Genomic DNA, 99,897 nt, shown 5'->3' with positions numbered 1-99,897 from the left:
GACAATCCATGCTCGCTGCGCGCAAAGCCGGTCACGACGAAACCGCGGTTATCCAGCTCCACGCCGCTCGACGCGAGCCAATCCGTTTTCGGGTCCGCGCCGATGAAGAGAAACAGATGGCGCGACGCGAGCACTTCGTCGCTGCCGTCGTCTTCATGACGCACGCGAAGATGCGTGAGGCCCGCTTCGTCGCCTTCGAGCGAATGCAGCGTGCAGCCGGTGCATAGCGAGACGTTCGGCAACGAGCCGATGCGGTCGATCAGATACTTCGACATGCTCGCGTTGAGATCCCTGCCGCGAATCAGCATGCGGATGCTGCGCGCGAAGTTCGCGAGGAACACCACCGCTTGGCCCGCCGAATTGCCGCCGCCGATCAGCACGATGTCCTGGCCCTTCACCAGCTTCGCTTCGATCGTCGAGGCCCAGTAATACGTGCCGCGCCCCTCGAAGCGTTCGAAGTCCGGCACCGTCGGCTTGCGATAGGCGGCGCCGCTCGCGACCACCACCGTGCGCGCGCTGATGCGCTGGCCGTCGAGCAGCGTCAGCAGAAAGATGCCCTCCTGCCGGCTCACGTCGACGACCTTGCCGGGAATCGCCAGATGCGCGCCGAACTTCAACGCCTGCTGGAACGCGCGCGCGGCGAGCGCCTGGCCGGAAATGCCGGTGGGAAAGCCCAGATAGTTTTCGATGCGCGAACTCGCGCCGGCCTGGCCGCCTGGCGCGCGCTGATCGAACACGGCGACCGACAAGCCTTCCGTCGCGGCATAAACGGACGCCGCGAGTCCCGCCGGGCCCGCGCCGACGATCGCGACGTCGTACACGTGCGATGGCTCGAAGGTCGGCACGAGGCCGAGGCACGACGCGAGTTGCGCTTCATCCGGCGCGCGCAGCACGTTGCCGTTCGCGCAGAACACCAGCGGGAAATCGCCGGGACCGGTCGTCATGCCGCCCAGCAACGTGACCGCTTCGGGATCGCTGCGCGCGTCGATCACCGTCGCGGGGTACGCATTGCGGCGCAGGAAGCCTTGCAGGCGAACCAGCCGCGCGTCGTCGCCGTTGCCGACGATGATCGGCCCCAAGCCCTGCTCGATGAGACCGAGCCGCCGCAAGATCAAGGCACGCATGATGTGCTCGCCGAGTTGCGCATCGGCGACGATCAGCGCGCGCAGGCGGTCGGGGTCGATCACGAGCGTCTCGACATCCGTCAACGCGACGCCGTCGATCAACGCGGGCTTGCCGGAGAGTTGCGCCATCTCCGCCATGAAGTGGCCGTCGTCGTGTTCGGTGACGAGCGTGGAGCGCCCGAAGCTGTCGCGCGAATAGATACGCACGCGCCCATGCAGCAGCACGAAGAGCCCGAGCGCGACATGCCCGGTTTCGAAGATCAGTTCACCGGCCTTGAACGACATCGGCTTCGCGAAGCGCCGAAGACTTTGAATCTCCGCCGGCGAAAGACGCGGAAACATCTGATGCCGCCTATATTCCAGCGACGAATACGGAATCTCGAGTTCCGACGGTACGGACGCGTCGATCGGTAGATCGGGGGTGCTCATGACAATGGACCTCTCTCGGGCCTCGTCGAACCGACGACGTCCCGCAAAATGACGGCGTTGCGCTTACCAGCCGAACTTCAATTCGGCCCCTACGTAGTCGGCATTGCGCGCGCCCAGTTCGCGCAGCGACGGGCCGACCTGGAAATGCACGGCTTCGAGCGCGGCGGCGAGATTGGCGGTAACAGCCCAGTCCGCGCGCAGCTGCGTATAGAAACCGGTCCAGCGTCCGCCGTGTCCCGCCGTGCCCGGCACCACCGAGGAGCCCTGTCCGTACACCGCGTCCGCGGTGGTCTGCCGCCATTGCAGGCCCACGCCCGCCAGCAGCGTGAGCTTGCTGTTCGGCTTGACGATCAGCGACGGCTTGACGTGAATCAGGTTGGTGTAGCCGGTGTAGCCCGCGAGCGCGAAGTAGTAGCCGTTCGGAAACAGCGGATTGAACGTGCCGACGCGGCCGTCTCCCGGATGACGGTCGCCGGATGCGGCGTCGACCTGAATGCCGACACGCGGCGTCCACGGCACCGAGGCCAGCGTATAGCCCGCGAGCGAGCCCACCGCCCACGCGCCGATGGTCTTGTTGCCCACGTGCCCCGACTGATACATCGCTTCCACGTCCCAGTCGATCTGCGCGACCTTGCCGGCATAGCGCGCGTCGAATACGTCGCGATGCTCGTCGCCGGCCGCGTCGAGAAAGCGCGCATTGCTGCGGTTGTAGCGCGAGTAGTACGCGGACAGATCGCCCGGACCGACGCCCTGGCGCTCCACGCGCACGCCGCTGAACGTGAGGTGACGGTTGGACACGTCGTCGAAATCCGAGTTGTCGCGGTACTGCACCGGCTGCGTCGCGTAGGCGATCCAGCGCCACGGGCCGGTTTCATAGTCGGCCCAGATCGCGTCGAAGGCCTGGCGCACGTTCGGGCCGTCGCGCACGGAGATGAAGCGCTGCAAGTCGAACGCCATTTCCTGCCGCCCGACGCGGACCTTCACGGTGCCGGGACCCAGCGGCTCGGTGATCGCGACGAACGCCTGGCGCAAGTCGAGCGGATTCTTGTCGACCGGCGAAACGTTGTCCTTGCCATAGGGACGCGCGTCCTCGAATTGCGTAAAGAACTGCACGTGCGGACCGAGCCGCACATCCGCATGAACTTCCAGACGTTGCAGCAGATAGGTGTCGTCGTGCCCGGAGCCGAGGCCGAAAAGCGGCGCGTCGTTGACCTCCAGCCGCTCGCGCAACACCACGCCGAGCGAGATATACGCGTCGGGATTGCCGAATAGCGGAATGTACTTCAGCGAATCGAAAGGCCGTTTCGGCACGCACGGATCGGCGAGCGCCGACCAGTTTTCCTGCCAGCGATTGAACATGACCACCGGACGCGCGCACGAAGCGCTAGCCGAGGCACTGGTCGCGGCGGTATCGTCGGCGCTGCCGAGCGCGGTGTCCGCCGCCGAAGCCGGCAGCGCCGCCGCCAGCCCCGTGCTGACCAGCAGCGCGCGCGCGGCGCGCAGCGCCCGCCGGGCGCGCGCGTTGTGCGCCTTCGTTGCGCTCGCTTTAGCGGCCATCGTGCACTTCAGCGATGTAGCCGCCGGGGAATTCCAGCATCGCCGTCTTGCCCGATGCGCTGCCATACGGCGCGTACAGCACCTTCGCGCCGGCCGCCTGCGCGCGCTGCAGCGTCTGCGTCAGATCGTCGACGGCATAGCCGGTCGTTTCGCGTCCGAACGGGAACGGCAGCTTGCCGTCCGTGACGAACACCACCATGCGGCCAAAGCCCGATTCGAGACGAATCTCGCGGATGGTCTCGCCCGGCCGGCCAATCACGCCCGCGTCGGCGCGCGGATTGTCCGACACCACCTTGCCGTGCGAAAAATGCAGCCAGCGGCGCACGAAGTTGTCGGCTTCGTAGCGCGACACATACACGCGGTTATCCGGCACGCTGTGCAAGGGCGCGTAGCTGGGCGCCTTGGTGTGCCAGTAGAGTTGCATCGTCAGGCCGCCCGGCCATTGAACGATGGCGTCCTTGCCGATCGGATCGTCGAAGCTATCCACGAGCACGTCGGCGCCCGCCGCGCGCGCCGCCTTCAACGCCTGATCGATGTTCGTCACCAGATAGCCGGTGCGCTCGTTGCCGAACGGATAGGGAATCGGCGTTTCGAAGCCGAATACCGACAGCATGCCGACCGGCGTCTGCACGTACTGCGAGGCCGTCTTGCTCGGCGTCGGCGTGACCGTGAACACCGCGCGCGGCGAAGCCTTGCCGCCGAACGTCGCGACAAAGCTCGTGACGAACGCGTCGAGATCGGCGGAGGCGACATAGACGTGCGTGGTGTCGTATTGCGGACCCACGGAAACGTCGGCATGTTTCGCGGCGAGCGCGGTCTTGCCGTTCGATACTTCAGGCGGCCCCGCATCGGCGAATGCGGACGAGACCGGCGTCAAGCCGATCAGCAGCGCGGCGCAGACAAGCGCGACGGGACGAAAGCGTTTCAGCGATGTGAACATGTGTTGTAACCCGATTGTGTTGGCAATAATGAATAGCTTGAATAGCGTGAATAGCGTGATTAGCCGGCCACCTGCGAGGCCGCGTGAGTTATCCGTGGAAACCGCGCGCGCGTTCAAGCGACGGCGACGTATCGCCGTGACCTAATGGCTCGCGGGCGCCGCCCTTCTGTTCCATGCGAGAGCAAGCAGCACGGCCACCGGTAGCGCAATCGCGACGAATGAAAACTGCATATAAGCGAGCGCGCCGAGGATCGCGCCGGCCGCGAATCCGCACATGGCCGCCAAGGTCCATTTGAGTCGTTCGCTAACCTGCTGGCCATGTCCGCCCGCCGCGCCCCGGTGAATCAGCTCGATCACGTCCAGCACGATTTGCGTGACGTTGCCGGTCATCACCGTATTCGGCAGGCCGCTCACCTGAAGCAGCTTGCCGCGCGCATTCTGTACGCCCATCCCCATCGTTCCGAGCACGCCGCACAGCAGCACCATCGAGGCATCCGAACCCATCGCGGGCGTGATCAGCATGCCCGTGACGAGGAACGAAACGAGCAGCGCCGCCTGCAACAGATAGAGCACGCTCGCGGCATTCGGCGACTGATGCCGCTCCGTGAACTTGAAAATCACGCTGCCCAACGCAATGCCCACGATGAAGGACGGAAACGCCAGCAGCTTGAGCAGCGCGCCCTGGCCCACGCCCGCCACTTCCGCGCCGAGCAGCACGAAGTTGCCGGTCACGTGCGCGGTGAACAGGCCGAACAATGCGATGAAGCCAACCGTGTCCACATAGCCGGCGATCATCGCGAGAATCGTGTCTTCGTGCTTGTTCACGGACGATTTCCTCGACAGGAATAGACGCGTGCCGACGGCATCAACCGCCCTCTTTCGCCGCGCCGGGCGCGTTCGGCTTTTGCAGCGCCGAAGCCGCCGGGGCTGTCCCGGCTGGCGGCGCGGCCTGAACCGTCGGCGTCTGCGCGAACAACTGCGCCTTGACGACCGGTATCGCGTGTTCGCCCAGCACCATGCCGAGCAGACCTGCCAGCGCGATCAACGGCGGCGCCGGCGACTGCACCTTGAGCAGCCAGTAAAGCAGTCCGACGCCGAAGCCGACTCCCAGTGAAATGACGTAGCCCATTGCGTTTTCCTTTCCTTTCGATACCTGCAAATGCCTTAATTCGGCCAGTCCGAACCCAGCACCAGACCGCAGAAATTCAGCCGGCGATAGTTCGGGTCCCAGCGGTCCAGCACGTCCGCGTTCACCGTGCCGAACGTCGTCTCGGGACGATGCTCCATGCCGCGCGCGTAGGCTTCGATGATCTTCTTCTTGAAGTCCAGTTCGCGCGGACACGCCTGCATGATTTCGTCGCGCTGCTGCGCGGTGAATTCGTCGTAACCGTCGCCGCACACATCCATCTGCACGCCGGCGCGGGTCAGCGCGACGAGCGGCGACATATGCTCCGCAATGCCGGGCGTGGTGTGCAGCGCGATCGCCGTCCATACTTCGTGGATATCGCTTTCCGCCGCGCCGTGCTGCCGCACGAACGCGCGCGCCGCATTCGCGCCATCCACTTCGAATCGGTAAGGCGAGTGCCGGTACTGCGCATTCAAACCGGCGTTGTGAAACAGCGCGGCCATGTAAAGCAATTCCGCGTCGAAACTCAGGTTCTTGCGATAGCCGGTCAGCGCACCGAACAGAAAGACCCGCAACGCATGCTGAAACATCAACTCGGATTCCGTGGCGCGCATCTGGGCGGTTGCCGCACCAGCCATCGCACCGTCGGGAATCTCGACTCCCGCAATCATTTTCTTCATGTCACCTCCTCCCTATCGCCCATCCTCGCTCCTCGGTCGCTCCGCCGCGCGATGCCTGCCCACTGTCCGATGCAGCGTAGCGAATTAATCCAATAAAGACTTTGGCCGTTCCTTAAAAAGACTTAATTCGTGCGGCGCTTTTTGTGGGCCCGCTCAAATCGCCAGTTCATGAAAGCGCTGCAGACCGTCGCGTATCCATTGCAGCAAGCCGCCGGCGTGCTGATCGGCATGCTCGGGCGACGCGAGCAGCATCTTCTCGGTTTCATGGTGTTCCGTGAGCAGCCGGCACATCTCTCTCGCCACCTCGGGCCGCCGCGCGAGGATCGGCGTCAACGCGCTCTTGTCGAGGCGAAATACCGTGGCGCGCGTGAGCGCTCGCACGATCACGCCGGACCTGACGCCCGCCAGGATGCCCGACTGGCCGATCGAATCGCCCGGCGCGAGCCGTCGCAATTCGATCTCGCCGCCGCCCTTCGGCACGCTCACGCTCGCGACGCCGCGCGCGAGAATATGCAGCTCGTGGCCGCTTTCGTCGGCGGCGGCGTAGATCGTGTCGGCGGTGTCGAATTCGTGTTTCGTCAGCTTTGCCGCGAGTTCGGCTATTTCGCCGTCGTCGAGCGTCTGGAAGATCAATACATTGCAAAGCAGCCGGTGCTTTTCGTCCGTCGCTTCGGCGGCGGGCTCAGGCACCGACAACGGCCGCAACACGACGCCGCGCGACAGCAAATGCCGGTGCGCCAGATCGAACAGATCGTTGCGCACGTCGATCTTCTTGCTCAGGGTATCGACGTAGCAGACGATCTCGTACTCGATCGCGTCGTTGGTCGCGCGGCGCACGCTGACAATCGGCTTGGGGTCGGCGAGCACCGCGTCGAAACTGGCGGCGGCGTCGGCCAGCGCCTGCAACACCGTGGCCGGCCGGATCGTCGGCTTGACCGGCAGCACCACGCTGATGCCGTGCGTATGCGAGGGCTGGTTCGCGTTGACGATGTTGGTGCGCGCCGCCACGCTGTTCGGGATCAAGACGATATTGCCCTGCCCGTTCAGCAGGCTGGTCGCGCGCCAGTTGCTCTCCACCACCTTGCCTTCCACGTCGCCGATCGTCACCCAGTCGCCGATGTGAAACGGCTGCGTGGCGTTCAGCACCACACCGGAAAACACGTCGTTGAGCGTGCTCTGAATCGCGAGGCCAAGCACCACCGCGAGCGCGCCGGAGGTCGCGAGCAAACCGCGCACCGGCAGTTGCAACACGAACGCGATCGCGCCCACCGCCGCCGCGAGAAACACCAGCGCGCCGAACACGTCCTGAAACAGACGCTCCTTGTGCCACGACTCGGGCAACACGGTGCGATCCAGCACGATCGTCACGAGACGCGCGCCTTGCAGCCACCACACCACTTCGAGCATCTGCGCGAGCAGATGGCGCAGCGGCTGATCCTCCCACGGCGCGGCGCGCAACGGATTCATGCCTGACCTGAACAGCACGTAGGTCGATAGCCCGAACATCAGCGCGCGCAAGCCGAGACGCGCCTGCTCGCGCCTGATCGCGACGAAACGCCAGGCGAGGAAATCGAGGACCAGGATGCCTAGCCCGTACAGCACGCCGTCGGTCAGGGTCGGCATGAAGGTCCTCGCTCGCGTGGCGGCATGAAACCGTGGCTATCGGAACAATCGGAACAATCGGAACGGTCAGAACGCGAAGCAGCTACAGCCCAGCGCGCCCCAGAAGCCGTTCGAATCGCTGACGGGCACGTTCTTGCGCCAGGCCCAGCCGTGCGCATGCGCATGCACGCCGCACAGATTCACGCAGCCGTCCACGCACGCCACCGCGGTCGGCTTGTACCGGCTGTAGCCGCCGAACTCCGCGACCGGCGACCACGACGGGCTGACCGGCAAGTCGGGCGGCGCGAGCGGCGCGAAGTCGTCGGCTGCGTAGACCACCTTGCCGCCCACCACCGTCATCACCGATTCGAGATACTTGATATGGCTTTCGTCGACCGTGAAATAGTCGTCGCTGAGCACCGCGAAGTCCGCGAACTGGCCGGGCACGAGCGCGCCCTTGCGGTCGTCCTCATTCGAGAACCACGCGCTGCCGACCGTATAGCGGCGCAGTGCTTCCATGCGGTCGAGCCGGTTCTCGCTCGTGTACATCGCCGTGCCGCCGACCGTCTTGCCCGACACCATCCAGTACAGCGACACGAACGGGTTGAAGCTCGCGACGCGCGTGGCGTCCGTGCCCGCGCCCACCGGCAGCCCCGCATCGAGCATGTGGCGGATCGGCGGCGTGCGCTTCACGGCTTCCTCACCGTATTGCTGAATGAAGTACTCGCCCTGGTAAGCCATGCGGTGCTGAATCGCAATGCCGCCGCCGAGCGCGCGCACGCGGTCGATATTCTTCTGCGTGATGGTCTCGCAATGGTCGAAGAACCAGCGCAGGCCGTTGAACGGAATGTCGGCGTTCACGCGTTCGAATACGTTCAGGAAGCGCTCGATCGATTCGTTATAGGTTGCGTGCAGACGGAACGGCCAGCGGTTCGCCACCAGCAGCCTGACGACACCTTCGAGTTCCGCTTCGAGCGTGTCCGGCAAATCGGGACGCGGCTCCAGGAAGTCCTCGAAGTCGGCGGCGGAGAACACCAGCATTTCGCCCGCGCCGTTCACGCGCAGAAAGTCGTCGCCCTCGCCGGGCTTCGTCATCTTCACCCACTTCGCGAAGTCCTCGATTTCCTGTTTGGCGTTTTGCGTGAACAGGTTGTACGCGATCCGCACGGTCAGTTCATTGTGCTTCGCCATGTCCATGATGACGGCGTAGTCGTCGGGATAGGCCTGGTAGCCGCCGCCCGCGTCGATCGCGCTCGTCACGCCGAGGCGGTTCAGTTCGCGCATGAAATGGCGCGTGGAATTGCGCTGATCCTCCGGCGCGAGCTTCGGACCTTTTGCCAGCGTCGCGTATAACAGGCCCGCATTCGGCCGTGCGATCAGCATGCCCGTCGGATTGCCGCGCTTGTCGCGCTGAATCTCGCCGCCGGGCGGATTGGGGGTGTCTTTCGTATAGCCGACCGCGCGCAGCGCAGCGCCATTCAGGAGCGCGCTGTCGTACAGGTGCAGGATGAACACCGGCGTATCCGGCGCGATCGCGTTGATCTCTTCGAGCGTCGGTCCGCGCCGCTCGGCGAACTGGAATTCGTTCCAGCCGCCCACCACGCGCACCCACTGCGGCGCGGGCGTGCGGGCCACCTGCTTGCGCAGCATGTCGAGCGCATCCGCGAGCGACGGCACGCCGTCCCAGCGCAGTTCCATGTTGAAGTTCAGGCCGCCGCGAATGACGTGCAGGTGCGAATCGTTGAGACCGGGAATGACCGTGCGGCCTTTCAGGTCGACGTGGCGCGTGTTGTCGTTGACGTGGCGCATCACGGTGTCGCGCGAGCCGGCCGCGATCACGCGGCCGTTCGCGACGGCGAGCGCGTCCGCGAACGAGCGTTTGTCGTCCTGCGTGGCGATCTTGCCGTTGAAGAAGACGACTTCGGCCGGCGTCGGCGCGGAAGTGGTGGAAGTCATGGCGATCCTCATAGGGAGCGCTCCGCGTTTCACGCGCGGAGCGATTCATGGAAAACGGGCGCTCGTGACGCCCGCTTCCATGAAGCATTCAGAAACCAGCCGGCAAGCGGAATCCAGAGCGTCGGTAGACGCTCGAATTCCGCGCGACGGCGTGACGCGACGTGACGCGACGTGACGCGACGTAACGCGACGTAACGCGACGTGCTGCGACCGTTACTTGCGTGCCGGCACCGGCGCCAGCACTTCGTGCGTTCCCACCGCACGCTGGGCGGCCTTGTGGACCATCGTGTACGCGTAGTCCACGCCCATGCCGTAGGCGCCCGAATGCTCCTTGGCGATGGCCATGACCGCGTCGTACGTCTCCTTGTGCGCCCAGTCGCGTTGCCATTCGAGCAGCACCTGTTGCCACGTGACGGGCACCACGCCGGCCTGGATCATGCGCTGCATCGAATACTCATGCGCTTCCTTCGACGTGCCGCCCGATGCGTCGGCGACCATGTAGATTTCGTAGTCGCCTTCGTCCATCGCGCACAACGAAAACGTGTTGTTGCACACCTCGGTCCACAAGCCCGCGACCACGACTTTCTTCCGACCGTTCGCGGCGAGCGAGTCACGCACCTTCTGGTCGTCCCACGAATTCATGGACGTGCGTTCGAGCACCTTGTGTCCCGGGAATACGTCCAGCAGTTCGGGGTAGGTGTAGCCCGAGAAACTTTCCGACTCCACCGTCGTGATGGTGGTGGGGATGTTGAACACCCGCGCGGCCTTCGCGAGTCCGACCACGTTGTTCTTCAGTACCTGACGGTCGATGGACTGAACGCCAAACGCCATTTGCGGCTGGTGGTCGATGAAGATGATCTGCGAGTTTGCAGGCGTCAGAACTTCGAGTTTGGGGTTTGACATGGCTGTGTAGATCCTGAAAGGGTTTGATGGACATGCCGCACTGCGTTGAAGTGCGCGAAAAACTGAGGCCAGTCTATCGACGCCCTTCGGCCAAGTCCTTGGCAAAGCCCTTAATCGTTCTGAATTGAAAGTTCTGGAGAAATGAGCCCGCAACGGAAATCGCGGCGCGCCCGATCCTGGTTGCGGCCTCGAAAGCCGCTCCATAAGCCGCTTCAAGCCGCTTCAGAAAAATTCATGTTTTGTGCAGGACTTTACGTGCGCGCCGTTTCACACTTCAGTTGCCGGATTCAGGACCTTCGGCCGCACTTATCGACATCTAAAAGGAACCGCCATGAAAGACGCACAGACCGCAGCCGCGCATCGCGCCGCGCCGCTCAAGACACCGACCAGCCTCGGCGAAGACGCGACGCGCGACATCGCCGCCGCGTTGACGACCCTGCTGGCCGACGTGTTCGCGCTCTATCTGAAGACCAAGAACTTCCACTGGCATATGTCGGGGCCGTACTTCCGCGACTACCACCTGCTGCTCGACGACCAGTCCAATCAGATCTACGCGACCACCGACCCGATCGCGGAACGCGCGCGCAAGATCGGCGGCAAGACGCTGCGCTCGGCGGGGCAGATCACGAAGCTGCAACGCATCGCCGATAACGACGCGGAGTTCGTCACGCCCAGCGACATGCTCGCGGAATTGCGCGAAGACAACCTGGCGCTGGCGGGCTACATGCGCGAAACGCATGCGCTATGCGACGAATACGGCGACGTCGCCACGGCGAGCCTGCTGGAAAACTGGATCGACGAAGCGGAGCAGCGCGTGTGGTTCCTGTTCGAATCGGGACGCCATTCGTAAGCACGCGCGCGGTGCGTCAGCCTTCCAGCGCGGACTGAAGCCGCGCTTCGAGAAACTGAAGGAACGCGCGCACCTTGCTGGAATGGCGGCGATTGGGCAGATACGCCGCATAGACCACGGCGTCGCCATTGTGCGGCGTCGCCTCGAACTGCTCGAACAGCCGCATCAGGCGTCCCGCGCGAATCTCCGCGGCGACGAGCCATTCCGGCAGCAACGCAATGCCGCGTCCGGCGATAACGGCTTCCAGCAGGATGTCGATGCTGTTCGACAGCAGATGCCCGCGCACGTCGACCCGCTCTTCCGCGCCGTCGCGGCGGAAGCTCCAGACCTGGCGCGTGCGGTAACCGCCGCCATAGGCGACGCGCAGGCACTCGTGGGAATCGAGCGCTTGCGGCGTGGCTGGTGTGCCGCTGCGTTCGAGATAGTCGTGGCTCGCCACGACATAGCGCGGATTGTCCGCGAGCTTTCTGACGACCAGATTCGCGTCGCGATCGGGCAGGCCGATGCGGATCGCGATATCGATTCTGTCGAGTGCGAGGTCGGCGTAGTGATCGGCCACGACGACGTCGAGAAACACGCGCGGATGCTCGGCGAGAAAGGCGGCGAGGTGCGGCGCGAGCCGCAGACGGCTGAACGCGGACGGCACCGCGATGCGCAGCGCGCCGACCGGCGACGCGCCGCTGTCGAACACGCTTTCGTCCGCCTCGGCCAGATCGTCGAGCACCTTGCCGACCTGTTCGACGTAGGCAATGCCGGCGTCGGTGAGGCTGACCTTTCTCGGCGTGCGCGTCAGCAGCGCGGTGCCGAGCGAGGTTTCGAGCGCATCCATCAGACGCGTGACCGACGAGGTCGCGACGCCGAGACGTTGCGCGGCCTTCGAAAAGCCGCCGGCGTCGGCCACTTCGAGCAAGGTATTCAGGGCCAGGAGTTTGTCCATGCACGGCCTCAATGCGGGTTTGGTTGCGTCACACGCAACGGGGGATTGCATTCTAGACGTATTCACTCAATGGCGCGCAACGAATAACCTGTCGTCGTTACTTAGCGAGAGGTGCAGCATGCAAACCATTCAGGTCGAGGTCCATTACGACTTCATTTGTCCGTGGTGCTGGATCGGCCAGCGCAATCTCGCCGCGGCGCTCGCGGAGTCGGGCGCCGAGGCGCGCGTGGCGATCCGCTATGTGCCGTTCGAGTTGAATCCGGCGATGCCCGCCGAAGGCATGAACCGGCGCGACTATCGCACCCGCAAGTTCGGCAGTTGGGCGCGCTCGCAAGGCATGGACGCGCAGGTCGCCGCGGCGGGTCTCGCGGCAGGCGCGCAGTTCAATTACGACAAGGTGCTGCGCACGCCGAACACGCGGCTCGCGCATCGTCTGATGCAGTTCGCGCAAGCGCGCGATCAAGCCCGGCAGACCGCCGCGCTGTATCAAGCCATCTATGCCGCCTACTTTTCGGAAGGCCGCGACATCGGCTCGCTGGACACGCTGGTCGACATCGCCGCCGAGCACGCATTCGATGCCGATGAAGTTCGCGCTTATCTGCTCGCCGCTTCCGGCACGCCGGACATCGAGGCCGCCCGCGACGAGGCGGAGCGCCTCGGCATTCATTCGGTGCCGACGATCTCGATTGCCGGCGAATTGATCAGCGGCGCGCAACCGGGCGCCGTGTTCGCGAACGCGCTGCGTGCCGCCACGCAACGGAGCGCGGCATGAACGCACTCGACACACCGCGCGCCGTGGTGATCGGCGGCTCGCTCGGCGGACTGTTCTCGGCCACCACCTTGCGCGCGGCCGGCTGGGACGTGGACGTATTCGAGACCTCGCCCAATCAGCTCGACAGCCGCGGCGGCGGCATCGTGCTGCAACCGGACGTGCTGGACGCGCTGCATTTCGCGGGCGTCGCGCTGCCCGATCCGCCGGGCGTGGCGTCGGGCGAACGCATCTATCTGGATCGCGAGGACAGGCGCGTCGAGCAACTGTTCATGCCGCAAATGCAGACTTCGTGGAGCCTGCTGTACAGCGCCATGAGAAACGCGCTGCCCGCGGCGCGCCTGCATACCGGCGAGACCTTTAGCGACTTCCGCATGGACGGCGAGCAGATCGTCGCGCGCTTCGAAAGCGGCCGCAGCGAGCGCGCCGACCTGCTGATCGGCGCGGACGGCATCCGCTCGACGCTCAGGCGCCGCCTGCTGCCCGAGATCGTGCCGGCCTACGCGGGCTATGCGGCATGGCGCGGACTCGTCGCCGAACCCGATCTGCCGCGCTTCGCCGCGGACATCTTGCGCGAGCGCTTTACGTTCCAGCAAGGCGACGAACACTCGGCGCTTGCCTATCTGATTCCCGGCGAAACCGACTCGACCGCGGCCGGCGAGCGTCGCTGGAACTGGGTGTGGTATCGCAAGTACGACCGCGCCCGGCTCAATGAACTGCTGGTGGACCGTCACGGCGCGGCGCGCGCTTTCTCGCTGCCGCCGGGCACGGCCAAGCACGCCGACGTGGAGCAGCTTCGGCTCGATGCAAAAGCCTTGCTCGGGCCGACGTTTCGCGCGCTGGTCGATGCAACCGGCGAGCCGTTCATGCAGCCGATCATCGACCTGCGCACACCCAGGATGGTGTTCGGGCGTGCGGTGCTGATCGGCGACGCCGCATCGGTGCCGCGTCCGCATACGGCGGGCAGCACCGCCAAGGCTGCGGCCAACGCGCATGCGCTCGCGCTCGCGCTGGCGGGCGCGAGCAAGGCCGACTCGAGCATCGATGCGTTGCTCACGCGTTGGGAGAGCCAGCAGTTGCAACGCGGCAAGCGCATGACCGATCTGGGCATTTCGCTCGGCGACCGTTTGATGAATATCGCCGGTTAGATCCGAGGCTCTTTCCGCCGCTTTTTCCGCTTTCCCGCCTTTTCATTTCAGGAGTTGCTCATGTCGACCGACGCATCCATCACCGCCGCAAGCCCTGGCCCCGTCAAACTGACGCGCGGCCTGATCGCGCTATTCGCCTTCTGCTGCGGCGCGATCGTCGCGAATCTCTATTACGCGCAGCCGATCACCGAACTGATCGCGCCGGACATTCACATGTCCGGCGGCACCGCGAGCCTGATCGTTTCGCTCACGCAAATCGGCTATGCGCTCGGGCTGTTCTTTCTCGTGCCGCTCGGCGATCTGCTGGAAAACCGCAAGCTGATGATCGCCACCGCGCTGGTGTCGATCGTGAGTCTCGCCGCCGCCGCGTTCGCGCACCAGCCAGGCGGGTTGCTCGCAATTTCGCTGTTGATCGGTTTCAGTTCCGTGGCCGTGCAGATCCTGATTCCGCTCGCCGCCCATCTCGCGCCGGACGAATCGCGCGGCAAGGTGGTCGGCACCATCATGAGCGGACTGCTGCTCGGCATTCTGCTGGCGCGCCCGATCTCCAGCGTGGTGGCCGGGCACTTCGGCTGGCGCGCGGTATTCGCCGCGGCGGCGGTGTTGATGGCGATCGTCACCAGCGTGCTCGCGCTTACTATTCCGCGCCGCCAGCCGGATCACCAGGCCACGTACTTCCAGTTGATCGGCTCGCTGGGTCATCTGCTCCGCACGATGCCGGTGCTGCGCCACCGCTCGTTGTATCAGGCGCTGATGTTCGCTTCGTTCAGCCTCTTCTGGACCGCGATCCCGATCGAGTTGACCCGGCAGTTCGGGCTCTCGCAAACCGCGATCGGCATCTTCGCGCTGGTCGGCGCGATCGGCGCGACCTCGGCGCCGGTTGCGGGACGTCTCGCCGACGCGGGCCACACGGTGCGCGCGACGTTGATCGCGCTGGTGGTGGGCGCGCTCGCCTATACGCCTGCGTTGATCCATCCCGCGTGGGGCGTGGTGGGGCTGGTCGCGACCGGCATCGTGCTCGACTTCGCCGTGCAGATGAACATGGTGCTCGGCCAGCGCGAGATCTATGCGCTGCATGCCGCGAGCCGAAACCGTCTGAATGCGCTGTACATGACGAGCATTTTTGTCGGCGGCGCGTTCGGCTCGGCGCTCGCGAGTCCCCTCTATGAGCACGGCGGATGGACGCTGGTCGCCGGCGTCGCCACGGCGTTCCCGCTCGTCGCGCTGATTCACTATCTGGCGATCGGCCGTCCGCATGCGGCTCGGCACCGCGCGTGAGCGGAACCGGTCACGGTACGGTTTCACAACGTTTAAGCGTGGTTTTAAGGAATTCGCGTGACGGCGGCGATACGCTGCTCGACATCGTCACGCATCCGAACCTGCTTCAGTCATTCGCAAAGGAATCACGATGTCACCTCTTCTTGGCGGTTACGATTTGCACGGCAGGCATCTGCCGAATCGCGTCGTCATGGCGCCGATGACCCGTTCACGCGCACCATTGCACGGCAATCCGACTGAGATGATGGCGCAGTACTACGTGCAACGCGCCTCGGCGGGATTGATCATCACGGAAGCGACCAATGTCAGCACCGCATCGGCCGCCTTCGAACTCACGCCCGGCATCATCACGAGCGAGCAGATCGCCGGCTGGCGCAACGTCACGAGCCAGGTGCATGCCGCGGGCGGCCGTATCTTCATGCAACTGTGGCACGGCGGTCGCGTCAGTTCGTTTGCCTTGCTCGGCGGCGAGGCGCCGCTCTCGCCTTCCGGCGTCAATGACGATCTCGAAAAACTACAGGTGTGGGGCCAGTTGCAGAACGGCCACTACACGCGAATCCATGCCACGCCCTCGCGCGCCATGTCGCTCGACGAAGTGAAGCAGACCGTCGCGCAGTTCAGACAAGGTGCGATCAATGCAATCGAAGCCGGCTTCGACGGCGTGGAAGTTCACGCGGCGAATGGCTACCTGCTGCATCAATTCCTCTCGTCGACCATCAACACGCGCGACGACCGGTACGGCGGCTCGATCGCCAACCGCGCCAACTTTCTGCGCGACATTCTGACGGAGATCGGCACTGCGGTTCCGCTCGGTCGCGTCGGCGTGCGCATCTCACCGTACGCGCACTACAACAACGTGCGCGACGCCGACCCGGACGGCACCTACGATTACGTCGGCAAGATGCTCGACGAATTCGGCGTCGCTTATGTTCATGCGGCGGACACCAACGGCTGGAGCGGACACCCCGACTTGCCGCGCATCATCGAGCGCACGCGCAAGATGTTCACGGGGCCCTTGATGGTCAACGGCGGCATATCCATCGACCAGGCCAATGCGCTGATCCGCGACGGCGACGCCGATCTCGTCGCGTTTGCCCGCGCGTATATCGCCAATCCCGACCTGGTCGAACGCATTGCGAGCCACGCGCCGCTGGCCGCGCCGAAGCACACGGGCTGGTACGGCGGCGACCAGTCCGGCTATCTCGACTATCCGTTTCACGGCAGCGCCGGTCGGAATGTGCAGCAAGGCGTCGCGCAGGCATGACGCATGCCGTCGGCCGTGCGCGCCGCGCGCCGCGTGGCGCGGTCGACGTTCCCCCGTTGAACCCAGGACTTCATTGACAGGTGCCTGATGACTCGCAAGCCAATCTTGCTAGCGGCAACCGGCGCGTCGATCGTCGCCGCGCTGATCGTCGCCGTGTGGTCGATGTGGAAGCCCGCGATCGCGCCGGTCAATGCGCCGCCGGCTTCATCGTTCGATTCGCAGACGAGGCTCGCGGGCGCGCGCGTCGTCGCGCTGGGCGACTGCATCGTGTGCCACACGGCCAAGGGCGGCAAGCCGTTCGCGGGCGGCCTGTCGCTCGCCACGCCGTTCGGCACGATCTACGCCACCAACATCACACCGGACGTGCAAACCGGCATCGGCAACTGGTCGCTCGAAGCGTTCACGCGTGCCGTGCGTCACGGCGTGGCGCGCGACGGGCATCTGTTGTATCCCGCGTTTCCGTACATCCACTTCACGCGCATGTCCGATCCCGACATTGCCGCGGCATACGCGTATCTGATGACGCGCGAACCGGTCAGCGCGAGCGCGCCGCCTAACGACCTGATCTTCCCGCTGAACTTCCGGCCCTTGTTGGCATTCTGGAACGTGTTGTTCCTGCGTGCCGGCGAGCGTCCCGCGGAGACGTCGAAAGACGCCGAATGGAATCGCGGCAAGCTGCTGGTGGATGGCCTCGGCCATTGCGCCTCGTGCCATTCGCCGCTCGACGCGATCGGCGGCGAGAAGTCAGGCCACGCGTTCGACGGCGGGATGGTCGACGGCTGGGAAGCGCCCGCGCTCAATGCGCTCGGCGCCGCGCCGAAACCGTGGACGAAAGAGCAGCTCGTCGCCTATCTGCGCAGCGGCCGCGCGAGCGAACACGGCGCGGCGGCCGGCCCGATGCTGCCCGTCACGCGCGATCTCGCCAGCGTGCCCGAGCAGGACGTGGAGGCCATCGCCACCTACATCCTGTCGCTTCAGAAGCCGCGGCCCGCTGTCGCGAACGTATCGGCACAGGCTGCGGAACAGGGCGAAACGCAAGGCAAAACGCCAGGCAGAACGCAAGCCGAAACGTCCGCGTCGGCGCAGCGCGGCGCGATCCTGTTCGGCGCGTCATGCGCGCAATGCCACGGACCCGCCGCGCCGATGCAGGCGATCGGCGAACGCCCCACCCTCGCGTTCAGCACCGCGGTGAATGCCGCCACGCCGCGCAACGCGATCCAGATGATGCTCGGCGGCATCGGCTGGCACGGCGCGGATGCGATGAACTACATGCCGGCCTTCGGCGAGATTTATAGCGACCAGCAAATCGCCGATCTCGCCGCCTACATTCGCGCCACGTATTCGCAGCGCGGCGCCTGGAACGACGTCGAAGCCACCGTGGCGAAAGTCAGAAAGGAGAACAACGCGCGATGATCACGCTTACCGTGAATGGCGTGCAGCACGCCCTCGATATCGACCCGTCCACGCCGCTGCTTTACGCGTTGCGCGACGATCTGCACCTGCACGGCGCGAAGTTCGGCTGCGGTCTCGGGCAATGCGGCGCATGCACCGTGATCGTCGGCGGCGAAGCGGTTTTCTCGTGCCTGGTGCCGGTTTCGTCGATCGGCGCGCGGCCCGTGCGCACCGTGGAAAGTCTCGGCACCGCGGAGCGTCCCGGTCCGTTGCAGAAGTCGTTCATTGAGCATCAGGCCGCGCAGTGCGGCTATTGCATCGCCGGCATGATCATGCGCGCGCAGGCGCTGCTCGATCGCAACCCGCATCCGACGGAAAGCGAGTTGCGCGAGCATATGGAGCCGAATCTGTGCCGCTGCGGCACGCATATGCGCATTCTCGCGGCGATCCGCGAGGTCGCGCATCTGCCGGCCGGCGACGGCGTGCCCGCCGCGAAGCCACAACGCGCTGGGAACCACGGAGGCACGCAATGAGCGTCCACGGCAGGATCGACAAGATCGACAAGATCGACGACATCAACGGCATCGACGAAGGACGCCGCCGTTTCATGGTGTCGGGCGCGCTGGTGGTGAGCTTCAGCCTGTTCCCCGGCGCGAAGGCACTCGCGCAGCAAGTGATCGCCGACGAAGGCGCCGCCGTGCACATCGCGAAAGCCACCGAGAAGCTGGCGGGCAGCCTGAAAACCAACCCCTATCTCGACGCGTGGATCAAGATCGATCCCGCGGGCAAGGTGACCGTCTATACCGGCAAGGTGGAACTCGGCACGGGCGTGCGCACCGCGCTGCTCCAGGTCGCGGCCGAGGAACTGAGCATGGCGCCGTCGCTGATCACCTTCCTGACCGCGGACACCGGCGCGTCGCCCGACGAAGGACTCACGGCCGGCAGCCACACCATCGCCGATAGCGGCAGCGCGCTGCTGAACGCGGCGGCGCAGGTCCGCGGGCTGCTCGTCGACGCGGCGGCCAAACACTTCGGCGTGAGCGGCAGCGCGTTGAGCGCGCACGACGCGATCATCAAGGCGCCCGATGGAAGATCGATGACCTATGGCGAAGCCGTCGGCCTGGTCGACCTGCATCGCATGGCCACACCTGAGTCGCCGCTGAAAGATCCGGCGACCTTCAGCGTGATCGGCACCTCGTTGCCGCGTCTCGACATACCGGGCAAGGTAACGGGCGGCCCGAGCTACGTGCAGGACATGGTCATGCCGGACATGCTGCATGCGCGCGTGGTGCTGCCGCCGGTGTACGGCGCGCAACTGCTGCGCACCAACACGCCCGATGTCCTGAAGATGCCGGGCGTGGTCGACGTGATCCGCGACGGCAGCATGCTGGCCGTGGTCGCCAAGGGCGAATGGCAGGCGGTGCAGGCGCAACGGGCGCTCGCGGCGGGCAGCCAGTGGAGCGCGGGGCACGCGCTGCCCGATCCCGCCACCGTGCACCGCGATCTCAAACAGATTTCCACCGAACACATCGAGATCGCCAACACGCATGGCCCGGCGGGCGCGCCGCTCAAAACGCTGAGCGCGACCTACACCAAGCGCTACATGCTGCACGGCTCGATCGGACCGTCGTGCTCGGTCGCGCAGTTCAAGGACGGCCACATGACCGTGTGGACGCACTCGCAAGGCGTCTATCCGCTGCGCGACGCGCTGGCCGAAATGCTCGCGCTGCCGAAAGAGAACGTGCGCTGCGTCCACGTCGAAGGCTCGGGCTGCTACGGCCACAACGGCGCGGACGACGTCGCCGCGCACGCCGCGCTGATCGCGCGCGACATGGCCGGACGCCCGGTTCGCGTGCAATGGATGCGCGAACAGGAACACACGTGGGATCACTACACGCCCGCGATGGTCACGCAAGCGAAGGCCTCGCTCGACGCCGGCGGCGGCATCGTCGACTGGGATTACGCGCTGTGGAGCAGCTCGCACAACGAGCGGATCGTCAACGCCGGCCGGCTGATTCCGGCGCAGTTGCTGGAGAAGCCGTTCACGCCGGCGCCCTCGGTGCCGATGGTGCAGCCCGAAGGCGGCGGCGACCGCAACGCGATTCCGCTCTACACGTTTCCGAATCTGCACGTGATGAACCATTTCTCGCCGACCATGCCGCTGCATACGTCGGCGATGCGCTCGCTCGGCGCGCACATGAACGTGTTCACGATCGAGTCCTTCATGGACGAACTCAGCGCCGCGGCGGGCGCCGATCCGGTCGCGTTCCGTCTGAAGCATCTGCATGACCCGCGCGCACGCGACGTGATCCGCCTCGCCGCCGAGAAATTCGGCTGGCCGCGCGCGCCGCGCAAGGCCAATCACGGCGTCGGCTTCGCGTTCGGCAAGTACAAGAACCTGATGGCGTATGTGGCGATCGCCGTCGAGGTTGCCGTCGTGCGCGAGACCGGTCAGGTGACGCTCGAACACGCGGAAGTGGCGGTGGACTCCGGGCAGATCGTCAACCCCGACGGCATCCGCAACCAGATCGAAGGCGGCGTGATCCAGTCGGCGAGCTGGACGCTCTACGAGGCCTTGAAGTTCGACACGCGGCGCATCCGCAGCTTCGACTGGAGCAGCTATCCGATCCTGCGGTTCTCCGCCGTGCCGCGCAGCCTGAACGTGCACCTGCTCGACCGCCCCGGCGCACCGTTTCTGGGCGCGGCCGAAGCGTCGATGGGACCGACCGCCGGCGCGCTCGGCAATGCGTTGTTCGACGCGACCGGCCAGCGCCTGCGCGACATGCCGCTCGCCGGAGACGGCCTGCGCCGCCGGATCGACGCCTGACGGCATGCCCGTTAAGAAGATTTAAGCAATCTGAAGTTCAATACAGTGCGCGCAGTCTTACGATTGAAACCTGCGATGCCGCATCATGCATCGTCAAGAACAGCGATTCATCAACGTCAAGACTGGAGAGAAATTTGGCTAACCCATCCGCAATCCCCTCGGCGAATCGTCGGCAACTGCTGGTTGCGGGCGCTGGCGCGGCCGGCGCGGCAGTCGCCGCCATGGCCGCGCCGAGCGTCGCGATGGCCGCCGCGGCGGCCGGCGGCAATCCGCACGCAGGCAGTGCATCCCACTCACAGCATGGAGAGCGACACACGATGAACACGGTAACCACCAAAGACGGCACGCGGATCTTCTTCAAGGACTGGGGCACCGGCAAGCCCGTGGTGTTCTCGCACGGCTGGCCGCTCGACGCCGACGCGTGGGACGCGCAAATGCTCTTCCTCGTGCAGAAGGGCTATCGGGTCATCGCCCACGACCGCCGCGGCCACGGCCGCTCCGATCAGCCGTCCCACGGCAACGACATGGACACCTACGCCGACGACCTGGCCGCGGTGATCAACGCGCTCGACCTGAAGGGCGCGACGCTCGTCGGCCATTCGACGGGCGGCGGCGAAGTCGCGCATTACATCGGCCGCCACGGCACCTCGCGGGTCGCCAAGGCCGTGCTGATCGGCGCGGTGCCGCCGATCATGGTCAAGACCGAGAGCAACCCGAACGGCCTGCCGATGTCCGTGTTCGACGGCATTCGCGCGAACGTGGCGGCGAACCGCTCGCAGTTCTACAAGGACCTGGCCATGCCGTTCTACGGCTTCAACCGGCCCAACGCGAAAACCTCGCAAGGCACGATCGACGAGTTCTGGCGCGAAGGCATGCTCGGCTCGATACTCGGCCAGTACGAATGCGTGAAGCAGTTCTCCGAGGTGGACTACACCGCCGACCTGAAGAAGATCGACGTCCCCACGCTGATCCTGCACGGCGACGACGACCAGATCGTGCCGATCGACGACTCGGCGCGACTCTCGGCGAAGCTGGTGAAGAACGCCACGCTGAAGGTTTATCCGGGCGCGCCGCATGGCATGTGCACGACGCTGGCCGATAAGGTCAACGCCGATCTGCTGGAGTTCTTGCAAAGCTGATGCCGAAGCTCGGACGCTGATCCGGGATAAATCGGGGCAACGCTCGTTGCCGATGCGCGGCGCGTTTTTCCGGCGAACCTGGCTCGCCGGAAAAACGCGCCGCGCGTGCGTTGAGGTCCGCCAAACGGATAAAGACCGCATTGGCGATTGAACTCGTTATTCCACTGATTGCGACCGATTGCGACCGATTGAGACCGTTTGCGATCACCACCGATTTCAACCGTTTAAGCCATAATGACGAATAATTACATTTCGTTATTTTCGGTTAAATTACCGAGGTAGCGGGACCGCTGCGCGACGAATCGAGGTGACGATCCATGCTTGACGATACTCAGACATCCGCCGCCACGGCCGCACGCCCGAAGGACTCGCTCGGCTGCCTGTCGAGCCACCTGTACCGCGATCTCGAACTCGACACCGGCGAGTTCAGATTCCATCGCAAATGCACGCGCGACAACAAGGCCAGCGCCGTTGCCATGCACGGTTCGGAGCGCGGCTTTCTGATTGGCGTGTCGCTGAAAACCGGGCATCGCCGGCGTATTTTCTCGGGCCACCGCTGGACCTCGCACGACTTCGAACAGGACAGCATCTACATTCGCGACTTCGCGGACGACTATAAAGCCGACTTGCAAAGCGGCTTCGATTTCGTGCTGATCGAACTGTCGCGCGCTTTCATGGCGAACGCCTGCTATGAGCGAAGCGGCGCGAGCGTGCCGCGGCTCGCGCCGCTGGCCGGGCACAAGGACCCGGTGCTCGGCCATCTCGCCCAGGTGCTGGCGCTCACGCTCGACCGGCAGAGCGAGGCCAGCCCGCTCTTCGTCGAACAATTGGGCGTCACCATCGGAACCCATCTGCTCGATCGGTACGGCAACGCGCCGCCGCAATCGGAGAAGAAAAGCCGCCGCCTCTCCAGTTTGCAGGAAGCACGCGCCAAGGACATGCTGCTCGCGAAGTCGCAAGGCAACGTTTCGATCGAGGAAATCGCAAGCGCGTGCAATCTGTCACGCAGCTACTTCATTCACGCGTTTCGCGAGACCACGCATCGCACGCCGCATCAATGGCTGCTCGAACGGCGCATCGACCGCGCCCGCGACCTGCTGAAGCATTCGGACTATTCCCTGTCGGAAATCGCCATCGCCTGCGGCTTCTCCGATCAGAGTCATTTCACGCGAATATTCTCGCAATGGGTCGGCGTGCCGCCCGGCGCGTGGCGCCGGCAAGCCTGCAACTGACCCGCTTGCAACGCATGCGTCGAGCCGGCGCCGATTGAACGATCGAGCGCCGCCGTTGTTTCATGCCATTGGACTTTCATACAAAGCATCGCACTAACCGACAAGACACGCGCAATTCGCCAAGGTACTTTCGATCACGTCGACGATGGCCGTTCGAGCGCGCACCGCCGGATGGAAGTCATGCAAAGGCGGGTGACGCCACGATCGAGCCGCACCGTTGCCTTATCACGCTCATTGCCCGGAACCTGAAAACGACATGATCGAATTAGGCCGCTTTCACATCGATCTGGAAATGCGGACGTTGCGCAAGGACGGCGAACCGGTGCATCTCGGCTCCCGTGCGTTCGATATCCTCGCGGTGGTCGCATCGGCGGGCGGCCGCCTCGTCACGAAAGACGAGTTGATGAACGCGGTCTGGCCCAACACCATAGTCGAAGAAAACAACATTCAGGTGCACCTCTCCGCGCTGCGAAAAATACTCGGCGCGGACCGCGATCTGATTCTCACCGTGCCCGGCCGCGGTTATCAACTGGTGCGCCGATCGAACCGGTCGGCGCCCGGGCAATCCTTCGCGCCCGCGCCTGCCGCATGCCCGTTGCCGCCGCCCAAGACGCACCTGGTGGGCCGCGAGGCGGCGGTTCGGCAAATCCGCGCGATGCTCGCGCACGCGCACGTGCTGACGCTGGTGGGCGCGGGCGGCATCGGCAAAACCAGTCTCGCGATCGAAGCGGCCCGTCACGCCGCCGCGGATTTCGTCGAAGTGTGCTTCGTGGAACTGGCCGCGCTCACCGCGCACGGCGGCGTGCTCGCCGCCATCGCCGAAGGCTGCGGCCTGGCTGCGGCAGACGTCGCGCCGGGTGTTGCGCCGGGTGTTGCACAAATGGCCGCCGCGCTCGCGCAAAAACGCCGGCTGCTGGTGCTCGACAACGCCGAGCACCTGGTGGACGAGGTGGCGGAAGTCGTCGAGGCGCTGGTCGCGGAATGCGCTTCGCTGCGCGTGCTCGTCACGAGCAGGGAGCCGCTGCGCATCATGCCCGAAGCAATTTTTCGGGTGGACCCGCTCGACGTGCCGCAACCGGATTCGAGCGACGCGGAGATCTTGCAGCAGTCGGCCGTGAATCTGTTTCTGCTGCGCGCCAACTCGTTGCAGCGCAAGGTGGGCGCGGAGCGTGCGGAACTGCGGCTCGTCGGCGAGATATGCCGGCGGCTCGACGGCATTCCGCTCGCGCTCGAACTGGCCGCGGCCCGCGTCGTGGCGCTCGGCGTGGAAGGCGTGTATCAGCGGCTGGACGATCGCATGGCGATTCTCGCGGGCGGCTATCGGACCGCGCTGCCGCGCCATCAAACCTTGCGCGCGACCTTCGACTGGAGCTTCGCGCTGCTCGACGCCGGCGCGCAGTCGCTGTTCAGACGAATCGCGGTGTTCGGCGGCCTGTTCACGTTCGAGGCCATGTGCGCGGTCGTGTGCGACGCCAGCTTGACGGTCGCGAGCGCGATCAACGGCATCAGCGAACTGCTCGCCAAATCGCTGGTGAATGTCGAATTCGACGGTCCGGTGGCGCGGTATCGTCTCTCCGAATCGACGCGCGCCTATGCGCTCGAAAAGCTCCAGGCGGAAGGCGAGCGGCAGGATCTGGCCGCGCGCCATGCGCGCTATCTCGCCTGCTGCTTGCAGGCTCGTCCGGCGCGGACGGCTGCCGGCGCGGCGACCAGCACCGATTCGAGCGCCGCTGATCACGCGGCGGTTTTCCAGCATTCGCTCGACGACGCGTGCAGCGCCCTGGATTGGGCGTTCTCCCCGGAGGGCGACGTGCGGCTCGGCGTCGAACTCGCGTCGAATCTGGCCGGCGCGCTGCTCGACGCCGGCATGATCGCGGAGTGCTGCGCTCGCACCGGGCAAGCGGTCGACGCGCTCGACAAGCTCCCCGCCGCATCGGTCGCCGCCGTCAGCGAAATGCGCGTGCGCGCGGCGTTGGCGTCGGCCTTGCCCTACATTCGCGGCGCGGTTGGGCGGTCGGCCGAATTGTGGCGCGACGTGCTCGCGCTCGCGCTGGCGTGCGGCGACGAAGCGTTTCATGCCCGCGCGCTATGGGGCCTCTGGAACACGATGATGTCCGGTGGAAACATCCACGAATCGATGAAGTACGCGAAGCGGTTCCAGCAATTCGCGCAGGCACAAGCACAAGAGAACCCGTGGCAACAGATACTGGCGGACCAACTGGTGGCCATTTCGCTGCATTGTCTCGGCGGGCATGGCGAAGCCCGGCAGGCGCTGCTCGACGTCAGGCAACGTATCGTCTCGCTCGACGGCAAAGCGCAGCGGGTGGGCAGCTTCGCCGTCGATCCGCTCGTCTATTGCAACGGCACGCTCGCGCGAATCGCGTGGCTCGAAGGGAATGTCGGCGAGGCCCTGGCGCTCGTCGATCAACTCGTGAGCCTGGTGCGCCCCCATACGATGGAACCGTCGCTCACGCATGTGCTCGGCGCGGCGGCGGCGCCGCTTGCGTTGTTGTCGGGCGATCTGAGCGGCGGCGCGGCCTATCTGGAGATCATGCGCTCGCAAGCCGCGCTGCATCGCTCCGAGGTGTGGCTGGATTACTGCGACTGCCTGTCCGCGTATCGCGACATTCTCGACGGACACGCACAGCGGGCGCTGCCGGTTCTCGCGCAGGCGCTCGACGCGTTGATCGCGCGCCGCTTCCGGCGTTTGATCACGCTGTTCATCGTCGCCTACGCCGAGGCGCTCGTCACGGCCGGGCAAATCCACGAAGCCCGCAGCCGATTGAACGAAGCGCTGGCATTCTGCGAAAGCAACGGCGAGCTGATTTTCCTGCCGGAAATCTGGCGCGTGCTGGGGCTTGCGGCACACGCCGAAGCGCGCGCGCAGGCCTATGCGGGGAATGCGTCCAACGCGCGGCGCAGCGACGCGTCGGCGTGCTTCGCGAAGGCGATCGAACTGTCCCGCACGCAGGGCGCGAGGATGTGGGAACTGCGCGCCTCGATGGCGCTCGCCGCGCTGCTGCGCGACGAAGGCCGAACCGAGGCGGCGCTCGAACTGCTCGAACGAATCGCGCTCTGTTTCGACGCGGCATCCGGCAGCGTCGACGTCGATGCGTTGTTCGAGACCATCGGGACGCTGCGCTCGCGCTCAGGCAAACCGCTTCGGCGGGCGGCGTTCGACAACTTGCCGCCGCTCGACACGCGCGCGGCTTTGGCGGCTCCCGCTAGCGCCGGCTAGATAGCGGTGGTCAATGCGGCGGCCGTTGCGCTCGCCGGCCGGCTCATGTGCAACCGGCCACACCCGGCGCGTGATCGCGAACGCGCTCAGCCACAGTTCACACGTTCGCGATGTGCGTGTCCGCAATCGCGCGCACGTCGATGCGGCGCGGCAGGATCGCGTCGCGGTTCGCGCTGTCCGCCACCTTTTGCAGCGCGGCAATATCCGCCTCGGTGATGAAGTGCTGTTTCAGCGACGCGCGTTGCGTGATCCGCTTCGCGGCATCGAGCGGCGAGCGCGTCAGCGTCGCGTAGATTTGCGCGTAGGCGTCGGGGTTCGCCAGCGCCCAATCGCCCGCGCGTTGCAGCCTGAGCAGGACGTCCGCAATCGCCGCGCGTTTGCGCGTGTCCGCGAGCGCGGCCCCGGAGGCGGTGATGAAACCGAGACCGCTGTTGATGCCGGTGCCGTCGCGCAAGATCCGCGCGCCGCGTTGCACCGCGATGCCGTAGTACGGATCGAACGTCGCCCATGCTTCGATCGATCCCGATGCGAACGCGGCAAATGCATCGACCGGCAAGATGAAACGCACGCTGACGTCTTCTTTCGAGAGCCCCGCTTCGGCCAGCGCGCCGTACAACTGAAACTGCGAAATGCTGCCGCGCGCCGAGGAAACGAACACGGTGCGTCCCTTCAGATCCGCGACCGTGCGAATCTTCGAATCCGCCGCGACCAGAATGCCGAGTTGCGCGCCGGAGCCCACGCGCGTCGCGACGATCTTCAAGCTCGGATCGCCCACCGCCGCCGCGAGCACCGGCAAGTCGCCCGCCGGCGCGAGATCGACCGCGCCCGCGCGTTGCGCTTCGAAGAGCGGCGCGGCGCCCTGGAAGTTGGCCCAGCGAAAAGCGTAGGGCGCGCCGTCGAGCACTTTCGCCGCTTCCGCCAGCGCGCGCGTGCCGCCGGCCTGGTCGCCGAGAACGAGCGTGGTGGAAGTGGCGGCGGCTTCGGCGGCCTGCGCGCGGTGCGCGTGCAACACGCCGGTCACGGCGAAGACGCTCAGTGCGGGCGCCGCGCCTAATAGCTTCAGCGTGCGCCGTCGCGTGGAAAATGATGTGGGAACAGAAGCGGCCATACGCCCTCGCTTTGCAATAGTTCGCCAAGCGTAGCGAGCGAAGCGGGCCTTGAGAATGATTCGATTCCGATAACGTTATCTCGAACCGCTATTTGGCTCTGGATGCCGCGGGCGTTCGCCGAGCGGGCATGGTCCGGCCGTATTGGGGCGCCAGGCCGGGAAGGCCTGGTGCCGGTGGCCGCGCCGCCACTGTGGAGAACGGCGCTTCGTCTTAACCGCGAGGTGCGCTAACGCGCGCCGGTTTCACTTCGGCTGCTCGACGTAACGCAGATACGGCTTCACCGTCTTGAAGCCTTGCGGGTATTTCTTCGCTGCGTCGTCGTTCGAAACGGAGGTCGGGATGATGACGTCCTCCCCCGGTTTCCAGTTCACCGGCGTCGCCACCGTGTGTTTCGCGTTGAGCTGCAGCGCATCGAGCAGACGCAGCACTTCGTCGAAATTGCGGCCCGCGCTCATCGGATACACGAGCATCGCCTTGACCTTCTTGTCGGGGCCGATCAGAAACACGGAGCGCACCGTTGCGTTATCCACGGCGGTGCGCGGGCCGCCGCTCGCGCTCGGATGGATCATGTCGTAGGCCTTCGCGACGCTCAGGTCGGCGTCGCCGATCAGCGGGTAGTTGATCGCGTGACCCTGCGTCTCCTCGATATCCTTGACCCATTTCTCGTGATCGCTGACGGGATCGATGCTAAGACCGATGATCTTCGTGTTGCGCTTATCGAATTCCGGCTTCAGCCGGGCCATGTATCCGAGTTCGGTGGTGCAAACCGGCGTGAAATCCTTAGGATGAGAAAACAGGATCGCCCAATGGTCGCCGATCCATTCGTGAAAATGGATTGTCCCTTCGGTGGTTTCCGCGGTGAAATCCGGAGCTTCTTCGCCTAGTCGAATCGACATCGTCATCCTCCATGAAGCGTGCTGCCAGGGTACGCCGTCGGCGGCCCCGGCTGGTTGGTTGGCAATCAGGCGAGCAGCCTGACTGACGATCGGGCTCCGGCTTGTCGAACGGCATGGCGCAGGGGCCCATTAGCGGGCGCAGCGCGTGCGGCGACTCCCTGAAAGAAACCCGCCGTGTGGTGTGATGAACCTCGGACGAACCTCGGGACGAACGCCAGGACGCGCTGCGTGTCGCGCTTATAGCGTAGAACAAAAAGGACGGATATCGCGGCTGTTATGCAGAGCGGAACCGCCATTATGGTGACGGATCCGCTCATCGACGATGCGTGGCGCCGGCTTCAGCCTTGCGGAAAACCGGCGCGCGGCAAAACGCCGGGGCGCTTGCCGCGCCTTGGCTCAATGCTCGTCGTCGCCGTCGCGGCCACAAGCCTGGGCCGAATGACCATGACCGTCGCCGCGACGATCGTCGTCCGCGCCCGGCAGCGTCTGTGCCACGTAGGCGGGCAACTCGCTCGGATCCCATGCGAACACGAAGAACTGGTTCGGGTTCGCGATGCCGGCTGGATGATTCGTATCGGTGACCGTGCCGAGGAAGTCGTTGTCGTTGGCGATGAACAGCGTGTGCTTCTTCACGCCGCCGACTACCACGTCGGGGCCGAACGCCAGGCCTTCCAGTTTCGCCGGAATGTCGTTCGCGCTATAGCCGTGCGCGGTCAACGACGCGACCACGTCGAGGAACAAGGCTTTGCGCACCGCATACGGCGCGAGACCGGCCTCGCTGCTCGCGTTGCTCACGTCCTGCGCGCCTGTCAGGTCGATGTGAAACACCTTCTTGAAGGCCGCCGTGGAGTTGTCGCCGAGTCCCTTGCCGTCGCGCTCGTCGACCAGCAATTCATGGTCGTTGACGGCCACCACGTCGCTGATGGTCGGATACTTCGGCTTCGCCGCCGTACCGATGTTCGTCAGCGGATAGGCAAACTGCGTGGTCTTGCCGCTGCGCAAATCGATCCTGACGATGCGCGTATACCCGCCGCCGGTGCCGCCGTCCTGAATCAGCGGGCTTTGCATCGCGCCGAACAGCGTCTTGCCGTCCGGCGAGATCGCGAGACCTTCCATCCCCTTGTTCGCCACGCGGCCCGAAGTGTTCTGCGAGATTTCGTCGCTGCCGACGGCGGCGAGCGTCGACACCGCGAACGTATCGGGCAGCTTGTAGGTATCGGTGCGACGGCCGCTGCGGCGATCGAAGCGATAGACGTAGGGACCGTATTCGTCGGAGATAAAGACGCTTTCGCCGTCGCTGCTCACACGCACGCTTTCGGGATCGAAGCGTGCGTCGAGAGCGTTGGTCGACAGGCGCGTGGGGTCGAAGTTGTCGGAGCGGCCGGTGAAGTAGTGAGTGCGATTGCGGCGATTCAGCGCGGGCGCGCCGTTGGGCACGCCGGCTGCGGCGCCCGTTCCGTAGACCAGCGTTTCAGACGCGTGAAGCAGCGTCGTGCCGATGAGTTTCGGCGTCAGCGTGTACGGCAGCGCAGCGCCCGCCGCACCCGGTTTCAGGCGCAGGCGCAAGGTCTGAAAGCGGTTGATGTACGACGCGGTGTCGTCGATGGCCGCGTTGTACGGCACGGCATTCGGGCCGCGGTCCGGCACCGCGACAAACGTATGGCATCCCGCGTAGGCGATGCCCGAACCCAGGCCGCCCAGCAGATTGCCCGCCGCGCCGTTCTCCAGCGGCGCCGCCGTTTCCTTCGACAAATCGCCGCTCAAGCCGCTCAACTGGCCGACCGCGATGAGGTCCACGGCTGCATGCGCCGCCGTGGCGAACAGGAGCGACGAGGCGATCGCCGTCAGAGCAAAAAGTCTTGAACGAGACACGATGGTGTTCCTTGAAGGGAATGCTTGTTTTGGACGCGCCTGGCGCTAAGCGTCGACCATGCGTGCGTGGCTCGCGTGGATCTTCGGGGGTGGTCAGGGAGGGCCAGCGCGCAGCTCGGTGGGCCGTTGGAGGCCGGCGGTCATAGTGCGTGAGGTTTGTGACTGAATAATGACCGTTATGCGCGGCCGGGCCAGCGGCGCGAACCGGTCGAGCCGAAGCGGCGAATCACCGCTTTGCGCGGACGTGGTGAACGGACATATCAGCAAGCTGGCGGAACGTGCGTGGGGCAATGGCCGATTCAATCGGCCATTGCTTCGGGTCTTTCACTTTTGCGCACTTTTGGCCCGAGCAGGCGCGTTCTTCTTCAAGCTGGTGTGATTGAAATCGATAGCGGCGCGCACCAGATTTTTCAGCGCGCGCGCATTGATCTTGTCGCCCTCGAAAAAGTCGATTGCGCGTCTCGCGTTGCCTTCGAGTCCCGCGTTGAAGAGTTGGTCGGGATCGGGAAGATTCGCACCGTGGGCAAAGGTCAGCTTCACCTTGCCTTTATGCGCGTTGGCGACCGCGATCATGCCGTCGCGGGACCATACCGGGCTTCCCATCCACTTCCACTCCTCGATGATCCGCGGGTCGGCCTCGAGAATGCTCTTGCGGATGCCGGCAAACGTTTCGCCGCGCCAGTCCGTGAGTTCCGCGATCATCTGGTCGATGCGTTCCGATGGGCTCATGGTTCTTCTCACCTCGAAATCCGTGTCATGGGACCACGATAGTAATACGCCGGCGACACCGCTTGCGAGTACGCGCGCTGAATGTCCCCGGCCCCAGCGCTTCAGCTACGCATGGATCATTTTTCAGTCGTCGAATGTGCCGCGATATTCCGGCGCGGCGTCGCGGCGCGTATTGATTTCGAACATCACGCCGCCCGGCGCGCGGCAAAAGAAGCGCGAACCGCGGCCATTGTTGAAGACTTCGGTCTCCATCTCGACACCCTCCGTCTTGAAGCGCTCATACAACGCGTGAACGGCATCGAGGCTCGGCAGTTCGAAGCCGACATGGAAAGCCTTGGGCCATGCCGGCGCATCGCCGCTCGCGTGATCGATCACCACGTCGAAGCCGGGGCGCTTGAGAATGTACGACTGGTCCCAGGTTCCCGCGATAGTGAAACCCAGGTGCTGTTCAAAGAACCTGGCGGTCGCGGGAGTGTCGGCTGAGGGGAAGCTCAAGTGGTTGAGTTTCATGCTGTCGATAAAGGCGGTCATCATCGGTCTCTCGTTCATTGGCGGCGGCCCTATGCCAGCGCCGATGACGTCAGAATATAAGTGGAAGCTCGCATTCAACAACTCGCATTGAGCGCATGCGCCGATGGGTCGTGAAGCCCGTATGAAGCCGCGGCTTCGACGAGAGACGGAGACCGTAGCGGCTTCGGTTGCTCACATTCACGAATGTTCCGGCGGACGCGCGGATGATGCGCGGTCTGCGCTCGCATGGGTTCGCGCGGGGGTGCGGAACCGCCGTTGCGATGTCGCGAAGAGCGCGCCGTCAGTCTTTCTTTTTGTGCGGCAGCGCTGCGTTCAGAAGCGGGTTGAAACGGGTCGAGTCGGTGGCGGGCTTGGCTTTGCCCTCGGCTTTACGCTTACCCCTTGGCGCATTGCTCGACAATTGGGCGAGTAGTTCTTCGGAGCTTGCGTCGTTGTTGTCGTTGTTGTCGTCGCTGCTCTCGGCTTCGTCTGATCGAGCCGCTTTCTTTGGTTTGCCGCGCGACGGTTCACGCTGTTCTGAGGTTGCCTGCGTGTCGTCCTCGGATACTTTTGCTCCGGCGATGTGCCCGATCACGGCCGCAAACGAACTCGACGCCGATTTTGGCGCATCGCCCGGAAGCATCGTCTGGGCAACGATGTCGCGCAGCGTGCGGCCGTCGACGGAGCGCGCGGTCGGGGTCGTGCGCCAGTCGATGTCGGTCTGGGCGAACGCGCCAATCACACGCTCAAGCACCGCGGGCGACAGCACGCCGCCGTCATACAGGCTGATCACCGCGCGCTCGAAGACTGGAAACAGCGTGGATGCGGATGTCCTGGACACGGGTTTTCCCTCCTTGGACTGCTTGTCGATCGCGGTTTCGCGTCGGCATTGCGCTAACGATCGGTCTCTGACCATTGAACGATTGAGCGATTGAATGAACGGCGGCCGCGGCCGCTCCGCGCATTCACTCCTCGCACTTCACGTCTTGCCTCGGCACGACGATGATCACCGGATACGTTCCCCTGTCGAGTTCCACGCGCGCCACCACGGTCATTGTCGCGTCGTCGCTGTCGTCGTACACGCTCACCCTCTCGTGCCGAAGGCTGGTGACGCCGACGCAGCCGGACGCGCGGCCCTCATCGGAGAGTTTGCACTGAATCGGATTCTCGGCCAGATAGCGATACCTGTTCGAACTCGACAGGTATTCGCGAAGGCTTTGCGCCGTCCCGCCAATGCCGGTCACGTAGGCAATCGCGCACTGCTGTTTCGGCGTTTCATTGCCGGTCGGCGTTTCGGCGTTCGCGTGCGCGCTCATCGCGGCGATGCCTGCGATAAGCGACGATGCGATGATGGACTTCATGGCGCGGTTCCCGTTTTGTGGATCTAAGCGCAGGATTGTAAAGTCATCGCGACAAGCCGGCAGCCCTGCCGAAGCGTTGGCTTGAGCGTCGGCCGTCGCGCGGGAAAAACGCGGGTGTCGAAACTAGTATATGATGACCGTCATGAAAAAGCCCCCAGTCAAGCGGAATACTGCCAGTCGCAAGGAACTCACACACGAGCGCATCGTCGAGGTGGCCGCCCGCGCGATCCGGCGCAGCGGCTACGCCGGCACGGGCGTGGCCGACATCATGAAGGAGGCCGGCCTGACGCATGGCGGCTTTTATGCCCACTTTCCGTCGCGCGAAGTGCTGCTTGCCGAAGCGGCCGACCGTGCCGGCGCCGAAGCCGTGGCCATGTCCGAACATATCGCGGCCTCCGTGCCGCCCGACCAGGCGTTGCCGGCGATCGTGCGCGCGTATCTGTCGAAAGAGCATTGTCAAAGCGTGGAAACGGGCTGCCCGGTCTCCGCGCTCGGCTCGGAGATGCCGCGCCAGGCGCCCGTCGTGCGGCGCGCGGCCACCCGCCGCATCAAGGAAATGATCGATGTCGTCGCGCGCCAATTGCCCGACTGGGGCCAACCGGGCGCACACGAACAGGCGCTGATGACGGTCGCCACGATGGTCGGCACCTTGATGCTGGCGCGCGCCGTCGACGATCCGAAGCTCACGGATAGTTTTCTTGAAACCGCATTGAAAAAACTCGCGCCCACTGATGTGTGAATCCGCCCGGCCCGGCGCCGGTTTTCGCTGCACCTTAAATATGATGACAATCATACAAATGGCAGGATGAAAGCCCAGCCACCCACGTATCAGCATCGCTCACATCGCTCACTATCGGAAGAACATCATGGAAACCAGAATAGCGCTCGTTACCGGCGCGTCGTCGGGAATCGGCGAAGCCACGGCCAAGCGGCTCGCGCAGGCCGGATACACGGTCTACGGCACCAGCCGGCGCGGTGCGCAAGGCGGCCAACGGACCTTCGAGATGCTGCCGCTCGACGTGACGAGCGAGGAATCGGTGGAAGCGGCCGTCAGCGAAGTCCTGCGCCTGCACGGCCGCATCGACCTGCTGGTGAACAACGCGGGCTTCGGCGTCGCCCCTGCCGCCGCGGAAGAGAGTTCGATCGATCAGGCCCGAGCGATCTTCGATACGAACTTCTTCGGGATCGTCCGCATGACGCGTGCCGTGGTGCCCCATATGCGCCGACACGGCAGCGGCCGCATCATCAACATCGGCTCCGTGCTGGGTTTTCTGCCGATGCCCTATATGGCGCTGTATTCCGCCACCAAGCACGCGGTCGCGGGTTACTCGGAGTCGCTCGACCACGAGTTGCGCACCAAGGGCATTCGGGTTTCGGTCATCGAGCCCGCGTACATCAAGACGGCCTTCGACGCGAACTTCATGGCGCCCGACGCCCCGCTCGACGAATATCGCGAGGTGCGCTCGGCCGTCGACAAGCGGGTGAAAGAGGTGGTCGAGAATGCCGACGGTCCCGAGGTCGTGGCCGAAACCGTACTGCGGGCCGCCGGCGCGGCTCGTCCGAAGCTGCGCTATACGGCCGGCGGACTCGCCGGCCGTCTGCAATTGCTACGCAGGTTCGCGCCTGCGGGCCTGGTGGACGCCGGCATTCGCAAGGATTTGCGGCTGGCAACGTAGGCCGCGTGACTGTCTCTCCCGTTTTAAAGCCGCGACCCGCGAAACAAAGTGATGCAATGAGCAATAAGGAACTGTGATGAAGGCATTCGTCGTCGATCGATATGGACGCAAGAATGGCGTACGGGCCGGCGATATGCCGGTTCCCGAACTGCGCGAGGACGACGTATTGATCCAGATTCACGCCGCCGGCGTGAACCCGCTCGATTCGAAGATCAGAGATGGGGAATTCAAGCTCCTCCTGCCTTATCGTTTGCCATTGATTTTAGGCCACGACCTGGCGGGAGTGGTTGTCCGCGTCGGACCGCGCGTGCGGCGATTCAAGCCGGGCGATGAAGTCTATGCGCGACCGCACAAGGACCGCATCGGCACTTTCGCGGAATTCATCGCGGTCAAGGAAGACGGCGTGGCGCTCAAGCCCACGTCACTCAGCATGGAAGAAGCGGCTTCAATGCCCTTGGTGGGATTGACCGCCTGGCAGGCGCTGATCGAAAAAGGCCAACTCACGAAAGGGCAGAAAGTACTCATCCATGCGGGCTCGGGCGGCGTCGGCACCTTCGCGATTCAACTGGCGAAGCATGTGGGCGCGACTGTCGCAACGACGGCGAGCGCGGCGAATGCCGAGTGGTTGAAGCAACTCGGCGCGGATATCGTCATCGATTACAAGAAAGACGACTTTGCGACAATCCTGAAAGACTACGACGTGGTGCTGGATACACAAGGCGGAAACACGCTCGAGAAGTCGCTGCGAGTGCTCAAGCCGGGCGGCAAACTCATCGGAATCGCGGGTCCGCCTGATCCCGATTTCGCCAAAGAGATAGGTGCCTCGTTGTTCCTGAAAACGGCGATGCGCTTTCTGAGCTACCGCATTAGAAAAGCGGCGAAACGTCATGACGTCAGCTATTCCTTTCTTTTCATGCGTGCGAATGGGGAGCAACTCGGTCAGATCGCCGCGCTCGTCGACGCAGGTGCGATAAAGCCCGTGATCGATCGGGTTTTCCCGTTCGAGTCGACCAACGAGGCGCTGGCTTATGTCGAGAGAGGACGCGTGAAGGGGAAGGTGGTCGTCAAGGTCCAATAGCAGGACTTTGCTTCTCTCCACCCTCACCCAACACAAGTAGATCAATCCCCGACAGTTCGCTATCATGCCCCTGACCCAGTGCTTCTGAGGTCCGATGACTGTCGCCGGGATGCTGCTTCATGCCTGGGCCGTCGGGCAACCACCTAACAGGAGATAAGCAATGAAGAAATCGCGCATGCTTCTCGCGTCGCTGATAGTCACCGGCATGCTGGCGTCGTCGCTCGCGAGCGCACAACCGCCGCACGACAAGTCCGGCCACGGCAACTCGGGTAAAGGCGATCATGGTCACGGATCGAAGGGGCACGGCCCGAAAGACGCGCCGCCCGGACACAGCGCCGACGGTCCAGGCAATTCGGCGAACGCGCCCGGACACTGGCGCAAGGGCGATCGCCTGCCTCCGGAATACCGCGATCGCCAGTACGTGATCGACAACTGGCGCGACTACCACCTTGCTCCGCCTCCGCGCGGCTATTCGTGGGTCGGCATTGGCGGCGACTATCTGATGGTGCAGATTTCGTCCGGCGTGGTTCTGCGGGTCGGCCCGTAATCTGGCGCATCGGTAGGCCCGCCGCGGCCTACCTCACCTCACCTCACCTCACCTCATCTGCCAGCCGCGCCGCCGCTTCTTCGGCGCGGCGCGGAATCGAACCACGCGGCCCGCATCAAGACCCGATCGCGAGCCCCGCGTCACGCAGCAACCCGCGCAGCCCGAGCTTCGGATATCGGCTATCCACCGCGCGCACGTCGGCGCGCGTCTCGCCGATGATCCAGTCGCGCACCTCCGCCGCGACCGGCCGCAACGGCCGGCCCTCCGGCCACACCAGGCAGCAACGCCGGTTGGTGACGATCACCTGTTCTTCGGCCGGCAACAGCGCGCCTTCCAGCAGCCAGTGCGACACCACGTTGAGCCAGCCTAGCGCCACACCCTGCCCGAGCAACGCGGCCTGCACGACGATCGCGTAATCGTTGAAGCTCAGCATGCTCGCCGGATGCCGCCCGTGCGCCGCGAACTCGCCGAAGCGCTCATGCCAGCCGCGCTCGCCGTCGTCCATCACGATCACCGTATCGCCGTGCTCGCGGCCCGCCTCGGTCGACGCCGTCTCATGGTAGCGATGGTTGCACACCGGCAGCAGCGTCTCCGGCATCACGAGCACGCTGTTCTCGCCGATCTCGTCCTCGCGCAGAAAGCGCATGCCGAGATCGACGTCGATGAGCGGCCCGCCGATGCGCCCTGAAATCAGTTGAAAGCGCAGGTCGACATTCGGGAACGCCTGGTTCAGCCGGTTCATGCGCGGCATCAGCCAGTGCGTGGTGAAGGCCGTGGAAACGGACAACGTGACCGACTCCACGCCGGTCGCCCTCGCCTCGATCTCGCGGATCGCGCCTTCTATGCCGTTGAAGCCCTCGGAAATTTTCCGGTAAAGAATCCTGCCGTTCTCGGTCAGCTCGATGCCGCCGCGCACGCGCTCGAACAGGCGCACGCCGAGATGGTCCTCCATGCGCGCGAGCATTCGGCTCACCGCGGGCTGGCTGACATACAGTTCCTGTGCCGCGCGCGTGAAGTTCCCGCAGCGGGCGGCGGCTTCGAACACGAACAGCGCATTGGCGCTCGGCAGTTTTTTGCGCAGGTTAGGCATGACCTCATGTTATGCCTTCTCCAACAATTTGGGAATTGCCGCCAAAATAGACGCGGCCTATATTTTCCCTAACGCAGGCTTCTTCAGCGAGACAGAACGCAATGGACGCACGAGCGAAAACAGGTGTTTCGATCCGATCGGCAGCGAAGCGTTATGGCCCGGTAGTGGCCCTCGACGACGTTTCGCTGGAGATCGCCCCCGGCGAATTCGTCTCGCTGCTGGGCCCCTCGGGCTCGGGCAAGACCACGCTGCTCGGCATTCTCGGCGGCTTCGTGCAGCCGAGCTCGGGGGCGGTCTGGGTCGGCGAGCGCGACATTACATTTGCGCCGCCGCATAAACGCGACATCGGCATCGTGTTTCAGAACTACGCGCTGTTTCCGCACATGAGCGTCGGCGAGAACGTCGCGTTTCCGCTGCGCGCGCGCCGTCAGCCGAAAAACACATGGGCGAGGAAAGTGGCCGACGCCCTCGCGATGGTCGAACTCTCCGGCTACGAGAACCGCGGCATCGGCCAGCTTTCGGGCGGCCAGCGCCAGCGCGTGGCGCTCGCCCGCGCGATGGTGTTCGAGCCGCAACTGATCCTGATGGACGAGCCGCTTTCCGCGCTCGACAAGCAACTTCGCGAAACCATGCAGATCGAATTGCGGCGGCTGCATCGCAAGCTCGGCGCGACGATCGTCTACGTGACGCACGACCAGCGCGAGGCGCTCACGATGAGCGACCGCGTCGCGGTGCTGAAGAACGGCCGGCTCGTGCAGATCGATACGCCCGAGCGGCTCTATGACCGTCCGTGCGATGCGTTCGTCGCGAGTTTCATCGGCGAGGCGACGCTGCTCGACGTGACGCGCGCGGGCGACGACGCCGTGCGTCTCGGCGAGACGGTGCTGCGCACCGCGCACCCGCTGCCGCGCGGCGACAAGCTGCTGCTCGCGGTGCAAACCGAAAAGCTCGTGATCGACAACGGCGACGCGCGCGACGGCGTGAACCACCTGTCGTGCCGCGTCACCGAGGTGCTTTATCAAGGCGAAAGCCTGCGTGTGTTCGCGGCGCTCGCCGACGGCACCGCCATCAGCCTCCGGCAGCCGGGCGGCCACGATGCGCGCCGCCGCATTCCGCAGCCGGGCGCGCACATGAGCGTCACGCTCGATCCGCAAGACACGATCGTGGTGCCCGCCTGAACCAACGCCTACACGCCTGCACTCGGACACGCCTATGCGCCAATCCAACCTTTCCAGCCGCCCGCGCGCGGGCCTTTCCCTCTCCGCATCACAGCAAACCGCAAAAGGATGATTTCATGAAGCTCACCGATTTCAAGGTCCTGACGTTCGACGTCGTCGGCACACTCATCGACTTCGAGCGCGGCGTGCTCGCCTCCGTGCGGCGCCTCGGCGGCGCGGCGGCGAAGGACCTCAGCGACGATCAGATCTTCGAGCCGTACATGCGCGGCCGCGCGGCGTTCCCCGGACGTTCGAGCCACGAAATGGCGAACGTCTATCTGTCGCTGGCAAAGGAACTCAATTTGCCCGACGACCCGCAATCGGCCGCCGCGTTCCAGCGCGACGTGCTCGAATGGCCCGCGTTCGCGGATTCGGTCGCGGCGCTCAAGCGCTTGCGCAAGCACTACCGCCTCGTCGCGATGACGAACGCGGACCGCGTCGCATTGTCGGCGTATGCGCACACGCTCGGCGATCCGTTCGACGACACCGTGTGCTGCGACGAAACCGGCGTCGCCAAGCCCGACCCGCAGTTCTTCGCGTACAACCGCGGCCGCCAGGCGGCCTTCGGCTACAAGTTCAGCGAAATCCTGCACACCGCGCAGAGCCAGTACCACGATATCGGCATCGCCACGCAGCTTGGCTACGCGACCTGCTGGATCGAGCGCCGTCAAGGCAACAAGGGCTTCGGCGCGACGCCGGTGCCCGAGGCCGTCACCACGCCGACGTTCAGGTTCGCGACGCTCGCCGCGCTCGCGGACGCCGTCGAAGCCGAAGCGCGCCTCGCCGCGTAACGCCATGCCCGCGCCGACGACATCGCGCCTCATGCCCGCGCCGCATAACCAGCCGGATAAGCAGCCGGATAACCAGCCGGATAACCAGCCGCTTAACCAGCCGCTAAGCCAGCCGGACTCGCTCTGGCGCGCGCTCGCAGCCACATCGCCCGATGAAAGCGCGGCGCTCGGCACGCCGCTGACGCGCGATCTCGACGTCGAAGTCGCGGTGATCGGCGCGGGCTACTCGGGCCTCGCGGCCGCCTATGCGCTGCAAAAGCGCGGCGTCGAATGCGTGGTGCTCGATGCGAACCCGGTCGGCTGGGGCGCGAGCGGGCGCAATGGCGGCGTGGTGTCGTCGAAATTCAGGCTGTCGTTTCCGGCGATCCACGCGCTGCACGGCCTCGACACCGCGAAGCGCATGCACCGGCTCGCGCACGAAGGCGTGCGCGTCGTCGAATCGCTGGTCGACGAGTTCGGGCTCGAACGCGCCCGCTTCGAGCACACCGGCAGCCTGCGCTGCGCGCACACCGAGCGCGCGTTCGCATCGATCCGCGCCGAGGCCGACTGGGTGCGCACGACCCTCGGCGATACCTCGATGACCGTGCAATCGCGCGATGAAGTCACGCGCGAGACGGGTTCCACGGGCTTTGTCGGCGGCGTGTTGAGCGCGGACGCCGGCACGATCCTGCCGCTCGAATACGTGCGCGGCCTCGCGCGCGGCATCGCGCGGCGCGGCGTGCCGATCCACGAATCGACGCCGGTGCTGGAGATGCGCCGCGCGCCCGGCGACACGCGGGTCACGCTGCGCACGCCCGGCGGCACGGTGCGCGCGAAACAGGTGATCGTCGCGACCAATGCCTATTCCGACCTCACGCCCGCGACCTCGCCCTATCAACGCGAACTCGTGCCGTTTCGCAGCGCGATGATCGCCACCGAACGCCTTCCCGCCGAACTCGACGCGCGCCTGATGGTCGAGCGCCGCAGCTACACCGAAACGCGGCGCATGATGAAGTGGTTCCGCAAGGTGGACGGCCGCATGCTGTTCGGCGGACGCGACGCGTTCGGCAAGGAAGGCCAAACCACCGGCTTCGACGCGTTGCAGCGCGCGATGATCGCGCTCTTTCCCGAACTCGCGGACCTGCGCGTGGCGTATCGCTGGTCGGGCTATGTGGGCATGACGTTCAACTCGCTGCCGCACGTTGGCCGTAGCGACGACGCCACGACCTTTTGTCTGGGGTATAACGGAGCAGGCGTCGCGATGGCGAGTCTGCTCGGACAACACGCCGCCGCGCTCGCGCTCGGCGAGACGCCCGAGCTTTCGCTGCTCGCCGCGCCCGGCCTGCGCCCCGTGCCCTTTCATTCGCTGCGCGCGCCGGGCGTGAGGCTCGTCGCCGCGTGGTATCAGTTTCTCGACGCTGTAGGTGCATGATGACAACCGCCAAGCGGATGCTCCAGGAACCCACCTTGATCCAGGCCACCGAGTCCGATCCCGCCACGCGCCACCAGCGGCGCGAGGATCGCACGATGCTTCTGCTGATGACGCCCGCGCTCCTCGTGATCGTGGTGCTGCTCGTCGTCCCGCTCGCGTGGCTGTCGTGGCAATCCATCTGGCACGACGGCTTCACGCTCGACAACTATCGGCGCATGTTCACGGGCGCCTACGTCGACACGTTCCTGCTCACGTTCAAGCTGAGCATCGTCGTGACCGTCATTACGCTGGCGCTCGGCTATCCGGTTGCGTATCTCGCGGCCTCGCTGCCGCCGAAACTCAGCGCGCTCGTGCTCGGCATGGTGATCCTGCCGTTCTGGACCAGCGTGCTCGTGCGCACTTATGCGTGGCTCGTGCTGTTGCAGCGCACGGGGCTCGTCAACAAGGCGCTGATCGCCTCGGGCCTGATCGACCGGCCCGTGCAGCTCGCGTACAACCAGTTCGGCACGATCCTCGCGATGGTTCATATCCTGCTGCCGTTCATGGTGCTGCCGCTCTATTCGGCGATGCAGAAAATCCCGCCGAATCTCTCGCAAGCGGGCGCGAGCCTGGGCGGCTCGCCGCTGCACGTGTTCCTGCGCGTGTTCCTGCCGCTCTCGATGAGCGGCGTATTCGCCGGCGTCACGCTCGTATTCGTGCTGTGCCTCGGCTTCTACATCACGCCTGAACTGATGGGCGGCGGCAAGTCGATCATGGTGTCGATGGTGGTGAGCCGCAACGTCGAGATCTACAACAGTTGGGGCGCGGCGAGCGCGGTGAGCGTCGTGCTGCTCGTCTGCGTGGGCGCGATCTTCTATGCCGCGAGCCGCGTCGTGCCGCTCGAAAAAACCCTGGGGGCGAAATGAACAGGCTCTCGTTCGGACGCATCGTGCTCGGCGCAATGGTCGTGCTGATCCTGCTGTTCCTGATGGTGCCGGTGCTGATCGTCGTGCCGCTGTCGTTCTCCGACACGCGCTTCATGACCTTCCCGCCGCCCGCCTACTCGCTGCGCTGGTATCACTCGTTCTTCGACAACCCCGCGTGGATCGACGCCGCGCGCACCACGCTCATCGCGTCGAGCGCCGCCGCGCTGATCGCCACGCCGCTCGGCGTGTGCGCCGCCTACGCGATCCAGAACGGCACGCACTGGATCATGCGCTATCTGCGCACGCTGCTGATGCTGCCGTTGATGGTGCCGATCATCATCGTCGCGGTGGGCGTGTTTTTCGTCTACTCGCAGGCGGGCTATGTGAATACGCTCGGCGGCCTGATTCTCGCCGATACGATGCTCGGGCTGCCGTATGTGCTGATTTCGGTCGGCGCGGATCTGCGCACCTTCGACCGCACGCAGGAGATGGTCGCGCGCAGCCTCGGCATGAACCGCTTTCGCAGCTTCATGGCGGTGACGCTGCCGCAGATCAAGGCGAGCGTGATTTCCGGCGCGGTGTTCGTGTTCATCCAGGCGCTCGACGAAACCGTGGTCGCGCTGTTCGTGTCGGGCGGCACCAATCAGACGCTCACGCGCCGCATGTTCGTCACCTTGCGCGACGAGATCGACCCCACCATCGCCGCGATCAGCACGATGCTTACCGCGCTGACGCTGTGCCTCGTGATGATCGTCGTGGTGAGCCGCCGCTCCAGCGCGGCACGCGCCTGAGCCCATCCTTCAAAAACCCTCTACGCCATGACCAATGCACTGAAGTTCTATATCGACGGCAAATGGGTCGAGCCGTCGGGCGCCGCTCGCCTGCCCGTCATCGATCCCTGCACCGAGGAAGCGATTGCCGAAGTGGCGATGGGCACGCCCGCCGACATCGATCGCGCGGTGGCGGCGGCCAAACATGCGTTCACCTCGTTCTCGCAAACCACGCCCGCCGAACGCCTCGCGCTGATCCGCCGCATTCTCGACGTGTTTCTCGAACGCCACGACGAAATGGGCGAGACGATTTCGCGCGAGTTGGGCGCACCGCGCGCGATGGCGCATGCGTGGCAGGCGGGGATCGGCCGGCGGCATCTGGAAGAACTGATCCGCACCTGCGAGAGCTTCGCCTGGCAGCGCAAGAAAGGCACCACGCTCATCAATCACGAGCCGGTGGGCGTGGTCGCGCTCATCACGCCGTGGAACTGGCCGATCAATCAGATCGTCTGCAAGGCCGCGCCCGCGATCGCGGCCGGCTGCACGATGGTGCTCAAGCCGAGCGAAGTCACGCCGTTGAACGCGCTGCTGTTCGCGGAGATCCTGGACGCCGCGGGCGTGCCGCCCGGCGTCTTCAATCTCGTCAACGGCGACGGGCCGAGCGTCGGCGCGGCGCTTGCCGCGCATCCCGACGTGGACATGGTGTCGTTCACCGGCTCGACGCGCGCGGGCATCGAGATCGCGAAGCTCGCCGCGCCGACCGTCAAGCGCGTGCACCAGGAACTCGGCGGCAAGTCGGCCAACATCCTGCTGGACGACGTGGATTTCGAAGCGGCCGTGACCGCGGGCGTCAACGCGTGCTTCGGCAACAGCGGTCAGTCGTGCAACGCGCCGACGCGCATGCTCGTGCCCGCGGCGCGTCACGACGAAGCGGCGCAGATCGCACGGCGCGCGGCTAAGGCGCAGTGCGTCGGCCCCGCCGATCACGAACGCACGACCATGGGGCCGGTGGTCAGCAGCGTGCAGTTCGAGCGCGTGGAGCGGCTGATCGCGGCCGGCATCAAGGAAGGCGCGCGCGTCGTGGCGGGTGGCCTCGGCCGTCCGCCGGGTCTCGAACGCGGCTATTACGTCCAGCCGACCGTGTTCGCGAACGTGCGCCCCTCGATGACGATCGCGCGCGAGGAAATCTTCGGACCGGTGCTCGCGATCATGCCGTATCGCGACGAAGAAGAGGCGATTGCCATGGCCAACGACAGCCCTTTCGGCCTCGCGGCCTATGTTCAATCCGCCGACCTGGAACGCGCGCGGCGCGTGGCGTTCAGGTTGCGCGCGGGAAGCGTATACCTGAACTATCCGTCGTGGGATGCGGGCTCGCCTTTCGGCGGATACAAGCAGTCGGGCAATGGGCGCGAATACGCCGAGTGGGGCCTGGAGGCGTTTCTCGAAGTGAAGGGAATCGTGGGGTTTGGCGATTGATGGCAACTTAAGCGAAGGCGCGCGAGGCGATCAGCGCCCTCGCAGCCTGTCCGCGATGCGCTCCGCGATCATGATGGTCGGCACATTCGTGTTGGCGCAAGGTATCGACGGCATCAGCGACGCATCGCACACATAGAGCCCATCGACGCCGTACACCGCGCCGCGCGCATCGCACACGGCGAGCGGATCGTCGGCGGCGCCCATCCGGCAGGTTCCCGACGGATGCCACGTGCCGCCCACCGAACGCGTGACGAAACGCGTGAGAGCTTGATCGTCGGCGAGCAGATCGTCGAGCGTCACGCCTTGGGTGACCACGCGCCGCACGAGCCACCCGCGCAGCGGACCGGCGATATCCAGCAGCGCGCTCAGCGTGCCGCGCTGCAACGCGTTCCATGCACCCGGCACGGCCACGCTCGCGACGCGCGGCGAATAGCTCGAAGGCAACAGCGTGGCGCGATGTTGCGCCATCATCGGATCGGCCAGCGTGCTTGCGCCGAAGCGCAGCGCGAGCTTCAGCCGTTCGAGATCGCGTGGATCGGACAGCATGTTGAAGTCGACGACGGGCTCGGCATGCGGGTCCGCCGACGTGAGCATGACGCGCCCACGCGAGTACGACTTGTTCACCCAGAAGAAGATCGTGCCGAGCCGATAACCGACCGAATGCCAGCCCGAACGCGAGAGGATCGCGCCGTGCATGTCGCCGGGCACCGTATCGCGCACGCCTGACGAAAAGCGCACGATGGCCTGCTCGTGATGTTCATCGGGAAACGGCGTGCGGGCCGCGCGCGGCAACACGGCGGAGACCGCGATCGACGGATGCTCCATCAGATTGCCGCCGACGCCCGGCCGATCCGCGCGCACTTCGATGCCGAGCGCCGCGAGATCGGCGGCGGGTCCGATGCCGCTTCGCATCAGGAGCGCGGGACTGTGAATCGCGCCCGCGCAGACGATCACCTGCGCGGCCAGCACATCCTCGGCCGCGCCGTCGTTCGCTTCGCCGCCGACGATGCGCGCACCCACCGCGCGCTTGCCGTCGAACAGCACGCGCTCGACCACCCTGCCCGTGCGGATCGTGAGATTGGGCCGCGCCCGCACGGCGTCGTCGAGATAACAGACCGAAGTCGGAATGCGCTCGCCCGCCTCGCTCACCGCGATCGCCCCGATGAACGTGCCGTCCTCCCACGCCCCGTTCTGATCGTCGCGCCGCACGTGGCCGCGTGCGTCGAGCGTGGCGAGCACCGCGCGCACGAAGGGCGAGATGCGTGCCCACTTCGCGCGTTGAATGCGCAGCGGACCGCTTGCGCCATGCAGTTCGCCGCCGAAGTCGCAATCGTGTTCGAGCTTGCGGAAATACGGCAGGCACGCGCTCCAGGTCCAGCCGTGCGCGCCGAGCGCGTGCCATTCGTCGTAGTCGGCGGGCGCGCCGCGATTGGCCATGAGCGCATTGATCGCCGAGCCGCCGCCGAGCAAACGCGCCTGTTCGTAGCGGCGTGTCGTCGCCGACGCGCTCATGCGCGCCTTCAGGCGTTGCCAGATGTTCGCCGTGTCGAGATAAGCGCGGCCCGGATAGCGGCTGCGCACCGCCGCGGGCATGTCCGTACGCGAGATATTGCGGCCCGCCTCGATGAGGCAAACCGTCTTGCCGGGGTCTTCGGAAAGGCGCGCGGCCAGCACGCAGCCGGCCGAGCCGCCGCCGAGAATCAGATAGTCGATCACGTTCGATGAATACGCGGGCGATGGAAGCTGCGACAGGAAACGACCTTGCGCGCGAGCCGCTGGGTTCAGCGGCCCGCGCCGGTCAATGCGTTAGACCCGCCTTACTGCATGAACTTGAGCCAGCGCGCCTTCGCCTGGATGCCCGCATCCGAGGCCCACCAATCTTCCGACATGAGCGCCTGCTTTGCCGCGTTCTCCGGCGAACTCGGCAGTTCGCTCGCGCGCTTCGCGTCGATCTTGCCCGTTTTGAAGGCGGCCGGATTGCCCGGACCGTAGTCGATATAACGCGGCAGATTCGCCTGCAATTCCGGCGAGACGGCGGCGTTGACGAACCTGATCGCGTCGGCGAGATTCGGCGCGTTCTTCAGCACGCACAACTGCGTGTTCTGGAGAATGCCGTCGTTGAAGGTGAAGTCGACATCGGGATTGTCCTTGCGCACGGCGCTCGCGCGGCCGTTCCAGATCATCGTCATGTCCACTTCGCCGTCGTGCAGCAATTGCGCGGACTGCCCGCCCGAGGTCCACCACACGGTCACGTCCGGCTTGATCTGCTGAAGCTTCCTGAACGCGCGATCGACGTCGAGCGGATAGAGCTTGTCGCGCGGCACGCCGTCGGCGAGCAGCGCGGCTTCGAGCACCGTCTGCGGATCGTTGCGCAGCGCGCGCGAGCCGGGAAACGCCTTCACGTTCCAGAAATCGGCCCAGCTTTGCGGCACCTTCTTCAACGTCTTCTTGTTGTAGCCGATGACCGTCGAATAGAACTCATAGGCGACCGAGTACGGCGTGCGGTATTTCTCCGGCATCGCGGCGCCGTTCGGGATCTTCGAGAAATCGAGCTTTTCCAGCAGACCCTCGCGGCCGCCGCGCAGACAGTTGGACGTCGGCGTATCCACCACGTCCCAGATCGGCTTGCCGGTGGCGGCCTGCGCCTTGATTTGCGGCCACGCGTCGGGAATGCTGTCCTGGTTGACGGTGATGTTCAGCAGCTTCGCCGCCGGGTCGAGAATCGCCTTGGTCTGCGCTTCCTGATACGTGCCGCCTTGCGAGACGAACGTGATTTTTCCCGCGGCGAACGCGGGCGTCGGACACACAGTCGCGAGACTCGCGACGCCAAGGATCAGAACAGCGACAAGCGGGCGCAACGTTGGCTTCTTGATCACGACTTTGTCCTCGATACGGGTGAGCGAACGGGTGAGCAAAAAATATCGTCTATGTAATGCGGCTTTCGTCGGCGCCTCGCGCCGGCGGCAAAAACAGTGGCGATGCGGGAAACGCAAAGAGGAGCAGGCCTTTATACCGCGCGTTTGATCAAAATATAGTGAGTCTAATTTGCCGCGACAACGCCGGAATTGTTTGAGGGTCCATGACGTCACGTTATGACGAACGAATGACGCGTGGCCCGCCAGGCGGGAGCGGGGATCGTGCGGCGCGTGCCTCGGCCTGGCGGGGCGATGAGCCCGGCGGCGCTGGGGAAAGTACCAATAAAAAACGCGCGGCCGTTCAAGCGCCGCGCGCGACTCATGGTGCGCCCGCTACGGCGCACCGCTCATTTCCCCGTTGGACTCAAGGCTGCCGCTGGCCGCCTTGGTGCTGCGGCGCTTTCTGCTGGTTCTGTTGCTGCTGGGCCTTTTCCTTGGCCGGCTCCTTCGGGTTGGCCGGCTGGGTGTTGGACTGCTTGGTATTGCTCATAACGACTCCCGTGTTGAGGATGACGCGCGAGCGGCGGCACTCACTTGCCGCTCTTCTTCGGGATCTTCGCGCCCGACTTGCGCGCCTGATTCAACGCAATGGCGACCGCCTGCTTTTGCGACTTGCCATGCTTGGTTTCCGTCTTGACGTTGTGCGAGACGGTCTCTCTTGAAGTTCCTCTCTTTAACGGCATGATGACCTCCAGTTGAGTTCGTCAAACTGCGCGCTTCACGATGCCGGCCGGCACCTGTTCGTCGGGCGCCCGAGGCACGCTCGATCGCTCGACATGTCACGCCTGTTGACGAGCAATGCGCGTGCCAAATGCGCGGGATGCGCCGCGTGGGAACAGTCGATGCTGCTTGCCTGCAACGGGCATCCGGCGAGGAATCGGCCGCGTGGGTCGATACGCCACATCGATCGCGCGTCCGTGATTTCAAAGCGCGGTCAAAGCGCGGTCAAATATTCAACCGCCCGGGAAGTACTTACAACGCTCGCGGCCCCCGCGCCGCCAATCCCTAGGAGAGTCGACCATGAACGACGCCGACCGCTGCATCGAAGCACTCGACAAGTGCGCCAGGGCGTGCGAGAACTGCGCTTCGGCGTGCATCGCCGAAGGCGCGCTGCCCGAGATGGAAAAGTGCATCCGGCTGGATCGGGACTGCGCGTCGCTGTGCCGGTTCACGTCGGCGGCGCTCGCCCGCGACACCGAATTCATGCGTGATTTCTGCGACCTGTGCGCGCGAATCTGCGATGCCTGCGCGGACGAATGCGGCCGTCATCCTCCGGCGCATTGCCAGGCATGCAGCGACGCCTGCCGTGCGTGCGCGGAAGCGTGCCGCGCGCTGTGAGCGCCGCCGCGTCGCTGCGAGCGCATGCCGCGTAGCGTGCTGCGCCTTGTCCTGGTGGCATTCCTGGTGGCATTCCTGCTGGCATTGACCGGCGCCGCGCTCGTGGGAGCGTGGCTCGTCGCCACTCAGCGCGTATCGATCCCCGAGCGCTGGAATCCGTTTGCACCGTTGAACGTTCAGGCGCCGCCAGGCCCGCTGACTTCGTGGAAGCTGTGGCGCGCGACGCGCGATCCGCAGGCCTGCCGCGCCGCGTTGAACACCTCGCATCTGACGTATGCGCCGGTCGCCGATCAGGCCACGCCCGAAGGTTGCGCGCTGCATGACGCGCTGCGCGTCGAGCGCCTCGACGAAGCGCGGGTGAACAGCCGTTTTCTCGCCACCTGCCCGCTCGCACTCGGCCTTGCGATGTACGACCGCCACTACTTGCAGCCGGCCGCGCGCGCGGTGTATGGCGAGGACGTGCGGCAGATTCTGCACGTGGGCAGTTACGCGTGCAGGAACGTCGCCCGTGCCGCGCAAGGCTCGCTCAGCCAGCATGCGTTCGCCAATGCGATCGATATCGAGGGCTTCGTGCTGACCGACGGCACGCGGATCACGGTCGCCCGCGACTGGGCGAGCGACACGCGCGCGGGCGCGTTCGTCAAGCTTGCGCACGACGGCGCTTGCAGCGTGTTCAATGCCGTGCTCGGTCCCGACTACGACGCGTTGCACCGCGCGCATTTCCATCTGGACATGGGCGCCTATCGGCTATGCAACTAGCGCGCTTCGCTATGCGCCAACCGGACGGTCCAGCTCCGCGTCCCAATGTTCGTCGAGCCACGCGACGGCGCGCTCGTGCGCGAATTCGATCGCCTCGTGTTCATCGAGGAAATCGCGGTGGAACTCCATCTCATGGGTATCGTCGGCCGGGCAATCGTCCGCTGACGGCATATAGATTCGCGCATTGGCGACGATCGCGTCGCCGTCGAGGCTCGCGGTCGCGTGAATCGTGCAGGACTTGTACTTGAACTCCATGACGGTCTCCTTGATGCGAACCCGCAAGCATCGCAACATGCGCCGGCGCGGGAAGGGTGGGCGTTCCGCTTTGCCGCGGACGCTGTTTATTCTTTGCGGCGAAGCGCGGCCGCCGCGAAACCGACCGCAAGCGCGGCGTAGATCAAAAACATCGAACGCCCTGACAGGTGCGCCTCGAAACCGGGCGTGAGCCGCTTCGGCACCGCGTGATAGTCGACCACGTAAGCCACTGCCGCCGTGGTGCCGGCCGCCGCCGCGATCGCCGCGGCGCCGGGACGCGCGCCGTGCGTGTTTTGCCGGCGCGCCAGCAGGGCTTCGAACAGCAGGCCCCAGAACACCGCCGCGGCCTGGTGAATCGCGAGGCCGGTCAACGTGAAACGCGCGCTCGGCCCGGTCTCGCTGAAGGCCCGCCGCGGCCACAAGCTGTGCGTCACCGCGTTGATCGGCGCGTAAGGCGTGCTGCCTTCCGCGGGCGCGCGCGCCGCGGCGGCGACGGCGGCGGCACTGCCCGCCGCGCTGCCCGACACGAGCGCGCGGCGCATGATGCTGGCGAGAAGAGTCATTGCCTGGCCTCCCAATCGAGCACGTCACGGTCCGGGCCGCTGTCGCGCAGGCATCGGTCTATCAGGAAACAGGCGCGTTCGACACCCGCGCGCAACGCTTCCTCGCGCGTCAGCCATTCAGGCGTGATGGGCTGCGCGTCGGGCAACGCGAACGGCTTGCCCGCTTGCGACGCGACGATCACGTCCACCCATGCGCCCTGCGGGTTCTGCCGCGCGCTCACCGTCACGTCGACGCCCCGATGCGTCAGATGCATCGTTCCACCGGCTTCGCCGGCTTCGCCGGGGACGGCCGGCCCGACAGACGGGTCTTCGTTCGCGCGCGGGCTGTCGTGCGTCGCGGGCCCATTCACGGAGGGTCCGTTCGCGGCGTCGATGGGCGGCGCGCCGTCTTGCGTGCGGGACGGGTCCCGGTGTGCCATGCGCATCTCCACATTACGGTCGCTTCATCCGCCGTGGAGCAACGCTTGTGCCGCGAAGCCGAGATGGCCCGAAAGCGGCCCGTCGATCGGCCATGGGCCGCTCCAGCGCCTCTTCACTGCAAGCGGGTAAGGTTTGCAAAGTGCCGGCAAGCCGCAGCCGTCTGCGCGCATGGCCGGCGCGTGCCGCGGCGGGCTGCGTCTCCCGCTTTCAGGCGCTGCCAGGCCTTGCCGACGGCGTTCATACCTGGCGGATCGAAAATTGCGAGTCATCGGTTCAAAGGTGACGAACATAAGGCCGACATGACTGCAAAAAGAGTCGTCGTCGTTGGAGCCTCCGTTGGAGGTCTCGCGGCACTGAAAACGCTGGTGGGATCCTTGCCGCCCGACATGGACGCGGCCGTGCTGATCGTGATGCACATCGGCAGTTGGGACAGCGTGCTGCCTCAACTGTTGCAGAGGGAGACCGCGTTGCGCGTCGCCGATACGCGGGATGGCGAGGCGGTGCTGCCGTCGACGGTCTACGTCGCGCCGCCCGACCGTCATATGCTGATTCATCAGACCCGCGTGCGGCTCTCGCACGGCCCCAAGGAAAACTTCGCCCGGCCGGCGATCGACCCGCTGTTCCGCTCGGCCGCCGTCGAATACCGCTCGCGCGCGATCGGCGTCGTGCTCACCGGCGATCTGGACGACGGCGCAGCCGGCTTGCGCGCGATCACGGCCGCCGGCGGCGTCGCGATGGTTCAGGACCCGGCCGACTGCGTCGCCCCGTCGATGCCGCGCAGCGCATTGCGGGCCACCCGCGTCGACGTCATCGCGCCGATCGACAGGCTCGGCGATGCGATCGTTGCCGCGGTGAAGGCCCCCGCACCCGAGAACCCGACGATGGAACACTCGACCGACAAAGCCGCGCTGGAAAGCCGCATCGCGCTGGGCCTGCGCTCCGAGCCCGCCGATCTCGATGCGATCGGCAAACGCAGCGCGCTCACCTGTCCGGAATGCGGCGGCATCCTGTGGCGGCTCGACGATGGCGAGCCGCTGCGCTTCCGGTGCCATACGGGCCACGCCTTCTCCGAACTCTCGCTGGCTCATGCGCAGAAAGACGGCACGGAAGACGCGCTGTGGGCGTCGATACGCCGCTTGCAGGAACGCGTGGTTCTGCTGCGCGAAGCGCTCGCTCACAGCGAGAAGCACGGCCACGGCAGCACCGCGCCGCTGCGCGCGAGCCTGCAGCGGCTGGAGTCGGCAGTGAGCGCCGTGCGCAGCATCGCGCAGACGGCGGCCGAAATCGATTGAGCGCGCCTCTCCGGCCACGCGCTTTCGCAGCGCTGCCGCGGTGCTATCGCGCTATCGCGCTGTCGCGAGATGCGCGTTGACCCGGATCGGCTGCGCGTTGTCGAAAGGCGGTTGCACGACGAAGCCGCGGATCACGTCCGGTTCGAATATCAGGCAGTAGGTCGAGCCGCCATACTGGAAGAAGCCCAGTTCCTCGCCCTTGCTCACGTGCTGGCCTGGGAACACGTCGATCATGCACGACGACACCTCGGCCATGCCGACGAAAACGCAGGCCACCTGCCCGATCGCCGGATCGTCGCAGTCGATCACGATCACGGCGCGCGCGGCGACCGCCGTGGTGTAGCCCTGCGAATCGTTCAGCCCGCCGGGGTCTTCGCCTTCCGACTCCGCGTCCGAATAGTAGGTCCCATCCACCTGGTACGCTTCACGAATCGTTCCGGCAACGGGCGCATGCCAACGGTGATAGTTGAATGCGCTGAGGAAAGCCTGATAGATCGAGCCGCCGACGAAGCGCTCGGCGAGCTCGCGCGGGCTGCGTTCGAGAATTTCCCTGACCGAGTACGGCTGCGACTTCAGCCAGAAACTGTCCTCGAACCTGATGCCGTGCCGCACTTCATACGGCGATGCCTCGCAGGCGCTCACGATGATCTTGCTATCCGCCGCTTCGGCGAGCGGGCGCGCGCCGGGCTTGAACTGGCGGGTAAAAAAGCTGTTCCATGAGGCAAAGCCCCAATGCGGTTCGTGCGGATCGCACAGGAACTGCGAGATCCCCAGCCGCCGTTGCGCCTCCTCGCAGAACCATCCATCCGGCGAGTCGTTCAGGTGCATTCTCGAATGCGGCCCGCTCAGGAAACCGCACCACACGTTGAGAACGCGCTTGAGTCGCGCGTTGAACGCCGGGTCGCGAAACACGGCATACCCCGAGGGCATGCACATCGGCCAGTCGAGCAGCGCGTTGAGCGGACAGTGAATCAGGCTCGACTCGCTGAAGGGCGGCGCATACGTCGTCACGTAGTCGATGATGTCGATCAGCTCGCCGATCGTCGAATAGCCGAGTTCGTAGCCGGCCGACTGCGCCTGGTCGATCGCCCGGCTCAGATTCATTCGCAGCACCGTGTCGCCTTCGATCAACGCACGCAGTTCATCAACCACGTGGGTGCGCGGCGCGCTGGCCGCGCGTTGCCGCGCCCGCCGCGCGAGTTCCTTCCTGAACGCGACGAGTTCGGCTTCCTTATCGGGCAGCCATCCGCCGAGGCGGCGCCGTTGTTCGAGCGGTTTCTTCGATTCACTGGTCATCGGCTGGCTCCGGCAATGAGATTGCCGAGGCGCTGCAAAATCCATTCCCCGCATGGCGATGCGCTTGCGGCTGAGCGCTGAAATCTAACGGCGCGTTTGTGTATTTTCGCCCGCCGCCTGTCCCGTTTGCGTCGAACTGGACAGTATGGCCGGCAGCGACGGATTTTCCGGCTGCGTATAGCGCGCCTGCACGGCGGCTCGAATCAAGTCGAGGCTCTCCGCCGGGCTGAGGTGACGATCCCGTTCGATCTGCCGCGCCTCCTGCGCCAATTCGGCATCGCCGATTTCGTTCTCGAACCAGCGGGAATAATCGCCGCGCTCCAGATGGAATTGCCACGTCGCCGGGTCGACGCCCTCGGCGATCTCGAGGAACAGAATCAGATTGTGCGCACGCAGATTCAGCGCGCCTTGCGGGCCGCGAAAGTAAAAGCTGCGCTCGGGAATCAGCATCCCCTCGGCATACTTGCGGCGATGTCTGCGGCGATGCTCGTTGCCCGGTTCGAGCAGAACGACGCAAGGCGGCTGCGCCTCGTCGTCGATGCGCCACAACAACGCTTCGCCGGGTTTGGACGGCAACGCCGCGGATGTCGGCGCGGGACGGCCGACCGCCGCCGCGAATTGCGCCAATGCGGCGCGAGCGTCGCGCCCCATCGCGAGCACCGTGTTCACCTGGCGCAGGAACGCGGGCGACACCTGATCGGGCGACACCGTGATCGCGAGCGCGGTTTCGAGCGCCTCGGGAATCGTCTGCGCGACGCCCGCCCAATCCGCGGGAAACAGATGATGCGCTTCCTCGAACACCAGCCAATGCGGGCGGCCGGTTTGCAGACGCAATTGCTGGATGTGCAGCAGCAAGGCCGCGCAAAAGCCCGGCCGCTCATCCAGCGGCACCCGCAGCAAGTTGGCCGCGACAACCGGCACGCTGGGCCGCCGCAAGAGTTGCAATACCTCGTCGAGCGGCGGCGCGGTGTGCGCGTCGCCCACGGCGATGATGCTGTCGTCGCCGCCGTAGTCGCCCTCGGGATCGATGATGCACAACTGGCAGCCGGCGGCGGTCAACCGTTCGAGCAAGCCGGCGGTCGCGGTGGACTTGCCGCAGCCCGACTCGCCCACCAGCAACGCCATCGTGCCGTGCGCCGGGAAGCCGAGCGGCGCTTCGTCGGGCGCGTCGCGGCGCCGGCCGAGCGTCACCTGATTGCGCATCGCGGGGCTCGCATGGCTGCGCAGATCGTCGGCGACGAGCGCGTCGACCAACTCGGCGACACCCGCGCCGGCCGCCTGGCGCGTGACCCAGACCGCGTGTTCCTTCAGGGCCGGCAAGGCGTTCGCCACGGCCACCGGAAAACCGCATGCAGCGAGTAATGCATGGTCGTTCTCGGCATCGCCGATCGCGACCACGTTGAACGGCGACAGCGCGAGATCGTTCAACGCCGCTTGCAATCCGCTCGCCTTCGAGACGCCCGGCGCGACGATCATCACCGCGTCGCCGTTGAAAACGATCTGCAATTCGAGGCCGAGATCGCGAATGGCCGCGAGCGCGGTTTGTTCGTTGGGCCGCATCATCGCAACGAGCGTTTCGCTGACGCTGAAATCGCGCAGGCCGCGCTTGCGCAATTCTTCCGCGAAGCGCGGAGGCGGCGCGGGCGCGAGCAGGCGGCGTTCGCCGCTCGACGGGTCGTACAGTACGCCGCCGTTTTCCGCGACGACGCGCGAGAACACGTCGAGCCGCGGACAGATATTCAGAAGATCATCCAGTTCCCGTCCGCTGACGAGAATGGCTTGCCGCCCCGAGGCGCGCAGCCGGTCGAGCGCGGCCCAGGCCGCGTCGCCGACGCGGCCGTTGGAAGCGAGCGTGTTGTCGTAGTCGGTCGCAACGGCGAAAAATCGCATCCTCTTTCCTCCTTCGATTGACTCATTCGGTTCACTCATTCGACTCACTCATTCGACTTACTTAGGCGCAGCAGCGGCTTGCATCGGCGCGGGCATGTCCGCCTCGCGCGTACCGCGAGACTCGCCGGCTCTGCGCGCGTTGCGGAGTTCTTCATAGACGCCGAGGTATGCGTCGACCATTCGCTGAACCGTGAAGCGCCGCTCGAATTCCTCGCGGCAACGGACGCGGCTCAACATGCCGACACGCTTCACCGCCGCGACGGCTTCTTCGACCGAATCGACGATGAAGCCGGTCACGCCGTCCTCGATGATTTCCGTCACCGAGCCGTTGCCGAACGCGATCACCGGCGTGCCGCATGCCAGCGCCTCGATCATCACAAGACCGAACGGCTCGGGCCAATCGATCGGGAACAGCAACGCGCGCGCGCCGCCGAGCAAGTCGCTCTTGCCCGCGTCGTCGAGTTCGCCGCGAAAGCGCACGTGCGGCATGTCGAACAGGCGTGCGATGCGCTTCTCGTAGTAGTCGCGGTCGCCGTTGTCGATTTTCGCGGCGATCTCGATCGGCACACCGGCGCGCGCGGCAATCTCGATCGCCAGGTCGGGCCGCTTGGCCGGCGCGATACGGCCGAGGAATGCAACATGGCCGCCCGCTTCGGCGCGAAAGCGATACAGCCGCTCGGGCAAGCCATGACCGATGGTCGCGCGCCAGTTCGCCCACGGCACCGGCGCGCGCTGCGCGTTCGAGATGGAGACCAGCGGTATGTCGGCGAATTGGCGGTACAGGTCGGCCAGGCCGGGCACGTCCATGCGCCAGTGCAAGGTCGTCACGCTCGGGCAAACCAGCCGGCGCGCGAACGGGAAGCCGAGGTAATCGGTGTGGAAATGCACGATGTCGAACTCGGCGGAGCGCCGCACGACCTCTTCCAGCATCGCGAAGTGAAACGCCTGCGCGTCGGCGCTGTTCTCGATCAACCGCACGGCGCACGCGCTGCCGGGCACGAGGTGCGCAGCGGTGGACGAGTCGCCGCTGGCGAACAGCGTCACGTCGTGGCCGCGTTCGACGAGGCCGTCGGTCAGCCAGCCGACCACGCGCTCGGTTCCGCCATAGGCCAGCGGCGGCACGCGCTCGTACAACGGAGAAACCTGTGCGACTCGCATTCCGATTCCTTGCTGAAGGCCACCCATGCCGGCAACCGCGCATGGCGTGTGCCAGCGACGCGGGCGGTGCGATGCCCCGAGCGAAGCGCGGATGCCGCGAGTCGGTGGAAAAAGATACGCGTCAGCGGTGAAGAGCCGTGACGGGCGCAACGTTTGCTGCGCCAACACGTATCGCAACAGCACGGCGGGGAAATAATGGAATTCGACTACAAGGATTTTCATATCGACGCCACGCCGTTGAGCGAAGGCGGCCACTACTTCGCACGCGCGAAACTGTTGCGCCGCTCCGCCGACGGCACGCAACTGGTCGAGCAGAAATGGTCAGGCGACCTGGGGCAGTTTCCTTCGGAACGCGATGCGATGGAATACGCGCGGCGCTGGGCAATCGAATGGGTCGATGAAAACGGTTGAGCGCGGGTTAGGCGCGGGTTAAGCGGTAGCGCGCAATGAAGCCCTACTGATCGCGATTGCCGATGAACCCCGGCAGCGCTCGCGCCGCGTCGCTGCGCGCGGCTTTTATCGAGGCCAGAAGCGCGCTCGTGAAAGCAACGGTGTCGCTTCCTTCCAGTTGCACGGCGCCGCGGATGAAGTCCGTCCAGATGAAGCTGCTGCACGTCGCGTGAGCTTTGCGATAGGCGCCGGCGCGCCTCGTCAACGCCGCAAGACTTTGATACGGATCGTCGCGCATCAGTCCGACCGTGACGGGAAGATCGCTGGCGTCGCGACGCCGCCCGAATTCGTCATAGGGATGCAGCCAGCTTCTTTCAGCGAGCGCGGTCCAGATGCCGTTTGAGCAATCCGTGGGCAAGTGCGCCACGATCTCGACGGGAACCTTCTCGATGCCGCAGTCATGCCAGGCCCGCGCCCAATGATGATGATCGACGATATGCAAGGAGCCGTCCGCGGCGCGCGCGCACTTGATCGCGTGCTTTTCCATGAAGCGCTTGCGCGCGCCGTCCTCCATCCGCCGCATGATGTCGATCTTGACGGCGACGTAGATCAGACCCACCGTTATCTGCGTCGGTCTTAAGAGGATCAATGGTAGCCAGAGCATCGCGGGTTTCATTCGTGTTACGCCGTGATCTATCGCCTGTCATGCAAGCAACGTTTAGCCGATGCCGGGTTTCCCGCCCGACGCCATGCAGCGCGAGCGACGGCGCGCCCGGCCGTCACCCGTGAGCGCTGCCCGTTACCTTGCCGGGAGGTTTTTTCGCATTCTGTCGATCGTCGCGAGGGTCGCGGCGCTCGCCCATCGCGGCGGCTATCTCCGCGCCGAGCAGGAATACGGCCGCCGAAAAGTAAAGCCACATCATCAAGACCGCAAGCGAGCCCGCCGCGCCGAATGAGTTCGCCGTGCCCGCATAAGCCAGATAGATGCCGAAGAGCCGCCGTCCCACGGTGAAGAGAACCGCCGATACCGCCGCGCCGCTCAATGCCTGAGTCCACCGCACGTGCGTATCCGGAAGCCAGCGCAATAGCGCGGCGAAGGCGGCCCATAGCACGAGCAAGCCGAACACGGTCTGCGCGATCTGCGCCGCGACGGCCAGCGGCGAGTCACCGAGTATCCGATGTCCGACATAAGCGATCGCCGCATCGAGCACGAGCGAGACGACCAGCAGGAAGCCGACGCCGAGCACCAGGCCCACTGAGATGAGCCGCGCCCGCACGAGCAGCGCGAGCCCCGCCATGCCCGAACGCTGTCGCGCTGAGAAAACGACATCCAATGCGGTGTTCAGCGAACTGAAGGTGGCCGACGCGCCGACGATCAGCAGCCCCGTCGACACGAGCGCGGCGAGACCGCCGCCGCTCGCGCGATGAGCATGTTCGACAATGGTTTGCATCGCCATTGCCGCGTCCTTGCCCATGACGTCGCGCACTTGTGCGAACAGCCTGCCGCTTGCGGCCGACTCGCCGAAAAACCAGCCGGCCACCGTCAGCACGATGAGCAGCGTCGGCGCGAGCGAGAAAGCCGAATAGAAGCCGATGCTCGCGGCGAGTGTCGTGCAGCGGTCCGATGAAAAGCGTTTGAGCGCCGTTAGGGCGACGCCCCGCAAATTGCGTGTGCCTCCTGGCTTGTGCGCGAATTGCAGCGGTCTCGAAGTCATGGCGCGGCTCACTGTCTAGCGGTGGAAAGGGCGAGCCGCCTGGCACCCCCGCGCACCGCTCGTCCGGATCATGACGGATACGATCGCTCCGGGGCCGCGCCTCGCCTCCACCTGGCTGGCAGGCGAGCATCCCGCATGCCCGCCGCGCGAAGCCGGCGCTGAAGACCAACGAGATAAGCGCGCGCCGCCGCGCGCTAGCGATACGTCCAGCGACGGTGCGTGAGAAAGGAAAGCGGCGTGACCGCGCAAACCACGAGAGCAATCCCGATCCACGGCCCCGCTCCCGCAACTTGCGCGAGCGTCGATACAAGGCCGGTCAAAGCCGCACCGCCGAGCGACACGGCGATGAATCGCCAAACGTTGCGCACGCGAAGCGACGACGAAAAGCTCCACAGCGTATTCACCAGATACGACCAACAGGTCGCGCAGGCGAACGCCACTGTGTTGGCGAGCGTCGGCGAGACACCGGCGCGCGAGATCAACACCACGGCAATCGCGATATGCAGGCCTGTCGCCGAGAGTCCGCATACGCCGAAGCGCATCAGCCGTATCAACTCCGTGCGCTTCGTCATGGGTGCTTCACCCTGTGCGTCACTTCGCGCTCAGCACGGCGAGCAGCGACACGCCGCACGGCAATGCGCCGCGTGAAACCCAGTGACGCTCGGCGCTGAAGATCCGGTAAAGCAGCGTGTTCAGCGCACTCGACGGCACGGCGTCCCCGCTCGACTCGCCGCGTCTGAACAGGCGATCGACAAAACGCACGGTAATCGCGAGCGGAAGCAGCAGCGTGTTGAAGTACGTGATGCGCTCGATGCGATACCCCGCTTTTGCGGCGCACGCCGCCAGCGTCGCCCGGCTGTAGCGTCGATGGTGATGGAGATGCACGTCGTGCGCGCTCCATAGCCATTGATAGGCCGGCACCGTCACCACGACCTTTCCGCCCACGGCCAGCACGTCCCGCATGCGTTCGAGCGAAGCGACGTCGTCGGCGATGTGTTCGAGGCAATCGAAAAAGCAGATCAGATCGAAGCGTTCGCCGTGGAACGGCAGATCGTCGGGGCATCGCCCGGCACGGATGTCGAAACGCGCGCCGGTGCTTTGTGCGGTCAGCCTGCGCGCCGTTTCGTCCATTTCCATTCCGCTCACGCTGCCGAATCCGGCCAGCATGTCGAGGTTGCCGCCGGTGCCCGAACCCACTTCGAGCACGCGCGCACGCGACGGCAACGCGAGGCGGCGCAACACCGAACGCAACACGTCGCGCCGGCCGCGAAACCACCAATGTTCGGACTCGGTCTCGGCCATCTGAAGATAAGCGTCGGGGGACATGATTCGCGCCTCCGTTCAGCGGCTCGCGAACCGCACGCGCTTGCGTGCCGCGTCGATCCGTACCATGTTCGACGCGCGCGAACCGTTGCGCCCGACCGGCAGCGTGCTGATCTTGCTGTTCTCCTGATAGCGGCGGCGCACGAGATAGACCGGCCGCCCCTTCGTCTCGTAGTAGATGCGGCCAATGTATTCGCCGACCACGCCGATGCCGATCAACTCGATGCCGCCCATGAACAACATCACGGAAAGCAATGACGCATAACCCGGCACGGGATTGCCGAGCCACAGCGTGCGGCCGATGATGAACCCGCCGTACACGAAAGCCACGGTCGCGATCGCGAGACCGATATAGGTCCAACTGCGCAGCGGCACGGTGCTGAAACTCGTGATGCCTTCGAGCGCGAAATTCCACAAGCGCCATCCGGAGAATTTCGAACGGCCCGCGCTGCGCGGTTCGCGTTGATACTCGACGATCACGGTGCGATAGCCGACCCATGCGAAGAGCCCCTTCATGAAGCGCCGCCGCTCCGGCAAATTGCGCAGCGCGTTGACCACCTGACGGTCCATCAAGCGGAAATCGCCGACGTTTTCCGGCAGCTTCACTTCGGAAAGCGCATTGTGAACGCGATAGTAGATCGAGGCGGCGGTGCGCTTCGCGAACGTATCGCATGCGCGGTTGGCCCGCTTGGCGGCCACCACTTCCGCGCCTGCGCGCCAGTGTTCGATCATCACCGGAATCAGGCTCGGCGGGTCCTGCAAATCCGCGTCGATGGGAATCACCGCGTCGCCCCACGCTTCGTCGATGCCGGCCGTCAACGCGGCCTCCTTGCCGAAGTTGCGCGTGAGGTCGATCACGCGTATGCGCGGGTCGCGCACGCTGGCGGCGATGAGTTTGTCGAGCGTGCCGTCGTTGCTGCCGTCGTTGATGCAGACGATTTCGAAGCGCGTCGATTCGATGCCTTCGAGCACCGGAACGATCTCGCTAAAGAAATGGCCGACTGCCTCGCCTTCGTTGTAGAACGGCACCACCAGTGAAATCAATGGAATATTGTTATGTTCAGACATCATGACCTCCCCGTAATTCTGATTTGACGCCTCGTGCGGATGAGCCGTTACTCGTCCCTCATTCGTCCACGTAAGCTTGCAAGACCGGCGCCGCGCGCCGTTCGACCGCGATGCGCCCGACCAGCATCGCGAGCGTGGTGAGCGAGATCAACGGCATGAACTGGAACGGCCCCATGGCGACGATCAGCATGCCGGCAAGCGGCGCGATCCACAGGACCACCAGCCATTCGCGTTCGCCGCGCCGCCAGCCTTCGGCCAGCGCATGCCGGCAATACCACGCGATCAACACGCCATACCAGGCGAGGTCGTAGTCGTAAAGATAGGGGCTCACGAGCAGGCTCGCGCAGACCAGCGTGGCGGCGCGCAGCGCGTGCGAGCTTTCGCGTCCCCATGCGTAGCAGACCGCCGCCGCGGCGAGCAGCGCACACGCGCCCTGCGCCGCATAAGCGAGCAGCGCGGGAGCGTGCAGCAGCGTCGCGAGCGCGAAGAGGGTCGGCATGCGGGCGAGCGTCGCGTGCGCCGATTCGATGCTGTAGGTGGCGATCCCCGTGTTATGCAGGAATGCGCCCAGCGTGCCGGTGCCGAATGCGAGCAGCGCGAAGCCAAGTGTGGCCCCCGCCGTCACCACCATCGCGGCCAGCGCGCGCCACGAACGAGAGCACAGCAGCGCCAGCGGAAACAGCACCACCAGTTGCGGCTTCATGCACAAGAGGCCGAAGCAGATGCCCGCCGCGACCGGGCGGCGACACAGCCACGCGAGGCCGCATCCGGCGAGCGCGGCCGTCAGCAAACCGTTTTGCCCGACGGTGATGACGAACAGCGCGCCCGGAAAGAACAGCGCGGGCAGAAGGGCCTGCCGGTCCGGCAAGATCGTGCGAATCGTCTTGACGAACAGCAGATACGCGCCGCCGAGCCACACCGCCGCCGCCAGCTTATAAGGAAGCAGCGCGAGCGGAACGATCATGAGCAGCGCATTGGGCGGGTACAGCCACGGCAGGATGCCGTCGACCGTGGCGAAATGCGGCATCGCGCCGATCTCGATCAGCGAAAGCGCGTGCACGTTATAGGCGTCGACCGCATGCCCCTGGAGAGCCATGACCGCCGCGCTCCAGAACGGCAGGAAGTCCACCATGAGCGGACTGATCCCGCTCTGCGTGTTCAGGCGGAATAGATAGATCGCAACGAACAATGCGAAGCAGGCGAACATGACGAGCGGATAGAGCCGCAGCCGGTTTGCATTGAGCCAATGCGGACGCCGCCGCGGACCCGCCACCTGCAACGCGGGCAAAGGCCGTGACTTCGACGGCGCATGACGGAACGCGTGCGGATTCATGCCGTCACCTCCGTGTCGAGCCGCGCGCGCCGCACGATGACGAGCAGCACCAGCAGCAGCACCATCGGTCCGATTTGGGGCAAGTGAGTCAGGCGATTGAGGTATTCGTAGATCGGCAGCAGCCACGCGATCACCAGCATGGTCTGCTCGCCGCGCCGCCAGCCCTTTTCCAGACCGCTTACCACCAGGCAGGCGAGCGCGACGCCGAGCCACGTCAGTTCATAGAACCACAGGTAGGGATTGGCGAGCATCGTCGCCACGGCGATTACCGCGGCTCGCATGCGCAGGTCGGGCGTGCGCCGCCATACGTAACAGGTGGCTGCGGCAGCGATCAGCGCCACGCCGCCTTGCACGACATAAGCCATGACGATGGATGCTTCCGCGAGACGCATCGTGGCGAACGGCGTCGGAGACGCAAACCAGTACAGCATGCGGCTCTCCAGCACCATCTCTCGCGCGAAGCTGGCGCTGGCCATGAACGCGTGGAGCGATTGCGTGCCGCACACGAGGACGCTGACGCCCGCAAACGTGGCGGCGGTAATCGCGGCTGCGCCCATCGTCTTCCAGGCGCGCGTCGCGATCAGCACGATCGGGAACAACACGGCCAATTGCGGCTTGATCGCGAGCAAGCCGATGCAAATGCCGGCCAGTACCGGATTCTTCTCATTCCAGCGAACGGCGAACGCCATCAGCGCGGCGGTGAGCAGCGCGTTTTGTCCGACGACCGCCGCGATATACACACCGGGATACGCAAGCACGACGAGCGCCGCGATTCGCGGGCGATGGAAGTGCGCGGCGAGGCCGCTCACGCCGAGCGTGCCGATTGCGAAAAGCCATGCGCAAACGCCCATGAACAGCACATAGGAAACGACGTACGGCAAAAGGGCAAGCGGTGCGACGAGCAGCAGCAGCGTCGGCGGATAGAGCCACGGCAAAAAACCGTGATTGACGTATGCGCCGAATAGCGCCGACTCGGCGCGTGCAAACGTCGGATAGTCGTAGACGGCGGCCGGCGTGCCGTTCAGCATCATGTGCGACGCGGTCCAGAACACCGAAAAATCGATGCCCGGACGCGTGGTGTTATCCGCCATGAAGCCGTGACTGGTCCAGGCCCAGGCCGCCAATACGATGGCGCACACGACGAGCATCGCGCAGCTGTACAGCAGCACGCGCTCGCGAGTCAGCCAGCCGTGGATGCGACGGTCCGCATCGAGTGGTCCCCGATCTGCAAAGTACATGATCCCCGCCTCACATGAGGTCCGAATGTTTTTCTACTCATCCGGTCCATTCGTTTTTTTCTTTCTATTCCTAAGCTAACGAAGTGAACGTCGCGCGCTTACGGTCGATTCATTGTTGTAGGAAATATTCAGACTTTCAACCCATCGTTTTCCTGCCCAGCCGAGGCAGGTCCGAAATCAACCCCTCGAAGCGGAAATTCGACGCGATTTTGAGCGTGCCGAAGAGGTCATGTTTCACGCATGCAACGGTTTGGGCTGGCAAGCCGATTGAAAACCTCCCGATATCGACCGCCGAGGCGTTGAACTCGTCCCAGGGTAAATCGCTAGAAATTTTGCGCAGCGCCTTGATTGGCGGGCCTTTGCGGGTTTTTCAGCGTGGCCGGCCGGCACCCGAAAACGTCGCAGATCGGAGACAACCTGTGCTTCAGGAACGCAACCGAAGCGCGGGCGAATCGGCGTCAACGCCGTCTTTCCTGGCATTTGGGGTCGCTGGCCTGGAGCTTGCAAAGGGGAAAGCGCGGAAGTCGACGACGTGACGACCGATGCGATTCAGGCAGCAGCGACGAGCGAGAGCCTGAACCGCGACGGAAGTCAGCCACGGGGAAGTTCGTCCGCATGCGCTGCTGCAAGAACATCACAGCGCGTGTGGATGGAACAGAGGGTGGTCGCCGACTGACTAGCGGGCTCCAGCTCACACCGGAAGCCAATAACGAGCAACGAAGCAGAGGACCACGAGATGAAGAACCATCAAACCAAGCGGCGGACCCACCGTCGCAACAGCGACTCGAACGCTACGTTCCCTGCTGCCATTGCATCGATCGTCCGCGGCGCGCACCAACGCGCTGAAGGTGATCTTCATGGACCGTGCGCCAGGCCGATCGCCGCGCTCACGCTCCCCTATCCGTTTCCTCGCAAGGAATCCTCGGCCCCGCCCGGTTTGCACGCTCTTGCGCGCGCACCGACACGTCAGGTCTAGATTCGACGCCGGTTTTTTCCGTAGTGCCCTGTAGTTCCTTTGTAGTTCCTTCCCTCAGCCTGTTCAGGTCAAGGGCTTATTGTTGCCATCCAAAGGAGTTAGCCATGCAAAACATCATCGCCCAAGCCAAGCGTTTCGTTCGTGACGAAGATGGTGTCACCGCCATTGAATACGGACTTATCGCCGCGCTGATCGCGGTCGTCATCATCGGTGCGGTCAAGACCGTTGGCGAAAAGCTGGACTCAGTGTTCACCACGATCGGAAACGACCTGTGAGACGGGATTGACGGGTGAGCGGTTTTTCCGTCTCTCCCGTCTTCCTTAAGATCGTTGCGGGCCCGTTGCCAAACGGGACCCGGCAACGAACCCATTCAGGAGATCGCCATGCATGCATGGAGCGACGTAGTGAAGCAGCTTCTGCGAGACGAAGGCGGCGTGACTTCGATCGAGTACGCGTTGATCGCGTCGCTGATCGCGGTGACGGTCCTCGGCGCTGTCGCTTCACTGGGCAGCTCCGTGAGCGATCTCTATCAGCGCATCGCGACGAAGGTCGCGGCGGCGCTTGCATGAACGCAGAAGAACGAGACCGGACACGTCATGTTACTGCCGCCCCAACCCATTCCCGCATGCGTGATCGCGCTGGCCATCGTGACCGCCAGCACGGATATCACCAGCCGGCGCATTCCGAACCGGATCATCGCGCTCGGCCTCGCCGCCGCGCTGGTGGTGCAGCTCTGGCTGCAAGGCCCGCTTGCGGGCGGCGCGGACTGGTTGATGGGCGCGTTGACCGGCTTCGCGGTCCTGCTGCCGTTCTATCTGCTGCGCGGCATGGCGGCCGGCGACGTGAAGCTGCTGCTGACGATCGGCGCCTGGGTCGGACCGGCGCTGACCGTGCGCATCGCACTGGCGACGTTCGTCATCGGCGGAATCTGGTCGCTGTGGGTCGCCTTGCATCAAGGCCGCATGCGGCAGTTGCTCGTGAATCTCTGGTGCATGACGACGAGCGCGTGGCGCCCCGCACAACGGGCGAGGAATCGTGAGCATCTGCAGGTCGAATCGGTTGGATCACTGCCCTACGGCGTCGCCATTGCCGCCGGGACATTAGGTGTGTTGTTCGCATCGGCTGCGTAGCCGAGCAATCCGGGGTTGCCTTCGATACGAGGCAGCTAACAGCGGTACAGCCTGTAGCGCCAGTGGCAAACGGCGCTGGAGAAAAGAGCGATGAACCAGCACAACATCGAAAGCGCGACGCTTGCCCAGGTGACGCGCCTTCCCGAGCCGGCGCCCTCGCATGGGCGTCGCGCGGAGGAATCCGCCGTGTCGCTGCGCGCGCCGCGCACGCTGGCCGAAACGGGCTTGCCTCTGGAATTCGTGAGCCGCCTCGTGCTCAAGTCAGCGCTGCTGTACGGCAAGTCGAGCTTCGCCGAACTCGCCGAGCGGCACCGCTTGTCCATCGGCGTGCTCGATGAAGTGCTGGCCTTTCTCGTGCGCGAGCATCTGCTGGAGATCACGCACCGCGGCGCGACCGACATGGACGTGCAGGTTCGTCTCACGGACAGCGGCCGCACGCTCGCGCAGGACGACATGGCGCGCTGCCGCTATTGCGGCCCCGCACCCGTCGTGTTCGAAAGCTATGTGCAAAGCGTGCGCGAACATTCGGTGCGCTGGCTGCGCATCACGCAAGCGGAGGTGCGGGCGGCGTTCCACGGCGTGGTCATCGATCCGGCGCTGCTCGACGCCGCCGCCGCCTCGCTCAATGCGGGACGGCCCTTGCTGCTGCACGGCCTCGCGGGCAGCGGCAAGACCTTTCTCGCGGAGCGGCTCGGCCTGCTGTTGCGCGGCAATGTGCCGATTCCCTACGCGCTCTTCGTAGGCGGCGAAATCATTCAGCTTTACGACCCGCTCGTGCACCGCGACGCGCCCGAGCAGGAGCCGGCGTCGACCGCCGACCGGCGCTGGCGCATGTGCCGCCGCCCGGTGGTGATCTCCGGCGGCGAACTGACGCTCGAGGGGCTCGACCTGCGCTACGACGCCGCGGCCGGTTTCTATCAGGCGCCGCCGCACATGAAGGCGAGCATGGGTCTCTATATCGTCGACGACCTCGGCCGCCAGCGCATCGCGCCGCATGAACTGCTCAATCGCTGGCTGATGCCGCTCGATCGTGGCGTCGATCAATTCACGCTGCAATCCGGCTCGCGCTTCATGGCGCCGTTCGACGTCTGGCCGGTGTTCTCCAGCAACCTCACGCCGAGCGAATTCGACGACGCCTTCCTGCGCCGGCTCGGTTCGAAGCTGTACGTCGGCCCGTTATCGGTCGACGACTACCACGCGGTCTTCAACGCCCGCTGCGCGGCGCTGGAACTCACCGCGAGCCAGGCCGTATTCGATTACCTGTTGCACAACCTGCACTTCCCGAGCGGCAGACCGTTCCTCGCCTGCTATCCCGGCGACCTGCTCGATCTGTTTTCCGCCGCGGCGCACTACCGGGGCGCGGCGCGCGAAGTGACGGAAGAAGGACTGCGCGACGCCTGGCATAACTACTTCGGCATCGCGACCGACCACGACGCCTCTTACCCACCCACGGCCGACCGGCCGGGCCGACAGTTGGCCGCCGGTTGACCGGCAAGTGTCCAACGACCTACGCAGGAGTATCACCATGAAAAACAGTCGCGCTTTAGTCATGCTGGCCATCGCCGTCCTGGCGGGTCTCGCTGCCGTGGTCTTCGCCTCGCGGTGGCTGATGCAAACCTCGTCGAGCGCCATCACGCCGATCGCGGTCGCCGCGGGTGACGTCAATCTCGGCGAGCCGCTCAACGCCGGCCTGATCCGCACCGTCAACTGGCCGACGGGCAGCGTGCCGCCCGGCGCGTTCACCGATCCGAAAGCGCTGGAGGGCCGCGTCGTGCGCACGAGTCTCGGCCGCGGCGAGCCGGTGATCGAATCGAAGCTCGCGCCGATCGGCACCAAGGGCGGCCTGTCGGCCGTGATCGGCGAAGGCAACCGCGCGATCACGGTGCGCGTGAACGACGTGGTCGGCGTCGCGGGCTTCGCGCTGCCGGGCAATTACGTCGACGTGATCGTGAACACGCAGGAGCCGGGCAAGGCCGATCAGCAAAGCATCTCGAAGATCGTGCTGGAAAAGATCCTGGTGCTCGCGGTGGCGCAGCAGGTGAATCGCGACGATACCGCGCCGAAGGTCGTCAACGCCGTCACGCTCGAAGTCTCGCCCGTGCAGGCGGAAAAACTCGATCTGGCGCGCAGCGTCGGCACGCTCTCGCTCGTGCTGCGCAATCAGATCGACAAGGCCACGCTGCCGACCGTCGGCGCCACCAAATTCACCTTGCTCGGCACCTCCGCCGCCGTGCCCGCCTCGGCGCCGGCCGCCTTGCCGGTTCAGCCGGCGAAGGTGCGTTACGCCGCCCGGCCGGCCGTCAAGCGCGATTGCGTCGGCGTGCTCTCGGGTGTGCTGGGCAGTGTCGAATGTTTCTAAACCGGACGCGGCGGCATCCGCGAAGACGGAACGCCGCAGCTGACACCACCAAGCAAAGATCAGAAATCTCGATTCACAAGATGTCGGGAATGGGGGATGAAGAAATGAAAACGAAACTGGGGTTCTCATCCGGCGGCGCAAAGCGTGGCCGCTCGCTGGGTGGCGTCGTAGTCGCCTCGGCACTGTGCGCCGGATTACTGGTTGCGCAAGGCAGCATGGCGCAGGAAGCATTCGAGGGTCCGGCGCTCGCCAAAGCGCGGCCGAACACGCCCTTGCCGGGCGGCCGCGTGCCGGGGCAGATGATGCTCGCCGCGGCGCCGACGCCGGCCGGCGGATCGGCCGCGCCGCTGCGCGGCCCGGACTGCACCGGCGCGGTCCATGAGCAAACCAGCGTCGTCGTGCCGGTCGGCAAGTCGGCCCTGCTGCCGCTCGCCGAAGCGGTCCGCAACCGCACGCTCGGCAATCCGACGATCGTGCAGGCGACGCTGGTATCGCCCCGCACGCTGTACCTCGTCGGCATGGCGGTCGGCACGACCAACATGATCGTGCAGGGACGCAGCGGCAGTTGCCAGATCATCGACGTGATCGTCAACATCGACGCCAACGGCGTGCAGCAATCGCTCGGGCAACTGTTGCCCGCGGAGCGCGGCATCCGCGTGTCGACCGCGGCGGGCAACCTGGTGCTCGGCGGCCACGTGTCGAGTTCGCCGGCTGCCCAGCAGGCGATGGAAATCGCCAAGGCTCACGCGAGCGCCCAGCCCACGCAGCAATCGCAGAGCGGCACCGGCACGATGGGCAACGGCAACAATGTGGCCCAGCAAAGCTCGAGCACCAGCAAACCCGCCGACGTCATCAACATGATGGTGGTGGATGCGCCGCAACAGGTGATGCTCGAAGTGAAGGTCGCCGAGGTGTCGAAGACGCTCATCAATCAGATGGGCGCCGCATTCAACATTCAGGGCGGCTTCGGTTCATGGAGCGGCGCGCTCGTGAGCAATCTGCTGGCCGGCGTAACCAGCTTCGCCGCGGGCAACAAGGCGAACAACCGGCCGTTCGGCTTCGCGGTCGACGCGCAGAAGACCGACGACCTCGTGAAGATTCTCGCCGAGCCGAATCTGGTCGCGATCAGCGGACAGGAAGCCACCTTCCTCGCGGGCGGCAAGATCTTCATTCCGGTGCCGCAGAGCAGCAGCACGGGCGCGACGACCATCACGCTGCAGGAAGAAGAATTCGGCGTGGGCCTGAAGTTCACGCCGACGGTGCTCGCCAATGGCCGCATCAGCCTGAAGGTCGCGCCCGAAGTCTCCGAGCTCTCGCCGACCGGCATCACGCTCAGCGCGACCAACGTGAGCGGCGTGTCGATCCTGCCGCTCATCACGACACGCCGCGCGTCCACGGTCGTGCAGATGAGCGACGGCGAATCGTTCGCAATCGGCGGGCTCATGAAGAGCAACGTCACCGGCGCGCTGAAGGCGGTGCCCGGCATCGGCGAAATTCCGGTGCTCGGTGCGCTGGCCCGCAGCACGTCGTTCCAGCAGGACCTGACCGAGCTGGTGTTCATCATCACGCCGCACCTCGTCAAGCCGCTGCAGACCGCGGACTATCCGCTGCCGACCGACAGCTTCTCGCCGGCCAACGCGGTCGATGTCTACGCCACCGGCAACATGGAAGGCCGTCATCCGAAGCTGAAAGCGCCGGCAGCGACCACCGCGCCCAGCGCCGCGACGCCGGAGAACGCAGCGCCTGGCAATGTCACACCTGCCGCATCCGCCGCCGCGCCTGCCAACGCCACACCCGCCGCCGCGCCTGCTACCGCACCCGCTACCGCGCCGGCTTCCGTGAAGCCGCAAGCACCGCAGCCCACGCCCGCGCCGGCGCGTCAGGAACCGACGGAAACCGTGCTGCGGCAGCCCGACGCGCCACCGGTCACGTCGGCCGCGGTGCCGGCGACGACGGTCACCGTGGAACCGCTGGCGGAGACGCCGACGCCATCCGCCGACTCCGCGCAGGCCGCTCGCGCCGCCCGCATCGAAAGCGCGGCGGCACGGATCGCCGCGCGCACGGCGAAGCAGGAAGTCGCGAAAGCGGACGCTTCGAGCAGCGCGCTCCAACATTGATGTGATGCCAAGGGGAATCTCATGAAACACCAACACTTTGCTTTCGCACGCTGGACCGCGCTCATCGTGCCGGTCTGCGCGGCGCTCAGCGGTTGCATGACCAGCACGCCGATCTGGGATGCGCATATCGGCGAGGCGCTGAAAAGCGTCACCCAGGCGCAGATCATCGATCCGCACGCGGCGGAACACGCGCAAGCGGCACAGGGCGTGGACGGCAAGGCCGCGGCCTCGGCGATGAACACCTACGACAAGTCGTTTCAACAACCCGTGCCGACACCGAATGCATTCGTCATCGGCGTCGGCAGCGGGGGCGGCAGCCAGTAACGACACCATGCACCGGGGGGCGTCATGTATCGCGTAAAACAATCAGGGGGATACCGCGCGGCTCGCCGCGGCGAACGCGGCGCGGTATCGATCATCGTCGCGGTGTCGCTGGTGGCGTTGATCGGCTTCGTGGGTCTCGCACTCGATCTCGGCAAGCTGTACGTCGCCAAGAGCGAGTTGCAGAACAGCGCCGATGCCTGCGCGCTGGCGGCCGCGCGCGATCTCACCGGCGCCACCGTCAATCTGTCCGTGCCCGAGGCCGCCGGCATCACGGCCGGCCACCTCAACTACGCGCTGTTTCAAAGCGGCGCGGTGCAACTGACGACCGACAGCAGCGTGCTGTTCAGCGATTCGCTGAGCAACCCGTTCCTGCCGAAGAGCGCCGTCGCCAGCCCGGCGAGCATGAAGTACGCCAAATGCACGACGTCGAAGTCGAACATTGCGCACTGGTTCATCCAGGTGCTCGGCGCATTCACCGGCGCGACCATCGCCAACGCGACGGTTTCCGCTTCGGCGGTCGCGACTGTCGGCGCGGCGCAAACCACCTGCGCGATTCCGGTCTTCATCTGCAAGCCGGGGACGGAGGTCACGCCGCCCATCGTGGGCGCGAGCTATACGATCGGGCAGTGGATCGCGTCGAAAAGCGGCTCCTCGCCGGCAGACGGCCCCGGCAACTTTGGCTGGGCCGCCCTCGACGGCAGCAGCAATGCGGTCGCGATCAAGAACGAATTGACGGGGAATTTCTGCAGCCTGCCCGCGGTCGGCGCGAGCATCGGCTCGACCGGCAACAAGGTCGCCGACGCGGGTGCATGGAATACGCGCTTCGGCATCTACGGCACCTCGTTCAAGGGACCTCAGGACGGCGCACCGGATTTCACGGGATATGCGTACACGGAGACCACCTTTAGCTCAAAGTTCAACGCCTATAGCGACTTCGTCAGCAAGCGCAACACGTTTCAGAGCTATCAGGGCGACACGCTCTCCGGCGTCGACACCAAGGGCACGTACAGCGCCGGCAACTATCCGCTCGGCGCCGACCGGCGTCTCGCGCTCGCCCCCGAACTGGATTGCGGCACGCTGGCAAGCGCGCATCAGGCTCCGGTCGTGACGTGGGATTGCGTGCTGATGCTCGATCCGATGGGCTCCACCGGCACCGCCGGGCCTGTCCATCTCGAGTACCGCGGTTCGTCGTCGATGGCGGGAAGCCCGTGCGCGACCCAGGGCGTGCCGGGCTCCGGCAGCTCGGTCGGACCGCAAGTTCCCGTGCTGTTGCAATAGGGGCCGTCATGAAAAAACACTCTTCCCGTTTGGCGCGCATGCGCGGCGCGGCCGCGGTGGAATTCGCCATCGTGCTGATTCCGCTCGTCACGCTCGTGGCCGGCGTGGCCGAATTCGGTCACGCGATCTACCAGTACGAAGCGCTCACCAAGGCGACGCGCGACGCGGCCCGCTATCTGTCCACCTACCTGCCGACCGATAGCGCGTACCCGCTCGCGCAGGCTCAGTGCCTCGCCGTCTACGGCAGCACGACGTGCCCCTCGTCGGGCAGCGGAACCGAACTCGTGTCGGGCCTGACGACTTCGATGGTGGTCGTATGCGACAGCGCGCACACGAGCGGCTGCACCGATCCGTCCGACCCGCCGCAGTTCGCCAACGTCCCGACCTACGACAACGACAACGGCGTCGGCCCCTCGAACGCCGCCGGCAGCATCAACCTGGTCGAAGTGAAGATCGCCGGGTATCCGTACTCGCCGCTCCTCACCTACTTCAACCTGGTGGGCCTGACGTTCGGCAACATCGTTACCGTGATGAGGCAAGTGTCATGAACCCGCTACCGTTATCCGTATCGAGGCGGCTGCGCAAGCAGCGCGGCGCCGCCGTCGTGGAGTTCGCACTGGTTGCCGGCATTCTCTGCACGGTGCTGATCGGCATCTGCGAATTCAGCCGCGTGCTGTTTTACTGGAACACCGCGAGCGAGGCCGTGCGTCTCGGCGCGCGCACCGCCGTGGTGTGCGATGCCAACGCGGCGGTGATCAAGAGCAAGATGACCAGCCTATTGCCCCTGCTCGCCTCGTCCAACGTGAACGTCGCGTACACGCCGACCGGCTGCGACGCGGACCCCGCGACGGCGCGCAACACGTGCCGGCTCGTTACCGTCAGCATCAGCAACGTCAGCGTGCAAACCATGATTCCGTTCGTGCCGCTCACGCTCACGATGCCGCCGCTCACCACCACGCTGCCGCGCGAAAGCCTCGCGACGTCGACCGGCGGCACCGTCTGTCAATAACTTCCTATAACCAGGCCACCACGATCATGATCAACATTCTCATCACTTCGGAAGACGCCACGCGGCTCGCGCAAATCGTGCGCCTGATCGGCGAGTGCGGCAACTATCGCACCACGCGCGTGGCAGGCAGGCCGTCGTTGCTGATCGAGCGCGGCGACAGCCTGGACGCGTTCGACGTGCTGATCGTCGACGCCGCGTCGCTCGATGCCGCGGAGCTGCCGGTCGTCGCGAGGCTCTGCAGCGGGCGCACCCACGTCACCAGCATTCTGCTGATTCCCGACGCGTCGCCGCAGACGCTGATCGAAGCCATGCGCGCGGGCTTTCGCGACGTGCTGGGCTGGCCGCTCAATCGCGCCTCGCTCGGCGACGCGCTCTCGCGCATCGAGAGCCAGCGGGCGCTCAATGGCGCGCACGAGACGCAGATCGTTTCGTTCCTGTCCTGCAAGGGCGGCGCGGGAACCAGCTTCATTGCCAGCAACGTCGCGCATGCGATCTCCGAAACGCAAAAAAAGCGCGTGCTGCTGATCGACCTCAATCAGCTTTTCGGCGACGCCGCGTTTCTCGTGACCGAGGAAAAAGCGCCCTCCACGCTGCCGCAAATGTGCGCGCAGGTCGAGCGCATGGACGCGGCTTTCTTCGACGCCTGCCTCGTGCACGTGAGCGACACGTTCCACATCCTCGCCGGCGCGGGCGATCCGATCAAGGCGTCGGAGATCAAGGAAGAAAGGCTCGAATGGATCCTGGGCGTGGCCGTTCCGCGCTACGACATGGTGATCTTCGACCTCGGCCAGTCCGTCAACGCGCTGTCCATCCTCGCGCTCGATCGCAGCGACCAGATTCATCTCGTGCTGCAGGCAAGCATGCCGCACGTGCGAGCCGGCCGGCGTCTGCAGGAAATCCTCGCGTCCCTCGCCTATCCGGCCGACCGCACGCGGCTGCTGCTGAACCGCTACACGCGCCACGGCGAACGCGCGCGCGCCGCGCTCGAAGAAGTGCTCGGCATGCGGCCGTATCAGGTCATCCCGGAGGATACCGACACGGTATTGGAATCGGTGAATCACGGCGTGCCGATCACCAAGGTGAGCCGCACTAGCAGCGTGTCGCGCAGCCTGCTCGCGCTCGCCGGCAACATCGTCAGCCTCTCGGCGGGACCCGAAGGCAGCCGCGTCAAAAGCGAGCCGCTGCTGAGCCGCTTCTTCGGCCGCCAGCCGGCGCCGAAACTGAAGGCTATGTGATACACAACAGGGAGACACACCATGTCGCTGCGTGAACAGATTTCCGCTCAACGCGTGCAGCCGTTCGCCGAGCGCGAAAGCAGCCACCATTCGTCGAATCAGATGGCGCGGGGCGCTTACCAGAAGCTCAAACGCGAAATACATCAGTGCGTGCTCGAACGCGTCGAACTCGAACGTCTCGCGCGCTTGCCGACCGATCAGGTCCGCCAGGAGATCGGCACGCTCATCACGCGCATTCTCGAAGAAGAGAAAGCGCCGGCCAACGATTTTGAACGCCGCCAGCTGGTGATCGACGTGTACGACGAGATGTTCGGCTTCGGTCCGCTGGAAAGCCTGCTGCGCGATCCGACCGTGTCGGACATTCTGGTCAACACGTACCAGCACACTTACGTCGAACGCAAGGGTCGGCTCGAACTGACCGACGTGACGTTCTACGACGACACGCATCTGATGAAGGTGATCGAGAAGATCGTGTCGCGCGTCGGGCGCCGCATCGACGAATCGAGCCCGATGGTCGACGCGCGTCTGCCGGACGGCTCGCGCGTGAACGCGATCATTCCGCCCTCCGCGGTGGATGGACCGCTGCTCTCGATCCGGCGCTTCGCGGTCAATCCGTTGCAGGTCTCCGACATGATCGAGTTGCAAAGCCTGACGCCGCCGATGGCCGAGGTGCTCGATGCGCTGGCGCGCGCGAAGGTCAACGTGCTGGTGTCGGGCGGCACCGGCAGCGGCAAGACCACGCTGCTCAACGTGCTGTCGGGCTTCATTCCCGACGACGAACGCATCGTCACGATCGAGGACGCCGCCGAACTGCAGATGCGCCAGCAGCACGTACTGCGGCTCGAAACACGCCCGCCGAACATCGAGGGGCGCGGCGAGATCACGCAGCGCACGCTGGTGCGCAACGCGCTGCGGATGCGGCCTGACCGCATCATTCTCGGCGAAGTGCGCGGGCCGGAAGCACTCGACATGCTCAACGCGATGAACACGGGTCACGAAGGATCGCTCGCCACGATCCACGCGAATACGCCGCGCGATGCGCTCACGCGCCTCGAAAACATGATCAACCTCGGCGGCCTGTCGCTGCCGACCAAAACCATGCGCCAGCAGATTTCGTCGGCTATCTCGGTGGTGGTGCAGGCGGCCCGCCTGACCGACGGACGCCGCAAGATCGTCAGCATTCAGGAGATCACCGGCATGGAAGGCGACATCGTCAACATGCAGGAAATCTTCACATTCAAGCGGACCGGCATCGACGAAAACGGTTCGGTGCGCGGGTACTTTTGCGCGACCGGCGTGCGGCCCAAATTCGCCGAGCGCCTGCAGGCGTTCGGCATCAACCTGCCCGATCAAACCTACGATCCGGGACGGCACTTCGAAACCCGGTGATCCGGCGAGGCCGATCCGCTCATTGACTCGTCGCGGTCTCAGGAGACCTGCATGAACCCGATCTTCTACGCATTCGCCATCTTGCTGTTCCTCGCCGTCGTGCTCGCGCTCGAGGGCGGCTACCAGTGGTGGAACAATCGTCATGGCCCTTCCGCGCGCCGGATCGAATCGCGAATCCGCGCGTTGTCCGCCGGCGGCCAGGTGCATAAGGATCGCCTCACGATCCTGAAGAACCGCATGCTGAGCGAGTCCCAAACGCTCGACAAGCTGCTGATGCGGCTGCCGCGCATCCAGACGCTCGACCTGTGGATCCAGCAGTCGGGGCTCAAGTGGTCGATCGCGCGGCTGTTCGGCGCGAGCCTCGTGCTGCCGGCCGCCGTGCTCGGGGCGGCCACGTTCGCACCGGTGCCGACGCTGTTCGCCGCGCTCGGCGCGCTCACCACCTCGGCGATTCCGTTCCTGTACGTGAGCCGGCGGCGCAGCAAGCGGCTGCGTCAACTCGAACGCCAGTTGCCCGACGTCGCCGACATGATCAGCCGCGCGCTGCGCGCGGGGCATGCGTTCTCGGGCGCGATCGGCATGGTGAGCACCGAGTTCGCCGAGCCGATGGGCGGCGAATTCCGCATCACGTTCGACGAGATCAACTACGGCGTCTCGCTGAACGAAGCCCTGTTGAATCTGGCGACGCGCGTGCCGGTTCGCGATCTGCGCTACTTCGTGATCGCCGTGCTGATCCAGCGGGAAACGGGCGGCAATCTCGCCGAGGTGCTGGACGGCATCGCGACGCTGATCCGCGAGCGCCTCAAGCTGTTCGACAAGATCCGCGTGCTGTCGGCCGAGGGCAAGTTGTCGGCGTGGATCCTCGGCCTGCTGCCGTTCGTCACCGCCGGCTTCATGATGGTCCTGAACCCCAGCTTTCTCGACGTGCTGTGGCAGGACCCGGCCGGCATCAAGATGCTGCAGACGCTGGCCTTCTCCATGCTGTTCGGCGTGATGTGGATGCGGCGCATCGTGAAGATTCGCGTCTGACGCGCCCGCCTCGCAGGCGTGTCGCGTAACAAGATACCAGGGAGTTGTCATGCAAACGCTCGACTCGATGCATATGCTGTTGCTGGCCGGTCTTTTCGCCGTGGTGTTCGGCGCGGCATTCGCCGCGATGCTGCTGCTCTCGCCACGCGATATGCGCCGGCGCATCGAGCAGGCGGGCGGCGCGAACCTGCCCATGTCCGAACCCGGCAGTACGTCGACCGGGTCGGCCTGGCTCGAAAAGCTCGCGGAGATTTCGCAGCCGATCTCGAAGCTGTCGATCCCGGCCGAAGGCTGGGAAAACTCGGCGCTGCGCGTGCAAATGATGAACGCGGGCTGGCGCACGCAGGGAGCCGCCGCGCTTTATTTCGCCGCCAAAACCATTCTTGCGCTCGTGCTGCCGCTGATCGCGCTCGTGTTGCTGTCCAATACGTCGTTCTTCGCGCAACAGTACATGTTCATGGGCACGCTCGCGCTGCTCGCCGCGTTCGGCTACTACCTGCCGAACGTGGTGCTGACGCGGCGCATCGCGTGGCGCAAGCGGACCATCTTCGAGGACTTCCCCGACGCGCTCGATCTGCTGACCGTGTGCGTCGAAGCGGGTCTCAGCCTCGACGCGGGCTTGATGAAAGTGGCGGGAGAAATCGAATTGCGCAGCCCGGTGGTCGCGAGCGAACTGCAACTCATGCTGCTCGAAATGCGCTCCGGGTTTACCAAGGAAAAGGCGCTACGCAATCTCTCGCTGCGCACGGGCGTCGAGGACGTCGATTCGTTTTGCGCGATGCTGGTGCAGGCCGAACGGTTCGGCACCAGTATCGGCTCGTCGTTGCGCGTGCTGTCGGACACGCTGCGCACACGGCGGCGGATGCGCGCCGAGGAACAGGCCGCGAAGATCGCGCTGAAATTGCTGTTTCCGCTGATCTTCTGCATCTTTCCCGCGCTGCTCACGGTTCTGCTCGGGCCCGCGTTCATCCACATCTACCGGGTGTTGCTGCCCACGTTGAGCGGCGGCGGTTAGAAGGTGCTCGAACCGGCGGTGTGCATCGGGTGTTCGTGAATTGCATGTCGCCGGGGAAAGTACCGATACGTCCAGGGGCGAATCCGGACGTTATTGCTGAGGGGGCGTTTCACGCTCCTCGCGGCAACAGGTGTGCGGGCGCGCACCGACGCAAGAATGAAGGGGGACGTACCGTGCGAAAGTCATCCGAGCGCGCTGCAACGGTCGTCTGCGCGACGGCCGGTCCGGCCGAGCCGGCTCCCGCGCGCCTGCCCGACACTCGGCGCCGTTTGATCTGCGTTGCTCGCACGCCGGACGACGCGCTTCTCGCGGACATGCGCGCGGCCGGCTGGGACGTGGTCGTGGCGAAAACCCCCGCCAGCGCCGAGGCCGCGACGAGAAAGACCGGCGTCGCCGCCGGACTCATCGATTTCGACGGCTTCACGCTGCGCGACTTTTCCGTGCTCAAGGCCTGCCTGAGCCAAACGGCGATCGGCTGGGTGGCGGTCACGGCCGATGGCCAGGCGGCCAGCAAGCCGGTGCGCGAGCTGATCCGCAATTACTGTTTCGACTACGTCACGCTGCCGTTGCCGCGCGAATCGATCGCGCGCGTGCTCGGGCACGCTCGGGGCATGGCGGCATTGGATTACCTCGACACCGCCGCCGGAACCCCGCTCGCGGACGACGACGAGATGGTGGGCAATTGCGAGGCCATGCGGCAGCTATTCAGCACCATCCGCAAGGTCGCCAACACGAGCGCCAGCGTGTTCATTTCCGGGCAGTCCGGCACCGGCAAGGAACTCACCGCGCTCGCGATCCACCGTCGCTCGCCGCGCCGCAAGGCGCCGTTCGTGGCGATCAATTGCGGCGCGATCGCCCACAATCTTCTCCAGTCAGAGTTGTTCGGTTATGAACGCGGCGCGTTCACGGGGGCGGACCGGCGCAAGATAGGCCGCATCGAATCGGCCAACGGCGGCACGCTGTTTCTCGACGAAATCGGCGACATGCCGCTCGAAGCGCAAGCGAGCCTGCTGCGCTTCCTGCAGGAAGGCAAGATCGAGCGGCTCGGCGGCAATGAGCCGATTGCGGTCGACATCCGCATCATTTCAGCGACCCACGTCGACCTCGAAGCGGCGATAGAAGACGGACGCTTTCGCGCCGACCTGTTCCATCGCCTGTGCGTGCTGCGCGTGGACGAACCGCCGCTGAACCAGCGCGGCGCGGATATCGAAGTGCTCGCGCACCACGTTCTGCAGAAGTACAAGACCGACAGCACGCACAAGATTCATGGCTTCACGCCGTCGGCGATCGAGGCCATGCGCCACTACCACTGGCCCGGCAACGTGCGCGAGTTGATCAATCGCGTGCGCCATGCGCTCGTGATGGCCGAAGGCCGGCTGCTGACGCCGCACGACCTCGATCTCGAATCGCCTGCCGACAGGAGAACCGCGACGCTCGACCATATCCGCGAAACGGCCGAGCGCGGCGCGATCGAAACCGCCTTGCGGCGCTACAACAACCGGCTGGGCGAAGCCGCGACGGCGCTCGGCATCTCGCGCGTCACGCTGTATCGGCTGATGACCGCGTATGGCATGCGCGATGCGGCGGGCGCGGCGGTGGACCATGCGGATGACGAGTCCGATGGGAAGATGTCCGCGTGAATGGTTGCTGGTTGGTTGCTGGTTGGTTGCTGGTTGCTCGCTGGTGCGCAAGTGGTTCAGAAATTCACGGCGGCATGAGCGATTGCGCCGCCACCGCGACGTCTCTCGCCACCGACGCGAGCGCCCGGCTGTGCGCCTCGATCAGCGCGTCGTAGCCTGGCCCATTTGCCGACTCGCGCACGAGCGAGCGTCCATTCACTTTCCGTGCTCCCCTCGGCACGCGCACTGACCAGATCACGGCCAGCGTTACCGTGCCGTCCGCCGGGGAATCGAAGCTCTGCACGTCGATCGACACGCGGTAGGCGTCATCGTCCACGCGCTGCGGATACGTGGAGACCATCGCGCCCGGCATGAGCCGCGTGAGATCCGCGGCGAGCACGCGCGGAATCTGACTCTTCAATGGCTCGGCCCAGCGGGCGAACTCGTTTATCGACACGCGGTTCGCATCCAGCCTCGAAACGATTTGCGGCCGGTCGACCAGGTCGGGCACTGTAACCGGGTCGATAGCAATCTGAATCGCGATCGCATTGGCGCCTTGCGGCGGCGCGACAGCCTGAACCGGACTCAACGTATAGAACCTCGACGCCGGCGAACTCGCGCATCCCGCCAGAAGCATCGGCACGAACACGCCCAGCAGTAGCGTTGCATATCGACGCATTACTTGTCCTCGACCTTGCCGCGCAGCAGCGCTTCCGGGTGGCGTTGCAGGTACTCCGCCAGCGAGCGGAACGAGGCCGCGGTGCGCGACAACCCGCGCATGGTCTCGGCGCTGCCCTGCTGCAACGGCGAGTCGCTTTGCAACGCGCGATTCGCCGACGTGAGCGCTTCGCGCGCCGCGCTCAGCGTCGCCTTGGCGTCGGGCGCGAGATCGGTGCTGATCGTATTCATCAGCGTGTCCGCGTCAGTGAGCGTTTTGCGCAGATCGTGGCTGATGCCCTCGAATGGAATCCTGTTCAACGTCGCCACGAGCGTGGTGATCGAGTCTTGCAAACTCTGCAAGTTGCCCGGCACGGTCGGCAATTGGGGCGTCTTTTTGCTCCAGTCCATGCTCGCCTTCGGTGACGCAGGGAAGAAATCGATCGCGACATACAGTTGGCCCGTGAGCAGGCTCGCTGTTCTCAGTTGCGCGCGCATTCCTTTTGTCACCAGGTAGTCCGCAAACGCCTTGCGCTCCGACGGTATTCGCCCGACGGCGCTTCCTGCGTCATCGCGAGAAATCAAACGCTCGGGGAAAATGCTGACTTCGACGGGGATATCGAACGCCTTTGTCGCCGGATCAAAACGCGAGCTGATTGCCGACACCTCGCCGATGACGATGCCGCGGAAATCAACCGGCGCGCCGAGGGTCAAGCCGCGCACGGATTCCTTGAAGTTCAGCACGTATTTATCAACGATTGCGTCGTGCCGTTTCATCGCCTCGGCACGGTCGGCGAAAAGTTTGTACTCGTGCCGCGCTTCTGCTTCGATCCGGGGCGTCGCGTCAGGCGGAGTCTCGAATGCGAGGCCGCCAATCAGAAGCGACACCATCGATTCGGTGTTGATCTTCACGCCGCTCGCATCCAGCGTCATATCCACGCCGCTGGCGTGCCAGAAGCGGCTGTCGCTGGTGACGTACTTGTCGTAGGGCGCATTAATGAAAACGTGCAGCGTCATGCCGACGCCGTCCGCGTCGAGCGCGTATGAAACGATCCGCCCGACCTGAAGGCGCCGGAAAAAAACCGGCGAGCCGATATCGAGTGAACCGAGGTTCTCGCTCTTCAGCACGAACTCCCGCCCCGGCGTGCCCGATGCGAGAGCCGGTGGCGACTCCAGTCCGACGAAATCGCCACGCGCTGTTTTCGAAGTGCCGATATCCATGCCGATGTGAGAGCCGGTCAATATTGTTCCGATACCCGATACCGTACCGCCGGCAATGCGCGGCCGGACAACCCAGAAGCGCGTATCGTCGACGAGCATGCTGGAAGCGTTGCGCGACATCTCCGCGCTGGCCAGCACGGTCTTGTGGTCGTCGGAAAGCTCGACGCTTTTGATGATGCCCACGTCGACGTTCTTGAACTTGATCCTGGTCTTGCCGGCCTCGATGCCCTCACCGGTCGAAAAGCGGATCGTGACGGTCGGGCCCGTTTGCATCACGGAACGCACCACCAGCCAACCGGCAACGAGTACGGCGATCAGCGGCACCAGCCAGATCAGTTGAATGCGCCACTTCGATGGTTCGATCGCGACGGCTTCGGGAATAGCGGTTCCGTTCCGCGCTGACGATCTATTCACCTTCCGGCTCCACGGCGTCCCATATCAGCCGGGGATCGAATGACAGCGCGGCGAACATGGTGAGCACCACGACCGCGCCGAATGCAATGGCGCCAGGACCCGCATCGACCGAGGCAACGGTGCCGAACTGCACGAACGCAACCAGAATGGTAATGACGTAAATATCGAGCATCGACCAGCGGCCGACCCTCTCCACGACGCGGTAAATACGCGTTCGCGTGTGTGGAATCAGCGGAGAGCGCAACTGGGTACTCCACGCGAGGTAGACCAACGACAGAATCTTGAGCATGGGCACCACGATGCTTGCGACAAAAACGATAGCGGCAAGCGGCCACGACCCCGAGGTCCAGAGATAAACAACGCCGCTCAGGATGGTGTCCGATTGCGCACCGAACAGCGTACTGGTGACCATGACCGGCAACAGAACGGCCGGGATATAAAGGATCATCGCGGCAAACAGAAATGCCCAGGTGCGCAAAAGACTATTGGGCTTGCGCAAATGCAGCGCGGCGCTGCAACGCGGGCAGGTCCCGACGTGACCGTGAACGAGCGGCTTCGACAGCAAGCCGCAATCGTGGCACACGAACAGACCCGCACGCGCGGCGGTCATTTGCGTGGCGTGGGAAGCGAGCGCAGGCGGCATGCTGCGGCCTTGCACCGCATCGAGGCGCGCCCATATATCGCGCGGATTGAATGTCACGGCCGCTGCCGCGAGCAGCACCATGACCGCGCCGAATGCCCAGATCGCGACGCCGGGCACTACCGAGGCAATGTGCTGCAGTTTGACGAGCGCGACCAGCATGCCGAGCATGAGCACTTCGATCATTCCCCACGGCGCAACATGGCGGAGCACACGAAGCACGATCTCGGAACGTTGAGGCAGGCCGCCGATATGCAACGGTATGAGCACATAGATCACGGACGCGATGTTCAACGCCGGCATCAGAAGCGTTGTGACGAACACGAGTCCGGCAATCGGCCACATGCCGTCCAGGTACAGCGAATAAGCCGCCCCGAAAAGCGTGGTTTCGACCAGCACGCCATTGACCCATAGGCCCACGATCGGAAAGCAGTTGGCCACCACGAACAGCACGGCGGCAGCCAGGGTGAGGGCGAGCGCGCGATCATAGGTTGCCGGCAAGCAGCGGTAGAGCGTTGCATTGCATCGCTGGCATCGCGCGACACCGTTCTCGACGAGCGGCGTCTCCCACTGGAGAAAGTCGCATTCGTGACATGCAATCAATTTGGCTTTTTTCATTTTTTGCATTCGCTAGCGGCCGCACGCTCCGGGAAGCGCGCGCCTTATACCCGGCCGGCGCGGCCACGTTCATGCAGCGCCGTGGAGACCGGTCAATGCCGCGCGAGCCGGCCGCCCCGGCCGGTTATGTCGCGTGGCAAACCTGGTTCATTTGAATTGCGCGACGAGCGCGTCGGCCCCTTTATCGATGCCGGTTTTCGACGCGCTGAGCGATCCGAAACTCGCGCCCAGGTTGTACGGATTGGGGTATTGCTTCGTCACGTAGGCATTGAGCAGGCGGTTGGTCGACGCGTCGTAGATCTCGACCGCATAGCTGACGGAGCCTGTGAAAGCGCCCTCTTTGCCACGGGCCGTTTGAACGACGTTGTAAATGCCGCCCGCAATGTCGAAGCGCGAAAAGGTGCTGATCACCGGCGTCGTGGTGGCCGCGCCCGTCAGCGTCAGCTTCAGGCGCAGCGTGCTCAGGCTCGGCTCGTTCGCCAGTTCGAAACGCGTGCGCAGCTTTTCGGCAAACGTTGTTTGCATGTAACCGGCGAGGGCCGCTTTATCCTTGTCTTGCATGTCGCCGAACTGGTTGTCGGCGCCACGGTAAACCACGACCGGATCGATGATCACCCGGCCGTACTTGCGCCAATCCACCTGAGTCGCAAAGCGATAAGGCACTCGCCCGGACTCATCCTGCTGATTCGGTTGCAACGAGGACGACGACGCGATCCCCGAATACGCAACAGGCTTCACGCTCGAACAGCCGATCAAGGCGGTGCAAATGGCGGCAATCAGCAGATGCCGCGGCTTCATTGACTTATACATTCAGATCTCCAGTTTCGATTCCCTGTGGGGTACGGCAAATTACTTCGTTAAAACCAGCTATACGGTTTGTTTTGTATCTGAAGCTTGGAATTTGCCCGTGGCTGATGCCCGGCGACGCCTGAGTCAGACGTTTTTAACGGTCAACAGTCATTTCGCGTTCGTTTGGCGAAGTGCTGGAACGGCGCGATAAAGGTGCGGTGCGTGGCCCGCCTTTGACGGGAGCAATAGCCGACCACCGGCGTTCATCCAGCAGGCGATCGAACAACCGCGCACGCTCCTCTTCTGAAAACGGACAAAGCCCCAGCAGAGCCGTCAATGCGAGGCCATTGGCCGCGGCCCAGCGCAGCAGCGCCAGGTCGGGATCGGCTGCCTCGCTCCTGATACGTTTGACCTTCGCCGCATTGCCCTTGCGAACGGGAGACAAAAGCGTCGGATCTTCCACGAGCGCGGCAAGTACGGCCAGGGCGACGGAGTGCGGCTGGGTAACCGTTTCACGCAATGTCGCGATCTGTGCCAATAGATCGGCTTCGCGCGCGGCGGAGCCGAGCGCAGCCAGATAGTCCCGGGAGAATTGCTCGAAGTACTCGGTCTGGTGGTCGAGCAACGCTCTCAGCACCTCGCTCTTGGTGCGGAACTGATGCATCAATCCACCCTTGCTCATGCCGCTTTCGCGTGCGATGGCGTCAAACGTCAGACGGCCCGGACCGTCGCGAGCGACGATGGTGAGCGCCGCCTGAATGGCCGCGTGGCGAGAACGTTCTGAGCGGGTGGGGTTGTCCATTGTTCCTCTGGAAGCGCGATTGCAGGTTCACGCAACCGCGCCAAAACATGCGCGAGCATCGAGGACGCAGACTAACATCGGCGATTCCCTGTGTAAACCGTCCAGATGGTTTGTTTTATTGTTGAGGACGTGAACGAGGTCCGCTTAACGGCGCCGCGGCGGTCGTCAATGGCCTGCATCGCCTCTTCGATTCGTCAATTCAAGAACTCTTGAAATGACGAAACAAATGGCTTATCGTGGCGGGCATGGACTCGACCCTCGTCGTCCGCGCCCTCGGCGCCCTCGCCCATGACTCGCGCCTCGCGATCTTTCGCCTGCTGGTGGTCGCCGGCCCAGGCGGCATGGCCGCCGGCGAGATTGCGCAGCAAGTCGGCCTTTCTCCATCGAGCCTGTCGTTTCACCTGAAGGATCTGTCTCACGCAGACCTGGTGAAGCCGCGGCAAGAGGGGCGGTTCGTTATTTATACGGCGAACTTCGACGCGATGACGGGGCTGATCGGCTTTCTCACCGACAACTGCTGCGCCGGCGCGACCTGCGCCGCGAGCGATTTGTCCGATTGCTGCGCCATCGGCGAAAAACCCGCAAAGGAACCCAATGAGCAGCACTGAAACGGCGAGCGCCAGCGCTCGGCCGGCGATCGGTTTTTTCGAGCGCTATCTGACGGTGTGGGTGGCGCTGTGCATCGTCGGCGGCATCGCGCTCGGGCAAATGCTTCCGCAACTCTTTCAGGCGCTCGGCCGCATGGAAGTGGCGCAGGTCAATCTGCCGGTCGGCGTGCTGATCTGGGTGATGATCATTCCGATGCTGGTCAAGATCGACTTTGCCGCGATGACGCAGGTGAGAAGCCAGTGGCGCGGCATCGGCGTCACGCTGTTCGTGAACTGGTTCGTCAAGCCGTTCTCGATGGCGCTGCTCGGCTGGATCTTCATCCGCCATGTGTTCGCGCCGTGGCTCCCCGCCGATCAACTCGACAGCTACATCGCCGGCCTGATCCTGCTGGCGGCCGCGCCCTGCACGGCGATGGTGTTCGTCTGGTCGCAACTCTGCAAGGGCGATCCGTATTTCACGCTTTCGCAAGTGGCGTTGAACGACTCCATCATGATCGTGGCGTTTGCGCCGCTCGTCGCGCTGCTGCTCGGGCTGTCCGCCATTACGGTGCCGTGGGACACGCTGATCATTTCGGTGGCGCTGTACATCATCATTCCGGTCGTGCTCGCGCAATGGCTGCGCCGGCATCTGCTCGCGAAAGGCGAGGCGCATTTCCGGCGGACCGTCGCGCGCCTCGGCCCGTATTCGATCAGCGCGCTGCTCGCGACGCTCGTGCTGCTGTTCGCTTTTCAAGGACAGGCGATCGTCGATGAGCCGCTCGTCATCGCCATGCTCGCGGTGCCGATCCTGATCCAGGTGTTCTTCAATTCAGGCCTCGCCTATCTGCTCAATCGCCGGCTCGGCGTCGCGCATTGCGTCGCGGGTCCATCCAGTTTGATCGGCGCGAGCAATTTCTTCGAGCTTGCGGTGGCCACGGCCATCAGCCTGTTCGGCTTTCATTCGGGCGCGGCGCTGGCGACGGTGGTCGGCGTGCTGATCGAGGTGCCGGTCATGCTGCTGGTGGTCGGCGTCGTCAACCGTTCGCAGCACTGGTACGAAGCTAAACTCGGCAACAAGGGACAACCGCTATGAGCGTCACGATTTATCACAACCCGAATTGCGGCACGTCGCGCAATACGCTGGCCATGATCCGCAACGCCGGCATCGAGCCGGAAATCATCGAGTACCTGAAAACGCCGCCGAATCGCGAGACGCTGAAGGATCTGATCGCCCGCGCCGGCCTCACGGTACGCGCCGCGCTGCGTGAAAAGGGCACGCCCTACGCGGAACTGGGACTCGACGATGCGTCGTTGACCGACGAGCAACTACTCGACGCGATGCTGGCGCATCCCATCCTGATCAATCGCCCGTTCGTCGCGACGCCGCTCGGCGCGCGTCTGTGCCGGCCGTCCGAAATCGTGCTCGACATTTTGCCTGCCGCGCAAAAGGGTTCCTTCACGAAGGAAGACGGCGAACAGGTCATCGATAGCGAAGGTCGGAGAACCCGCTCATGACGCGAGATCTTCCCAACGTCAGCGCCCCGCACCTCGACACGCCGGACTTGCAAAAGCTCGAAGCGCCCGTGGTTTCGCAACACGCGCCGCGGATTCTGCTGCTCTACGGCTCGCTGCGCCCCACGTCATACAGCCGGCTGCTCACGCTCGAAGCCGAACGCATTCTGCGTCATTTCGGCGCCGATACGCGCGTGTTCGATCCGCACGATCTGCCGATCGTGGACAGCGTGACAGCCGACCATCCGAAGGTGGTGGCGTTGCGCAAGCTCTCCGAGTGGTCGGAAGGACAGGTATGGTGCAGCCCCGAGCGTCACGGCACGCTAACGGCCGTCTTCAAGAACCAGATCGACTGGCTGCCGCTCGAAAGCGGCGGCGTGCGTCCCACGCAAGGCCGCACGCTCGCGGTGATGCAGGTGTGCGGCGGCTCGCAATCGTTCAACGCGGTCAACGCGCTGCGGGTTCTGGGCCGCTGGATGCGCATGGTGACGATCCCCAATCAGTCGTCGGTGGCGAAGGCGTGGCAGGAGTTCGACGCCAACGGCCGAATGAAACCCTCGGCTTACTACGATCGCGTGGTCGACGTGATGGAAGAGCTGTACAAGTTCACGCTGCTGGTGCGCGACCGTTCCGACTATCTGACCGATCGCTACAGCGAGCGGAAGGAGGCGCATCCCGAGCTTGCAACGACACTCGCGGCCGCGGCAATGAATCAGGAGTCGGTCAGCGCCAATGCGGACACCGACGACAGCGAAACGGAGTAACAGCGCTCGCTGCGGTGCAACCGGTCCGCTAGCGATACGTCTCGCCTCACGCAAGAAATTGAGCGACCATCGAATCAATTTCGAGTGAGAGGGTTTTCATGAAACCTGACACCGGCGGGCCCGAGCGGCCGTCGAGCCGTACCGGGCGTATCGTCTCGCGCTGGGTCAACGGGCTGGCGGTGGCGCGCGGCTACCGGCTTGCATGGCTGCCGCACGACGCGATCGCGGGCCTCAGTCTCAGCGCCGTGCTGGTGCCCGCCGGCATGGCTTACGCTGAAGCCGCCGGCCTGCCCGTCGTCTCCGGACTCTACGCGTCGCTCGCGGCGCTGCTCGCCTACGCGCTGTTCGGCCCGAGCCGGATTCTCGTGCTCGGTCCCGACTCGGCGCTGGTCGCGTTGATCGCGGCGAGCGTCGCGCCCTTGGCGCACGGCAACACGGAACACGCGATCGCGCTCGCCGGCGGCCTCGCGCTACTCTCCGGCGCGATCTGCCTGGCGGTCGGCATGCTGAAGCTGGGCTTCGTCACCGAACTGCTGTCGCTGCCGATTCGCTACGGCTACCTCAACGGCATCATGCTGACCATCGTCGTCGGACAAATACCCAAGCTGCTGGGCTTCCAGGTGCAGGGCGCGTCGTTCCTCGCGCAAGTGCGCGAGCTGGCGAGCGGCGTGGCCGCGGGCAAGATCAACGGCATGGCGCTGACGATCGGCGTTGCGGCGCTGGCCGTGATCCTCGGCTGCAAGCGCTACTGGCCGAAGGTGCCCGGCGTGCTCGTCGCGGTCGGGGGGGCGACGCTTGCGGTCGCCGCGCTGGGCCTCGCGCCGCGCTTCGGGCTGGCGGTGATCGGCAACATGCCGCAAGGCCTGCCGGCGCTGCACCTTCCCGCGCTCGCGCTCGATGAATGGACGACGCTCGCCGGCGGCGCGGCCGCGATCGCGTTCGTCTCGTTCACCGACATCAGCATCCTGTCGCGGACCTACGAGGCGCGCAGCGGCGAAGCCGTCGACCGCAATCAGGAGTTCGTCGCGCTCGGGCTCGCCAACATCGCGGCGGGCGTCGCGCATGGCTTCGCCGTGAGCGCGAGCGGCTCGCGCACGCCGGTCGCGGAAGCAGCCGGCGCGAAGACCCAGGCGACGGGCGTGGTCGCCGCGCTGGTCGTCGCGGGACTGCTGCTGTTCGCGCCGCAGGCGCTGCGCGACACACCGCAGGCGGCGCTTGCCGCAGTCGTGATCGCCGCGTGCCTCGGACTGCTGGAAGTGCGCGGCGTATGGCGGCTTTACCGGCTCAGACCGAGCGAGTTCGTGCAATCCATCGCGTGCCTCGCCGGCGTCGCGCTGATCGGCGTCGTGAACGGCATCGGCATTGCGCTGGCGCTCGCGATTCTCGGGTTCCTGTGGCGCGGCTGGCGTCCGTATTCCGCCGTGCTCGGCCGCGTCGACCGGATCAAGGGCTATCACGACCTCGCCCGGCATCCGGAGGCCCGCCGCATTCCGGGGCTCGTGCTGTTGCGATGGGACGCGCCGCTTTTCTTCGCCAACGCGGAGATTTTTCGCGAGCGCATGCTACAGGCGGTTCGCGAGGCGCCGACTCAGACCGCGTGGATCGTGATCGCCGCCGAACCGGTGACGGACGTCGACCTCACCGCCGCCGACACGCTCGCGCGGCTTCGCGACGAACTGCTCGCGTTGAACGTGACGCTCTGCTTCGCGGAGATGAAGGGGCCCGTGAAGGACAGCCTGAAACACTATGGCCTGTTCGACGCAATCGGCGAGCAGCACTTTTTCCCCACCGTCGGACAAGCCGTGAACGGCTACCTCGAGACGCACGACGTCGAATGGCGCGATTGGGAGGATGAAGCGTAGACGCTGTCGCGCCGCCGAGCTTACGTGGCACGTGGCTTGCGCTTCGTGCTTCAAATGCGGCGGCGGCGTTCGCAACCCATGCGCCCAGCCAGTCATATCGCGGAGGCAACATGGCACCTGAGCGGATCATCTTCATTCGGCACGCGGAAAAGCCGGGCGCCGACGAAGGCATCGGCGTCGAAGCGGACGGTACGTCGGACGAAGAAAGCCTCGCGGTTCGCGGCTGGCAGCGTGCCGGCGCCTTGGCGCGCTTCTTCTGTCCGATCGACGAGGCGCGTGCGGCGCGACTGACGCCGGCCGCCGTGTTTGCTCCGGGAACCGGCCCGGCGAGCAAGAGCAAGCGCGCGATGCAGACCGTCGCGCCGCTGGTTGCGCTGCTGCGGCAAACCTCGCGCGTGAAGTACGTCACGGCGCATCAGAAGGACGACGGGCCAGCGCTCATGCGGGACGTGCTGGCTCAACCCGGTATCGTGCTGATCGCGTGGGAGCATAAAGTGCTGCCGTCGCTGATCGAACACCTGCCCCGAGCGCCCGCGGTTCCCGCCATCTGGCCCAGCGACCGGTTCGACATGATCTGGATACTCGATCGCCTGCCGGACGGATGGTCGTTCTCGCAAGTCCCGCAATTGCTGCTCCCCGGCGATAGCGCGGAGCCGATCGCCGGGTGAATGCGGCGCGGCGCGTGCGCCGTAGATCAGCAACACGGAACGCGGGCCTGGCTCATGTCCTCACACCTCGCCCACGTACTCACCGCGAGCCGGGTAGTCGTTCTTGATGATGAAATCGAGCGCCTGCAATAGCTCGCTGAAATTGGGCCGCACGAACGGCATCGACTGGATCGAGAGGTAGTAGACCGTCTGATCCGGCTTCAACAGAAACACGCCGGGCTCCGAGAACAGCGCGGGCTCCTCGATGCCGATCGAGGTTTTGCCTCGCGACGTCGATAGATACAAGCCCCATTGGCGGGCGTCGGCGAGCGGCAGTCCAAAGCCGATACGCAAATGGCTTGCGCCAATTTTGTCGGCCATCGCCGTCGCGCGGTCTCTGTCGTCCGAACTGATCGCAATCGTTGCGACGCCCCGTTCGGCGAAGCTGGGCGTCAGACGCTCCAGTTCTTTCAGATAGGTCGCACAGATGGGGCAATGCAGGCCCCGATAGAAACAGATCAGCGTCATGCGTTCCGGCTTCTCGGCGGCGAGACGGAATGGACCGTGGGCCAGCGTATCGACAGTCAGTTCGGGGGCTTTCTGACGGGGAACCAGCATGGAGAATCTCCTTCGACAGTGGGTGGCGGGCACGCGCCGGATCGGCGCCTGAGTTAGACTTTCTCACACTCAAACGCATGAAAAATCCACATTACATGATCGAACGTCCCAGCCCGACACCCAAAGTCGATCGTCTGTCGGCTTTCTTCCGCGCTTTCGATCTCTCCGTTCAGCTATCGGAATCCCGCGAGCCGGATGCCGATGCCCTGCTGCTCGTTCTCGGCGACTCGCATCGGCAAGCCGAACAGGTCGCGCTTCTTACCGGTGAACGGGCGGTCCAGGCGTCGCCATCCAACGTGCTCGTGGCCGCGTCCGTGTACTTCGGCGGCGCGGTCAATCCGATCGTTTCGGCAATGCCTGAAGACATTCAGGTAGGCCTGAGCGAAGCGCCAACGCTTCGGGCGATTACCGACGCTTTTGTGGAAGAGGCGCTGGACGCGCGCTGCGGACGAACGGCCGCCCTTGGACGTTTATGCGAGGTGATCGTGTTGATGATCCTCAGACGCGCGATCGACAATGGCGCGACGCAACCGGGACTCCTCGCGGGACTCTCGCATCCGGCGCTTCATCGGGCGCTGGTCGCCCTGCATGACGCGCCCGCGCGCATCTGGCGGATCGAGGAACTCGCGGAGATCGCGGGTATGTCCCGCAGCCGCTTCATGGTTTCGTTCCGTGAAACCGTGGGGACGACGCCCGCCGCTTATCTGAGCGCGTGGCGTTTGAAGCTCGCGCATCGGGCGCTCGCGGAAGGCGCCCGCGTCAAGTCGGTGGCTCTGCGTGTGGGATTTGGCAGCGCGGCGGCGTTCTCGCGAGCGTATTCGCGCGAGTTCGGTTACCCACCGGCGGGAGCGCGTCACGAATGAGCGCGGTTCATCAGGAATGCGGCCATTTCGCTGGCCAGTCTTTCAGTTAAGCGGCGGGCGTCCATCCATTGATGCACGCCCGCCGCCGCGTTCGATCCGTCACCTGCTATCGAGCGCAATGCCGCCGTTAGCGATCCAACTGCTGGATGCCGGCCAGTCGCCACGCCTGGTCGCCATGCGTGCCGCGAACAATGTTCCAAACCTCCTGGAACGGCTCGGCGTTCTGAGCGCCGTCTTCGCGCATCTGGCCGTGAAAGCGCACGCTGACCAAAGTCTCATCCGCATTGTTCTCCACACCCAGCACTTCGGCGTCGAGTTGCGGCACCTCGGTACGGTTCGGCTGGCTACCGCGGCTTTCCAGATCCTGCTTGATTCGCGCGAACATCTCCGGCGTGGTCAGCTCGAACAGATCGCCCTGCTCGTTGCGGTCCCATGCGCTTTGCAGGCGCATGAACATGGTCTTTGCCGAAACCAGCAACTCGGCCTGGTCCAACGGGAGCGAATTCGCCGGCGCATTCACCGCGCCCGCCATTCCGATCGCTCCCGTCGAGGCGCGTTGCGAACCGAAAAAGTTCGTATCGGGCCGCGTCTCACCGGTTCGATTCAGAAACGGCGAGCCGTTGGTCTGCTGCCGATTCGCAGCGCTTTGCCCTGCGCCATGTCCCGCGCCGTGCCCATACGCCAGATCCGGACGACGCCGATTGGCGATGAAGCGGAACAGCATGACGCCGGCGAAAATCACCGCGCCGATCAGCAGCGCATTCGACAGCATTTGCGCGAGCCCCTCACCCAGGCCGAGCGACGACAGCAGCGCGGCAATGCCCAAGCCGGCGGCGAGGCCGGCGAGCGGGCCCATCCAGCGATTACGCGCCGGCGCGGCGGCAGGCGCCTGCGCAGCGGACTGCTGCGCCGGTTGAGCCTGCTGGCTTCGTTGCGATTGACCAGACGGCGACGCCATTTGCGACTGGCGCCCGATACTTTGGCTTCCGCCCACCCGCTTCGCTTCGGCGTCGTTCGACGCCACCGCGCCGAGTGCGAGCACGCCCGCGAGACCGAGCGCCGCGGTCCCGCGCGTCACCTTACTGGCAACTCGTCGCAGTTGATCGATGGTATGCGTGTACATATAAAACCTCTCTTGATGTGCCTGTGGGCTGCCCGCATTGCGCGTCATCCTTCCTCGCGACGACCTTACGGACAGTAATATTTTTTCGGTCGTTAAACTTGCAGCCGGTTGGCCTGCAATCCGCCATGCGCGGTCTGCAAACCATTGCCGTGGATGTAATGCTCCAGTTCCCGGATCGTGTGTTCCTGTTCCGACATCTGGTTCTTGATCAGGTCGCCGATCGACACCATGCCGATCACCTGCCCCGCCGCGATCACCGGCAAATAACGTATGCGGTGCGCCGTCATGAGCGCCATGCATTCCTCCGTTGTCTGCTCCGGGCTGACGTAGCGCACCGCCGTCGACATGATGTCGCGCACCGGCGTATTGCGCGATGAACGGTCCATCAGCACGATTTTTCGCGCGTAGTCCCGCTCCGTGACGATGCCGGCTATGCGCCCCTCGTGCGCCACGATGAGCGCGCCGACCTGGCGGTGCGCCATGATCGCTATCGCGTCGTACACCGACGCCGATGCCTGGGTCGACCACACGGTCTGGGAAGCCTTCGACCGCAGAAATTGTGCAACCGATGCCATATGTCACCTCTGTCATCTGTCATTAGCCGCCCGCTGACGCCTCGGGGCGAGGCTTGAATCTAACCGAATCCGAGACAACGTAAAATTCGTATTTTTGTTGCTGATGCTTCGAGAAAAACGTAACGTGGCGTGGTCAAGGGAGGCACGTGTGAACTTCAAGCATCTGTATTACTTCTGGGTCGCGGCGCATGCGGGCGGAATCGTCCGCGCCGGCGAGCAGTTGCACATCACGCCGCAGACGCTTAGCGGCCAGATCAAGCTGCTCGAGGAAGCGCTGGATAAAAAGCTCTTCAAGAAGAGCGGCCGCTCGATCGAACTCACCGACGCGGGCCGGCTGGCGCTCGATTACGCCGATGAGATCTTCTCGCTGGGCTCGGAACTCGAAAGCGCGGTGCGGCGCGAAAAGGAGGTCGGCACGCAATCGCGGTTCCGCGTCGGCATCGCGGATTCGGTGCCGAAGGCGATCGCGTACCGGCTGCTGGAGCCGGCGCTGAGCGCGCCCGCTTCGCTGCGTGTGATCTGTCACGAAGGCAAATTGCATGCGCTGCTCGCGCAACTGGCCGTGCACCGCCTCGACCTGATCATCGCGGACGCGCCCATTCCCGCCGACGTCAACATCAAGGCGTTCAATCACCGGCTCGGCCGTTCGACGCTTAGCTGCTTCGGCGCCAAGGCGCTGTTGCAAGGCGGCCGCAAACGCTTTCCGATGTCGCTCGGCCAGTTGCCGCTGCTGCTGCCCGGCACGGAATCGGCGGTGCGCCGCAAGCTGGATCACTGGCTGGCGTCGCGCGCGATTTCGCCGCGCATCGTCGGCGAATTCGACGACGGCGCAATGGCGATGGCGTTCGGCCGCGAGGGCCGCGGCCTGCTGTTCGCGCCAACCGTGCTGGAGAACCAGTTACAGGCGGAACATAAGCTGACGATGGTCGGGCAGATCAACACCATCGTCGAGGAATTCTTTGCGATCTCGATCGAGCGCCGCATCAGTCATCCGGCGGTCGCGATGATCATCGACGCGGCGCGCAGCGAATTGTTCAACGCTTGAATCGTCCCTGAGCGTCGCCCCTTCCCGGTCCACTGTCATTACGATAACCTTTCATCAACGACATCGAAGAAATGGGATGCCGCTCGATTTGCGGCTGCTCGTTGCCGGACACAGGTTCGCTCTCATCCGCACGTGATGAGAACGGACACACAGCAAAGGCGTTTCATGGACGAAAGTTATCCGATGCCGCTGGTCAAGCGCATCATCCTCGCGTTTCTTCTCGGCGGGCTCGTGGTGTTGAGCTACGTGGTGCTGCACCTGTTCCTCGTGCCCGCGGCATGGGCCACCATTCTGGCCTACGTGACCTGGCCCGCCTATCGCCGCTTGCGCTCGCTGATGCGCGGCAACGCCAACGCCAGCGCGCTGCTGATGACCATCGTGCTCACGGCGGCGTGCGTCGTGCCGTTGATCTGGCTGATCGTGCTGTTGCGAGGCGAACTGGTCGCCGCGTATCAGGCCGTCGCGGTATTCCTCGCCCACGGTCCGCACCAACTGCCGGAACTGATTGCTCGCATTCCGTGGCTCGGGCAGTGGCTCCAGGAGCTACTGAACCAGGTATCGACCGATCCAGCGGCGTTTCGCGCGCAAGTCGCGGAGTGGGCCGGGCAGTGGACCGGCGAGGCCGGCCAACTGGTCGGCGGCGTGGGCCGCAATGCGACCAAATTGGGCTTTGCCCTGTTGACACTGTTTTTCATGTATCGGGACGGCGAAAGCGCATTGGACCAGGTGCGCCGCGTATTACGGCATTTTCTCGGCAATCGTCTCGACGCCTACCTCGCCTCCATCGGCGGCACGACCAAGGCGGTTGTCTACGGGCTCGTGCTGACGGCCTTGGCGCAGGGCGCGCTTGCCGGCCTCGGCTACTGGGTTGCCGGGATGGAGGCGCCGGTGTTGCTGGCCGCGTTTACCGTGCTGATCGCGTTGATACCGTTCGGCACGCCGTTCGTGTGGGGGGCGATCGGCGTATGGCTCCTCGTCACCGGGAAAACAATCGCCGGCGTGGGCCTTTTGCTGTGGGGCGCGCTGGTGGTGAGCTGGGTGGACAACCTGATCCGTCCGCTCGTAATCAGCAGCGCGACCCAGATTCCGTTTCTGCTGGTCGTGTTCGGCGTACTGGGCGGGCTTGCGGCCTTCGGCCTGGTCGGCCTGTTCATGGGGCCTGTCATCCTGGCGGTTCTGATGGCCGTGTGGCACGAGTGGCTGGAGGAGCAGGCAAGCGCGAATGCCGAGCCGCGAGTCCAGTCGAACGGGAACCCATGAGTGTGCGGCCCTGCCGTCAATCGTCGCGGCGGGGAATGAAAACGGTGCGCCGCAGACTGTCGATATCCGTCCAATAAGCGCCCACCTCCGCGAGCGCGACGGCCTCTGTCGCGATCCGCAGGCCGGCCGGCACGGCGGCCGACAGCGGGATATCGGCGCCGGCATGTTCGCGAACGAACAAACGGACGCACAGCAGCGGATTTCTCTAAAGTTGAAGGAGCGCCGGTCCATCTTGACCGGCGCCGCTGCGCTGATTTTCCAGCGCGAGTTCAACCCACGGGAAAACCAAATGAGAACTTCTCTTTACAAAGAAGCGCCGACCGATTTCGCTCAACGGGCCGGCTCCGATCCGCACTTGAGTAGTGCACCGCTGGCGCTGAAACGCGTCATTCGCCCGGAAGAGATACGAGAGAATCTGCCGGCCGGACAAGGCGGCGTCGGGTTTCTATTTCACGCTACAGACTGGGATACGCTGTCGTTTTCATTTCACAACGTAAAACACCGAAACGCGTCATTCGAAGAAGAGCTGTGGAGAACCGAGCCTTTTATTGCATCGCCCATCTATTCGGCATCGCAAGTCATAGGGGCGAATATTGCGTGTCCGGTTCCACTCGAGTTGTGGCTTGGAAGCCCGCGCGGCATCAAACGGTTTCGGGAGACGCAATTTTTTCCGGCTCTGGAACTGGCGAAGCAGGCGGGATTGAACATGGTGGCGATGGGCGCCTCCACGCCTTATGCCTGCAACTACGGTGCGCTTCCTCGCCATACCAAGCCGCCTCACATCACGACGGGCCATGCGGCCACCGCGGCGATGCTGAAAGACTGGGCGGTTCACTGCTGCAATGAACTCGACCTCGAATTCGGTAAAACGAAGCTCGCTCTATTCGGCGCGGCCGGGCGGCTCGGCACTACCGTGGCCAAGTACATGCTTTACAAGGACGCGCCGAAAGAACTCGTTCTGATCGACTTGCCGGACAAGGCGAACCTGCTCGCGGAACAAGCCAGGGAACTGCTGGCAGCGGATCTGCTCGGTAAAACCCGGGTTTCGGTGCACACTTTCAGTCCCGACACTCCGTTGCCGCAATTCGACGGCGCGATCCTCGCCAGCAGTACCAGCGTGCCCTACCTCACCGCCGCCGATCTGAAGCGGGCGCAGTTCTGGATCGACGATTCGCATCCGCGGGCCGCGAGCGTCGAAGCGGAACTCGCGTCACGCGACCATACGCTATATATTGAGTGCTTCGCGCGTGGCCCCGCCGGACTCGACACCACGTTCCCGTTCAGACTGCCGACCACCCGCGATTGCTACACCTGTTTCGCCGAAGGCTACGCCGCCTGGCAGGAAGGCATCGCTTCCGATTTCATTATCGGCAGCCCTCCCGTGTGGTCGGTTTCCTATACGCACGGTCTTCTGAAGAAGTACGGGTTTTCGGTCGGGCCTTTTCACGGCAAAGACGGGTCGCCGATCGTCCTGGACGCCCAGCATCGCGGCAAGCATGAACTGATGGGATCGTGAGTGTCATTGGAGGCCTGATGGTGATATCGCGCGAGAGCATGCGGGATGTGCTGGAACGAAGCCGGTTTGCAATTCGATGGGGCGGCGCACTGGGCCTCCTGTGCCATCCCATCTATTACCTCGTCTGGACCTATGTCCTGCCGCAGCCTTACGACAACCTCTTCCTTCGACTAAGCGCGGCGCTCATCTGCATTCCCTTGATTTTCCAGGCGCATTGGCCGAGACGTTTCAACCACTACCTGCTGATCTATTGGCATTGCTGTCTGATCTACGTCCTGCCATTCGTTTGCACGTTCCTCGCGATCCGAAACTCATTCTCCACCATGTGGATGATGACCGAGGTCATGATGATCTTCATCATGGCGCTGTGCATCGATAGCCCATTTTTGCTGATGGCCTGCATCGGCATAGGCGTATTTGCCGGCTCGCTCGCCGCGGTGCTCACCTCTCCGGCGCCGATCGTTCTCACCGCGGCCAATCAGTCGGACCTCGCACTGCTGCCGGTCGTGGTCTTGTGCAGCATGGCCTTCAGTCATGCGATCAGCAAGGGACGCATCTTTGTCGAAAAGAACCGGGCATTGCAGACCCTCGCGGGCTCGATTGCCCATGAAATGCGCAATCCCCTCAGCCAGTTGAGGCACGTTCTGGATCGCGTGGAAGAGGCGCTGCCCGCGGCGACCGGATCCAACCACTCGCCGGTGTCGTCGCAAGACAATGCGGCCGCGCTTTATCGTCATCTGGCCCACGGCCAATTGTCGATCGAGCGGGGCCTGCGCATTATCGCCATGACGCTGGACGAAGTCAGCGCAAAACCCATCCGCTCGGATCACCTCACCTATTTGAGCGCCGCGGCCACGACACGTAAAGCGCTGGACGAATATGGTTTCGGCGATGACAACGAGCGCCGCAAGGTCAGGCTCGTGGTGCTGGAAGACTTCACCTTCAAGGTCGACGAAACCGTCTATCTGTTCACGCTGTTCAATCTGATCAAGAACGCGCTGCATCACATCGCCACGCATCCAACGGCCACGCTCACGCTGACGGTCGACAGGCAGACGGTCATGGTTCGCGACACGGGCCCCGGCATTTCGCCCGAGATCATGCCGCATCTTTTCGAGCCTTTCCGCACCGCGGGCAATTCCGCAGGAACGGGGTTGGGACTCGCCTATTGTCAGCGGGCGATGCGCGCTTTCGGCGGCTCGATCGGTTGCCGGTCCGAAGTCGGGGAATTCACCGAATTCACGCTGCGATTTCCCGTCGTCTCCGAGAGCGAAGTCGCGGACTACGAGCGCAATATCTTTGAACGCGCCGAGCCGGTCTTTACCGGCAAGCGCATTCTGGTCGTGGACGACGACGCCGCCCAGCGGGCGAAAACCGCGCGCGCATTGTCGAAAGTGGGCGCCCACGTGAGCGAGGCGGAAAACGGTGAAGCGGCATTGACCACGCTTCGGCAGCCCTCGCACTACGACCTCGTGTTGATGGATATCAACATGCCGGTTCCCGATGGCTACACGACTACCGAGAAGATTCGCGCCGGGCATGCGTATCCGAACTGGAATGTGCTGATCGCCGCCTATACGGCCGAGCCCGGAAACGTGGCACGGGCCCTCGCCCGCCGAGCGGGCATGGACGAAGTCATCAGCAAATCCAGCAGCGTGCCCGAACTGATCACCTCCTTGCATACGCTGTTGGAAAACGGCAGTCGAAAGTACCCGTTGAGCCAGCGCTTCGACGGCTTCGCCGGCAAATCGATCCTGGTGGCGGACGACGACACCTACAGCAGGCTGGTTGCCAAAGCGTATCTGGAGCGATGCGGCGCGACCGTCGTCGAAGCCGAACATGGACAGGCCGTGCTGGCTCGATTGCAACAGCACAGCAGAATCGACGCCATCGTGATGGATATGAACATGCCGGGAATGGGCGGCGTGGAAACCACCGCGCTGATTCGCGTTCGCGCCGACTCGTATGCCGACGTTCCCATCATCGCGTTGACCAGCCAATCGGATATCGAGGCCGTGCAGAGATGCCTCGCCGCGGGCATGAACGAGGTCATGGTCAAGCCCGTGCAGGTCGGTTCCCTGTATGCCTCGCTTGCAAGGCAGTTTGCCCGGCAACGCGCATTGAAGGCGCCGACGCGGGCTGATCCTTCACAGCCGCCAATCATGCCGATCGGCAAGCACGAGACAATCGCGGACAGCGCGCTGCTCGACGAGAAACATCTCGACGAACTGGTGGCGCTCGATTTGCTGGATCAAACCTTCGTCAACGGCATCGAACAGATTCGCCTGCTGGTGGCGCGGCTTGCCGCGAGCGCCGCGGCCCACGATCTGAAATCGACGCACGAAGCCTTGCATCTTCTTCTTGGCGTCAGCGGCAATATCGGCGCAAAGGCGCTGCACCAATTCGCGCGGCAGATTTATCCGAGGATGATTGAAGGCGAATGGCCCGTCGAGGCCGACTGGCTCGCGCGGATTTCGATGTTGGGCGAGCGCTCGGCCGACGCGCTGCATGCGTATTTCGTTTCGGCGAGAGCACGCGGCGGTCAGCGCGACGTGTTGAGCGACAGATAGCTGATGCCCGTCACTTCGATCTCATGGCGACGCAATCTCGCTGCCGGAGGATTCCTTTTCGTCAGTGGCCCGCGCCCGGCTTTTCGAAGCGGGAAACACCATCGTGACCGTGGTGCCCGCGCCCAAGGTGGATTCGATTCGCAGACTGCCGCCGAAGGATCGCATGATGCGGTTGCAAAAGATCATGCCCATGCCGTGCCCGCCGGCTCCGGCATACGTCGTAACGGGGTCCAGCAGAAGACGCGCCTTGATTTCCGGTGCGATTCCCGGCCCATTGTCGCGAATGCGGATCTCCGGTTCGGGGCTCGCCACGACTTCGAGGCGCAACGAAGCCGCGCTCGTACCGTCGAGTGCGCGCAGCGCGTTGGACAACAGCGAGGAGAGCACGAGCGCCACGCAATTGGGCATTGCGTGCACGACGAAATCGCCTTGCACGTCGACCTGTACCCACTCCCGCTGCGACGCGACGAACGGATAGGTATCGAGCAAGGTGGCGATCAATCGCGTCGCTTTCACCTCGCGGACACCACCGCCCGCCGAGGACTGCTGGCCGCCGCTTTTATGCACCGTCGCCCAGAAAGACGAGATCAGCGTGAGGCAATACTGCGCGTTGCTGAGCATCGATCTCGCCGCGTGGGCGATTTCTTTTTGCCGTTCCGGGTCGTACTGCTCGGCAACATCGGCTTCGACGGCGCGCGCAAAAAGCGAGATCGTCGCCAACGGCGTATTCAGTTCGTGGGCGAGGAAGGCAAGCGTCTCGTCCATCGCCGATAGCCGCTGTTGACGCGTTTCGCGCTCGGTGTAGCGCGCCATTGCCAATTGCAGAACCTCGCACACGGTTTCCGTTCGCAGCGGCTTTTCGAGGATGCGGAATACATCGCCGCTGTTGACCGTCTGCAACAACATGTGCTTGTCGGCATAGGCGGTCACGAGTATGCGCACGATTTGCGGATAGTCCTGCGCCACCTGGCGCAGCAGATCGTCGCCGTCGCGGCCCGGCATGCGGAAGTCGGTGACCAGTACCGCAATCTCCGCCGCGTGCTCTTTCAGCACCGCCATCGCCTCGTCGGCGCCACGGGCGATATGCACGCGATAGTCTTCGCTCACCGCGCGGGTGAAGTGCTGGCGCGACATCTCATCGTCGTCCACGAAGAGAACGGCAAACGGCGCTTGCAGGGTGTCACTCATCGCATTCCTGGCGGGTCGCGGCAAGTCGAACGGGAAGAGAATTCCTCTCGCGAGTGATCGGCGGAGTGGGACATGATTCTACCATCCGGGTTTGGCTAGAGATTTTGCCAAACATCCCGCTAAAGGGGTCGAGGCTGCCCGGTGGTCTCGCGGTTCTGCGTGAGCGGCAGCCACACCGTGAAGCACGCTCCCTCCCCCGGCTTGCTTTCAACGGCGATCCTGCCGCCGTGCTTTTCCACGATGCCATACGAAACCGAGAGACCGAGCCCGGTGCCCTGTCCAACCGGTTTCGTGGTGTAGAACGGATCGAATATTTTGGCCTGCACTTCGGCGGACATGCCTATGCCGGTATCCGCGATGGCAA

97 protein-coding genes (1 of these 97 cut by a window edge) are annotated in these 99,897 nt (G+C 64.7%); 51 read left to right on the top strand and 46 right to left on the bottom strand.

The window, feature by feature from the left end:
* From ACTJLC_RS18790 to ACTJLC_RS18750, 9 genes are all read right to left on the bottom strand, one after another.
* The coding region (locus tag ACTJLC_RS18790; RefSeq protein ID WP_440844840.1) for an FAD-dependent oxidoreductase at nucleotides 1–1,553 on the bottom strand (1,553 nt) is incomplete at its 3' end.
* Between the two features lie 63 nt (nucleotides 1,554–1,616).
* Entirely contained in the window at nucleotides 1,617–3,110 is a 1,494-nt protein-coding gene (locus tag ACTJLC_RS18785; RefSeq protein WP_310128509.1) for an alginate export family protein, read from the bottom strand.
* Nucleotides 3,100–4,050, bottom strand: coding sequence for a VOC family protein (locus ACTJLC_RS18780; RefSeq protein WP_310128511.1), 951 nt, complete (start codon nucleotides 4,048–4,050; stop codon nucleotides 3,100–3,102). Before ACTJLC_RS18780 ends, ACTJLC_RS18785 begins: the two co-directional genes overlap by 11 nt.
* A 141-nt stretch (nucleotides 4,051–4,191) precedes the next feature.
* Entirely contained in the window at nucleotides 4,192–4,875 is a 684-nt protein-coding gene (locus ACTJLC_RS18775) for a YoaK family protein (RefSeq protein ID WP_244220038.1), read from the bottom strand.
* 40 nt (nucleotides 4,876–4,915) lie between these two features.
* Nucleotides 4,916–5,179, bottom strand: coding sequence for a DUF1427 family protein (locus ACTJLC_RS18770; RefSeq protein ID WP_073432297.1), 264 nt, complete (start codon nucleotides 5,177–5,179; stop codon nucleotides 4,916–4,918).
* A gap of 35 nt (nucleotides 5,180–5,214) precedes the next feature.
* On the bottom strand, nucleotides 5,215–5,856 hold the full coding sequence (locus ACTJLC_RS18765) for an HD domain-containing protein (RefSeq protein WP_310313745.1): 642 nt from the start codon (nucleotides 5,854–5,856) through the stop codon (nucleotides 5,215–5,217).
* Nucleotides 5,857–6,009: 153 nt separating this feature from the next.
* Complete coding sequence (locus ACTJLC_RS18760) at nucleotides 6,010–7,479, bottom strand: mechanosensitive ion channel domain-containing protein (protein ID WP_440844837.1); 1,470 nt, start codon at nucleotides 7,477–7,479, stop codon at nucleotides 6,010–6,012.
* Between the two features lie 66 nt (nucleotides 7,480–7,545).
* A complete protein-coding gene (locus ACTJLC_RS18755) occupies nucleotides 7,546–9,414 on the bottom strand; it encodes an amidohydrolase (RefSeq protein ID WP_073432300.1) in 1,869 nt (622 codons plus the stop codon).
* A 213-nt stretch (nucleotides 9,415–9,627) separates the two neighbouring features.
* The gene (locus ACTJLC_RS18750) at nucleotides 9,628–10,317 is read right to left on the bottom strand and encodes a hydrolase (RefSeq protein WP_310313739.1); all 690 of its coding nucleotides are present in this window, start codon (nucleotides 10,315–10,317) and stop codon (nucleotides 9,628–9,630) included.
* Between the two features lie 331 nt (nucleotides 10,318–10,648).
* On the opposite strand from ACTJLC_RS18750, the gene ACTJLC_RS18745 reads away from it, so the two are divergent.
* Entirely contained in the window at nucleotides 10,649–11,167 is a 519-nt protein-coding gene (locus ACTJLC_RS18745) for a Dps family protein (RefSeq protein WP_154873073.1), read from the top strand.
* A gap of 16 nt (nucleotides 11,168–11,183) precedes the next feature.
* Here ACTJLC_RS18745 and ACTJLC_RS18740 read toward each other — a convergent pair whose 3' ends face one another.
* The gene (locus ACTJLC_RS18740) at nucleotides 11,184–12,104 is read right to left on the bottom strand and encodes a LysR family transcriptional regulator (RefSeq protein WP_310313736.1); all 921 of its coding nucleotides are present in this window, start codon (nucleotides 12,102–12,104) and stop codon (nucleotides 11,184–11,186) included.
* 118 nt (nucleotides 12,105–12,222) lie between these two features.
* On the opposite strand from ACTJLC_RS18740, the gene ACTJLC_RS18735 reads away from it, so the two are divergent.
* The 10 genes from ACTJLC_RS18735 to ACTJLC_RS18690 all read left to right on the top strand — a co-directional run bounded on the left by ACTJLC_RS18735 (nucleotide 12,223) and on the right by ACTJLC_RS18690 (nucleotide 26,391).
* Nucleotides 12,223–12,876 (top strand): DsbA family oxidoreductase, encoded by a 654-nt coding sequence (locus ACTJLC_RS18735; protein ID WP_310313733.1) that lies wholly within the window; start codon nucleotides 12,223–12,225, stop codon nucleotides 12,874–12,876.
* The gene (locus tag ACTJLC_RS18730; RefSeq protein ID WP_310313730.1) at nucleotides 12,873–14,021 is read left to right on the top strand and encodes an FAD binding domain-containing protein; all 1,149 of its coding nucleotides are present in this window, start codon (nucleotides 12,873–12,875) and stop codon (nucleotides 14,019–14,021) included. Before ACTJLC_RS18735 ends, ACTJLC_RS18730 begins: the two co-directional genes overlap by 4 nt.
* Nucleotides 14,022–14,081: 60 nt before the next feature.
* Nucleotides 14,082–15,299: an MFS transporter gene (locus ACTJLC_RS18725; RefSeq protein WP_440844832.1), complete on the top strand. Its 1,218-nt coding sequence runs from the start codon at nucleotides 14,082–14,084 to the stop codon at nucleotides 15,297–15,299.
* A gap of 130 nt (nucleotides 15,300–15,429) precedes the next feature.
* A complete protein-coding gene (locus tag ACTJLC_RS18720) occupies nucleotides 15,430–16,563 on the top strand; it encodes an alkene reductase (RefSeq protein WP_310128525.1) in 1,134 nt (377 codons plus the stop codon).
* An 87-nt stretch (nucleotides 16,564–16,650) separates the two neighbouring features.
* The gene (locus ACTJLC_RS18715) at nucleotides 16,651–17,976 is read left to right on the top strand and encodes a cytochrome c (RefSeq protein WP_310313724.1); all 1,326 of its coding nucleotides are present in this window, start codon (nucleotides 16,651–16,653) and stop codon (nucleotides 17,974–17,976) included.
* On the top strand, nucleotides 17,973–18,488 hold the full coding sequence (locus ACTJLC_RS18710; RefSeq protein ID WP_310313720.1) for a (2Fe-2S)-binding protein: 516 nt from the start codon (nucleotides 17,973–17,975) through the stop codon (nucleotides 18,486–18,488). Before ACTJLC_RS18715 ends, ACTJLC_RS18710 begins: the two co-directional genes overlap by 4 nt.
* Nucleotides 18,485–20,782 (top strand): xanthine dehydrogenase family protein molybdopterin-binding subunit, encoded by a 2,298-nt coding sequence (locus ACTJLC_RS18705; RefSeq protein ID WP_310313717.1) that lies wholly within the window; start codon nucleotides 18,485–18,487, stop codon nucleotides 20,780–20,782. Before ACTJLC_RS18710 ends, ACTJLC_RS18705 begins: the two co-directional genes overlap by 4 nt.
* A 317-nt stretch (nucleotides 20,783–21,099) precedes the next feature.
* On the top strand, nucleotides 21,100–21,921 hold the full coding sequence (locus ACTJLC_RS18700; protein WP_154873064.1) for an alpha/beta fold hydrolase: 822 nt from the start codon (nucleotides 21,100–21,102) through the stop codon (nucleotides 21,919–21,921).
* Nucleotides 21,922–22,238: 317 nt separating this feature from the next.
* Nucleotides 22,239–23,153, top strand: coding sequence for a helix-turn-helix transcriptional regulator (locus tag ACTJLC_RS18695; protein WP_154873063.1), 915 nt, complete (start codon nucleotides 22,239–22,241; stop codon nucleotides 23,151–23,153).
* Nucleotides 23,154–23,409: 256 nt separating this feature from the next.
* Entirely contained in the window at nucleotides 23,410–26,391 is a 2,982-nt protein-coding gene (locus tag ACTJLC_RS18690; protein WP_440844829.1) for a winged helix-turn-helix domain-containing protein, read from the top strand.
* A 97-nt stretch (nucleotides 26,392–26,488) separates the two neighbouring features.
* Here ACTJLC_RS18690 and ACTJLC_RS18685 read toward each other — a convergent pair whose 3' ends face one another.
* The 7 genes from ACTJLC_RS18685 to ACTJLC_RS18655 all read right to left on the bottom strand — a co-directional run bounded on the left by ACTJLC_RS18685 (nucleotide 26,489) and on the right by ACTJLC_RS18655 (nucleotide 32,868).
* Complete coding sequence (locus tag ACTJLC_RS18685; protein ID WP_310313710.1) at nucleotides 26,489–27,499, bottom strand: ABC transporter substrate-binding protein; 1,011 nt, start codon at nucleotides 27,497–27,499, stop codon at nucleotides 26,489–26,491.
* A gap of 243 nt (nucleotides 27,500–27,742) precedes the next feature.
* Nucleotides 27,743–28,396, bottom strand: coding sequence for a peroxiredoxin (locus ACTJLC_RS18680; RefSeq protein ID WP_073428989.1), 654 nt, complete (start codon nucleotides 28,394–28,396; stop codon nucleotides 27,743–27,745).
* Nucleotides 28,397–28,792: 396 nt separating this feature from the next.
* The gene (locus ACTJLC_RS18675) at nucleotides 28,793–30,268 is read right to left on the bottom strand and encodes an esterase-like activity of phytase family protein (RefSeq protein ID WP_310313707.1); all 1,476 of its coding nucleotides are present in this window, start codon (nucleotides 30,266–30,268) and stop codon (nucleotides 28,793–28,795) included.
* 324 nt (nucleotides 30,269–30,592) lie between these two features.
* Entirely contained in the window at nucleotides 30,593–30,997 is a 405-nt protein-coding gene (locus tag ACTJLC_RS18670) for a DUF1801 domain-containing protein (RefSeq protein ID WP_310313703.1), read from the bottom strand.
* 123 nt (nucleotides 30,998–31,120) lie between these two features.
* Nucleotides 31,121–31,507, bottom strand: a complete 387-nt coding sequence (locus ACTJLC_RS18665; RefSeq protein WP_073428990.1) for a VOC family protein — start codon at nucleotides 31,505–31,507, stop codon at nucleotides 31,121–31,123.
* Nucleotides 31,508–31,808: 301 nt separating this feature from the next.
* Complete coding sequence (locus ACTJLC_RS18660; protein ID WP_440844825.1) at nucleotides 31,809–32,348, bottom strand: hypothetical protein; 540 nt, start codon at nucleotides 32,346–32,348, stop codon at nucleotides 31,809–31,811.
* Nucleotides 32,349–32,472: 124 nt separating this feature from the next.
* Nucleotides 32,473–32,868 carry a hypothetical protein gene (locus ACTJLC_RS18655; protein WP_310313697.1) on the bottom strand — a complete coding sequence of 132 codons (396 nt, stop codon included), beginning with the start codon at nucleotides 32,866–32,868 and terminating at the stop codon, nucleotides 32,473–32,475.
* 130 nt (nucleotides 32,869–32,998) lie between these two features.
* On the opposite strand from ACTJLC_RS18655, the gene ACTJLC_RS18650 reads away from it, so the two are divergent.
* The 4 genes from ACTJLC_RS18650 (at nucleotide 32,999) to ACTJLC_RS18635 (ending at nucleotide 36,169) form a co-directional block, all read left to right on the top strand.
* The gene (locus ACTJLC_RS18650) at nucleotides 32,999–33,607 is read left to right on the top strand and encodes a TetR/AcrR family transcriptional regulator (protein ID WP_310313694.1); all 609 of its coding nucleotides are present in this window, start codon (nucleotides 32,999–33,001) and stop codon (nucleotides 33,605–33,607) included.
* 127 nt (nucleotides 33,608–33,734) lie between these two features.
* Nucleotides 33,735–34,544: an oxidoreductase gene (locus tag ACTJLC_RS18645; RefSeq protein WP_154873055.1), complete on the top strand. Its 810-nt coding sequence runs from the start codon at nucleotides 33,735–33,737 to the stop codon at nucleotides 34,542–34,544.
* A gap of 76 nt (nucleotides 34,545–34,620) precedes the next feature.
* Nucleotides 34,621–35,622, top strand: a complete 1,002-nt coding sequence (locus ACTJLC_RS18640) for an NADP-dependent oxidoreductase (RefSeq protein ID WP_310313690.1) — start codon at nucleotides 34,621–34,623, stop codon at nucleotides 35,620–35,622.
* 160 nt (nucleotides 35,623–35,782) lie between these two features.
* The gene (locus tag ACTJLC_RS18635) at nucleotides 35,783–36,169 is read left to right on the top strand and encodes an RcnB family protein (protein WP_310313687.1); all 387 of its coding nucleotides are present in this window, start codon (nucleotides 35,783–35,785) and stop codon (nucleotides 36,167–36,169) included.
* A 115-nt stretch (nucleotides 36,170–36,284) separates the two neighbouring features.
* Here ACTJLC_RS18635 and ACTJLC_RS18630 read toward each other — a convergent pair whose 3' ends face one another.
* Entirely contained in the window at nucleotides 36,285–37,259 is a 975-nt protein-coding gene (locus ACTJLC_RS18630) for a LysR family transcriptional regulator (RefSeq protein WP_310313684.1), read from the bottom strand.
* Between the two features lie 101 nt (nucleotides 37,260–37,360).
* On the opposite strand from ACTJLC_RS18630, the gene ACTJLC_RS18625 reads away from it, so the two are divergent.
* The 6 genes from ACTJLC_RS18625 to ACTJLC_RS18600 all read left to right on the top strand — a co-directional run bounded on the left by ACTJLC_RS18625 (nucleotide 37,361) and on the right by ACTJLC_RS18600 (nucleotide 43,829).
* Nucleotides 37,361–38,437, top strand: coding sequence for an ABC transporter ATP-binding protein (locus ACTJLC_RS18625; protein WP_440844822.1), 1,077 nt, complete (start codon nucleotides 37,361–37,363; stop codon nucleotides 38,435–38,437).
* Nucleotides 38,438–38,553: 116 nt separating this feature from the next.
* Nucleotides 38,554–39,267, top strand: a complete 714-nt coding sequence (locus ACTJLC_RS18620; RefSeq protein WP_310313681.1) for an HAD-IA family hydrolase — start codon at nucleotides 38,554–38,556, stop codon at nucleotides 39,265–39,267.
* A gap of 31 nt (nucleotides 39,268–39,298) precedes the next feature.
* Nucleotides 39,299–40,678, top strand: coding sequence for an FAD-dependent oxidoreductase (locus ACTJLC_RS18615; protein WP_310313678.1), 1,380 nt, complete (start codon nucleotides 39,299–39,301; stop codon nucleotides 40,676–40,678).
* Entirely contained in the window at nucleotides 40,675–41,583 is a 909-nt protein-coding gene (locus ACTJLC_RS18610; RefSeq protein WP_073428854.1) for an ABC transporter permease, read from the top strand. The genes ACTJLC_RS18615 and ACTJLC_RS18610 overlap by 4 nt, the downstream gene beginning before the upstream one ends.
* On the top strand, nucleotides 41,580–42,374 hold the full coding sequence (locus tag ACTJLC_RS18605) for an ABC transporter permease (RefSeq protein WP_310313675.1): 795 nt from the start codon (nucleotides 41,580–41,582) through the stop codon (nucleotides 42,372–42,374). The genes ACTJLC_RS18610 and ACTJLC_RS18605 overlap by 4 nt, the downstream gene beginning before the upstream one ends.
* A gap of 27 nt (nucleotides 42,375–42,401) precedes the next feature.
* Nucleotides 42,402–43,829 carry an aldehyde dehydrogenase family protein gene (locus tag ACTJLC_RS18600; protein ID WP_310313673.1) on the top strand — a complete coding sequence of 476 codons (1,428 nt, stop codon included), beginning with the start codon at nucleotides 42,402–42,404 and terminating at the stop codon, nucleotides 43,827–43,829.
* A gap of 30 nt (nucleotides 43,830–43,859) precedes the next feature.
* Here ACTJLC_RS18600 and ACTJLC_RS18595 read toward each other — a convergent pair whose 3' ends face one another.
* The 4 genes from ACTJLC_RS18595 to ACTJLC_RS18580 form a co-directional block, all read right to left on the bottom strand.
* The gene (locus tag ACTJLC_RS18595; protein ID WP_310313671.1) at nucleotides 43,860–45,545 is read right to left on the bottom strand and encodes a GMC family oxidoreductase; all 1,686 of its coding nucleotides are present in this window, start codon (nucleotides 45,543–45,545) and stop codon (nucleotides 43,860–43,862) included.
* 101 nt (nucleotides 45,546–45,646) lie between these two features.
* Nucleotides 45,647–46,705 carry an ABC transporter substrate-binding protein gene (locus ACTJLC_RS18590; RefSeq protein WP_073428858.1) on the bottom strand — a complete coding sequence of 353 codons (1,059 nt, stop codon included), beginning with the start codon at nucleotides 46,703–46,705 and terminating at the stop codon, nucleotides 45,647–45,649.
* 403 nt (nucleotides 46,706–47,108) lie between these two features.
* The gene (locus ACTJLC_RS18585) at nucleotides 47,109–47,234 is read right to left on the bottom strand and encodes a hypothetical protein (RefSeq protein WP_268801993.1); all 126 of its coding nucleotides are present in this window, start codon (nucleotides 47,232–47,234) and stop codon (nucleotides 47,109–47,111) included.
* A gap of 40 nt (nucleotides 47,235–47,274) precedes the next feature.
* On the bottom strand, nucleotides 47,275–47,427 hold the full coding sequence (locus ACTJLC_RS18580; RefSeq protein WP_167363281.1) for a DUF6496 domain-containing protein: 153 nt from the start codon (nucleotides 47,425–47,427) through the stop codon (nucleotides 47,275–47,277).
* A 337-nt stretch (nucleotides 47,428–47,764) separates the two neighbouring features.
* Here ACTJLC_RS18580 and ACTJLC_RS18575 point away from each other — a divergent pair, with 337 nt between their 5' ends.
* Nucleotides 47,765–48,082 (top strand): four-helix bundle copper-binding protein, encoded by a 318-nt coding sequence (locus ACTJLC_RS18575; RefSeq protein ID WP_310313669.1) that lies wholly within the window; start codon nucleotides 47,765–47,767, stop codon nucleotides 48,080–48,082.
* Nucleotides 48,083–48,118: 36 nt separating this feature from the next.
* Nucleotides 48,119–48,841, top strand: coding sequence for an extensin-like domain-containing protein (locus ACTJLC_RS18570; protein WP_440844817.1), 723 nt, complete (start codon nucleotides 48,119–48,121; stop codon nucleotides 48,839–48,841).
* Nucleotides 48,842–48,850: 9 nt separating this feature from the next.
* Here ACTJLC_RS18570 and ACTJLC_RS18565 read toward each other — a convergent pair whose 3' ends face one another.
* The 3 genes from ACTJLC_RS18565 to ACTJLC_RS18555 form a co-directional block, all read right to left on the bottom strand.
* The gene (locus tag ACTJLC_RS18565; RefSeq protein ID WP_083081416.1) at nucleotides 48,851–49,096 is read right to left on the bottom strand and encodes a hypothetical protein; all 246 of its coding nucleotides are present in this window, start codon (nucleotides 49,094–49,096) and stop codon (nucleotides 48,851–48,853) included.
* An 86-nt stretch (nucleotides 49,097–49,182) separates the two neighbouring features.
* Nucleotides 49,183–49,659, bottom strand: coding sequence for a hypothetical protein (locus tag ACTJLC_RS18560; protein WP_310313661.1), 477 nt, complete (start codon nucleotides 49,657–49,659; stop codon nucleotides 49,183–49,185).
* Nucleotides 49,656–50,078 (bottom strand): DUF6566 family protein, encoded by a 423-nt coding sequence (locus tag ACTJLC_RS18555; RefSeq protein ID WP_310313658.1) that lies wholly within the window; start codon nucleotides 50,076–50,078, stop codon nucleotides 49,656–49,658. Before ACTJLC_RS18555 ends, ACTJLC_RS18560 begins: the two co-directional genes overlap by 4 nt.
* Nucleotides 50,079–50,378: 300 nt before the next feature.
* On the opposite strand from ACTJLC_RS18555, the gene ACTJLC_RS18550 reads away from it, so the two are divergent.
* A complete protein-coding gene (locus tag ACTJLC_RS18550) occupies nucleotides 50,379–51,371 on the top strand; it encodes a chemotaxis protein CheB (RefSeq protein ID WP_440844814.1) in 993 nt (330 codons plus the stop codon).
* 51 nt (nucleotides 51,372–51,422) lie between these two features.
* Here the strand turns inward: ACTJLC_RS18550 and ACTJLC_RS18545 are convergent, their stop codons facing one another.
* From ACTJLC_RS18545 to ACTJLC_RS18535, 3 genes are all read right to left on the bottom strand, one after another.
* Entirely contained in the window at nucleotides 51,423–52,667 is a 1,245-nt protein-coding gene (locus ACTJLC_RS18545) for a phosphatidylserine decarboxylase family protein (RefSeq protein WP_310313650.1), read from the bottom strand.
* Between the two features lie 84 nt (nucleotides 52,668–52,751).
* Nucleotides 52,752–54,557 (bottom strand): HAD hydrolase family protein, encoded by a 1,806-nt coding sequence (locus ACTJLC_RS18540; RefSeq protein ID WP_310313648.1) that lies wholly within the window; start codon nucleotides 54,555–54,557, stop codon nucleotides 52,752–52,754.
* A gap of 57 nt (nucleotides 54,558–54,614) precedes the next feature.
* Nucleotides 54,615–55,715 (bottom strand): glycosyltransferase family 4 protein, encoded by a 1,101-nt coding sequence (locus ACTJLC_RS18535; RefSeq protein WP_421375724.1) that lies wholly within the window; start codon nucleotides 55,713–55,715, stop codon nucleotides 54,615–54,617.
* A 195-nt stretch (nucleotides 55,716–55,910) separates the two neighbouring features.
* Here ACTJLC_RS18535 and ACTJLC_RS18530 point away from each other — a divergent pair, with 195 nt between their 5' ends.
* Entirely contained in the window at nucleotides 55,911–56,126 is a 216-nt protein-coding gene (locus tag ACTJLC_RS18530; RefSeq protein ID WP_154873042.1) for an HlyU family transcriptional regulator, read from the top strand.
* A gap of 43 nt (nucleotides 56,127–56,169) precedes the next feature.
* Here ACTJLC_RS18530 and ACTJLC_RS18525 read toward each other — a convergent pair whose 3' ends face one another.
* From ACTJLC_RS18525 to ACTJLC_RS18490, 8 genes are all read right to left on the bottom strand, one after another.
* Nucleotides 56,170–56,769 (bottom strand): ParB/Srx family N-terminal domain-containing protein, encoded by a 600-nt coding sequence (locus tag ACTJLC_RS18525; protein ID WP_310313643.1) that lies wholly within the window; start codon nucleotides 56,767–56,769, stop codon nucleotides 56,170–56,172.
* Between the two features lie 115 nt (nucleotides 56,770–56,884).
* Complete coding sequence (locus ACTJLC_RS18520; RefSeq protein WP_310313640.1) at nucleotides 56,885–57,820, bottom strand: YihY/virulence factor BrkB family protein; 936 nt, start codon at nucleotides 57,818–57,820, stop codon at nucleotides 56,885–56,887.
* 194 nt (nucleotides 57,821–58,014) lie between these two features.
* A complete protein-coding gene (locus tag ACTJLC_RS18515) occupies nucleotides 58,015–58,392 on the bottom strand; it encodes a GtrA family protein (RefSeq protein WP_073428869.1) in 378 nt (125 codons plus the stop codon).
* Nucleotides 58,393–58,411: 19 nt separating this feature from the next.
* On the bottom strand, nucleotides 58,412–59,146 hold the full coding sequence (locus tag ACTJLC_RS18510) for a class I SAM-dependent methyltransferase (protein ID WP_310313637.1): 735 nt from the start codon (nucleotides 59,144–59,146) through the stop codon (nucleotides 58,412–58,414).
* 15 nt (nucleotides 59,147–59,161) lie between these two features.
* Nucleotides 59,162–60,211, bottom strand: coding sequence for a glycosyltransferase (locus ACTJLC_RS18505; protein WP_154873038.1), 1,050 nt, complete (start codon nucleotides 60,209–60,211; stop codon nucleotides 59,162–59,164).
* A gap of 58 nt (nucleotides 60,212–60,269) precedes the next feature.
* Nucleotides 60,270–61,544, bottom strand: coding sequence for a glycosyltransferase family 87 protein (locus tag ACTJLC_RS18500; RefSeq protein WP_310313634.1), 1,275 nt, complete (start codon nucleotides 61,542–61,544; stop codon nucleotides 60,270–60,272).
* Entirely contained in the window at nucleotides 61,541–62,782 is a 1,242-nt protein-coding gene (locus ACTJLC_RS18495; RefSeq protein ID WP_310313631.1) for a glycosyltransferase family 87 protein, read from the bottom strand. Before ACTJLC_RS18495 ends, ACTJLC_RS18500 begins: the two co-directional genes overlap by 4 nt.
* A 691-nt stretch (nucleotides 62,783–63,473) precedes the next feature.
* Nucleotides 63,474–63,641, bottom strand: coding sequence for a hypothetical protein (locus tag ACTJLC_RS18490; protein ID WP_440844808.1), 168 nt, complete (start codon nucleotides 63,639–63,641; stop codon nucleotides 63,474–63,476).
* A gap of 221 nt (nucleotides 63,642–63,862) precedes the next feature.
* Here ACTJLC_RS18490 and ACTJLC_RS18485 point away from each other — a divergent pair, with 221 nt between their 5' ends.
* The 15 genes from ACTJLC_RS18485 (at nucleotide 63,863) to ACTJLC_RS18415 (ending at nucleotide 78,283) form a co-directional block, all read left to right on the top strand.
* Nucleotides 63,863–64,033, top strand: a complete 171-nt coding sequence (locus ACTJLC_RS18485; protein WP_073428874.1) for a Flp family type IVb pilin — start codon at nucleotides 63,863–63,865, stop codon at nucleotides 64,031–64,033.
* Nucleotides 64,034–64,141: 108 nt separating this feature from the next.
* A complete protein-coding gene (locus ACTJLC_RS18480) occupies nucleotides 64,142–64,327 on the top strand; it encodes a Flp family type IVb pilin (RefSeq protein WP_073428875.1) in 186 nt (61 codons plus the stop codon).
* Between the two features lie 27 nt (nucleotides 64,328–64,354).
* Nucleotides 64,355–64,888, top strand: a complete 534-nt coding sequence (locus tag ACTJLC_RS18475; protein WP_310313627.1) for an A24 family peptidase — start codon at nucleotides 64,355–64,357, stop codon at nucleotides 64,886–64,888.
* A gap of 90 nt (nucleotides 64,889–64,978) precedes the next feature.
* Nucleotides 64,979–66,376 (top strand): ATPase, encoded by a 1,398-nt coding sequence (locus tag ACTJLC_RS18470; protein ID WP_083081432.1) that lies wholly within the window; start codon nucleotides 64,979–64,981, stop codon nucleotides 66,374–66,376.
* 37 nt (nucleotides 66,377–66,413) lie between these two features.
* A complete protein-coding gene (gene cpaB, locus ACTJLC_RS18465) occupies nucleotides 66,414–67,247 on the top strand; it encodes a Flp pilus assembly protein CpaB (protein ID WP_073428878.1) in 834 nt (277 codons plus the stop codon).
* A 104-nt stretch (nucleotides 67,248–67,351) separates the two neighbouring features.
* The gene (locus ACTJLC_RS18460) at nucleotides 67,352–69,364 is read left to right on the top strand and encodes a type II and III secretion system protein family protein (RefSeq protein ID WP_073428879.1); all 2,013 of its coding nucleotides are present in this window, start codon (nucleotides 67,352–67,354) and stop codon (nucleotides 69,362–69,364) included.
* 21 nt (nucleotides 69,365–69,385) lie between these two features.
* The gene (locus ACTJLC_RS18455; RefSeq protein ID WP_073428880.1) at nucleotides 69,386–69,688 is read left to right on the top strand and encodes a hypothetical protein; all 303 of its coding nucleotides are present in this window, start codon (nucleotides 69,386–69,388) and stop codon (nucleotides 69,686–69,688) included.
* 24 nt (nucleotides 69,689–69,712) lie between these two features.
* Nucleotides 69,713–70,966, top strand: coding sequence for a pilus assembly protein TadG-related protein (locus ACTJLC_RS18450; RefSeq protein ID WP_310313622.1), 1,254 nt, complete (start codon nucleotides 69,713–69,715; stop codon nucleotides 70,964–70,966).
* Nucleotides 70,967–71,004: 38 nt separating this feature from the next.
* Nucleotides 71,005–71,514 carry a TadE/TadG family type IV pilus assembly protein gene (locus tag ACTJLC_RS18445; RefSeq protein ID WP_084561398.1) on the top strand — a complete coding sequence of 170 codons (510 nt, stop codon included), beginning with the start codon at nucleotides 71,005–71,007 and terminating at the stop codon, nucleotides 71,512–71,514.
* Nucleotides 71,511–71,975 carry a TadE/TadG family type IV pilus assembly protein gene (locus ACTJLC_RS18440; RefSeq protein ID WP_154873032.1) on the top strand — a complete coding sequence of 155 codons (465 nt, stop codon included), beginning with the start codon at nucleotides 71,511–71,513 and terminating at the stop codon, nucleotides 71,973–71,975. The genes ACTJLC_RS18445 and ACTJLC_RS18440 overlap by 4 nt, the downstream gene beginning before the upstream one ends.
* A gap of 26 nt (nucleotides 71,976–72,001) precedes the next feature.
* Complete coding sequence (locus ACTJLC_RS18435; protein WP_083081441.1) at nucleotides 72,002–73,210, top strand: AAA family ATPase; 1,209 nt, start codon at nucleotides 72,002–72,004, stop codon at nucleotides 73,208–73,210.
* 21 nt (nucleotides 73,211–73,231) lie between these two features.
* Nucleotides 73,232–74,599, top strand: a complete 1,368-nt coding sequence (locus tag ACTJLC_RS18430; RefSeq protein ID WP_073428885.1) for a CpaF family protein — start codon at nucleotides 73,232–73,234, stop codon at nucleotides 74,597–74,599.
* A gap of 51 nt (nucleotides 74,600–74,650) precedes the next feature.
* The gene (locus tag ACTJLC_RS18425) at nucleotides 74,651–75,628 is read left to right on the top strand and encodes a type II secretion system F family protein (RefSeq protein WP_073428886.1); all 978 of its coding nucleotides are present in this window, start codon (nucleotides 74,651–74,653) and stop codon (nucleotides 75,626–75,628) included.
* A gap of 49 nt (nucleotides 75,629–75,677) precedes the next feature.
* Complete coding sequence (locus ACTJLC_RS18420) at nucleotides 75,678–76,643, top strand: type II secretion system F family protein (protein WP_083081443.1); 966 nt, start codon at nucleotides 75,678–75,680, stop codon at nucleotides 76,641–76,643.
* Nucleotides 76,644–76,816: 173 nt separating this feature from the next.
* Nucleotides 76,817–78,283, top strand: coding sequence for a sigma-54 dependent transcriptional regulator (locus ACTJLC_RS18415; RefSeq protein WP_374709809.1), 1,467 nt, complete (start codon nucleotides 76,817–76,819; stop codon nucleotides 78,281–78,283).
* A gap of 64 nt (nucleotides 78,284–78,347) precedes the next feature.
* On the opposite strand, the gene ACTJLC_RS18410 is transcribed toward ACTJLC_RS18415, so the two are convergent.
* From ACTJLC_RS18410 to ACTJLC_RS18390, 5 genes are all read right to left on the bottom strand, one after another.
* Nucleotides 78,348–78,941 (bottom strand): PqiC family protein, encoded by a 594-nt coding sequence (locus ACTJLC_RS18410; RefSeq protein WP_310313619.1) that lies wholly within the window; start codon nucleotides 78,939–78,941, stop codon nucleotides 78,348–78,350.
* A complete protein-coding gene (locus tag ACTJLC_RS18405) occupies nucleotides 78,941–80,554 on the bottom strand; it encodes a PqiB family protein (protein ID WP_440844801.1) in 1,614 nt (537 codons plus the stop codon). The genes ACTJLC_RS18410 and ACTJLC_RS18405 overlap by 1 nt, the downstream gene beginning before the upstream one ends.
* Nucleotides 80,547–81,812: a paraquat-inducible protein A gene (locus ACTJLC_RS18400; RefSeq protein WP_310313613.1), complete on the bottom strand. Its 1,266-nt coding sequence runs from the start codon at nucleotides 81,810–81,812 to the stop codon at nucleotides 80,547–80,549. Before ACTJLC_RS18400 ends, ACTJLC_RS18405 begins: the two co-directional genes overlap by 8 nt.
* A gap of 147 nt (nucleotides 81,813–81,959) precedes the next feature.
* The gene (locus ACTJLC_RS18395) at nucleotides 81,960–82,622 is read right to left on the bottom strand and encodes a DUF3313 domain-containing protein (RefSeq protein ID WP_440844799.1); all 663 of its coding nucleotides are present in this window, start codon (nucleotides 82,620–82,622) and stop codon (nucleotides 81,960–81,962) included.
* Nucleotides 82,623–82,755: 133 nt separating this feature from the next.
* On the bottom strand, nucleotides 82,756–83,403 hold the full coding sequence (locus ACTJLC_RS18390) for a TetR/AcrR family transcriptional regulator (RefSeq protein WP_310313607.1): 648 nt from the start codon (nucleotides 83,401–83,403) through the stop codon (nucleotides 82,756–82,758).
* A 245-nt stretch (nucleotides 83,404–83,648) separates the two neighbouring features.
* On the opposite strand from ACTJLC_RS18390, the gene ACTJLC_RS18385 reads away from it, so the two are divergent.
* From ACTJLC_RS18385 to ACTJLC_RS18360, 6 genes are all read left to right on the top strand, one after another.
* Nucleotides 83,649–84,011 (top strand): ArsR/SmtB family transcription factor, encoded by a 363-nt coding sequence (locus ACTJLC_RS18385; protein WP_083081449.1) that lies wholly within the window; start codon nucleotides 83,649–83,651, stop codon nucleotides 84,009–84,011.
* A complete protein-coding gene (gene arsB / locus ACTJLC_RS18380) occupies nucleotides 83,998–85,083 on the top strand; it encodes an ACR3 family arsenite efflux transporter (RefSeq protein ID WP_083081451.1) in 1,086 nt (361 codons plus the stop codon). The genes ACTJLC_RS18385 and arsB overlap by 14 nt, the downstream gene beginning before the upstream one ends.
* Entirely contained in the window at nucleotides 85,080–85,505 is a 426-nt protein-coding gene (arsC, locus tag ACTJLC_RS18375; RefSeq protein WP_073428893.1) for an arsenate reductase (glutaredoxin), read from the top strand. Before arsB ends, arsC begins: the two co-directional genes overlap by 4 nt.
* Nucleotides 85,502–86,266, top strand: a complete 765-nt coding sequence (arsH, locus tag ACTJLC_RS18370; RefSeq protein ID WP_083081453.1) for an arsenical resistance protein ArsH — start codon at nucleotides 85,502–85,504, stop codon at nucleotides 86,264–86,266. Before arsC ends, arsH begins: the two co-directional genes overlap by 4 nt.
* 98 nt (nucleotides 86,267–86,364) lie before the next feature.
* A complete protein-coding gene (locus ACTJLC_RS18365; RefSeq protein ID WP_083081455.1) occupies nucleotides 86,365–88,128 on the top strand; it encodes a SulP family inorganic anion transporter in 1,764 nt (587 codons plus the stop codon).
* 110 nt (nucleotides 88,129–88,238) lie between these two features.
* Nucleotides 88,239–88,796, top strand: coding sequence for a phosphoglycerate mutase family protein (locus ACTJLC_RS18360; RefSeq protein WP_310313601.1), 558 nt, complete (start codon nucleotides 88,239–88,241; stop codon nucleotides 88,794–88,796).
* Between the two features lie 60 nt (nucleotides 88,797–88,856).
* Here the strand turns inward: ACTJLC_RS18360 and ACTJLC_RS18355 are convergent, their stop codons facing one another.
* Nucleotides 88,857–89,393, bottom strand: coding sequence for a peroxiredoxin-like family protein (locus tag ACTJLC_RS18355; RefSeq protein ID WP_073428897.1), 537 nt, complete (start codon nucleotides 89,391–89,393; stop codon nucleotides 88,857–88,859).
* Between the two features lie 77 nt (nucleotides 89,394–89,470).
* Between ACTJLC_RS18355 and ACTJLC_RS18350 the strand changes: the two genes are divergently transcribed.
* Entirely contained in the window at nucleotides 89,471–90,256 is a 786-nt protein-coding gene (locus tag ACTJLC_RS18350; protein ID WP_244745482.1) for a helix-turn-helix transcriptional regulator, read from the top strand.
* 127 nt (nucleotides 90,257–90,383) lie between these two features.
* Here the strand turns inward: ACTJLC_RS18350 and ACTJLC_RS18345 are convergent, their stop codons facing one another.
* Nucleotides 90,384–91,379, bottom strand: coding sequence for a Tim44 domain-containing protein (locus tag ACTJLC_RS18345; protein ID WP_083081459.1), 996 nt, complete (start codon nucleotides 91,377–91,379; stop codon nucleotides 90,384–90,386).
* Nucleotides 91,380–91,471: 92 nt separating this feature from the next.
* Nucleotides 91,472–91,954, bottom strand: a complete 483-nt coding sequence (locus tag ACTJLC_RS18340; protein ID WP_073428900.1) for a CBS domain-containing protein — start codon at nucleotides 91,952–91,954, stop codon at nucleotides 91,472–91,474.
* Between the two features lie 148 nt (nucleotides 91,955–92,102).
* Here ACTJLC_RS18340 and nhaR point away from each other — a divergent pair, with 148 nt between their 5' ends.
* The 4 genes from nhaR to ACTJLC_RS18320 all read left to right on the top strand — a co-directional run bounded on the left by nhaR (nucleotide 92,103) and on the right by ACTJLC_RS18320 (nucleotide 98,345).
* Complete coding sequence (gene nhaR, locus ACTJLC_RS18335) at nucleotides 92,103–92,999, top strand: transcriptional activator NhaR (protein WP_073428901.1); 897 nt, start codon at nucleotides 92,103–92,105, stop codon at nucleotides 92,997–92,999.
* A 165-nt stretch (nucleotides 93,000–93,164) separates the two neighbouring features.
* Nucleotides 93,165–94,259 (top strand): AI-2E family transporter, encoded by a 1,095-nt coding sequence (locus ACTJLC_RS18330; protein ID WP_310313596.1) that lies wholly within the window; start codon nucleotides 93,165–93,167, stop codon nucleotides 94,257–94,259.
* 289 nt (nucleotides 94,260–94,548) lie between these two features.
* Nucleotides 94,549–95,775, top strand: coding sequence for a hypothetical protein (locus ACTJLC_RS18325; protein ID WP_310118590.1), 1,227 nt, complete (start codon nucleotides 94,549–94,551; stop codon nucleotides 95,773–95,775).
* Between the two features lie 17 nt (nucleotides 95,776–95,792).
* Nucleotides 95,793–98,345, top strand: coding sequence for an ATP-binding response regulator (locus ACTJLC_RS18320; RefSeq protein WP_310313593.1), 2,553 nt, complete (start codon nucleotides 95,793–95,795; stop codon nucleotides 98,343–98,345).
* A gap of 21 nt (nucleotides 98,346–98,366) precedes the next feature.
* Here ACTJLC_RS18320 and ACTJLC_RS18315 read toward each other — a convergent pair whose 3' ends face one another.
* Nucleotides 98,367–99,533 carry a hybrid sensor histidine kinase/response regulator gene (locus tag ACTJLC_RS18315; RefSeq protein ID WP_310313590.1) on the bottom strand — a complete coding sequence of 389 codons (1,167 nt, stop codon included), beginning with the start codon at nucleotides 99,531–99,533 and terminating at the stop codon, nucleotides 98,367–98,369.
* 119 nt (nucleotides 99,534–99,652) lie between these two features.
* A protein-coding gene (locus ACTJLC_RS18310) for a histidine kinase (protein WP_073428998.1) crosses the window boundary here: on the bottom strand, nucleotides 99,653–99,897 show its 3' portion. It continues 928 nt past the right edge of the window; only the last 245 of its 1,173 coding nucleotides appear in the window; the start codon falls outside the window, past its right edge; the stop codon is at nucleotides 99,653–99,655.

This window comes from Paraburkholderia sp. 22099 (assembly GCF_052045835.1).
GTDB classification, from domain to species: domain Bacteria; phylum Pseudomonadota; class Gammaproteobacteria; order Burkholderiales; family Burkholderiaceae; genus Paraburkholderia; species Paraburkholderia terricola.
This window is presented reverse-complemented; position numbering and strand designations above follow the sequence as displayed.

Coding starts and splice junctions, on each gene's coding strand:
- arsB (WP_083081451.1), top strand. CDS start 83,998: ATGAGCAGCACTGAAACGGCGAGCGCCAGCGCTCGGCCGGCGATCGGT.
- ACTJLC_RS18390 (WP_310313607.1), bottom strand. CDS start 83,403: ATGGACAACCCCACCCGCTCAGAACGTTCTCGCCACGCGGCCATTCAG.
- ACTJLC_RS18350 (WP_244745482.1), top strand. CDS start 89,471: ATGAAAAATCCACATTACATGATCGAACGTCCCAGCCCGACACCCAAA.
- ACTJLC_RS18360 (WP_310313601.1), top strand. CDS start 88,239: ATGGCACCTGAGCGGATCATCTTCATTCGGCACGCGGAAAAGCCGGGC.
- ACTJLC_RS18400 (WP_310313613.1), bottom strand. CDS start 81,812: ATGAAAAAAGCCAAATTGATTGCATGTCACGAATGCGACTTTCTCCAG.
- ACTJLC_RS18450 (WP_310313622.1), top strand. CDS start 69,713: ATGTATCGCGTAAAACAATCAGGGGGATACCGCGCGGCTCGCCGCGGC.
- ACTJLC_RS18455 (WP_073428880.1), top strand. CDS start 69,386: ATGAAACACCAACACTTTGCTTTCGCACGCTGGACCGCGCTCATCGTG.
- ACTJLC_RS18650 (WP_310313694.1), top strand. CDS start 32,999: ATGATGACCGTCATGAAAAAGCCCCCAGTCAAGCGGAATACTGCCAGT.
- ACTJLC_RS18505 (WP_154873038.1), bottom strand. CDS start 60,211: ATGTCTGAACATAACAATATTCCATTGATTTCACTGGTGGTGCCGTTC.
- ACTJLC_RS18535 (WP_421375724.1), bottom strand. CDS start 55,715: ATGCGAGTCGCACAGGTTTCTCCGTTGTACGAGCGCGTGCCGCCGCTG.
- ACTJLC_RS18565 (WP_083081416.1), bottom strand. CDS start 49,096: ATGGAGTTCAAGTACAAGTCCTGCACGATTCACGCGACCGCGAGCCTC.
- ACTJLC_RS18630 (WP_310313684.1), bottom strand. CDS start 37,259: ATGCCTAACCTGCGCAAAAAACTGCCGAGCGCCAATGCGCTGTTCGTG.
- ACTJLC_RS18365 (WP_083081455.1), top strand. CDS start 86,365: ATGAAACCTGACACCGGCGGGCCCGAGCGGCCGTCGAGCCGTACCGGG.
- ACTJLC_RS18355 (WP_073428897.1), bottom strand. CDS start 89,393: ATGCTGGTTCCCCGTCAGAAAGCCCCCGAACTGACTGTCGATACGCTG.
- arsC (WP_073428893.1), top strand. CDS start 85,080: ATGAGCGTCACGATTTATCACAACCCGAATTGCGGCACGTCGCGCAAT.
- ACTJLC_RS18715 (WP_310313724.1), top strand. CDS start 16,651: ATGACTCGCAAGCCAATCTTGCTAGCGGCAACCGGCGCGTCGATCGTC.
- ACTJLC_RS18625 (WP_440844822.1), top strand. CDS start 37,361: ATGGACGCACGAGCGAAAACAGGTGTTTCGATCCGATCGGCAGCGAAG.
- arsH (WP_083081453.1), top strand. CDS start 85,502: ATGACGCGAGATCTTCCCAACGTCAGCGCCCCGCACCTCGACACGCCG.
- ACTJLC_RS18495 (WP_310313631.1), bottom strand. CDS start 62,782: ATGTACTTTGCAGATCGGGGACCACTCGATGCGGACCGTCGCATCCAC.
- ACTJLC_RS18605 (WP_310313675.1), top strand. CDS start 41,580: ATGAACAGGCTCTCGTTCGGACGCATCGTGCTCGGCGCAATGGTCGTG.
- ACTJLC_RS18610 (WP_073428854.1), top strand. CDS start 40,675: ATGATGACAACCGCCAAGCGGATGCTCCAGGAACCCACCTTGATCCAG.
- ACTJLC_RS18760 (WP_440844837.1), bottom strand. CDS start 7,479: ATGCCGACCCTGACCGACGGCGTGCTGTACGGGCTAGGCATCCTGGTC.
- ACTJLC_RS18765 (WP_310313745.1), bottom strand. CDS start 5,856: ATGAAGAAAATGATTGCGGGAGTCGAGATTCCCGACGGTGCGATGGCT.
- ACTJLC_RS18425 (WP_073428886.1), top strand. CDS start 74,651: ATGAACCCGATCTTCTACGCATTCGCCATCTTGCTGTTCCTCGCCGTC.
- ACTJLC_RS18545 (WP_310313650.1), bottom strand. CDS start 52,667: ATGACCAGTGAATCGAAGAAACCGCTCGAACAACGGCGCCGCCTCGGC.
- ACTJLC_RS18430 (WP_073428885.1), top strand. CDS start 73,232: ATGTCGCTGCGTGAACAGATTTCCGCTCAACGCGTGCAGCCGTTCGCC.
- ACTJLC_RS18640 (WP_310313690.1), top strand. CDS start 34,621: ATGAAGGCATTCGTCGTCGATCGATATGGACGCAAGAATGGCGTACGG.
- ACTJLC_RS18585 (WP_268801993.1), bottom strand. CDS start 47,234: ATGAGCAATACCAAGCAGTCCAACACCCAGCCGGCCAACCCGAAGGAG.
- ACTJLC_RS18725 (WP_440844832.1), top strand. CDS start 14,082: ATGTCGACCGACGCATCCATCACCGCCGCAAGCCCTGGCCCCGTCAAA.
- ACTJLC_RS18345 (WP_083081459.1), bottom strand. CDS start 91,379: ATGTACACGCATACCATCGATCAACTGCGACGAGTTGCCAGTAAGGTG.
- ACTJLC_RS18615 (WP_310313678.1), top strand. CDS start 39,299: ATGCCCGCGCCGCATAACCAGCCGGATAAGCAGCCGGATAACCAGCCG.
- ACTJLC_RS18330 (WP_310313596.1), top strand. CDS start 93,165: ATGGACGAAAGTTATCCGATGCCGCTGGTCAAGCGCATCATCCTCGCG.
- ACTJLC_RS18635 (WP_310313687.1), top strand. CDS start 35,783: ATGAAGAAATCGCGCATGCTTCTCGCGTCGCTGATAGTCACCGGCATG.
- ACTJLC_RS18600 (WP_310313673.1), top strand. CDS start 42,402: ATGACCAATGCACTGAAGTTCTATATCGACGGCAAATGGGTCGAGCCG.
- ACTJLC_RS18730 (WP_310313730.1), top strand. CDS start 12,873: ATGAACGCACTCGACACACCGCGCGCCGTGGTGATCGGCGGCTCGCTC.
- ACTJLC_RS18525 (WP_310313643.1), bottom strand. CDS start 56,769: ATGCTCTGGCTACCATTGATCCTCTTAAGACCGACGCAGATAACGGTG.
- ACTJLC_RS18490 (WP_440844808.1), bottom strand. CDS start 63,641: ATGAAGATCACCTTCAGCGCGTTGGTGCGCGCCGCGGACGATCGATGC.
- ACTJLC_RS18460 (WP_073428879.1), top strand. CDS start 67,352: ATGAAAACGAAACTGGGGTTCTCATCCGGCGGCGCAAAGCGTGGCCGC.
- ACTJLC_RS18520 (WP_310313640.1), bottom strand. CDS start 57,820: ATGACTTCGAGACCGCTGCAATTCGCGCACAAGCCAGGAGGCACACGC.
- ACTJLC_RS18770 (WP_073432297.1), bottom strand. CDS start 5,179: ATGGGCTACGTCATTTCACTGGGAGTCGGCTTCGGCGTCGGACTGCTT.
- ACTJLC_RS18470 (WP_083081432.1), top strand. CDS start 64,979: ATGAACCAGCACAACATCGAAAGCGCGACGCTTGCCCAGGTGACGCGC.
- ACTJLC_RS18385 (WP_083081449.1), top strand. CDS start 83,649: ATGGACTCGACCCTCGTCGTCCGCGCCCTCGGCGCCCTCGCCCATGAC.
- ACTJLC_RS18695 (WP_154873063.1), top strand. CDS start 22,239: ATGCTTGACGATACTCAGACATCCGCCGCCACGGCCGCACGCCCGAAG.
- ACTJLC_RS18735 (WP_310313733.1), top strand. CDS start 12,223: ATGCAAACCATTCAGGTCGAGGTCCATTACGACTTCATTTGTCCGTGG.
- ACTJLC_RS18555 (WP_310313658.1), bottom strand. CDS start 50,078: ATGGCACACCGGGACCCGTCCCGCACGCAAGACGGCGCGCCGCCCATC.
- ACTJLC_RS18755 (WP_073432300.1), bottom strand. CDS start 9,414: ATGACTTCCACCACTTCCGCGCCGACGCCGGCCGAAGTCGTCTTCTTC.
- ACTJLC_RS18420 (WP_083081443.1), top strand. CDS start 75,678: ATGCAAACGCTCGACTCGATGCATATGCTGTTGCTGGCCGGTCTTTTC.
- ACTJLC_RS18510 (WP_310313637.1), bottom strand. CDS start 59,146: ATGTCCCCCGACGCTTATCTTCAGATGGCCGAGACCGAGTCCGAACAT.
- ACTJLC_RS18710 (WP_310313720.1), top strand. CDS start 17,973: ATGATCACGCTTACCGTGAATGGCGTGCAGCACGCCCTCGATATCGAC.
- ACTJLC_RS18680 (WP_073428989.1), bottom strand. CDS start 28,396: ATGTCGATTCGACTAGGCGAAGAAGCTCCGGATTTCACCGCGGAAACC.
- ACTJLC_RS18515 (WP_073428869.1), bottom strand. CDS start 58,392: ATGACGAAGCGCACGGAGTTGATACGGCTGATGCGCTTCGGCGTATGC.
- ACTJLC_RS18560 (WP_310313661.1), bottom strand. CDS start 49,659: ATGACTCTTCTCGCCAGCATCATGCGCCGCGCGCTCGTGTCGGGCAGC.
- ACTJLC_RS18705 (WP_310313717.1), top strand. CDS start 18,485: ATGAGCGTCCACGGCAGGATCGACAAGATCGACAAGATCGACGACATC.
- ACTJLC_RS18665 (WP_073428990.1), bottom strand. CDS start 31,507: ATGAAACTCAACCACTTGAGCTTCCCCTCAGCCGACACTCCCGCGACC.
- ACTJLC_RS18340 (WP_073428900.1), bottom strand. CDS start 91,954: ATGGCATCGGTTGCACAATTTCTGCGGTCGAAGGCTTCCCAGACCGTG.
- ACTJLC_RS18620 (WP_310313681.1), top strand. CDS start 38,554: ATGAAGCTCACCGATTTCAAGGTCCTGACGTTCGACGTCGTCGGCACA.
- ACTJLC_RS18655 (WP_310313697.1), bottom strand. CDS start 32,868: ATGAAGTCCATCATCGCATCGTCGCTTATCGCAGGCATCGCCGCGATG.
- ACTJLC_RS18440 (WP_154873032.1), top strand. CDS start 71,511: ATGAACCCGCTACCGTTATCCGTATCGAGGCGGCTGCGCAAGCAGCGC.
- ACTJLC_RS18315 (WP_310313590.1), bottom strand. CDS start 99,533: ATGAGTGACACCCTGCAAGCGCCGTTTGCCGTTCTCTTCGTGGACGAC.
- ACTJLC_RS18445 (WP_084561398.1), top strand. CDS start 71,005: ATGCGCGGCGCGGCCGCGGTGGAATTCGCCATCGTGCTGATTCCGCTC.
- cpaB (WP_073428878.1), top strand. CDS start 66,414: ATGAAAAACAGTCGCGCTTTAGTCATGCTGGCCATCGCCGTCCTGGCG.
- ACTJLC_RS18530 (WP_154873042.1), top strand. CDS start 55,911: ATGGAATTCGACTACAAGGATTTTCATATCGACGCCACGCCGTTGAGC.
- ACTJLC_RS18780 (WP_310128511.1), bottom strand. CDS start 4,050: ATGTTCACATCGCTGAAACGCTTTCGTCCCGTCGCGCTTGTCTGCGCC.
- ACTJLC_RS18325 (WP_310118590.1), top strand. CDS start 94,549: ATGAGAACTTCTCTTTACAAAGAAGCGCCGACCGATTTCGCTCAACGG.
- ACTJLC_RS18395 (WP_440844799.1), bottom strand. CDS start 82,622: ATGTATAAGTCAATGAAGCCGCGGCATCTGCTGATTGCCGCCATTTGC.
- ACTJLC_RS18645 (WP_154873055.1), top strand. CDS start 33,735: ATGGAAACCAGAATAGCGCTCGTTACCGGCGCGTCGTCGGGAATCGGC.
- ACTJLC_RS18475 (WP_310313627.1), top strand. CDS start 64,355: ATGTTACTGCCGCCCCAACCCATTCCCGCATGCGTGATCGCGCTGGCC.
- ACTJLC_RS18750 (WP_310313739.1), bottom strand. CDS start 10,317: ATGTCAAACCCCAAACTCGAAGTTCTGACGCCTGCAAACTCGCAGATC.
- ACTJLC_RS18500 (WP_310313634.1), bottom strand. CDS start 61,544: ATGAATCCGCACGCGTTCCGTCATGCGCCGTCGAAGTCACGGCCTTTG.
- ACTJLC_RS18320 (WP_310313593.1), top strand. CDS start 95,793: ATGGTGATATCGCGCGAGAGCATGCGGGATGTGCTGGAACGAAGCCGG.
- ACTJLC_RS18410 (WP_310313619.1), bottom strand. CDS start 78,941: ATGCGTCGATATGCAACGCTACTGCTGGGCGTGTTCGTGCCGATGCTT.
- ACTJLC_RS18700 (WP_154873064.1), top strand. CDS start 21,100: ATGAACACGGTAACCACCAAAGACGGCACGCGGATCTTCTTCAAGGAC.
- ACTJLC_RS18690 (WP_440844829.1), top strand. CDS start 23,410: ATGATCGAATTAGGCCGCTTTCACATCGATCTGGAAATGCGGACGTTG.
- ACTJLC_RS18550 (WP_440844814.1), top strand. CDS start 50,379: ATGACTGCAAAAAGAGTCGTCGTCGTTGGAGCCTCCGTTGGAGGTCTC.
- ACTJLC_RS18785 (WP_310128509.1), bottom strand. CDS start 3,110: ATGGCCGCTAAAGCGAGCGCAACGAAGGCGCACAACGCGCGCGCCCGG.
- ACTJLC_RS18540 (WP_310313648.1), bottom strand. CDS start 54,557: ATGCGATTTTTCGCCGTTGCGACCGACTACGACAACACGCTCGCTTCC.
- ACTJLC_RS18685 (WP_310313710.1), bottom strand. CDS start 27,499: ATGGCCGCTTCTGTTCCCACATCATTTTCCACGCGACGGCGCACGCTG.
- ACTJLC_RS18670 (WP_310313703.1), bottom strand. CDS start 30,997: ATGAGCCCATCGGAACGCATCGACCAGATGATCGCGGAACTCACGGAC.
- ACTJLC_RS18435 (WP_083081441.1), top strand. CDS start 72,002: ATGATCAACATTCTCATCACTTCGGAAGACGCCACGCGGCTCGCGCAA.
- ACTJLC_RS18740 (WP_310313736.1), bottom strand. CDS start 12,104: ATGGACAAACTCCTGGCCCTGAATACCTTGCTCGAAGTGGCCGACGCC.
- ACTJLC_RS18575 (WP_310313669.1), top strand. CDS start 47,765: ATGAACGACGCCGACCGCTGCATCGAAGCACTCGACAAGTGCGCCAGG.
- ACTJLC_RS18485 (WP_073428874.1), top strand. CDS start 63,863: ATGCAAAACATCATCGCCCAAGCCAAGCGTTTCGTTCGTGACGAAGAT.
- ACTJLC_RS18580 (WP_167363281.1), bottom strand. CDS start 47,427: ATGCCGTTAAAGAGAGGAACTTCAAGAGAGACCGTCTCGCACAACGTC.
- ACTJLC_RS18480 (WP_073428875.1), top strand. CDS start 64,142: ATGCATGCATGGAGCGACGTAGTGAAGCAGCTTCTGCGAGACGAAGGC.
- ACTJLC_RS18745 (WP_154873073.1), top strand. CDS start 10,649: ATGAAAGACGCACAGACCGCAGCCGCGCATCGCGCCGCGCCGCTCAAG.
- ACTJLC_RS18720 (WP_310128525.1), top strand. CDS start 15,430: ATGTCACCTCTTCTTGGCGGTTACGATTTGCACGGCAGGCATCTGCCG.